This is a genomic window from Helicobacter cholecystus (assembly GCF_003364215.1).
Lineage (GTDB): Bacteria > Campylobacterota > Campylobacteria > Campylobacterales > Helicobacteraceae > Helicobacter_G > Helicobacter_G cholecystus.
The window spans coordinates 1-112,238 of record NZ_NXLU01000001.1 but is presented as its reverse complement, the minus strand read 5'-3'; the positions used below and the strand labels follow the sequence as shown (position 1 = coordinate 112,238).

The window sequence follows — 112,238 nt, the reverse complement described above, 5'->3', positions numbered from 1 at the left end:
GATTTTACAATTGATACTCTAGCGCCAAAGGTTGAGGTCATCGCTTCGTCATTTTCCATCAGCTATGGAGGCAGTGCCTTAATTATTTTTAAAGCACTTGAGGATAATCTTAAAAAGCTTGTAGTCAGTAATGGTGTTGATGAATTTATTCCATTCCCCTATCTTAAAAAGGGTTATTATGCTGTGTTGATGGCTTGGCCTGTGAAAAATAAATCCTTTACCCCTACAATTATTGCCCAAGATCATGCAAATAATCAAACGCGTTATCAAATTGCAATTGTTAAAAAACTTCGTGGATATCGTGATTCTACAATCCGTTTACAAGATAAAAATTTTGGAAAAGTTGATGAGCTTGTTCAAATGCTTGTGCCTAATATGACTTTTGAAAGCCAAGGTGAAAAGTTTAGGTATCTCAATGAAATGATTAGAGAAAAAGATGAAAAAGCCATTTATGATGCAAGTTGCAACTTTCAAACTCAATTCATTTCTCATCCCATTATTTTTGAACGCTTTTATCCTCTTAAAGGGGCTCAGGTTGTTGGATCTTTTGGAGATAGTAGACATTATTACTATAAGGATAAAAATATTAGCAATTCTTATCATCTAGGACTTGATATTGCAAGTGTAGCAAATGCACCCATTATCGTATCTAATGCAGGTAAAATTGTTTTAGAACAAAAACTAGGAATTTATGGAAATACAGTTGTAATCTATCATAATTTAGGATTAGCTTCTTTATATTCTCATATTTCAAATTTTAAAAAATCTTTGGGTGATCAGGTGACAGATGGGGATGTAATTGCTGAGACAGGATCAACCGGTTGGGCTTTTGGAGATCATTTGCATTTTAGTATTTTAATTCAAGGACAATTTGTAAGAATTGCTGAGTGGATGGATGGTAAATGGATTAAAAATAATATTACAAGTGTATTTCAAAAAGGTGAAAAACTTATCTTAAGGGATCAGAAATGAAGCAAACAACAATTAAAAAACATGTAGAGGTTGTGGGCATTGGACTTCATAAGGGTGTGCCTGTGAATATGTCCCTAGACCCACTACCAGCAAATAGCGGTATTGTGTTTTATCGTACAGATAAAAATGTCAAAATTCCTCTTAAACCCGAGAATGTTGTAGATACGACAATGGCGACAGTTTTAGGAAAAGAGGATGTAAGAATTTCAACCATTGAACATCTTCTTTCTGCAGTATATGCTTATGGAATTGATAATCTTTTAATCAGCGTTGACAATGAAGAGATTCCTATTATGGATGGCAGTGCTATTGCCTATTGTATTTTACTTGATGAGGCAGGGATTGTAGAGCTTGATGCTAAGAGAAAATTAATTGAGATTAAAAAGCCTATTGAGGTTAAAGAAGGAGATAAGTTTGTGCGTATTGAACCAAGCAGTAAAACAATCTTTGATTTTAAAATCCTCTTTAATCATCCAAGCATACAGCAACAAAATTATCGTTTTGAATTCAGTACTCAAGCCTATAAAGAAGAAATAGCAAAGGCCAGAACTTTTGGATTTGTACAGGAGGTCAATTACTTGCGCTCACAGGGGCTTGCAAAAGGTGGAGGACTGAATAATTGTATTGTGCTTGATGAGAATGGAATTCTCAATAAAGAGGGCTTACGTTATCAAGAAGAATTTGTGCGACACAAGATTTTAGATGCGATTGGAGATATGGCAATTTTGGGAATGCCATTACTTGGAACCTATGTTTCTTTTGCGGGCAGTCATAAACTTAATCATCTTTTAACTAAACAAATTTTAGCCCAAAGTGATGCCTATGAACTTGTAGAACTTCCTGATGAAGAAATGGCCTATGAGGAGCAAAGAGAGTATGCCTACTCAAAAGAGCATTGATCTTGTTTTACTCTCTACTTCTTCTCCTCTTATATGCGGTATTTATGAGGATCTAGAACTCAAAGAGAGAAAAGATTATGAGTGTAAAACTTTAGATGCACTTATAGACTTGCTTGTCTTTCTTGGTGAGAGAAAGATTAAACGCATTTTTTATGCTAGAGGTCCTGGGAGCTTTACAGCAATTAAGCTAACCCATATTTTTGTGCAGACTTTAAGCATTACAAAAGAAATTGAACTCTACTCAACAGATACCTTTTATTTTAATTCCAATTCACCTATTAGGGCTTTTGGGAATCAATATTTTGTCAAAGAAGATGAAGAGATTATGCTTAGAAGTCTTGAAAAAGTAGAGAGCCAAGAATTTGTTTTGCCCCAAAAAATATGTAAAGAGGATTTTTCTAGAATTAATGAACCTTTGTATATTTTGCCACCGGTTTAAAGGAGTTTATTTTGGTTATTAGTGTTCCTGCAACAAGCGCAAATCTTGGGCCTGGATTTGATTGCTTGGGATTATCTCTAAATTTTCGCAATCGTTTTGAGATTATTCCTGCAACAAAGACAAGTGTGCAAATTAGTGGGGAGGGGGCAGAGCGTTTAAGGGCTGATGAGAGTAATTTGTTTGTTAAGATTTTTAAAGAAGTGCTAAAAGATTTGGGGGGAGAGAATCGAGATTTTCTGTTTAAATTCCATAATCAAATTCCTATTTCAAGAGGATTGGGAAGCAGTTCGGCAATGATTGTTGGAGCTGTGAGTGCAGGATTTTTAATGGCAGGGAGACGCTTAGATAAGGGAGCAATTCTCAATCGTTCTTTAGTGTATGAAAAGCATCCTGATAATATTACACCAGCAACATTTGGGGGATTTACAGTTTCTATGCTTGAGAAAAATAAAGTGTTTTATCTTAAACAAAATCTTCCCAAGACTATTAAAGCTGTGGTTGTGATTCCTGATAAACCCATGAGCACAAAATTTGCACGTTCTATTTTGCCTAAAAAATATAGTGTTGAAGAGAGTGTGTTTAATCTCTCTCACTCCAGCTTTCTTACAGGGATCTTTTTCTCAGAAAAATGGGATTTTTTACGTCTAGCAAGCAAAGATATGATGCATCAAAGTCAAAGAATACAGACTTTTCCTATTTTAGATGATGTAAGAAGGTGGGCTTTGCATAATGGGGCATTAATGAGCACACTTTCAGGGAGTGGATCAACAATTTTTAATCTCTGCTATGCAGATGATCAAGAAAAATTAAAAAAAGTTTTAAGTGACCGATTCAGGAATTTTAAGGTTTTGGCATTAGAATTTGATAATTTAGGTGTATTTAAAAGGGGCTAATGAGATAAAATGCTAAAAAATCAAATTCAAAAATCTTTTAAACTCGCCTCACCTAAAAGTCAAAGAATGTGTGTGTGCTGTAGAAAGAAATTTTTGCAAAGTGAAATATTGAGATTTTTTACTCAAGAAAACTCTCTAAAAATTTTTGAAGGTAAGGGAAGAAGTTTTTATGTTTGTTTGTCTTGCCTATCAGAACCTAGAAATCTTGATAAGATTCTCAAAATCAAAAGAATTCATACAACAGAGAATTTACTTCAACTAAAGGAGATTGTAGCCTTATGTCAATCACAATCAAAGATTTTGCAGTAGAACTTGCAATGAGCAACCCTAAAGATGCCCTCCAAAAAGCAAAAGAGCTTGGCATTTCTGTCAAAAATGTAGGCAGTGAGATTAGTGATGAGGATGCGCAAAAACTCGCTGATTATATTATGAGTGGAAAACTTCCACAAAAAAAGGCAAGCTCAAAATCTAAAAATGCAAAGATGGAAAAACTCAATAAAGAAAATAAGCCTACTAAAGCAAAGAGTGAGAAAATTCAAGAAGATCCAAAAAAAGAAATTGTTCAAGAGGCAATTAAAGAGGCTACAACAGATTTAGAAGAGAAAAATAATCTTGAAAATAAGCGTGTAGGAATCACTATTGTAAAAAAGAGTAAAGATGCATCTATGAAAACGCCAATTAAAGAAGAAACTAAAAAACAAGTGATTTCCCCAAATATTAAAGATCTTTTTAATGAAATTAAAGATATCAAAGAGGAAGAAGAGCTCAAGGTCAAGCCAAAGAAAAAAGAGAAGCCAAAAGTTCAAGTTTCCCATAAACAAAACGAACAAAAAATGAATTTTGATCGCGAATTTGGTAGCTTTGAAGATGAGAGTGATGAAATTGTTCTTTTTGATTTGCATGAACAAGAAATTAAAAATGAGGATGAAGAAAATCGTAAAAAACAGGCGATCGTTGATCGTGTACAAATGCAAAAGAAAAATAAATGGATGAATGAAGGCTCTATTCGACGTGATAAGAAAAAGAGAAAAACCTCCCCAGCCATAGTAGAGAAAAAAAGTGTTCAAAGTGCAATTGTCATTCCTGAGGAAATTAGGGTTTATGAGTTTGCAGATGTTGCGGGCCGTGAGTTAAAAGACGTAATTGGTGCTCTTTTTAAGCTTGGAGTGATGGTGACTAAGAATGATTTCTTAGATCGTGATGCAATTGAAATTTTGGCTGAAGAATTCAGCATTGAAATTTCATTTCAGAATATTGCCCCTGAGATTGAGATTGAAGAAGAACAGAATTTAGAGACTTATGAGCGTCCCCCTGTTGTAACAATTATGGGGCATGTTGATCATGGAAAAACCTCCTTGCTTGATAAAATTAGAAATTCAAGAGTAGCAAGTGGCGAAGCAGGAGGAATCACTCAGCATATTGGGGCATATATGGTGGAAAAAAATACAAAGATGATTTCCTTTATTGATACACCAGGTCATGAAGCTTTTACTGAAATGAGATCCAGAGGAGCACAAGTGACAGATATTGCAATTATTGTTATAGCGGCAGATGATGGTGTAAAACAGCAAACTATTGAAGCACTTAATCATGCAAAAGCGGCAAATGTACAAATCATTATTGCAATGAATAAAATGGATAAGGAAAATGCAAATCCCGATAAAGTCAAAGCAGAGTGTGCAGAGCTTGGATTTACACCTAGTGAATGGGGTGGGGAATATGATTTTATTCCCCTCTCAGCTAGAAGTGGAGAAGGAATTGAAGATTTATTAGAGAATATTTTAGTGCAAGCAGAGCTTCTTGAGCTTAAGGCTACACATTCTAATAGAGCTAAAGCAATTGTGCTTGAGGGGAGTTTGGAGAAGGGAAGAGGTCCTGTGGCTACAATTATTGTGCAAAATGGTGTATTAAGAGTGGGAGATCCAATTGTGGCAGATACGGCATTTGGACGTGTAAGAGCATTGCTTAATGATAGGGGGGAGAATATTAAGGAGCTTTATCCTTCAGGTGTTGCAGTTGTAACTGGACTTTCAGAAGTCCCAAGTGCTGGGGCAACTTTGATGAATGTTGAGAATGACAGTATTGCAAGAGAATTTGCAATGCAAAAGGCAAGCTATTTAAGGCAAAAGGAACTCAGTAAGAGCACAAAGGTAAGTTTTGATGAATTAAGTGAGATGGTAGCAAAAGGGCAGCTCAAGTCTCTTCCTGTGATTGTTAAAGCAGACACTCAAGGTTCTCTTGAGGCTATTAGAGCAAGTTTAAAGAAACTCAATAATGATGAGGTGGCAATTAATGTCATTAGTTTTGGTGTGGGCGGAATTTCTGAGAGTGATATTTCTTTAGCAAGTGCCTCAGAGAATTGCTTAATTTTAGGGTTTAATGTTCGTCCAACTGGAAGTGTGAAAAATAAAGCAAAAGAGCTTGCAGTTGAAATTAAAACTTATTCGATTATTTATGCTCTTCTTGATGATGTTAAAGCTTTAATTTCTGGAATGATGTCCCCTGTATTTGAAGAAGAAAATACAGGACAAGCAGAGGTAAGAGAGACCTTTAATATTCCAAAAGTAGGAACAATTGCTGGATGTTTTGTAGTTGATGGAAGTATTCAAAGAGGAATTAAGGTTCGTCTGATTCGAAATGGTGTTGTGGTTCATAATGGAAGCATTGTTTCACTTAAACGCTTTAAGGATGATGTCAAAGAAGTAGCAAAAGGATATGAATGTGGAATTATGCTTGAAAATTATAATGATGTAAGAGTGGGGGATGTTTTTGAAACTTACAAAGAAGTGGTTAAGAAGCAAACATTATGAGTGATATTAAACTTCAACGCTCCCAATCTCTCCTTTTAGAGCTTGTTACTGAAGCTTTAGGTATGCTTTCAAATCCTACTTTAAACTCCTTATCTATTACACAAGTGATCTGTTCTCGTGGGAAATATAATGCTGAAGTTTTTATTGAAGGAAGTGATTTTTCAGCAGAAGAAAAAGTTCTTATTCTAAAAGAACTCAAAAAGGCAGAGGGGATTCTTAGAGAACATATTCTAAGCTCAAGCGGATGGTTTAAATGTCCAAAACTTAACTTTAAATTTGATGATAGTCTTAAGAGCGTAAATTCTTTGGATAAGATTTTTGCACAAATTACTCAAGAAAGGGAAGGGTGATGATTACTCCAGATTTAGAAGAAAAGCTCAACAAATACATTCAAAGCTGTGGTTGTGAGCTTTATGATGTAGTAATGCTTAAAGAGTTTAATCAGGATATTTTAAGAGTTTTTATCACTTCAAAAGAGGGGATTACACTCAATCAATGCCAAGAGGTTTCTGAACTCATTTCTCCACTGCTTGATGTAGAAGAGCCTATTGCATCAAATTATATATTAGAAGTAAGCTCTCCAGGGATTGAGAGGGTTCTTAAGAAACCTCAACATTTTAAATTTTCTATTGGAGAGAGGATTGAAGTGAAAAGGATGGATAAAACAATTCTTGAAGGTATGCTTGAGGCAAGCGATGAAGAAGGGTTTGTAATCAATGGAGAAAAAATTCCTTATTCTCAAACCAAAAGGGTTAAAACACTCTTTCAATGGTAAAACTTGAAGAGATTTTTCTTAATTGGCTTATCAATCAAGCTTGGGAATTTCAAACCCTTGCCCTTCCTAATCCAAGTGTAGGAGCAATAGTTACAGACTCTTTTAATCGTCCCCTCTCTTATGCTTTCCATCAAAAAAGTGGAGAAGCTCATGCAGAGCTTGAGGCAATCAAAAAGGCTCTTATCGCTTTGAATGTCTTAGATCAAAGTAGGTGTGAAAATCTTAATTCTTGGGAAGTGTATGATCTTATTTTAAGCTCCCATCAAAATGCTCTTAAAGATTGCATAATCTATGTCACTTTAGAACCTTGTAACCATGAAGGTAAAACTCCTTCTTGCGCTAAACTTTTGACAGGGGTTAAAATTAAAAAAGTTTTCTTTTCTTCTTATGATTTGGGTTCTTATTCTAAAGGAGGGGCAGAGTATCTTCAAAGTAAGGGAGTTGAGGTTGTTGCTGGGGTATGTGAAGAGAAGGGTGATAGATTGCTCTATCCCTTTTTATGCATGAGAGAAAAAGGACATTTTAATCTCTTTAAAATCGCTCAATATCTTAATGCAAATTATAAAGAAGGGCAAATTTCAAATCAGAGTTCAAAAGCATTTACGCATACACAAAGGGGTGTAGCTGATGCGTTGATAATTTCAGGAAAAACGATTTTGTACGATCAGCCAAGACTAGATTTGCGTTGTGCTTATAGAAAGGATAAGACATATATTCCTGTAAAGATTCTCACAAAACAAAATTTAAATCCTCAAGAGTATTCTTGTATTCACTCCCCAGATATTACCCTGCACCAAAACCTCTCTTCTTTAGGCTTAGATAAGGGGTTTAATATTATTGAAGGAGGATATGAGATGCTTGAGAGTTTGAGAGAGCATTTGGATGCATTATTACTCATCTTTGCTCCAAAGTTTAGAGGAAAGGGTGAAGAAATAAAGCAAAGATTTGACTTAAGGTATTTACATTCTCATAGTATGAGGGATAACGGAGGTGAGGATGTGTTTTTATGGCTTCAGGTATAGTACGACTTTATCAGCTTAGCGATGGATATTGCTACAATAGTGATAGTCTATTTCTCTACGATTTCTCAAAATCTTTCTTAAAAGCAAAGCAAAGTCTCTTAGATGTAGGTTGTGGGAGTGGGATATTAGGAAAGCTTGCTAAAAGAGATTTTGACGTAGAACTCACAATGATAGAAAAAGATAAGTATATGGCATTTTTATCTCAAAAAAATGTTTTAGATTCAGAGGTGATTTGTGGGGACTTTTTGAACTATCAGAGTGAAAAGCGTTTTGATGTCTTGCTTTGTAATCCTCCATTTTATCGATGTGAAATTATTCCTGCAAAAAATAAAAGACTTAATTGGGCACGTAATGAATCTTTTATGCCTCTTAAAAAGTTTTTTCATAAATCTAAATGTATACTTAAACCTAATGGAATCTTGCTTTTTTGCTATGATGCCAAGGAGGCTCATCGAGTTTTTTTTGAACTTAGGAGTGCTGGTTTTAATGCAGAAGTTGCAAGATTTGTCCATCCTAGGGCTGAAAAAGAGGCTACACTTGTAATGATTAAAGCAAAAATACAAAGTAAATCCTCTTTAAAAATCCTCCCTCCTCTTTTTACTCATATTGGCAAAGAACAAATGCAAAACTCCCCAGAAGTGAAAAGAATTTATTCAGAATGTTCAACTTATAGTCTTAAAGTTCATTCAAGCTATATTGATTTAGAGTGAAAATAAGTGAAAATATACATTTTAAAGGAGTAAAAATGTTATTGAAGAACGAAATGGTAAAAAGTGGAGATATTCTTTTTCGCTATAGAAGTTATATCCCCTTAATTATGGTTCCATTGATTATATTTTCTCTTTTAGACTTTGGACAAAATCTCTTTACTCAAGGAAAATATAATCATACTTTAGTTATTACAGCATTGGTTGTAGGTTGTTTGGGTCAGTGGATTAGAATTCTTGTTGCAGGCTATGTGCCCCAAGGAACGAGTGGAAGAAATGTTCATGGACAGGTAGCTCATTCACTCAATACCACAGGAATGTATTCTCTTTGTCGTAACCCTTTGTATCTTGGAAACTTTCTTATGATGCTTGCACCTGTGATTTTGTTGGGGAACTGGCTTTTGCTTCTACTGTTCTGTGCGCTTTTTTGGATTTATTATGAGCGCATTATTTATACAGAAGAGAGATTTTTGGAAGAAAAATTTGGTGAAGAATATAAAAAATGGGCTCAAAAAACCCCTGCATTTTTTCCTTCATTTAAAATGTATAAGAAAAGTGTTTTAGATTTTTCTTTAAAAACAATGTTAAAAAGGGAATATCATTCATTTTTTGGTCTTACAACTTCACTCTTTTTTGCAAATTATCTGATTGTGTCAATTTCTCAAGAGAGTTTTAAAGTGACTTTAAATCCGATTTTATCGTGGGTGTTTATAGGGTCTGCTGTGTTTTATCTTATCATTCGTTTGATTGTGAAGAAAACACGATACTTTCATGTAGAGGGAAGATAACTATTCCCTCTTTTTTTACTGAGTAGAAATCCAGCCTTCCTTTACCCAAACTTTTTGAGCTTCTGCACTTTTGATAAAGTTGATAAAATCTTGAGCTTCTTGTATATTTTGCGAATCATTAGTTATAACAATTTCGCTTGCACGATACATTACACTCCCCTTACCACTATTGATAAACTCTGCCTTATCCTTACCTATTGCATTTGCCCAGTGTTCCCAAATGATGAGCGCATCAATACTTGAATCATTATTCCAATTCTCAACAGCAATTTTTGAATTTGGGGCAAAAACTTTGATGTTTTTTCTCAGAGCAACAAGGTTTTCTCTTTTGCCATACTTTAGCGCCATATCTTCATATAGTCCCACTTGTCCTGCACCATTGACTACCATAATGTTGATATCTTTCTTAAGTAGATCTTTGAAATTTTTAATTTTTTTGGGATTGTTTGGACGAACAATAATTCCAGCTTTACGAATATTGAGCACTTCAATTTTCTCTGCACTGATTTTTCCATCCATTTTACTTATAAAAGTATCCATCATTGCAGAGTTGCCACTATAAATAATATCAGCCTGAATCTTGGCTTCATCTATCCAAGTTGAAGCTGGACCTGCAATTATGATTACCTCTTGTCCTGTTTTTTGTTCATAGATAGAGGCCAGTTCTTTAAGGACTGGAGCAGGACCACCTGGACCATAAACATAAATTTGTGCACTTAGAAAAACATTCATAAGCGTTGTGAATAATAGAGATTTTTTCATTTTTTTCCTTTTAATATGAATTAGCATGTAAATCATAGAAAGGTAGGGTAAATAATACAAAAAGCTTTAGGGTTTTTTAGGAAAAAGTAGTTTGTGAGTGAGTGCAAGGATTTTTTTTAGAGTTTTTTGAGGATTTTTGGGATTGATGAGGGTATAAATCTTGTCTCCTCCCCATAAAATCATATCCCTTAGGCTAAAGATCCCAATACTAGGAATGCCTAAATTCTGAGCAATATGGATATTTCCTGTGCTTGGAGAGATGAGCAAATCAATCCTTGAAATCAATTCAACAAGATTAAGTAAATCCCAATCATTATGAAAAATACAGAAATTTGGATGAGAGAGGACTTCTTGAGGAAAAGTATTTTTAATTAAAGAATCTTTATCTTTAAAGGTAGGGACAATCACAAAATAATCCTTGAGTAGGACTTGAGTAATATGGGCATATTCATTTAAAGAGAGATTGACTTTTGCAGCATATCCAAAGGGGTTGACCATAATGAGTTTTTGATGATTGATATTTAAAGTAGAGAAAAAAGTATCAATAGTTTGGACATTGTGAGGGTATGTTTTGAGTGTAGGGATGCAATCAGAGAGTTTAATTCTTGTGCCTTTAGGGCGAGTAAGCCACACAAGATCAAGGAGTGTTTTTTTAATGGTTTGGGGTTTTGTGATAATGTTGGCAAAAAGAAGCTTAAGACGTGGATCAAAGAGATTATAGGGCTTAAGAAAGGTGTAGATGAGAGGAACATTGCTTTTTTTTAGACAACAAATTGTGTTTCTATCAGTGTTACTAGAAACAAGAAAATCTAGCTTTCGCTCATTAATGTGAGAAATAATATGTTGATCAATCAATACTATTTCCTCAATCCAATCAAAAGGGGAGTAGAGATTTTGTGTTAGGGTATTGCAAAAAATATAAAGCTTAGCTTGAGGGTGTAGAGTTTTTAAACCATAGATGGCAGGCAATGCAACAACGCTATCTCCAATTTTTGAATCAATATAGTAGCCTATTGCTTGCAAAACTCTTCAAACCTCTCAATGACTTTATGAATGATTTTATCCTCATCATCTTTTGTGAGTTGCTCTCTTTTTTTAGGGACAATAACAAGATTTTCTAATCTCATATTCTCCCCAATCCAAAGCATCGTATCCCTTTTGCTGAAGATACCAATTAAAGGAATATTGAGATTATTTGCAATATGTGCATTTCCTGTGCTTGGTGAGATAAGAAGATTGGTTTTGCTTGTTAGGGCAATAAGATTATAGAGATCGAGTGTATTATAAAAGAGTTTAAGATTTTGGAGTTTTGGAAAATCAAAACTTTGTGGATTACCTTCATAGGTGGGGATAATAAAAAAAACTTCGCAATAGCGTTTTGCTAAGATTGTGATAAGTTTAATCCAGCCATTGGAAGTAAGGGAGTGGGAGCATGTGCGTGAGTAGGGGTTAATCATCACGCAATATTTAAAATTTTGGGCGTAATTTTCATCTAAAAACTTTTGTGCATATGCAAAATGATAGTCCTTGGGTTTAAGTGTAATGGGAGAAAAATCAATCTTGCTATATCCCTCATCAAATATTTTTTTATCAATCTCTCTTACAAGTCTAAGCAATCGCTTGTATTGGGGTGTAGAATTAAAGTTTCTAGAAATAAAAATATTGTGGAATTTTAATCGATAAAAATTTCTAGGGCTAAGGAGGCTAATAATTCTTTTGACATTGCTTTTTGCCAAAAGATTACAAGGGGTTTTAATAGGTTGAGTGAGAATAAACTCATCAAATTCTAATAAATTTATATGTTCTAAGGTTTGTTCATAGCTATGAGTGTTAAGATTGAAAAGTTCATCAATAAAATCGAAATCTTGATAAATTTCTATCCCAATATCATTGGTATAAACTACAAGTTTGCAATGAGGATAAAGGGCTTTGATAGAGTAGATTGCACGAAGGGCAACAAGGGTATCGCCAATAAGAGCATTACGATAGAAACCAACTTTCAATTCATTTCCTTATTCTGTGGGGGTGATAGTTTTAAGATAAACATTTTCACTGAGCATCACATACAATCGTCCTAAGATATCTTTTTTGCTCTCATCATTTAACTCCGCATTCTCCTCAATCCTAAGTCTTAATCGGCGTTCAATTTCTTTAGTATCATAATCAATATCATCAAGTACATCTAAAATGGTTTGAGCCTCTAAGATATTTGTAATCTCATAACCTTTATTCAAATCATCATCAAGCACAACACTAAATTCAGTGGGATGAGTGAAGAGATTATGTTTCATTCCTAATACTTCTTGATAAGCTCCCACTAAGAAAAAACCTAGGAAATAATCCTCCTTTGTCACATCCACATCATGTAAAAATAAGGGTTTCTTGCTATCAAAAGCAATTTCTCCATCACTGTCACAAGTAATATCCCATAAACTTGCACTTCGTGTAGGGCGTTTATTGAGTCTATCTAGGGGCATGACAGGAAAGTTTTGCCCCAATCCCCAATAATCTGGCAAACTTTGGAAAAAGGAGCAATTAAGTAAATAGCGTTCTTGCACCTGCTCTTGGATACGGATAAGCTCATTGTGGTTTTTATGTTTAAGGAGTTTGATCACTTTTTTAATCACCAAGTGGACAAGCACTTCAGTATTGCTCCGATCTTGTAAATCAATATAACCTAAATCAAAAAGTGTCAGTAAAGATTCCATATGATCAAGACTATCGTGGAGGTATTCAATGGCATTTTTTTCATTAATGCTTTGATACAAATCATTAAGTTCTTCAATGAGTGGAGGGTTTTTGTCTTTAAGTTTGAGGGCTTTTTCATCATATTCTTGAGAAAATAGTTCTAAGACTGGAGCAATCAGCACAGCATGAGAAGCTGCAATATATCGTCCTGATTCAATATAGATATCAGGCTCGGGCTCTTGTTTGTTTTTGGCAATCTCACGCAAAGAAAACACCACATCCCCACTGAATTCATTTAAAGTGTAATTGCAATGATTGATGCTAGGGTGTTGGGTGTATTCAACTGCTAAACCTCCACCAATATTGACACAAGTGAGATTTTTGGCCCCCATTTTTCTAAGCTCTGCATAAAGATTTCCTGCCTCTCTTAGAGCCTTTTTAAGTGGAGAAATATCACTAATTTGGCTTCCGATATGAAAGTGAATCATTGTAAAGAGATTGAGAAGTTTATTTTTTTCTAACAAGGCAATAGCCTCTAAAAGCTCAGTGCTATTAAGACCAAATTTAGAGTTGATCCCTCCACTCTTCGCCCAAATTCCTACACCACTGCTATGAAGTCTAATTCTAAGTCCAATATTTGGATAGGGAGGACTAAACTCTTGGGCAATTTCAATAATGCTTTCAAGCTCATTAAGTCCTTCAATGGTTAAAGTGATCTCATGTCCCATATTTGCCGCAACAAAGCCTAAAGAAATCATTTCCTTATCTTTAAAGCCATTCACTGTGATTGGGGAATTTTTGTTGGTGTATGCCATAGCCAAAATAAGTTCAGCCTTACTCCCTGCTTCAAGTCCATAGCATCTATCTTTGCTGAGCTCAACAAGAGGGAGGACAAAATTTGGCATTTGATTGACTTTGAGTGGAAAAACAGCTTTAAATGCACCTTTGTATTTGTATTCAGAAATCGAACGTTCAAAACAATTAAAAATTTTGTCAATTTGATTTTTAATTAAATGAGGAAATCTGAGTAATAATGGCCCTCGATACCCCTGTTCTCGGATATCTTTAACAATATCTATAAGCGCAGGCTTACTTTGGGCGGCAAGTTTAACTACCCCATCTTCAATTAAAAAATCTTGATTTGCCCAAAAATTTATCCCATAATCAACCATTATATTCCCTTAGATGCAAAGTAAAGGAAAGATTATAACAGCAATAAGGAAAAGCACTATATTTTTTTAATCTCTCTTTTCTTTGGTGTATTCTAGATCTTTATACATGCGATATTTTTCTTCTAAAATTTTGAGGATCTCTTTTGTTTTTATTAAATCTTTTTTGGCAAATTCTATTTGGTTTTTAATAATTTCTTTACGCTCTTTTAGGGTTTGATCACCCTGAAGATAGAGATTAATGTAGAGCTTTATAGTTTTAATATCCATCTTTGTTTTTCTAAGACACTCTATCCAACCTAGTTGATCAATATCTTGCTGACTAAAATATCGCACTTTATTTTTATCAGTTTGCAAAGAGGGGAATAGCCCCTTTTTAATCCAAAAGCGAATTTTTGTTGAGGGGATTCCTGTTTTTCTCTCTACTTCAATGATTGTCCAAGCCATTGGTTTCCTTTTGTTCCAAAAGTCGTGTTCTTATCAGCAATAAAACAATACCAAAAATACTTAAAAGCACAGAGGCAAGCACACCAAAGCGTGATCCATTGAAAGAGATAAATAACCCACAAAGAAATGTTCCAAGAGTTGTGCCAATGTTTGCTGTGCTTATATATAAACCATTTGCAAATTCTTTGGATTGTGGCAGGGGTTGTGTGATGATAAAATGACTCATATTGCTGCCTACTCCTGCAACAATTCCAAGGATGGCTAATAGAGTTGTTACAAAGATCTGTGTCTCTCCACTAAAAAATAGCGCTAAATAAAGTGCTATAAATAATAGAGGTACAATTTTAAGTGTTGCTTCTGGAGATTTTACAAGAACTTTTCCAGCAATAGAATTTCCCAATACATTCCCAAATCCATACACCAACAACAATACACTAATAAAAGTAAAACTAAGATTTGAAACATTCAATAAAAACTCGCTCATATAACTATAAAAACCAAACATTGCACCAAAAAATGCAATCACTATAAGCGAACAAATCCATACAATAGGATTTTTAAATGCTTTAAATTGCTCTTTTTGTGAAGATTTTTGTGTTTGTTTTTGTGAGGGAATAATCATGATTGTTGCAAGCAGTGCGATTGCATGAAGTATGGCAAAAAAGATAAATGATACTGCAAGATTTGTATAACTTGCGACATAGCTTGTTAGAGGGACTCCAAGTGTCATTCCTGCAGAAATTGCCATAAAGATTTTGCTTACTGCCTTTGGAGCTTGATCAGGTGAAAGAGAGTTTTGGGCAATACTAAAGGCGAATGCAAGATAAATAGGGTGGAAAAATGCAGGAAGTGCGCGTAAAATAAGTAAGAGAATAAAATTGGTACAAAATGCTGAAAGAAATGAGCTAGTTGCAAAAATGGATAAACAAATAATTAGAATCTTCTTTGCATCATATTTTGTAAAAAATGTTGGGAGGATTGGGCCACAAAGGGCAACAATCAAAGCAAAAATACTCACTACCCATCCCGCATCAGCTACACTAATTTGGTAGGTTTGAGCGATTATTGGAATAATGCCCATTGCTCCAAGTTCCATAGTAAGTAATGCAAAAACGCCAAACATGAGTGTTGGGATAAGAAAGATGTGATTCTTGGGCATCGGGCTTATCCAAATATCTTTTTTAAATGTGTCTTATAATTTGTAAGATATTGATTTACTTGTGGATCTTTTATAACATCATTGCACATAAAACTTGGAAGCTTCTGCATTCCACAAAATTGATGAGTTTTATCTAGTTGCACAAATATGCCCTCTACCCCAAAAGCACCAAAAAACTGATCCTTATCTGTAAATGCTTCTAGGGGTGCATTCCAAGTGCTGCAAAGCATATAACTTTTATTTTGGGCTAACCCACCACTTCCATATTTTTTGCTTAAGTCACTTTGGCTTCTGCCATCATTGGCAAATAATTGAGTGTCTGCAATATAGATTTCATCAATATATTTTTTTACTATCCAAGGCTCTCCCATCCACCAAACAGGAAATTGATAAATCAAGCAATCTGCCCATTTAAGATTTTCCACTTCTTGAGCTATTTCATAGCCTTGATCAATAATCACCTCTTTAATTTGATGTCCAAGTTCAGAAAGTGTTTGCTTTGCGAGATTGTGTAAAGTTGTATTTAATTCCCCCTTGGAATGTCCAAATTCCTTTGTGCCGTTGAGTAGATAAATATTCATTATTTCTCCTTTTTGTGTTTTATTTATTTGAGACATTCTTGTAAAACAAGATCATTGCTTAAATAAGATCTTTGTGCATTGTTGTGCAAATGCATCCAATCTATGCTTAATAGGTAATATTTAAGTTTGAATGTATTTTGACTCAAACTTATTGTGTTCCCTAGGATTGAATTATCAGTGCTAGACTTTATTTTTTATCTCTTGATATTAAGCTTAAAAAATATCCCCTCTACTTGTAAGTTTTTGCAGAGATTGGCAAAATTCTTATACCCTTTTTGTATTTTTTATATATCTCGTTTCCTTGAAGTCAAAAATAAAGTGTAAGTATAAAACCTGAGACCTAGTCTCTGTCAAGAGTAAAATTAAATAAGTTATATAACTTTTTAGTCTATTGCAGTTTTTTGCCAAGGAAGCATCGGTTGATATTCTTTAAGAAGATTAAAGAAACCTATTCTATCCAAGGAGAAAAAGCTTATAAACTTTAGGGTAGGAACGCAATGTTAGATTTGTAAAATAAGCAAAATCCATAGTAGAATCTAAATTTTAACAAAGATGAGGAGAGATGAGCATACCCTACTTTATTGATAAAGGTAATCTTAATGATTTATTTTGAAAATCAAAGCGTGCTAGAGTTAAAAGATTTAGAGTTTGAGAAGATTTTAGAGTATTTGCATATTACGCGTGAGGTAGAAGTGTATATCTTAGAAGATGAAGAAATGGCGGAGCTTAATTTTACCCATCGAGGTAAAAAAGGGATTACTGATGTGCTCTCTTTCCCTTGTGAAGAAGTAGTGGAGGGATTGCCACTAGGAAGTATTGTGATGAGCTCCACTTTAATTGAACAAAAAGCCAGAGAATATGCCCATAGTCTAGAATCTGAGGCTACCCTTTTATTTATTCATGCCCTTTTGCATTTGTTAGGTTATGACCACGAAGTGGATAATGGAGAACATCGAGAGAAAGAAAAAGAGATTATAGAGCATTTTAATTTACCCCAAAGTCTAGTGATAAGAAGCAATGTTTAGTATTTTTTGTTAGCCTTTTGCCCAGTTAATGTATAAAGGAGAAATTATGAATAAATTAGGTTTAATTCTACTTGCTTGTGTAGCTTCTTGGGCACTACCTCTAGTGAGTGTGTATGAAAGTCCAACTTGAGGGTGTTGTTGGCTTTGGTCAAAGCATTTACAAAAAAATGGGTTTCAAACCCAAGATATTAAAACAGAGCAATGGTGGGCTTTTAAAGATAAGATGAAAGTTCCTAAGAATCTAAGAAGCTGCCATACAGGTGTGGTTGATGGATATTTTTTAGAAGGACATATTCCCGCAAGCGATATTCAAAGACTTCTTAGAGAAAAACCCAAGGATGTTATAGGATTAGCAGTGCCCAATATGCCTCAAGGAAGCCCAGGAATGGAACAAGGAGGAAGAAAAGAGGCTTATAATGTGTATTACATCAAAAAAGATGGAAGTTATGGAATTTGGGCTAAACATTAAGAAATAAGGAAGAAAATGAAGATCACCTATGAAGAAAGTGGAGTAAATATTAATGAGGGAAATGCATTTGTTGAGGAAATTAAACCCTATGTGAGAAAAACTTTTAGTGATCATGTCATTGGTGGAATTGGTTCTTTTGCTGGAGCTTATGCACTCCCTCAAGGGTATAAAAACCCTGTGATTTTGGGGGCAACTGATGGGGTAGGGACAAAGCTAAGATTGGCCATTGATTCAGGAAGGCTTGGAAGTGTGGGAATTGACTTAGTGGCAATGTGTGTCAATGATTTGATTTGTAACTTTGCCACCCCTATGTTTTTTTTAGATTATTATGCATGCGGAAGGCTTGAAAAATCTCAAGCAGTTGAAGTAATCAAAGGAATTGCTACAGGCTGTATGCAAGCAGAATGTGCGCTCATTGGTGGGGAGACTGCAGAAATGCCCAGTATGTATGAGGGTAAAGATTTTGATTTGGCTGGATTTGCTGTAGGTGTAGCTGAAAGAGAGGCAGTTGAGAGGGAGAGTAGAGTTATTGAGGGGGATTATCTTATTGCTCTTCCTAGCAGTGGATTGCACAGTAATGGATATTCTCTAGCTAGAAAAGTATTATTTGAAGAGCAAAAGCTAAATTTTGAGAGTGAGATTAGTGGAAAAAAACTCATTGATATTTTACTAGAGCCTACAAGAATCTATGTTAAGACTTTTAAAAATATTGCTTCTGAAGTTCATGCTTTGGCACATATTACAGGAGGAGGGATAGTAGAAAATCTTCCTAGAGTGCTACCTCAAGGATTAGGGGCCCAAATTCAAAAAAATGTGATTAAAACCCCAGAGATTTTTAAAATTATTGCTAAAAATGTTGAAGAGAAAGAATGTTTTAGAGTATTTAATATGGGAGTTGGAATGATCCTTGCTTGTCATAAAAATAAGATTGATAGTGTGATTGCCAAAAGTGGTGGTTATGTTATTGGTCAGGTGATTAAAGGAAAGGAAATAGCATTACTATGAATCTAGATCTACATGCAAAATCCCCATTGCAAAGGGTGAGATTATTTCTTAAACTCTATTCTCTTCCAGTGTTTGTTGCAATTTTTGGGATTGCAACTTATTGTATGGCTTATGAAAAAGCTCATGAATTAAAAACTCAAGAAACCCTAAAGACCCTTAAACCTCAAATCAATATTGCTCAAGTACAAGCACCTATAGATCCAGTGCTAGAAGTAAAGAATCAAGATTTAGGTGAGTATTTTGTAGAGGCTAGTGTGCTTAATGTTAGATCGCAAGCCTCTATACAGTCAAAAATTAATGCAAAGCTTCATCGCTCAGATTCTGTTAAAGTGCTTGCACTTGAGGGTGAGTGGGCCCAATTAGAGAATGGTTGGGTACTTCTTAAATATCTTTCAAGGGTATAAATGTTTGGAGTGATTGGTAATCCCATTGCCCACTCCCTTTCGCCTCTAATCCACAATACACTCTTTACTTATTTTTGTATTCCTGAATATTATGAAAAGTTTTTATTGCTTGATTGTAAAGATTTTCCCTCATTGCTCTCTAAGCTTAAAGGTGCAAATATTACGCTTCCTTATAAAGAAAAGGTGATAGAGTATTGTGATGAGGTTATAGGGATTGCGAAGGAGATTGGAGCCGTTAATACTCTTTATTATCAAAATCATCAATGGGTTGGGTATAACACAGATGCACAGGGTTTTTATCTCTCTTTAAATATTTCAAAGATTACTAATGCTCTAATTTTGGGGGCTGGAGGGAGTGCAAAAGCAGTGCTTAAGGCATTGCAAAATAATGGCGTTAAGGTTTCTATGTATAATCGCACTCCTTCAAAAATTGCTTCTTTTGCCAATGTTATGCCTTATAATAGAGAGGAGAGCTATGAGCTGGTGATTAATGCAACAAGTTCTGGGCTTGAGGGCAAACTCCCCCTACAAGAGAGGGAATTAGAGGAGATTTTGATAAAATCACATCTTGCTTTTGATTTGATTTATCCAAGCTCAAATGCAATTTTTTCTAAAGAAGATTTTTTGAGATTTTTGCAAAAAAGAGAAGATACTCTATTTTCTTCTTTTGCGAAAAAGTATAAAATTCGTGCAATTGATGGGCTTGATATGTTATGCTATCAAGCATTTTTAGCTTTTGAAATTTTTTGTGAAAGTCAGTATAGTTTTGAAGAGATAAAGCAAGTGTTTTATCCTTAATTAAGGAAGGTAAATATGCAAATTGATGATAAGCTTTTAGCAAAGCTCCAAAGACTTGGAATGATTGAAATTCAAGAAGATAAAAAAGAGGCAATCAAATCTCAACTTTCAGAGATTTTGGGATTTGTAGATAATATTGCTACACTCGATACTCAAAATCTTAAGGTAAAAGAGGGTGCAAAAACCCCAATGCGAGAAGATATTCCTCAAGATTCTAAAATCCAAAGTGATGTGCTCTCTCATGCTCCAAAAGCAGAGGATGATTATTTTATTGTTCCAAAAATTATTGAATAGTGGATATCCAAAGAATTAAACTCAGAGATGAGTGGAAAAAGGCTTTAAAACAAGAATTTGATAAGCCTTATTTTGCCCATATTAAGCAATGTTATCTCCAAGCTAAGGCAAGAGGTGAAGTGATTTATCCTAAAGGGAGTTTAACATTTGAGGCACTTAATCGTCTCGCCCCCAATGAGGTGAGGGTTGTGATTTTGGGGCAAGATCCCTATCATGGGAGTGAGCGAGTTAATGCAGAAGTCATTCCCCAAGCAATGGGATTAAGCTTCTCTGTCCCCAAGCCTCTTAAGGCTCCTCCAAGTCTAAAAAATATTTATAAAGAGCTCCAAAATACAACTTCTTTTATCCCTCCAAATCACGGAGATTTAAGCGCATGGTGTGAGAGAGGGGTGCTTTTACTCAATAGTGTGCTTTCTGTACAAGCAGGAAAAGCGGGATCTCATGCATATTTTGGTTGGGAGACATTTACAGATAGCGTGATCTCTTATATTTCTTGCAATCTAAGAGGGGTGGTATTTATGCTTTGGGGCAATTATGCAAAGAGAAAAGCAATTTTAATTGATGCGACTAAGCATTGCATTATCCAAGCTCCTCATCCAAGCCCACTTGCAAGAGGGTTTGTGGGGAGCGGGGTATTTCTTCAAGCTAATGAAGCTCTTAAATCTTTTGGATATGCCCCAATAGATTGGCAAAATTAAAAAAAGTTTATTTGCAAATGTATAATTACATATCTTTAATCAAAAACAAGGAAAATACAATGAAAAAGATTTTTCTACTCTATGTAGCAATGATAAGTTTTTGTTTTGCAGAATTGCGTGTGGATACTCAAGAGAAAAAGATAGACATCAATTTCTTTATAGGTGCAGGAGTTGGTGTGGGTGCCAATGGTATGAAATTTTCAGGTTTCTCACCTCAAGTTCCTTTAATTACCCCCATTCCTTCATCCAGTGAAACTTTTGCTTCTTTTGTCGCCTCACTTAAGGCAGGGGTTGATTACTTTTTTACACCCACACTTGGATTAAGAGGATATTACAATCTTGATTGGAATGTTTTGCCTACAGGAAGAGATATCAATGATGGGGTTAATCCAGCTCGTGAAGCTTATATTTTTTCTACTTCACACACGATCAATGCCGATGTCATTGCCAATGTTTTTTCTCAAAATAATATGGATATTGCTCTAATAGGTGGAATAGGATTGGGAGCTTTGGTGGGAGAGCTTTATGGGAAATATAAAACACTTTATCAAAATATTGATGGAATTGATAGATTTCTTGATTTTGAATTTAGATTTAATTTTGGTGCAAGAGTATTGTTTGATAAAAAATACGGTCTAGAGCTTATGGCAAAAATTCCCGTAACTTCTACAATGGTGTGGACTAATATACCTGCAAATGAAGCACAAAAAGTCAAATACTCCCCTTACTCCTTCACACTTGATTTTGTTATGCAGATTTTTTAATTCTTCTCCCCCTCGTGGGGAAACAATGAAAAAATTAAAAACATCTTGTATTTATCGCTAAAATTTAACAAAAATTTTGAGGCAGGTTTGTGAAGAAACTTTTAGATTGTTTTGATTATATCAAACGCTATCATGTTGATATTTTAGAATCTTTATACATTTTACTTGAATTTTTTATCCTCAAAAAGCAAGATCAAATCTCCCCCCTTTTACAAAGAGCATTAAAAAGAAAAAAGATTTATGAGGAATGTATCGAGCTTATGCAGGGCTCAGTGAGACACTTTATTGCCCCAAATCCAAACCTCAATCTCACAAAGATTTTAAAAATCTTAGATCAGATTCCCCTTAATTCACAGATTCTTGGGATATTTTTTGATGTTGTGACTCAGAAAAAAACCCAAAATAAGCTTTATTTTTATGCAATGCCTCTTGAAGTGCAAATTTTAATTCTCTCTCTTTTAAAAATCCAAAAAAATGAAAGCCTATACCACCCTTGCTATGGACTAGGAAGCTTATTTTTGCAAGTGGGTGAAGGGGTAAGAGTGTATGGGGAAGAACTGGATGAGCGATTCAGTGAGATTGCAAAGCTTGTATGTGATCTTATTGATTTGCCTAATTCATATCTTTTAACTAATGATATTTTAAAGCACTCTAGTTTTAAAAGTAGCAAGGGATTTGAGAAATTTGATGCAATGATTTGCAATCCACCTCTGCACTCTCATATGGGGACTCATTATATTAAAGAAGATGAGCGTTTTACAGGGGTACTTTCAAAAAGTTATCCTGAACTCATATTTCTTTCTCATGCCTTGGTGCATTTTGGAGGGAGAGGAGCTTTTGTGCTTAGGAGTCAGATTTTTAAAACTTCTACTTTAGAATCTAAGCTCCATTCATTTTTTGAAGGACGTTTGCAATGCATTATTCAACTTCCAAAAAATATTTTCCCCTATCAAAATCATGATTTTTCCCTTGTGATTCTTAAAGAAGGGGCAAAAGAGATTTTATATATTAATGCTGAAGAATTCTATCGTAAAGAAGGGCGCTATAATCGTCTAAGCAATCTTGAAGAAATCCTTTGCTTATATAAAAAAAATACAAATTCTAAATACAGTAAAAAAGCAAAATGTATGGATGAATTTTTCTCTCATCGCACTTTAGCTCAAGAGAGTCAGAGTATTGGAGATATTGCTCAACTTATTCGGGGACAAAGAGTGTATGGAAGCAGCAAAGATGAAGAAATTGAGTATTTTGAAGTAGGGGTGAGTGATTTTGCTCCTCTTGGTTTTAGCTCTCATTTTGAAAATTTACGTCAAAAAGGCAATAAGGAAAAAATCCAAAAATATGCCCTCAAACCTTATGATATTCTTATTGCACTCAGAGGAAATTCTCCAAAAATTGCCATTCTTTCTAATCATCTCTCTTTACCCTGTATTGCAAATGTTGGGGTTTTGGTCTTGAGAACTCATAGTCAAGAAGAGGCTTTGGGATTATATGGATACCTTTTTAGTCTTGAGGGAGAAAGGGTGTTGCAAGAGCTTTGTGATGGGGTATTAGATGTGGTGAAACTCACCCAAATTCCTCTGCCTAAAGACTTGAATCGCTATGTTTCTTATATGCAAGAGATTGAAAGTTTAGCCCATAAATTAGAGGGGGTGCATCAAGAGATTTTAGAATTAAGGGAGAAAATATGCAAGTGAGAGAGGCAAAAATCATTAATGTTCAAAGTGCAAAAGGCGTTAAGATCGTTGAACCTTGCAATCTTTATGGATGTGAATTGGGTGAGGATGTGTTTATAGGCCCTTTTGTGGAGATTCAATGTGATGTAAGCATTGGCGCTAGGAGCCGTATTCAAAGCCATAGCTTTATTTGCTCACTTGTTGAGATTGGAGAGGATTGTTTTATAGGGCATGGGGTGATGTTTGTTAATGATCTTTTTTCCCAAGGTCACCCTTCAGCAAACTCTTCTGAGTGGAAAAGAACAGAAATTGGAAATGGTGTGAGTATTGGATCAAATGCAACAATATTGCCTGTGAAAATTTGTGATGGTGTTGTGATAGGTGCGGGGAGTGTAGTGTGCAAAGATATTACAGAGCGTGGGATATATGCAGGTAATCCAGCAAGAAAAATTAGAGATTTATAGGAGAGAGTGGTGAGAGTAGCGATTATTGGTTATGGATATTGGGGGATAAATATTGCAAAAACAATCTCAAAACTTAAGGATCAAGGAGTGGGATTTGAGATAGAAACAATCTTTGACCAGGATAACTCAAGGGTGCAAGAAGCCCAAAAGCTTTACAGTTTTACACCCTATGAGAGTTTTGATCAGATATTAGATAATGAAAGGATTGAGGCGCTTTTTATCATCACTCCTCCACAAACTCATTATGCATTGGCTAAAAAAGGATTGCAATCAAGAAAACATATCTTTGTAGAAAAGCCACTCACAACCAATTCAAGAGAAGCTTATGAGCTCTATGAGTTGGCAGAGAAAAATGAGGTGATTTTGCATTGTGATCATGTTTTTTTGCACTCCCCAGCTGTAAGGTATCTTAAAGAAAATATGAGCTCTTTTGGAGATATTGTCTATATCAATTCAAGACGTATTAATCTTGGACTTTTTCAAAGCAGTGTTGATGTAATTTGGGATTTGGCAATCCATGATTTAAGCATTATTGATGCACTCATAAAACTTGAGATTAAAAAGGTCAACACATTTTCACGCAAATATCAAAGCTACCCTAATGATGCTTTAGCCAATATTAATATTGAATTAAAAAATGGCGTAATTATTACAATTAATGTTTCGTGGCTTAGCCCTGTAAAGGTAAGGGAAATGATCATTGGTGGGACACAAAAGAGTGTAGTCTATGATGATACAAAGAGGGATAAAATTAAGATTTATGATTCAGGAGTGATTGTCAAAGATGAGCTTGATAAAAATAGTTTATATGCCAAAATGGTGGAGTATAAATTAGGTGAGGAATACACCCCAAAGCTTCCTAGCTATCTTTCTTTAGACAAGTCCATTGAATGTTTTTATAAGTGCATATTACAAAACACCCAAGAGGATAGAGAGCATACTCTTAGAGTTATTGAAGCTTTAGAGGTCATTTCTAAGATCTAAAAGATACGTTTGTAGCTTAATAGTCCTTGAATGCGTTCAAATGAAAAAGTGTAATTTGCGTTGATACTGCCTCTAGAATTTGAGTAATTAAGACTTGCCATTTGAAAGACGAAATCCGCAGGAACTTGCCCTATAAGTTCAAATCGATGATGTTTTGAAAAAAGTGTTGTTAATCCTACTCGAATCAGTAAAGCATGGATATCACATCGATTTAAGATAAGGGGATCTTCATTTAAAATAGGTGGAGTAGCCTAAAGCCAAGTTTAACTTCTTTTTAGGTCTTAATTTGATAAACTCCTAGTCTTGTACCAATAATTTGAGACTCTCCAAAAAAGTTTTCTATCCCTAAAACAAATCCTTCATATTCAGCGGGATAATCTTGATTATTTTTGCCAATTATATAAGGAGGAGGGTTATTGTAAAAACCCGAAGAAATGTTTAGAGATAAAAAAGGTTGCCATTCCCCCTACGCTTACTAAAATAATGCTTGCTCCACTGGAGAGATCAAAATAAAAACTTAAAAGCAACCCTAAAATACAGAATACAAGATTTAAAATTGTGCAATAAATCATCATTTCTTTAAGTGTTTTGCTTAAAGATTGGGCAATAAAAGTAGAAATGCTTAAAAGTGAGATTACAAGAATCAAGCCTACTGCCTGCATACTCAAGGATACACATATTGCAATCATCGTCATTAAGAGATAGAAAAATCCCTTTTGATTGACACCCATAATTTTCGCAAATTCATCATCATAGCTTAGAGCTTGAAATTGTGGATAAAAATACCATACAAGTGCCACACATATGATCCCTGCACCCCAAAGTAAATAAAGATTAAGAGAGGAGAGAACTAGAATATTTCCAAAAAGATATCCCATCATATCGGCCTTATATCCCTTAGAAAGTTCTAAAAGAATAATTCCTAATGCCATACCAAAGGCCCAAATTGCTCCAATGAATTGATCACTTTGAGTTTTGTATCTTAAAATAAGGAATGCTACGATCCAAGCTATAATCAAAGTGAAAATACCCGCACTCACTAAGATAGGTAGAGAAAAATATACACCAATTCCTACTCCTCCATATGCCCCATGTGTAAGCCCTCCAGCAACATAGGAGAGACGATTGACACAAATAAGTGTGCCAATTACGCCACAAAGGATACACAGAGGGATAAGTCCTAAAAATGCATTAATCACAAAAGGCATTTTGAAAAGCTCAAAGAAATTTTCAAGCATCACACTCTCCTCTAAGATGATGTTTGCACCCAAAATCTTCAATGAGTTGTTGACTCTCTTTAGGGATAGTGTAGAGAGAGAGAGTTTTTTGAAGATGAGCAATATGTGTGCTTACTTCTAATAAAAGCTCTAAATCATGACAGATTGTGACAATGGTTATGCCTAAAGAATTGAGATGATGAAGGAGAGAGAAAATCTCTTGTGTAGAGGAATGATCAAGGCTAGCTGTAGGCTCATCAAGGATGATGAGTGGTGCTTGGGTACAGATTGCTCGTGCGATGAGTGCTTTTTGCCTTTGTCCCCCACTAAGCTCTTGCATTTTTTTATCTTTTAAATGTTCAATTTTTAAGATTTGCATACTCTCTAGTGCTCTTTGTCTGTGACTTTGAGTGTATTGCCCTATAGGAGAGAGTGCACCCATCAGCACACATTCAAATACTCTTAAAGGAAAAAAGGGATTGGCAGAAGTGTGTTGGGGAACATAACCAATATGAGAGAAAGAATTATAAATATTTTGATTGCAGGGTAAAAGTCCTAAAATGAGTTTAAGTAATGTGCTTTTTCCTCCACCATTAGCCCCAATAATTCCTAAAAAATCCCCTTGGTGGATTTGTAGGCAAATATTTTCTAATACTCTTTCTCCTGCATAGCAGAAAGAGAGATTTTGGATTTTTATTTCTGCCATTTTGCAAGGCTTTGAGTAATATTTAAAAGCTCTTTTTCCCACTCATAGGCAAGGGGGTTGGTGAGCAATACTTGTGCATCACAAGATTTTGCAATGACTTGGGCTGAGTTTTTTGAAAAACCATTTTGAGCAAAAATAATTTTAATGCCTTCTTGTTTTGCGAGGGTAATGAGTGCTTTTAATTCTTTTGCTTTTGGCTCTTTCCCTTCAATCTCAACAGGAATTTGCGTAAGATTGTAGGCTTTAGCATAGTAGCCCCAAGAGGGATGATAGACGATAAATTTTCTATTTTTTATGGGGGAGAGGGCTTGAGTGATTTGTTTATCAAGAGAATCTAATCTTTGTAAGAATTTTTTAAGATTTTTTTCATAAAGGGCTTTGTGTTGTGGAAAATTTTCAATAAGAATTGAGGCAATGTTTGAGGCTAAGATTTTAACAAGCTTTGGGCTAAGCCAGATATGGGGATCATATTCCCCATCATTGTGATCACTCTGATGATTATGATGGTCATGATCATCATGTATGCTAGGTAGGAATTGGATTTGATTTGTAATGCTTAGTGTCTGAGGAAGATGGGCTTTGAGTTTTGGAATCCAAATCTTTTCAAACTCTAATCCTATAGTGAGATAAAGCTCACTTTTAGTGAGTGAAGAGAGTGTGTTGGGTTTAAATTCAAATGTATGAGGATCGCTGTCTTGAGGGATAAGAATGTTAATCTCTAGAGTGTCTTGAGCAATTTGTTTGAGAAAGTAGGCTTGAGGAGGGATACTTACAGAAACAATGGGCTTAGCATATGCACTTAAAATAAAAATGTAAAAAATAATCAATGCTCTCATAATTGCTCCTATTCTAAGATAAAAGAGGAATTGTAGCAGATGCAACTGAGTTGCTTCTATAAAAATGAGTTGCAAGTGATACAATTTTCTGAGATAAAACTTTCAAGGACTTTAATGAATGCCATAAAACTTTTGCAAGATCACAATATTGCTGTGAGTGGAATGAGGATAGAGATATTACAAACTCTTGCGCGATCAAATATTCCCTTAAGTTTCGAATCTTTTTGCCTCAATGCCAATAAGACGACCTTTTATCGCAATATGGAATTGTTTGAAAAGGAAGGGCTTGTGATTACAACAGAGATTGAACGTAAAAGATTTTATGAACTTGCCACTAAAGCAAAAGCATATTTTGTCTGTGAAGTGTGCAAAGAGATCTCTAATGTTACAATGCCCTGCATTACAAGCGGCAAGGTTAAAAGTGTGCTCATTAAAGGGATCTGCCAAAAGTGTGAGAAAGAATGAGAATATTGAGTATTTTGGGTGCTAGACCCCAGTTTATCAAGCATGCAAGCTTGCAAAAACATTTTGTTGAATTTGGGATTGATGAGGTGCTTTTGCATACAGGGCAGCATTTTGATGATAATATGAGTAAGGTTTTTTTCTCTTCGCTTTCACTTAAACCTCCAACTCTTCAGCTTGAAATTCAAAGCACAAATTCTCTTATTCAACTTGGAGAAATGCTTGGGGAAATGCAGAAGAGAGTGGGAGGAGAGAGGTTTGATTGGGTGATTGTTTATGGAGATACAACCTCTACTCTTGCAGGAAGCCTATTTGCAAAAGAGAATTCTTTGGCCTTAGCCCATATTGAGGCTGGAGTGAGAAGTTTTGATATGAATATGCCTGAGGAGAGAAATCGTGTGCTTTGTGATCAACTCTCAGATAAACTTTTTGCACCTAATGAGAGTGCGTGTGAAAATCTCTTAAAAGAGGGGGTAAGAGGAGATGTGATTTTGAGCGGAGATGTGATGGAGGAGGGATTTGAGCTTTTCTCTCCTCTTGCACAAAAGCCTGAGGGGTTGAGTGAGGAGAGTTTTATTCTTTGTACTTTGCATCGTCAAAGCAATGTGGATCATCAAGACAGATTGCATTTTTTGCTTGAGGGTTTGGGAAAAATCCCCACTAAGATACTTTTACCCCTTCATCCACGCACAAAAAAACGTTTAGAAGAGTTTTCCCTCTCCCTCCCTCGTAATATTATTGCTCTCCCACCACAGGGCTATTTACAAACTCTTTGGCTTTTGAAAAATGCACAAATGGTGATGACAGATAGCGGAGGCCTACAGAAAGAGGCAGTTTATGCCAAAAAGCCTTGCTTAATTTTGCGTGAAGTGAGTGAATGGGGTGAGTTTGTAGAGTGTGGGGCCAGTTATTTATTAGGAAATATGGAGTTAAATGAGGCATATTCTAAGACACTTTTAAATTTTTTACCTCTAGATTTAAATCTTAAAGAAAAGCCAACACTAAAGATTGTGAAAGAATTATTAAAAGAGAAGAAGGGTTAAAATATAAGAATAGCTGTGCGTGATCTATTGATTCTCTAGCATTATAAGCTGGATTTTAAAAAAAGATTAAAGAGCAGAATCGTATTCAGTAATCTCTACTTCTTGTGAGCAATATTCCAAGAGAATAGTTTGTAATCAGTCGGTCTAAAACTATGTAAAGTATGCAGAAATATAGGTTTTCAATATTTCTTAATCTATTGTATATGCTAATGACTATATGGGAAAGTATTCTATTTGAAAATATTTGAATTATTAATTTTATTAAAAGTTTAATTTATCCATATTAATCAAAAAGTAATATCTATTCAGTAGTTTGCTTTAAAAAAACTCAAAAATTCAGGAACTTAGATAATATAAAGAAATAAGAAAAATAGGAGTAAAAAATGGTTTTGACTTTGGGTGTGGATATTGGGATTGCAAGTATTGGCTGGGCGGTCATTGAGGGGGAGAGGACAGATAAGGGGATTAAAGATAGGGGGATTATTGAGAGTGGAGTGAGAATTTTTACAAGGGCTGAAAACCCTAAAGATAAAGCATCTTTAGCATTACCTAGACGCAGTGCAAGGAGTGCAAGACGTAGGACTGCACGCAAAAGAGGAAGAATAGCTCAAATCAAATCCTATCTTTCCCAAACCTTAGGATTAGATTCCAAATGTTTTTTACAAGAGGAGAGACTTGCTCCAATTTTTCAAACTTCTAAGAATTTTATTTCTCCTTGGGAGCTCAGAGAAAGGGCATTGTATAGAGAATTAAATAAAGAGGAGTTAGCAAGGGTAATCTTACATATTGCTAAGCATAGGGGATATGATGATATTACTTATGGGATTGAAGATAATGAAGATGGCAAGATTAAAAAAGCTATTGCTCAAAATATCGCATTAATCAAGCAGGAAGCTTACCAAACAGTTGGAGAGATGATGTTTAAGCTCTATTGCCAAAGATTTCTTCGTGTCCGAAATAAAAAAGATGATTACAATCATTGTATTGGGAGAAGTGAGCTTAAAGAAGAACTTTTAAAGATTTTTAATATCCAAAAAGATTTAGGGAATCCCTGCATCACTCAAGAGTTTTGCACTACACTCTTAGGTAATGCTAGAGCAGAGGATAAGCAAAGCCTTTAGCCAGCAGTGGTCTTGCTCAACTTCTATTTTACCATAGACAGATTTTAAAGTTTAAAACCCAATGGTGGAAGAAATTAAAGAGATATTATTTCTATGCAAGATTTTCGTAGGTTTTTTGACTCCTTTAATTCAATGAGAAAATCAAAAAATTTATCTATTCAATATTGATTCTTGATGTGTATTATCTCATATCAATAATTTTAATCCATCTAGAGATTTAACAAATATGATTGTTGAAGAATAATTGCTATAAGATAAAGTAAATTTTGAATTTATTTATGTTATTTTCAAGAAATATTAAAAATAATGTAATAATTTATTAAAATTAACTAACAATTATAGAAATTGAAAGATTTATATTGAACTCTTTCAATATAAAAAATCCAAAAATGGAGGAACTTTTTTATGAAGAGAAAAATTTTAAGTATAGCAATTGCAAGTATTGCATATGCAAGTATGGCAGAGGCAAGATTTTTTATTGGAGTTGATGCTGGATATACAACAGCAATCAGTGAACCTAAGGGTAGGAGTGTAGGAAATGAAAATATACGCTTTCTAACTGTTAATCCCAATTCTTGGGCTAGTGCTTTTAGATCAAAAAGTCGAAGCGATGGACAAGATACATACACTAAAAAACCCTACCTAGGCTTTAATCTCGGTCTTAACTTTGGAAGCGAACATTTCTTCTTAGATGATTATTTGGGAATCCGTGTTGGTGGACTTATAGGCTATACAAACTATAAGAATATTACTACCAAAACCAATACTTCAAACTCTAGTCTTTGGAAATCTAGTGACAAATTCAGAGAGGGTTGTCAATTTTTAGATACAGGAGTCAATCTTGATCTAATGGTAAATTTTTGGAGTAACGGAGCTTATAGTTTTGGAGTTTTTGGAGGAGTGGAGGCAAATTATCATTACTTGCTTTCGTATTTTAATACAATGACAGAAGAGAAAACAAGAGATGTACCCACAAGACATTTGCTTGATTTTTCTGGACGTGTAGGGATCAGTACGCTTTTAGAAGAGCACCATCGGCTTGATATTTTAGCAAAGCTTCCCATAGGCTCTGTTGTATCAGAAACTGAAACAAAAACTTATCTTATAGCCATACTGCCAACAATTAGCATTAATGTAGGTTATAAATATATCTTCTAAAGCCTGTTCTTCCCCTAGCTTTTTTGGCTAGGAGAATCTTTGAAATTAATCTTAATCAAAAATTTCACTATTACAAATTATATAAAATACTCAAACAAAAATAATTGAATTCCAAAATAAGGTTAGCTGTAGATTATAGAGAGGATGCTTACCTTGACTGGATAGAGAAAATAAGCATGAAGTAATACGGCAAATAAAAAGAATCCTAAGTAATACTATACAATATCTAGAATGCATCGTCATTCAATGCTGTGTTGATGATTTGATATATCATCTATCCCCCCCCCCCCAAGATAGGGAAGATTAGACTGGAAGAACACGGATTTGAGGATTGAGATATTCTTGGAGAGTGTTTTCAATCGCATAGAGCGTTCCTGTGCTTGCAGAAGCACATCCATGACAAGCTCCCATATAACGGATAAAAACATCAGTATATCCATCAGAGCTATTTTGCACATCAATAATTTCTAGATCTCCTCCATCCATGATCAGCATTGGGCGGATATGTTCATCAATTGTTTTATCAATTGCTCTTGTCTTTTGGGCAATAGTCATTTCTGTAAAGATCAAATCCCCCATTTGAGTTTTTTGAGCTTTTTCTTTAAGGGCTTCAGCTTCCATTTCAAGGCGTGTTTCTCTAAGAATATCCACTAAATAATAATCCCTTTCTTCATGTCCTCCAGGCTTGATACAGCTCTTACAAAAAGCTCCAGCTTTAGTATAGTTTGTGATTTCCTCAACTGTTTTTAAATCATTAATTTTAATCACTTCTTTAATTGTGCTAAGACTTACTCTTGCACATTCACATACAATAATCTCCTCTTCAAAATCCTCCATATCTTTTCCAAGATAAATTGATGCAGCTTTTTTAATCACATCGTAAGCCATTACAGAGCAGTGCATTTTTTGCCCTGGTACAGCAGGAGTATCGGGATCATCTCTAAGAGCTTTCTCTACATCAATATTTGTGATTTTTACAGCATCTTGTACTTTTTTGCCTACACATAGCTCTACCATCATATCGCTACTTGCTATAGCTGTTCCGCATCCAAAACTTTTAAATTTCCCTTCAATAATTGTGTCGTTCTCATCCACTAACCAATACAATCTTACGGCATCTCCACAAGATTCGGCTCCATAATCTGCCACAATAAGCTTTGCATTGCGTGCTTTCGCATCTTCTTCTGTGAGAACTCCAAGATGTGTGGGGTTATCCATTCTTTGAGCAACTTTGTTGGAATATGCATCCCATAATGCTCCACCAATAAGATCATTTTTTGCCATTTGCTATTCCTTCCTTTTAATATGTTGATGAAATTTCTCTTAATCTTTTGATTGATTTATTAAATATATCAATAACATAATCAATCTCTGTTTCAGTATTAAATCGTGAAAGAGAGAATCGAATTGCTGTATGAGCCAGTTCTTTATCTGCCCCAATCGCAGCCATTACAGGATTTGCCTCCAAGTCTTCACTTGCACAGGCACTCCCCGTAGAAGCTGCAATACCTGCCTTATTGAGATCCCAAAGCATTGCCTCTCCCTCAATTCCTCTTACACTTGTAAGGATTGTGTTGGGGACCTTAAGTTCTTTTTTTCCTACAACCAAAATCTCATCATTCCTTAAAATCGCATCCTCAAGTTTATCTCTCAAACGTCTTACTTCTGTGTCTTCATAGATTAACCCTTTTTGAGCCAATATCATTGCTTCTCCCATCCCGACAATATAGGGGACATTGAGTGTTCCACTTCTTCTTCCCCCCATATGTTCTCCACCATGAAGGAGAGGAGTGAGCTTTACACCTTTGCGAATATATAATCCACCAATTCCTTTTGGTCCGTGGAATTTATGAGCTGAGAAGCTGAGAAAATCTACATTTGCTTTGGCCACATCCACAGGAATCTTTCCAATAGCTTGAACAGCATCAGTATAGAAAAGCACCCCTTTTTCTTTGCAAACTTCTCCAATTTCTTCAATAGGAAAAATTACACCTGTTTCATTATTTGCCCACATAATACTGACTAAAGCAGTTTCATCTGTGATAGCATCGCGCACTTGCTGAGCACTTACACGAACATCCTCATTCACTGGTAAATATGTAACTTTTACCCCCAAGGTTTCCAAGAATGCACAAGTGCTTCTTACTGCTGGATGTTCTACTTCTGTTGTGATAATATGTTTTTTTCCTTTACCTAAAATCTCATCAAAATATACACCTTTTAAAACCCAATTGCTTGATTCGGTTGAGCAGGAAGTGACAATAATATCATCTTCATCTTTTGCATTAATTCCTGTATAAAGTTTATCAATAGCTTCAGAGATTGCAGGGTGAGTTTGTGTTCCAAATTTATGCAATGAGCTAGGATTACCATATTTTTCTCTCAGATAGGGTTGCATAAGCTCAAGCACCTTAGGATCAATCATAGTCGTTGCATTATTGTCCAAATAAGCTTGCATTTTTTATCCTTGTTAAATTAGAAATTCATTAATAATTTTTATTATTTGGCGTTATATCACAAAATAATAATGAAAACTACAAAAATTACAAAATTTCTAGAAGTTTTTCTTTGATTGTTTCAAATTCCAACAATTCTTCTTCACCTTGTTTGAGAAAATCCTCAATCCATTCTTTTTTGCTTATGGCCTCATCGAGTTCAAAATCACTCCCTGTTTGATAAGCTCCAATACGAATAAGCACCTCATTTTCTTTAAGTATACAATAGAGGCGTCGGAATTTTTGAACTGCTCTTTTTTGATCATTATCAATAAGATTGTTGCTTACCCTTGAGGCAGAGTTGATGATATTAATTGGAGGATAGATTCCAAAATCTGTCATCTCTCGACTCAGTACAATGTGCCCATCTAAGATGCTTCGGCTTTGGTCGGCAATAGGGTCGCTTAGATCATCTCCTTCAACTAATACAGTAAAAAATGCAGTAATGGTGCCTTTTCCTTCTTTTTTTCCAGCACGTTCCATGAGTTGAGGGAGTAGGGTGAGAGTAGAAGGTGGATAGCCTTTTGTTGTGGGGGGTTCGCCCAGAGCAAGCCCAATTTCTCTTTGAGCCATTGCAAAACGTGTGAGAGAATCCATCATAAAAAGCACATCATAACCTTCATCTTGAAAATATTCTGCAATTGCCATTGCGCTAAAGGCTCCATACTTCCTCATCAATGGAGAATCATCACTTGTAGCTACAACTAAAATTGTGTCACTTAAATCCCCTTTAAGATTTTTGTGAATAAACTCTGGGACTTCTCTTCCTCTCTCTCCAATGAGAGCAATGACCTTGATTTGTGCTTTTGCACCTCGCACAATCATTCCCATAAGAGTAGATTTTCCCACACCACTTCCTGCAAAAATTCCTAGTTTTTGACCTTTTCCTACTGTAAGAAGCCCATCAATGCTCTTGACTTTTACACTAAAAATTTCATCAATAATTCCTCTTTGCATTGCACTTGTAGGAGCTTTGATAATAGGAGTATAAAAAGTGGCAGTATAGGGGGGATTTCCATCAAGTGGCTCACCAAGGGGGTTAATCACTCTTCCTAAGAGTTCTTTCCCCACAGGAATTTGTAAGCCACTTTTATGAAGATAAACTTTATCTCCACTTTTGTGTCCCTCTACAAAAGAAAAAGGTGCGATAGAGAAGGATTGATTATGGGATGAGGTGACAACTCCTAGACTTTTAACTCCAAATTCATTGTGGATTTCTACCACATCTCCCACATTAGGATTTAATCCCTCTCCAACAAGTAATGTAGGCGTAACGCTTAGGAGAGTCCCAAAGGTAGGAGAGAGAGAAGAGGTATTTTTAAGCTTTTCCCTTATTTGTTTTAGAGGCATTCTTTTTCCTTAAAGTTTTATGTCATTGGTTGTGAGCATGCAGTAAAACCAATAAATTTTTTGGGTTTTAAAATTATTTTTGTTAGAATTAGCAAATTATACTTCAATCTAAAATATCTTAAGGGAAGAATATGAGTTTAAAGACACAACGTGTAAATGATGCTAATGCTATTGCAAGCAGTATAATTTCTGCAGAGCTTGTAGATAAAAAATCTCAAGCTATTACACAGCAATTTGCAAAAAATGTAAATATCCACGGATTTAGAAAAGGTAAGGTTCCATTAAACATTGTCAAACAGAGATATGCTAAACAAATCCAACAAGAAGTCGAGCAAGAAGCAATTAGAGAGAATTTTCAACAAGTGCTTAAAGATCTTAAGGTTGAGCAAAAAGATGTTTTGGGAAATCCTGCAATTACTAAGTTTGAGAGAAAGGGTAATGAGATTGATATAGAGTTTAAAATCTCTCTAGCTCCAAAAATAGATCTCTCTAAGCTTAAGTCTTGTGTGCCTGATGCAAAGATTAAAGATCCAAGTTTAAAAGAAATTGATGAAAGATTGGATGAGATTGCAAAATCCCAGGCACCCCTTATTGAAGCAAAAGCAACAGCTAAACTTGCAGAGGGCAATACAGCAAATATTGATTTTGAAGGATTTATTGCAGGAAAGGCATTTGAAGGTGGAAAGGCACAGGGATTTGATCTTGTAATTGGAAGCAATCAATTTATTGCAGGATTTGAACCTCAACTTATTGGCATGAAAAAAGGTGAAGAGAAGGACATTCAAGTCACTTTTCCAGAGAATTATCAAGCAAAAGAACTTGCAGGAAAAGAAGCAACATTTAAAATTAAGCTGAATATGATCAAAATTAAAGATGAGGCAAAGCTTGATGATGAAGTTGCAAAGAAGATTCTTAATAATGCAGATGCAACGCTTCAGACTCTCAAAGACCAAGTCAAACTTCAGCTTCAAAATGAAATGAGGGTAAAACTTTACAATGAAGAGCTTAAACCTAAACTAGTAGATAATATTCTTGAGAGTATTAAGTTTGATCTACCAGATCTCATTGTAGAGCAAGAGATAAATATTTTACTTAATAATTATGTCAAAACACTTACTCAAGAAGAATTTGAGAAATTTCAAGCAGATAACAAGGCAATTGAAGCAAAAAGAAAAGAGCTTGAAGATGAAGCGAAAAAGAGTGTTACAATTACTTTTATTGTAGATAGCGCTTCAAAAGAATATGGGGTGCAAGTGCAAGACAATGAAGTGATTCAAGCACTTTATTATGAGGCAATGATGGCAGGACAAAATCCTAAAGCAACTCTTGAGTTTTATCAAAAGCAAAATCTTCTTCCAGCTGTAAAAATGGCAATGCTAGAAGATAGAATCCTAACAATGCTTTTAGATGAAAAAATAAATATGGCTTCAGCTTCAAAGGCTTCAAGCAAAGAGGATAAACCAAAAGAAATAAAAGGTGAAAAACCAAAGAAAACATCTACTAAGAAAAGCACAACAAAGAAGGAAGAAAAATAATGAACTATATCCCTTATGTGATTGAAAAAACAGGGAGAGGAGAGAGAAGTTATGATATCTACTCTCGTCTCTTAAAAGATCGCATTATTTTGCTTAGCGGAGAGATTCATGATGAGCTTGCTTCTTCTATCGTGGCTCAACTTCTTTTTTTAGAAGCCGAAGATCCTCAAAAAGATATTTATCTCTATATTAATTCCCCAGGTGGTGTGATTACAAGTGGAATGAGTATCTATGACACGATGAATTATGTTCGCCCTGAAGTGTGTACAATTTGTATTGGGCAAGCTGCCTCTATGGGGGCATTCTTATTAAGCTGTGGAGCAAAGGGAAAGAGATTCTCACTTCCTAATAGCCGTATTATGATCCATCAGCCCTTAGGTGGAGCAAAGGGGCAAGCCACAGATATTCAAATCCAAGCTCAAGAAATTTTAAGATTAAAATCTACTCTTAATGAAATTTTGGCAAACAATACGGGGCAAGATGTTTTAAAAATTGCACAAGATACTGAGAGAGATTTTTTTATGAGTGCTAAAGAAGCTCAAGAATATGGACTCATTGATAAGGTGTTGGAAAAAAATCAAGTGAGCCAATAATGGAGGATAACATTGTAAATTTTAGCGATGGAATAAGAAATCAAGAGAAAAAAAAAGATTTCGCCGCTAAAACTACAAAAATTGCTCAAAATGTAATTTCTCGTCTTGAACAAGAAGATATCCCTATTTTTGCTGATAGTTTTGAATCTGTTTTTGAGCAACTCATTGCTGATGAGAGTGAAGAGTTTAAAAATATTTTTGGACAAAAAGTAGATATTAATCTTGAGGCAAAGGATCGTCTGCTTAGCTTTGAATCTAGCGTTAAAGATGGGATTAAAAATGTCAAAAATATTTTAGATATTACAAAAAGTATTTATCAAAGTGTAGTGACAACACAAAATGCCATTCATCAAAAAAGTCAGGAGCTTACAAAGATTGATAACCCTGTTGCATTTAAAAGTGCCGTGCAACTGTATTCTCAAGATTTTACAAATCTTCAAATTACGCTAGAAACCCAAATTGTCCAAATGAGGCAAGCAATTAAGAAAATTGTTGTCAATATTGATAATGTGAGTAAAAATTCTATCTACGATACGCATTATAATGTTTATAATAGACGTTATTTTCTTTCCCATTGCGAAAAGGAAAAGCGATTGCTCGATCAGATTAATTGCCCTTATGCTTTTGTAGGATTTAGTCTGACTAAGGGGTATTTAGAGAGTTTGAGAGATAAGAAACTCATTAAACTTTCTCTAAAGGCAATGGCAACAGTTCTTTGTAAAGAGAGTCAGAGCGATGAGGCATTATGCTATTTTGGTAATGGTAAGTTTATGATGCTTTATAAGTATATAGATAATAAAAAGGTGCTTGAAAGGGTAAGAAAAATCATCGCTAGTGCAAAAGAAAATAGTTTTGTTTTAAATGGCAAAATGACACTTGATTTTTGTGCAGGAGTTCGTTTTGCTCTACCTAGTGCAAATTTGAGTGAAGAGATTGAGCGGTGTGCAGTTGCTTGTGATAAAGCTTTTCATGGGATGATTGATATTGAAATTAATCATGATGGTTTGCAAGAAAAAATACAAGAATTTCAAGAGGAGAAAGTATAATGATTTTACCTATTCTCTCTTACCCTAATCCCATTCTTAAAACACGTTCGATAGAGGTTGAAGTTTTTGATGAACATCTTCATGCCTTACTTGATGATATGTATGAAACAATGCTCTCTCATGAAGGTGTGGGACTTGCGGGGATTCAAGTCAATATTCCTCGGAGAATCTTAATTATTAATATTCCAAGAGAAGATAAGACTCAATATAAAGAGGACTTATTAGAAATTATTAATCCTGTGATTACAAAAAAAAGGGGGGAAATTTTTTTTACTGAAGGATGTTTGTCAGTTCCTAATTTTTATGAAGATGTTTTGCGATATGATGAGGTAGAAATTACCTATCAAGATCGCTTTGGCAAGTCTCAAACACTTCAAGCTCAAGGATATCTAGCTGTAGCAATTCAACATGAAATGGATCATCTTAATGGAATTTTATTTGTTGATCGACTTTCCATTATGAAAAGAAAGAAATTTGAAAAAGAATTTAAGAAAGAGCAAAGGAATAAGAATAAGAGATGATCAATACGATTTTTTGTGCCACACGTTATAGAAATGGTGCAAAAATCGTTGCAGTAGAGGGAGGCTTCCATCGAGGATTGCCTAGTTTTAATATCTCAGGTCTTGCTAATCACTCTATTCAAGAAGCTAAGCATAGAGTCCAATCAGCTTTACAATCTGCACAAATTCCCCTTCCCCCAATGCGTTTTATTCTCAATCTTTCTCCAGCAGATTTGCCTAAAAGTGGAAGTCATTTTGATCTACCCATTGCGCTTTTAGGAGCATTGCAAAAAGAGAGACTGGAAGAAGAGTGGTTTGCTTTTGGAGAGCTAGGGTTAGATGGAGTGCTTAAGTATCAAGAGGAGATCTTTCCACTTTTGCTTGAGATTGCCTTACAAAAAAGGAATGCAAAAGTCATTTTGCCTAAAGGGGGAGAGAAAATCTGTTCCCCTATCCCTCATCTCTCTTTGTATTTTGTTTCCACACTGCAAGAGGCATTAGAACTCCTAAAATCCAATCCCTTACCCCCATCTTTTGCAAAGAGAGCTTTAGAATTTCAAAGTATTGAGGTTTTAGGAGAGAGGTATTACTACACTCAAGATTTCACTTATGATTTTTCAGATGTTTTAGGACAAGAAGTAGCCAAGCGTGTTGCATTAATTTCAGCGTGCGGAATGCATAATTTTATCCTTGAGGGAAGTCCAGGATGTGGAAAGAGTATGATTGCCAAGCGAATGAGGGGGATTTTGCCCCCAATGAGTTTAGAAGAGATGATTGAGTGTGTCAAGCTTCAAGCATTGGGAAATCAAAGCACAAACTACTCTCCCCTACGTCCTTTTCGCTCGCCGCATCAAAGTGCATCAAAATCAAGCATCTTAGGTTCAGCAACAAATATAGAGGCTAAGATTGGAGAAATTGCACTTGCACATTATGGAATCCTCTTTTTTGATGAATTACCTCATTTTAAAAAAGATATTTTAGAGTCTTTACGTGAGCCATTAGAGAATAATGCTTTAGTGATTTCAAGAGTGCATAGCAAAATTGAGTATGAAACTTCATTTTTATTTATCGGTGCACAAAATCCCTGTCCTTGTGGAAACTTACTTTCAGTAAGCAAGGAATGTAGATGTCAGGATAAGGAGATTAATGCTTATCGCAATAGACTTTCAGAACCTTTTTGGGATCGCATTGATCTATTTACTCAAATGAGTGAGAAAAAAGAGGGAAAAGCAGGAATGAGCTCAAAACAGATGCAGGAGAGAGTTTTTGAAGTTTTTGCGATTCAAAAAAGGCGAGGGCAAAAAAATCTCAATGGCAAACTGAGTGAAAAAGAAGTTGCCCTATATTGCATTTTAGAACCAGAGTGTTTTGAACTTATTGAAAGAATGCAAGAAAAATTTGGACTAAGTTTTAGAGGGATACAAAAAGTTAAAAAAGTTGCACGAACAATTGCCGACCTTGAGGGAAGTGAAAAAATTAAAAAAACCCATTTAATTGAGGCTTTTGGTTATCGAAAAATCTAATCCCTAACCCAACTTATCATAAAATATCATCTAAAAAAGCCAAAGGATAGTTATGCGAACTCTAACAATCATAGATACTTTTGGATTCTTTTTTAGAAGCTATTATGCACTTCCCCCTTTGCGTAATTCCAAAGGATTCCCTACAGGACTTTTGATGGGTTTTGCAAATCTTATTCACAGTCTTTATCAAGAGGGGGGATGCGAGTATTTGGCCTTTGCACTTGAGGGCAGAGGAGTGAATAGAAGAAAATTACTGGATTCTAGTTACAAATCCACCCGTCAAGAAACCCCACAAGAGCTTTTAATGCAACTCCCTATTGCTATTGAATGGATAGAAAAGATGGGTTTTTCTAATCTTTCTATTGAAGGATATGAGGCTGATGATGTGATTGCTTCTTTGAGCAAGTGGGCATTAGGCAAGGGGCTTAATGTGCGTATTGTCAGTCATGATAAAGATCTCTATCAGCTTATTTCAGAAGGGGTACATCTGTATGATCCAATCAAAAAAAAAGAGATTCATACTCAAGAGTGTTTGGATAAATGGGGAGTATATCCTAAGGATTTTGTAGCATTTCAAAGTTTACTTGGAGATAGCAGTGATAATGTTAAGGGAGTTAAGGGAATTGGCGCAAAGAGTGCGCAAAGAATTATCAATCATTATCATAGTCTTGATGCCCTGTATGCAGATGAGCAACATTGGGCAGAGAATAAAATTACCCCTAGACTTGCAATGTTGCTTAAAGAAGGAAAAGAGAGTGCCTATCTTAGTCAAAAGCTTGTTAAGCTCCACGATGATTTAATCACATCTTTTTCTCCCACTCCATTTCCTAAAGAAAATCCATTACTTAAAATTATTGATGAGCTTGAAACCTATGATTTTGATCGCTTAATTTTACGAGTGAAGAAGCAAAATCTTGCTACAAAACGTGATCCACGCAAGGATATTGGTTCAAAAAGAGAGCGAATTATTCAAAATAGTTTTAGCTATGAGTATGAGCTTTTAAATAATTTTCAAAAGGCTCTTGAAATTTTGCGATCTATTCCATTAGATACACCTATTGCTTATGACTGCGAAACAGATGCTCTAGAGACTTATCGAGCAAAAATGGTGGGTTTTAGTTTTTGTGTTGATCAAAAAAAAGGTTATTATGTGCCTTTAGCTCATAATTATTTAGGAGTTGAGACACAGGTTAGCCAAGATGAGGCCAAAGAGCTTATAGGTGAGATTTTTAAACATCCTATTATTGGGCATAATCTTAAGTTTGATTATCTTGTCGCAAAACATAATTTCTCTCTTACTCCTCAAAAAGGAATGCTTGATTCCATGCTTTTGGCATGGCTTTATGATAGTGGATTCCCTGTAGGACTTGACCGACAAATGCTTAAGTGGTTTGATTATAAGATGCTCTCTTTTGATGAGGTTGTTAAAAAGGGAGAGAATTTTTCACAAGTTGTTTTAGAAGAGGCTTCACGTTATGCATGTGAAGATGCTGTAGCAACGTATTGTCTTTATGAGAGATTGAAAAGTGAGTTTGAAAACCAAAACCTCCACCATCTTCTTGAATTAGCATATACACTTGAATTCCCTATGATTAAGACACTTGCAGAAATGGAATCTGAGGGAATTAAGATTGATGTTGAGTTTTTTGAATCCTTAAGAGTGATTGCGACAAAAAATATTGCTGAATATTCCTCTGAGGTCTTTTCGCTTGCTCAAGAAACTTTTAACCTCAATTCTCCCTCTCAACTTTCTATCATTCTTTTTGAAAAATTGGGACTTCAGGGCAGTAAGCAAGTTAAGGGGGGATATAGCACACAAGAGAGTGTTTTAGAAAAGCTTGTAGATATTCATCCCATCATTACTCCTATTTTAAGATATCGAGAGGCCAATAAGCTAAGAAATACCTACATTGATCCCCTCTTAAAATTAGCAAAACAAGAAGATAGAGTCTTTACCTCTTTTCTTCAAACAGGGACAGCTACTGGGCGTTTAAGTTCAAAATCTCCTAATTTACAAAATATCCCCGTAAGAACAGAAGCGGGAAAAAAGATTAGGCAAGGTTTTATTGCAAGAGAGGGGAATGTACTTTTAAGTGTAGATTATTCTCAAATTGAGCTTAGACTTTTGGCCCATTTCTCGCAAGATCCAAGTTTGATCCAATCTTTTAAAGAAGGGAAGGATATTCATGCACAAACGGCGCTTAAGATTTTTGGATCTGAGGAGAAGAGAGCAATTGCTAAAAGTATCAACTTTGGTTTAATTTATGGAATGGGGGCAAAGAAGCTTGCTGAAACTCTTAAAATTTCTCTTAAAGAGGCAAAAGAATATATCCAAAACTATTTTGAAAACTTTCCAACAGTAAAAAATTTCCTTAAATTTCAAGAAGAGAGCATACAGAATGTAGGATATGCCCAAACACTCTTGGGGCATCGAAGATATTTTGATTTTAGGGATGCAACAGATTTTCAAAAAGCTAACTATCTTAGAGAAGGGATTAATAGTATTTTTCAAGGGAGTGCAGCAGATTTAATCAAGCTCTCAATGAATAAGATTGGAGATTTTATTGAAGGCAGTGCCATTAAAATGCTTATTCAAGTGCATGATGAATTGATTTTTGAACTCCCCGAAGAAGGGGCACAAGAGAAGGCTAAAGAAATTGCTGAAATTATGAATGGGGTTTATACATTAAGGGTTCCCCTTGAATGTGGAGTAGCACTTGGGAAAAATTGGGCAGAGCTAAAATAACAAACTTTAAAGCAAAGTTGGATATAAATTTTTGCACCCAAATCTAGAGCCAATAATTTAAAAAGAAAAAACTCACTTTCTTAAGATGGAAAAGTATAAATATAATAAAAAAGATAGGATTTTACGAAAGAGAGAATGGTCGGAGTAGCGGGATTCAAACCCACGACCTCACCCACCCCAAGGGTGCGCGCTAATCAGGCTGCGCCATACTCCGATGAAAAATAAAATTGTTATTATACTTGTAATTTTGACTTTTGTAACCCTATCTTTTGGCCTTGCAACCTGAATTAGATAAAATTCATTTTATTCTAAGTAGCAAAGGGATTTTATGGATATTTTTCATAGTGTGGTTTTAGGGATTGTGGAGGGAGTGAGTGAGTTTTTACCTATTTCCTCTACGGGCCACTTGATTTTAAGTGCAAAACTTATGGGGCTTGAGCAAACAGATTTTCTTAAAACATTTGAAGTAGCTATTCAGCTTGGCTCAATCCTTGCGGTTGTTGTAATGTATTTTAAGAAGCTCTTGCATAATCGCTCATTGTGGGCAAAATTGATTGTAGGATTTATTCCAACAGGAATTTTAGGTTTAACACTTTATAAAATAGTTAAAGATCTATTTTCTCCAAATATTGTGGCCTATATGCTTATTGCTGGGGGGATTGTATTTTTATGGATTGAAAAGTTTTATCGCCAAGAAAAATATCATTTTCAAAGAGTTGAAGAGGTGAGCTATAAGCAAGCATTTCTTATTGGACTTTTCCAATCTTTAGCAATGATTCCAGGCACATCAAGAAGTGGTTCAACAATTATTGGGGGATTGCTTTTGGGTCTTTCAAGAAAATGTGCCGCTGAGTTTAGCTTCTTGCTTGCCATTCCTACAATGTTTGCTGCAACTTTTTATGATATTTATAAAAATTACACCCTTTTTAAGAGTGCTGAAATGGAATATATTCTTGTGGGAGGAGTAGTTGCATTTTTGACCTCTTTGCTTGTCATTAAAATATTTATGAAATTTATCTCACGTTTTACTTATGTAGGGTTTGGAATTTACCGTATTCTGATTGGAGTGATTTTTTTATTTTGGGTTTTATAAGTTTTGTTTAAAGACCATTTTACCCAATGGTAAAGAAAGCCAATTGGCTATGACTTGGCACTTGATTTTAAATAAGAAAAATACCCTTTCATCTTTTTGCTCTTCCATGCATTCAAAATTCCCCATTCCCTTAGCAATAATCAAGTCTGCCTGATTATAAATTTCCTGGGCTTGAGCAGTGGCATTCGCATAAATAAAGGATGGACTTTTTACTCCTGTGTCCACCACTTGAGCAAGAGAGAATATTTTTTGAGAGTAGGGATTGCCAAGATCTTGGAGCGTAAGGTCATTAATGATGGGAGCTCCTCTAAGGAAATATGAAAAAACTAGGGAGGGAAAGTAGGTTTTAAGAGTTTGGATCATAATTTCATCAAAGAGGTTTTCCCCCGCATTATCAGCAATAATGATGATATTTTTTGCCTCCTTAGCTCTCTTTTGAAATGCTTCAAAATCAAAATGGGCAAATTCAAGTTTTTCTCTTTCTTTTTTCAAATCAAATTCATTGATTTGAAAATTTAAAGCACTGCCATAGTCAATCACATTTCCCAAGGCTCCAAAAATAATTCCCTCCTTTAAACTTATGTTAAGAGGGTCAATCCCTTTTAACATATCATAAGCCTTTGTAATGCAGTCATATTTAATCTGCTTATAAAGATCCTCCACCCCTCTTTCTTGTGCAAGTTTCTCATAGAGTTTAATTGCAATATGTGGAGGAGTGAGATTTACGCTATTACCATTTTTATCTTTGGGGATTTTTTGCAAATACTCTTGACCAATTTTTTCACTCCATACTTTGGCTTGATTGTAAAGACAGATAAAACACTCTTTTTGAGCTTTCACTTTTTGCTCACCTTTTCCCACATCAGTCTATATTTTTTTTGCAATGCTTCTATTTCTTGTGCATTGCGTTCTAGCTCATTTCTTAAAAACTCAATCAGTTTCTTCTCTTCTAAATAAGTTTCTTGCATGGCTACAATAGTGCTTTTGAGAAATTCATTTTCATTTTTGAGATTGGCAATGGTTTCATCCTTTGCCAAAGTAAGTTTAGAGTGCATTTCTAAAATATGTGCAATGCTTTCTTGAAATAAATCACTTTCTGGAGTATAAATTTTTCTTAAATAAAGCTCACCTTTAATGTTTTTAGCTTGGATTTGTTTGCTTTTCACTCCTTGTGCAATTTGAGATTTGCTATAAGAAGTTTCTTGCATAAATTCATTAAGACTCAACCATTTCACTGAATTTTTACCTCAATCTCTGCAGAATCTAGTTCGACCTTTTTGGCTTTCATGACACGATCTTGCAAGAGCTTCCCGCTAAGCTCCTGATCTTTGAGTGCAAGAATTTGCATCGCCAAATACGCACTATTAATTGCTCCTGCCTTTCCAATAGCCATTGTTGCAACAGGCATTGAAGCTGGCATTTGCACAGTAGAGAGTAACGCATCTAACCCCTCAAGTGCTTCGCCTAAGAGTGGAACACCAATAACGGGGAGTGTTGTCATAGAGGCAATTGCCCCTGCAAGATGAGCTGCCATACCTGCTGCCCCAATAAAAACTTGCGCACCCCTCTCTTGAGCATCTTTGACATATTCTTTTGTGCGTTCAGGACTTCGATGCGCAGAGCTGATGACTATCTCATAAGCAACATCAAATTTTTTAAAAATCTCAATACAATGTTTCATCACTTCCCAATCACTTTTACTCCCCATCATTACTGCAACAAAATCCATAGCTTTTCCTTTTTTGTAGTTTTTGAAATCTTACCAAAAAGTCTTTTTAGGACTCCTTTTTGCTGTCCCTTCTTAAAAAAAAATATTTAAAAAGGGACATTATGCAAATTACTTCATCTTACACAACAATGCCTTCACTTTATTCAGATATCCAAGAACAATATCTCAAAGAAGCAGATAAGATGCATAAGCCTTTGATTGAAGAAAAAAAACAATCTTATACAAAAGAAGATCCTATAGAACTTTCGCTCCCAAGACAAACTTATGGCTTAAGTGTTATTGAGAAAATGAGCGATGATGAATATCTAGCTTTTGTAAGAGCAACGGCTGAAATGAATGAGAGCGATAAGATCTTGGCAGCCCAATCACTCTACCGTCTTAATGAGCTTAAAAATCAAAATACGCATAATCCTTATCGTTCAATTCAAAATGATAGAGATTTTTTAAAAGTTTTTCATAATGCACACCAAGCAATTTTACAAAGTAAAAATACTTAATTTTTAAGGCTATTATCATAAACTCGAAGTAGAGCAATAAATAGTGCTGTGGCCGCTGGGCCAATAACAATTCCTGCAAAACCAAAAACACTAATTCCTGCCAAAATTGCAAAAAAGATAAGCACTTCATTGATTTTGACAGAAGTTTTAATCACTTTGTCTTTGACAAAGCCAATTAAAAGGGGCTTTACACCATTATCAATGATCAGTCCAATAAAAATTGCCCCATAAAGGGCGATAAAAATAGCTCCTGTCGTGTCTCCCAAATAGAGCTGATAAAATGCAACTGGCACCCAAACAAGTGCACCTCCCACAACAGGAACAATTGAGGCAAAACCATAGAGCACTCCGAGCAAAAATCCATCATAACCTAAAAAGTAACTCGCTACCCCAAAACAAAAACCTTGAAGCAAAATATTAAGGATAGAGGTGAAAAATACAATATTCAATACCCCGCTAATCTCTTCATAAATACTTTTTGTTTGTTCTACAGAGAAGGGAATAAGATTAAGGGTAAAATCCCTAAAGGCCTTAGAGTAAAAAAAGCAAAAATATAAAAATACAATGATAAAGCCTATATTAACAAGAAGTGTAACACCCCATTTTGCAAATCCTGCACTCATCCCGAAAACATAATTTAAAATTACACTTCCTGAGAAATTGCTCATAAACTCTTTAGCTCTAGATGCAATTTCAGGAGAGATCTCTATAAGCCAAAATAAAATTTTTTCTTTTGTGGATTCTATAAACTGATTAAGAGAAGAGGGTTCAATTGTAGAGAGCACATCTATTCCCTTAATCACAACAAATACCATAGGAATGGCAAATAAAATAACAGGCACAAGTGTGCAAAATAAAGAGGAGAGCCAATTATAAGAGATATAGTGATCAAAAAAATTTTTAAGAAAGTAGGTTGAAACACATAAAAGCAAAGCAATAAGAAGATTAAGTAAAAAGGCATTATAGAGATATGCCATTGCACATAAACTTGCCCCAAAGGTGATCCAGAAAAAATAAAGCCCTTTCATTTTCTTTTCTTTCAAAATAAGCTCCCCTCTCTTTGAATTCCTAAGATTTTATAAGTTTTTTGTGTAGGGATTCTTCCCTTTGCACTACGCTCTAAATATCCATTTGCGAGCAAATAAGGTTCAATCACATCTTCAATGGTGCTTTCATCCTCACTCATTGCTGCAGAAATGGTGCTCAGTCCAATGGGACGCCCATTATTCTCTGCAAGAATATGCAAATAACGCAAATCCAGCTCATCAAAGCCATAATCATTCACTCCAAGTTCCTCAAGTGCGAATTTTGCCCTATTAAAAGTGATACTCTCCTCATTGTAAACATCTGCAAAGTCTCTTACCCTTTTTAAAAGTCGTAAAGCAATTCTAGGCGTCCCTCGACTTCTTCTTGCAATTTCTTGTGCACCTTCATCACTTAAAGGTTTTCCAAGCTTTAAACTCGCAATTTTAACAATTTTTGCGAGCTCCTCTGCGGTGTAGAACTGCATTCTAAAATTCATTCCAAAGCGATCCCGTAAAGGGTTGCTAAGCATTCCAGCTCGTGTGGTTGCACCAATGAGTGTAAAGCGTGGAATATCAATTTTTACACTTTGGGCTGCTGGTCCTGAACCAATGATAATATCAAGTCTAAAATCTTCCATTGCAGGATAGAGAATTTCTTCAATTGCAGGACTTAAGCGATGAATCTCATCAATAAAAAGAATATCTCCCTCTCCTAGATTGGTAAGGATTGCTGCTAAATCACCACTTTTTTCTATCATTGGAGCAGCAGTAACCTTTATCTCAGCCCCCATTTCTGTGGCAATAATATGACTAAGAGTGGTTTTTCCAAGTCCAGGGGGGCCAAAGAAAAGAATATGATCTAAACATTCTCCTCGTTTTTTGGAAGCTTGGATAAAGACTTGAAGATTTTTTTTGATTTGTTCTTGTCCAATGTAATCTTCCCATAGGCTTGGGCGTAGGGAAACTTCAGAACTCTCTTCAAAGTTGATTTTTTCAATATCAACAATTCTCTCCATTAATAACTCTCATCCAAACTTGGAAATTTTTGTTCTTTGACATCTTTAGCATACTCTCTAATTGCATTTTTAAGCAGTTTTTCTCCTTGGAAGTAGTGTCTTACAAACTTGGGTTTAAACTCAGTGAAAAATCCAAATGCGTCACTCCATACCAAAATTTGCCCATCACAATGCACTCCACTGCCAATTCCAATAGTGGGGATGGAAAGCATTTGGGTAATTTGTTCAGCAACTTCGTGTTTCACTCCCTCTAAAACAATAGAAAATACTCCTGCCTCCTGTAATGCCAAGGCATCTTCTTTGAGTTTTGTTATACTCTCTTCATTTTTTCCTTTAATTTTATATCCCCCCTCACTGCGAGCAAATTGAGGCATTAATCCCATATGTCCCATGACTGCTACTCCCTCATTGATGATGGATTTAATAGTCTTTGCGCGATTGATTCCACCCTCAAGTTTGACCGCCCCAGCATGAGTTTCTTTATAAAATCGGATGGCATTCTTAATAGCATCCATCTCATTGCAATAGCTCCCAAAGCTCATATCTCCAACCACAAGACTTTGCTTTACACCTCTACATACTGCCTTTGTGTGATAAATCATCTCATCAATCCCAATACTTAGGGTATCCTCCATCCCCCCAAAACTATGAGAAAGACTATCTCCTACCAAGATAAGATCCACTTCGCCATCAAAAATTTTTCCAAATAATGCATCATAGGCTGTAATGGCTGTGATTTTTTCTTTCCCTTTTTTAGCTTGAATTTGTGTAATTGTCATTGTCTCCTCCTGAGTAATATCATATCTGCTAGAACAAGTTTCATCATTGCTTGTGCAACAACACTTCCACGAATTGCAATGCAAGGGTCATGACGTCCCTTAATTTGTAGCATTTGCTCTTCTCCATATTTATTGAGCGTAGTTTGAGGAAGTGCAATACTTGGTGTGGGCTTGAAATGAATCTTGACTAAAATCTCCTCTCCATTTGCAATTCCTCCTAAAATCCCTCCACTATGATTGCTAAGAAATCCTTTTTTGCTAAGCATGTCATTATATCGTGAGCCTTTGAATTTTGAGGCATGAACGCCTTCACCAATCTCAACAGCCTTAACACCATTAATCCCCATCATGGCTCTTGCAATCTCTGCATCAAGCTTGTAATAGATGGGTTCACCCAATCCTAATAAATCTCCCCTAACCCTTAAAAGGACAACCCCACCAATGCTATCTCCATTCTCTCTACACTCGGTGATACATTGTTTTTGAGCAAATTCCTTGTTTTGATCAAGGGCAAAAATCTCACTCTGTGATGCAAAAGAAAAATCTAATTGCTCCCCTACAATCTCTCCAATGCCAAGAATTCCACTTTGCACACTGATATTTTGTAATAAGGGCTCAACTATGCTTGAGGCAATGACACGCACCAAAGTTTCCCTTGCACTGGCCCTTCCTCCACCACGATAGTCGCTATTACCGTATTTATAAAAATAGGTAAAATCTGCGTGAGAGGGTCGAAAGACATCTTTGAGATTTGAGTAATCTTGAGTTTTTTGATGAGTGTTTCTAACAATAAAAGCAAGGGGTGCTCCTGTGCTTTTTCCCTCAAACACACCACTTAAAATCTCACAAATATCGCTCTCACTTCTTGGAGTTACAAACGCATTTCTTCCCCCCGCCCTTTTTTTGATTGCTTGATGAATAGATTGGAGATTGATTGATAGATTTGCAGGGAGTCCATCAAGCACTCCCCCAACACATTCTCCATGAGATTCTCCAAAGGTTGTAAGCCTAAGTGCGGTGCCAAAAGTATTCATGATTTTTTTAAAATCTTATAAGCGAGTTTGGCACATTCTTGTTGAGCCTGTTTTTTACTTGCTCCAATTGCTTTAGCGTATTCTTTCCCTTGAATAAAAATTGCCATTTCAAAAAACTTTTGATGATCAGGACCTATTTCTTGCAAGAGAACATATTGAGGAATTTCCCCAAATAAAGATTGTGTAAGTTCTTGAAGCGTAGTTTTATAGTCTAAAATTTTTTTCTCAAAATCTATTTTTGCATAATGTTTTTCAATGAGGGGAAGTAAAAATTTTTTTGCTTCTTCAAATCCTGATTCTAAAAAAATTGCCCCAACTAAAGCTTCTAGTGCATCAGCTAGGATTGAAGGTTTATTGCGTCCATTATTACTCTCTTCTGCATTGGAGAGATAAAGGTAATCCTGTATCCCTAAATCCCTCGCAAACATTGCCAATCCCTCTTCATTCACAATGCTTGCGCGAATTTGGCTAAGTTTTCCTTCTTGATGATTGTCAAAACGTGAATAAAGATACTCCCCCACAATCAAATCTACAACCGCATCTCCTAAAAACTCCAATCTCTCATTATTTTCTCTACGTTTATAGCTTTTGTGAGTGAGAGAAAGATGGAGGAGTTTTTGATCCTTAAAAAGATAATGGATATTTTTTTGTAATTTCTCTAGCATCTCAAACCTTGTATTTTTGGGCTTCTTCTTTGGCTATTGTATCGCATCTCTCATTATATATATGTCCTGCATGTCCTCTAACCCAAGTTGCTTTGATTTTGTGAGGTGCAGAAACTTGGAGATATTCTTGCCACATTAAAGGGTTTTTAACATCTTTAAAATTTTTTTTCACCCAAGTATTTAACCAAGAATTAATCCCCTCACATACGTATTTTGAATCACTTACTATTTCTACTTCACAAGATTCCTTTAAGGCTTTAAGAGATTCTACAACAGCTTTAAGTTCCATTTGATTATTTGTTGCATTGGCTTCTCCACCGCTTAAAATCTTTTCTTTATCTTTGTAGCAAAGGATTGCACACCATCCCCCAGCCCCAGGATTGCCAAGAGAGGAGCCATCACAATAAAGTGTGATTTTTTTCATACTGTAACCTTTGGGGTTTGGTAATGAGTTTGAGTTCTCCTAGTTCACCACAAACAGCACATCTAAAATCATCAAAGGGAAATTGACTTTGACAATGTGGACAAACATATAAAAAACTTAATGTTGCTTTTTGATTGGAATAAGTTTCAAACAACCTAATAGTCTCTAATGAAAAATTTTTGCACTGCTTTGTAGGAAAATACCCCTTAGCTTGAAAGACCTCAATTGCAGGGCTAGTTTTGATGATAGCAAGAGGGATTTTATTTGGTGGAATATCCCAGAGTAGATCAATGAGATTTTCCCAATCTTCATGGGGAAAATGCTCCCAAAAAAGTCTTGGGGCATTGATTTTGAAAAAGTTAAGGATTACTCTATGCACACGAGGTTCTTTATATAAGATCTCAATAAGTCTTGTATTTCTTTCTTCTTCATCTCTAAGAATAAAAGTCATTTGCATTCTAAAATACTCTCTTGCTAATGCAAGTTTATCCTTGTCTTTTTTGCTTAATTCCCCCATATTCTCTTCAATGCATTCAAGTGTATCAAAGGCACTTTGATAATCCCCAAGTATTCCATAGAGTTCTACAAGATTTGCAAGGATTTTGAGGTTTTTTGGATTATTTTTAAGAATTTCTAAAAAAATATCTTTTCCTTTTTGTAAAAATCCTGCACGAACATAAAGTAGCCCAAGTTCTTCTAGGATTTCAATTTTTTGCCTAGATTCATCAAATTGTTCAATCAGGGTAAGATAGATTTTAATTGCTTGTTGATTATTTCCTCCTTTTGCATAGCTTTTAGCAAGAAATATAAGGGTTGGGATAGGTTCTTTTGAAACTTTTAAAAATTCTGCAATTCCATCAAAAATACCATGATGTTCATAGCTTTTCACTAAAGCATTAAGAGATTTTTGGCGCTGTTTTTTTTGATAAAGATTACGATAGTAGTCCGCAATAAGCACAAAGGCAATAATAGCAATAAGAGTAGCTATTCCAAAAAGTGGGTCACGATAAATGTAGCTTAAATCTCCCAAACCTTTATTCCCTTATATTTGTAATGATTGCACTTGCAAGCAATCTTTCAAAATACTCTTGTAAAATCTTGTCTTTTCTAGCATAAACAACTTTTTGCATAATCATAGGTTTGATTTGATCATAAGGAAGTAGGGAGCTTCCAATCTTGTCCTTAACATAAAAGGCTACAACAGCACCTCCATTATTAAGAATTTGTGTGAATTTTCCCTTGGGTGTATCTGCAAAAAGTTGTGCAATTTGAGGATTGATACTTAAAAGGGAAATTCTATCTTCTCTTTTATCCACTCCCCGAATCTGCATTAAAGGATTATTCATCGCTTGGGCAAGAAGCTTTTCATTATTTGATGCATATTGAATCACAACCACTTCTTGGGGAAGGGTAAAATCTTTTTGATGCGAGTCATAAAACTTTTTTAACTCTTGTTCATCAACAATCTTTAGATTTGTAGAAAGAATACGTTGAGTGAGAAGTTGCTCTTGAATATAGTTTTTATAAAAGGCTCGGAGTTCCTCATAAGAGTAACCACTACTAATCATATTAGCCACAAATTCATCACGACTAATTCCTTTCATACTTGCAGCCTCTTGGATTTGCTGATCAATCATTGTCTCATCAGCAACAATCTGCAGTCTTTGGGCTTCTTGAGCTTTAATAACCTTTAAAATAAGTTCTTTTTTTGCTTCTTTTTCACTGATATTTTTACTTTTTTGCAGAGATTTGAGTTCATAGAGAGTGACTGGGGCATTATTGACCTTAAAAGCAATTCCATCGATAATATTTTCTGCCCTAAGGCCTACAATCATCATCAATATTAATATAGATTTAATCCATCTCACTTTTTTCTCCAAAAAATATTTTTTATATTTTATCTAAAAATCTCAAAGCAAGTCTAATTTAGGGGAGATGATATAAAAAGTAGAAATAAATTAGTGGCGGACAGAGAGGGATTCGAACCCTCGGTAACCTTGCGGCTACGCATCCTTAGCAGGGATGTGGTTTCAGCCAACTCACCCATCTGTCCAAATTAAAGTAAAAAAGCAATTTTATCTTATTTTTCTAAAAAAAACCTTAATTTTTTAGAAAAATTTTTTTATGCTAAACTCTCAAAAAAAAATCAAAACAAAAGGATAAAAGAATGAAATATGCTTTTATTTTCCCTGGCCAAGGTAGCCAAAGCAAAGGCATGGGAAAGGATTTTTATGATAACTTTTCAATTGCTAAAGAACTTATTGAACAAGCCAGTGATACATTAGGATTTGATTTTAAATATCTACTTTTTGAAGAAAATGACAAGCTTAATCTCACACAATATACCCAACCTTGCATTTTTCTTGTCAGTTATATTGCTCATACAATTTTGCAAAATGAATTCCCCTTACTCCCCAATATTTCACTAGGACATTCTTTGGGTGAGGTGAGCGCAGTGGCAATGGCTAAGGGTATGAGCTTTGAGAATGCATTGAAGCTTACCTATGAGAGAGGGGGGCTTATGGCAAAGGCATGTGAGGGTAAAGATGCTGGAATGATGGTGGTTGTTGGTTTAGAAGATGGTGTGCTTGAAGAATTTTGCACTAAAGTGAGAGAAGAGGGCAAAAGTGTATGGTGTGCAAATTATAATGCAGATGGGCAGGTTGTGCTTGCAGGAAAAAAAGCAGATCTTGGTTTGATTGAAGCTGATCTTAAATCTTTGGGAGCCAAGAGAACGCTATTGTTGCCAATGTCTGTGGCAAGTCATTGTCCAATGTTGGAAGAGATATATACAGAGTTTGAAAGTTTGCTTGAGGAATTGCTTGAAGATGAATTTGTTAATCCCATTCTTTCTAATGCTACACTTCAGAGCTATACGCAAAAACCTGAGGCTAAAACACTGCTTACCCAACAACTTGTGATGCCTGTTCTGTATAAACAAAGTATTCAAAAAATTTTAGGTGAAATTGATGGATTTATTGAGTTTGGGAATGGCTCAGTGCTTAAAGGGCTTAATAAGAGATTGAGTGATAAGCCAACATATAGTGTGAGCGATGTGACAACGCTTAAAGAAACCATTCAAATATTACAATAAGGAGAAAAGATGAAGATTGCAATTTTGGGTGCAATGCGTGAAGAGATTACACCATTTTTGAAGAAATTCCCTCACTACACTCAAGAAGAGGTTGGAGGAAATACCTTTTATAAAATCCCTTATAATGGGAATGAATTAATCTTGGCATACAGTAAGATTGGAAAAGTTCATTCTGCATTGAGTGCAAGTACAATGATTTTAAAATTTAATTGTGAGAAGTTGATTTTTAGTGGTGTTGCTGGAGGGTTGAATCCTAAGTTAAAGGTGGGGGATTTGATTATTGCCTCAAAACTTTGCCAATATGATGTGGATATTACAGCGTTTGGGCATCCGCTTGGATTTATTCCGCAAAGCAGTGTTTATATTGATTCTGACCACTCTCTTAACCAAATTGCAAAAGAGGTTGCTCAACAAAAAGGGATTGATTTAATGGAGGGTGTGATTGCGAGTGGAGATAGCTTTATTGCAAGTAGTGAAAAGAAAAAGTGGTTGATTGAAAATTTTCAAGCTGATGCAGTAGAGATGGAAGGGGCAAGTGTGGCAAATGTTTGCCATTTGCTTAAAATACCTTTTTGTATTTTACGCTCTATTAGTGATAGTGCAGATGGAGGGGCTGATATAAGCTTTGATGAGTTTTTAGAGCATAGTGCTCAAGTCAGTGCAGATTTTGTGGAGGCAATGTTGGCAAAAATATTTTAATTACTTAAAAAGGAGGAGAGGGTGAGAAGGGCTTTTAGTATGTTAGAGCTAGTATTTGTGATTGTGATCTTGGGGATTTTGGCTTCTATTGCTATTCCTAAATTCTCCTCTACTCGTAGTGAAGCTGAGGCAGTAAGCATTCAGGCTGATCTTACTCAAACTCTCAGTGCAATTCAAAGAGAGGTGTTTGTTAAAAATCTTTCAGCCAATGCAATTAATGCAGATACTATGATACAAATTGCAGGTTTGAATAAATCGCGATGGATTGCTGTGGGCAATCAAATTAAGCTTGCCAAAAATGGTAGTATTGACCATGATAATGATTGCATTTCTCTTGAATTTGCTAATCAAAAAGATTTGGTATTAGAAATTACGTCTCTACCTTCTTCAGCCTTATGTGAGAAACTCAACAAAACCTATGAGAGTAAGATCATCCCTCTTATCACTCACTAAGGGTTTTTCTCTTTTAGAATTAATATTATGTATAGGGATTTTGGGAATCCTTGTTTTTATGGCTATGCCCAAAGTTAGCTCTCTATCCCAAAAAGAATGCTTATATCTCTTAAGAACCAAACTTCTTAAAGCTCAAGATGAGCTCTTTTTTCTTTATTCTGAAGCACTTCTTAATCATTCACCCCCTAAATCTCCTCAAAATATCCTTAATGCTCTTGCCCAAAAGAAGAATCCACAATGCTATTTCCAAGTCAAACCCTCTCAAATTATTGCCTTTGTCTATGGAAAAAAACTTATTTTTACACTTTCTCCTCAGGATTTTTCTTATAAACCAAAGATTTATTGCTCACTTTCAAGCTCTATATGTCGAGATTTTTGGGGTAAAGAATTAAAAAAATAGAATTGAACACAATGAGGGGTAACCCCTCAAGAGGGATTAGAATGAATATTGAACCTTCATTCTTGCTCTAGCCATTTGAAGGTCGCCAAATGTAGATCCAATAAGACCTGAGAGCATGAGTTTATTATCAAAGAAGCCATAGCTTGCTGTGAAAGAAACTTCGTGGAAAGTTGCATTGATATGACCATTAGGATCAAGATTCTTTTTTGAAGTATTTGCAGGATTTGTTTTTCCTTTTTTCATCAATGCATAGTTATTGTTTCCACCTACAAAAGCATAGTCAAGTCCAAGTTTAAGGGATTTTACACCAGTATAAGCTACGCCTACATATCCCACCATAATATCTGTGCTATGAGTGGTAACACTATTGGCTTCCCCAGTTGCATATTTCATCCCTCCAGCACCTGCTAAACCATATCCATTTGCTCCACTTGAAAGTGTGTCATACCAGAATTGTCCACCCATATTAAATGAGGAATTATTCAACAATGCACCATAACCATCTCCAAAGCTACCTGTAAAACCACCTTTTGCAGAGAATCCTACATCTTTGTTTGTGTAAGCAAGCTGAATGTTATAAAGTCCTCTAAGATTTGCAGAAAGATCTTCATTATAAGCACCAATTTTGGCAAAATGGTAGCTATTGACATCCACATCAGCTACAGCTACTTGAGTTTGGATTGTGATCCCAGAAATAGTATAGGCCAAATCTGTTGCAAGCATATAATCGATTGTTTTTGTTGCATGTCCTGCATAAAACTTAATAGATGCTCCAGCAAGTTTCTCTCCACCAGCCTCAACACCAGCAATAAATAAGCCACTGTTTGAGTTGATTTCACTCGTTCCACCACTCATAAAATCATTATTGTCTAAACTCCAAGCACCAAGAGCTTGTGCAGAGATTTTAACACCTTCGATATCCTCATTCTTTACATAGACACCATATCCAAAGTCCCATACATTATCGTTAAAAGAAGTGAGAATATTGACTTTTCCAGCCATAAGAGTCGTTTTGCTTCCGTATTCAGAAAAATTCATATTTCCATAAAGAGAGAGTAGTCCTAGATTAAGTGTATCGGCAACACTACCGGTACGTGTTGAGTTGCTGATAAAATCTCCACCATCTGGAGCACCCCCACCTATTGTAGCAATTGCTGTTGATCCAATATTAAAACCACCAACGCCCCCTGTTTTGATATTGGTAAATACCCTTGATCTGAATGCTGAACCGCTAGCATCATCACCAAACATTGATGTAAGCTGTCCATAAACATAACCACTGATTGTTGTACCCTTGATTGCTTCTTCTAGAGAAGTTTCAGCATTTGCACATGTAAGTGCTCCCATTGCCGCAAGTGCTGCAAGTGAAGTTTTTGTCATTTTCATTCCTTCCTCCTAAGTTTTAAACGCTCAATTTGAGCCTGTATGTAATATTACATTAAAAATAAGCGATTTTTTCCAAAGATTAATCAAGAAATGTTATGTTTGGTCAATTTGTGTAATTTTAAAGTGAAATGTCAGATCAAGAATACTGTCAAGAGGGTTTTGCTTTTTCATTTCAAAGGGTAGAATAAGTGTAATATTAGGATATAGTATTTCAAGCTTTTTGGTAAAGTTAAAAAAGTCTTGAGGATTTTTTATTTTGCCCTGCATCCTAAAGATTCTATCTACAAAAATTTCTTCTTTTTTTCGTTCAATTTGTTTAAGTGAGTTTACCTCAAAGAATTCTTGAGCAAGAGCATGAATCTTTGTAACTGCTGGAGGATTTTTAAGAAGAGTGAGAAGCTTTTGATTGTTTTGCTGATCTGTTTCAATCTTTTGATTAAGCAGTTTATTTTGCTCTAAAGTTTTAGCATAAGCAAGTTGAGTGTAGCGAAGATCATTTTTTTTGTCTTTATACATATTGACTTTGGGGAGAATAATTCCAGAGAAAACATAGGCAATAACAAAAAGAAAAACAACCATAAATAAAAGATTTTTAATGATATATTCTGCAAGCTCTTCTCTTTTATTGGGCATTGTTATTTCCTTGAGGTTTGATAATTTTATTAATTGATACAAAGTTGTACCATCCGCTAGGGAGAACAAAAAAATCCACACTAGTTTCATTAAAAATTGCTTTTAGAGGTGATTCAAGTAAGAAAAGGTAGAGTTCTTTTGAAGGAGTAATCCCCTTAATTGTTAAACTATCATTATCAAGTGATATGGTATCAAGCGTGATTTGTTCAGGGATGAGTCTAAAAAGATTTTCAAGCCCTGCAAGCAAAGCAGAATTTTCTTGTTTAATATTTGAGATTTGTTGAATTTGGGTGTTAAGGTATTGGATTTTGGATTGGAGATTGGCTTTGACTATGCCTTGTTGATCAATTTCTGCATCAATAGAATTTGTTTGATTGATCATGGAACGAGTTTGCTCTCCTAATATAAAGAAAACCATCAAAACAATCAGAAATGAAGCAAAAAAACATGCTAGCCATGATTTTGTTATTGGAGAAAAGATAGGTTTATCTGTAGGTGTGGTAAAACTAAAAGTCATAGGCTCTTCCTTTTGATTTCTTCTAACATTAATGTTGTAATAGCTTCAGAAATAGAGAATGGTCGCACAAAAGTTTCAATCATTAAAGAATCTTTAATATGTCCAATTGCATCAGGTGTGATTCCATAGGTATCCAAGATAATGATTTGATCAATAAAAGTGCTTTGGAAGTTTGGATTTGTATAATAATTGCTAATCACATTTTCAAGTATACTGACAGTGGTTGTTGCACGCATAAAATCTTTGAGTTCTTCAATGCGATTTTGCTCTTGTTTGCGATATTCTTCACTATCTTCCTCCTCGAGCATCTCAATATCAAAATTATCAATATCATCATCAATATTTTCATTCAAGGAGCTAAGAATGTCTTCAAGGGTATTGAAGTTTGAGGGTGAGGGATTATTTTGATTATTGGGTGAAGTATTCATTTCTATGGCATCATTTTGAATTTCAAAAAATCCACCAAAGAAGACTTGTTGATCATTGCTAATGACTACACTGATATTTTGTTTTTCTTGCAAGACAAAAAGTGAGGTTTTTCCTGCTTCTTTTTTGCTCTGTAAATAAATTGAGATAAAGGGAGAAAAAACTAGATCAATATCTCCTAAATCAGGATTTTGTGAGACTTCATTAAGACAGTCTTGATTTTTAATATATGCACTCCAAGATCCATCAAAGGATTTTGTGCTATAGCCTTGAAGATTGACATCGTATTTAATGAATTCTTTAGGTTTTGTTGTCGGAATTGCTCCCTGATTGTAGGTTTTACTAAAGATCCCAATATAGGTAAAAGGAAACTTCTTTTTGTAATATTTAATAAGCTTTAGGGTTTCTGCAGGAAAAATATTGTCAATGGTTTTAATGTCTGTTTTAATGTTTTGTTTGATTGATTTATTTTTGATACGAATAACATGCACTTGGCAGTTATCATAATCAAGATTTAATCCAATCAAAACTTTAGAATAGAAAAACTGCAACAATCCTTTCAACACTTTTTGCCCTTATTTTTTACTTTAATCTAGCCAATATGTTAGCAAGAATTATTCCATAAAATATTCTTGTGGATCTGCTTCTAGATATCTTTTTAACTTTTCTTTGTTATTTTCTAAAGTTTCATTCTCATCTAAATAAAGTGGAGGGAGGATATAGTATTTGATTTCTCCAAAGGGTTTAGGGATTTTCATTTTATCCCAACTTTTAAGTTGCCAAAACTTGCTTGGTTCTACTCTAAAGCCTACAATTTTTGTTTGACTCTTAGTTGCCATAACTACTGCACCATTGGCAATAGAGTGATAGGGTCCTCTTGGACCATCAGGGGTTAATCCAATATCCCATTTTTCTTTGAGTTTTCCTAAGGCATTAACAAGCGCTTTTGCTCCACCTCTTGAGCTTGAACCTCTAATTCCCTTAAAACCATAAAGAGCATAGAGCTTGGCTGCAAATTCTCCATCAGTGTGCTCACTAATAATTGTGCCATAGCGCATATTGTCTAAATCAATTTCTTTTCCTCTTGTTTTAAGAATATGATGGTAAAGATGGCCTTGCATAGGAATTTCTCCATGCCAAAATGTGGCAATAAAATTTCCCTGCAAAGAATCTTGAGCAATAAAAAAATGATGCTTACTGCTCCAAGAAACAAAGCGTAAATATACATACATTATGTAAGGAAAGATAGAGGTGAGTAAAAAGACTTTAATTTTCTTGCTCATTTTGCAAGGATTTCTCCACTCAAACTTCCTCCGTCATGAGAAGCAATCTTGACCTTGATGATTGAACCTAAAGGAAGAATAATGTTGGGAATTTTAATCAAACGGTTGCTGTCACTTCTTCCTTCACTCCACTTCTCTCCCTCATCATCTCGATAATTTTCTACCAGCACCCAATGCTCTTTGCCAATTTCATCCGCACCTTTTTCTCTTAGAATCTCTTTATGACGATTTTGCAGTTTTGTAAGACGTGCTGAGGCTGCTTCTTTGCTGATACAATTGGGTAGATTTTGTGCAGTAGTGTGTGGGCGAGGAGAATAGATAAAGCTATAAAGTGTGTCAAATCGCACTTGTTCCAGCACATCCATTGTGTCCTCAAAATCCTCGTCCCTCTCTGTGGGGAATGCCACAATAATGTCTGTGCTAATCCCCACCTCTGGCACAAGAGAGCGAAGTTTTTGTATACGATTGAGATACCACTCTTTGGTATACCCTCTTTTCATATCCGCTAAGACCTTTGTAGATCCGCTTTGAAGAGGAATGTGAATACTTTTGCAAATCTTTGGATTACTTGCAAACTCTTCTAAAAACTCATCATTCATATGTAAGGGGTGTGGAGAAGTAAATCTAATACGCTCAAGCCCTTGAATTTCACTGAGTTCTCTAAGGAGTTGAGTGAAATTGGTTTGTTTGTGAGGGGTAGAAAATCTTGCTCCATAGTTATTAACATTTTGTCCTAAAAGTAAGATCTCCTTAACCCCATTGCTTACAAGGCGTTTAGCTTCGTCTAAAAGCATGGCAGTGGGGATTGAGATCTCTTTTCCTCTTGTATGGGGCACAATACAATAAGAGCATTTTTTATCACAGCCTATGGAAATATTCAATAGAGCTTTAATGTCAGGATTACTATTTTTAGAAAACATATAGGTACTGTCATCAAAGTCTGTTGCAACTTCTACAGCCTTATCTTGATGAATAACTTGGGTGATTTTGCTAATATTTCTTGCACCTAGTACAAAATTAACACTGGGAGCTTTTTTAATGATTTGTTCTCCAAGATGACTAGCTGTACAACCACATACACCAATTTTTGCATTGGGTTTTTTGATCGTATTGAATTGACCGATTTCAGAAAAAAGCTTTCTTTCGGGCTTTTCTCTTACGGAGCAAGTGTTGATTAAGATAAGATCTGCTTCCTTTGGGTTATTTGTAAGAGTGTAGCCTTCTTTTTCTTTAAGTTCGGCGATGAGGTGGTCGCTGTCACGATTATTCATCGCACAGCCCATAGTTTCTATATAGAGCTTCTTTTCACTCATTGGCATTAAATGATATGGAGTTCATAGATATATTCTTTTTCATCAAGCCCGTATTTTGTTTCGTGCAAGTATGCATTTCGACCTTGAGTGTTAAAAGCTCCTATGATTTTGAGTAAATCTTTATGTGCATTTTCATTAGAGAAATAATAAATTTTTCCCTCTTTTGCACATTCTTCCTCAATTTGCTTGAGTGAAATTTTTGCACTTTTGCTATCAAGTGTTGATTTAGCAAGTTTAAAATCCATAAAAATATCCTTAGGGTTTTTGAGATTGAAAACCTATATTATACTCTTTAGAGTTTAAAAGTATTGCTATAATCATCCAAAACTTCAATCTCTCAAAGAATCCATAAGTTTTTGCAGAAAAGAAAGGAAAGAAATGGAAAAAATACTAGATATTGTTGAGGTTATTTCCTATGAAAAGGGTTTAGAAAACTCTATTGTTACTGAGATTATTAAAGAATGTTTAATCAAAATTGCACAAGAAGAACTCAGTGAAGATGCAAATTTTAGTGTTGTTGTCGATGAGAAAGAGCGAACACTTAAATTATTTCAAACACTAAGTATTTGCCCTGATGGAGAACAGATTTCAGCGACACATATACCACTCTCAGAGGCAAAAGCCCTTAATGCTGAAGCAAGTGTAGGCGATGAGTTAAATTATGAAATCAGCTTGGAGAATATGAGTCGAAGTGCAATTAATGCACTCTTTAAAATGTTTGAGATGCGATTACAAAAACTTCTAGAAGATAAGCTTTATGAGAAGCTCCGCACTCGTATAGGTAAAATTGTAAGTGGGCAGGTTGTAAGAGTAGATGATGAAGAAAATACCTATGTAGAGATTGAAGAGTTGCGTGGGGTTTTGAGTATGAAAAATCGCATTAAAGGGGAGAGATTTAAAGTTGGAGATACAATTTATTGCATTCTTAAGGGTTTGCGTTTTGGTAAGGGGGGAGAAATGAAGATTGAACTCTCTAGAACTACTCCAAAATTTCTTATGGAACTCTTAGCACTTGAAGTGCCAGAGATTAAAGATGGGGAAGTGGTGATTGAAAAATGTGCAAGGATTCCAGGAGATCGAGCTAAAATTGCTCTTTCTACGCAAAATCCAAGAATTGATCCTATTGGTTCAACTGTTGGAACAAAGGGTGTAAGAATTAATGCCGTAAGCAAAGAGCTTCATGGAGAGAGTATTGATTGTGTGGAATATTGTGAAAATCCTGAGATGTTTATTGCAAAATCTCTTTCTCCAGCGACTATTATTAGTGTAAAGATTAATGAAGAAAATGAAGAAAAAAAGAAAGCCATTGTGACTCTTACAAGTGATCAAAAATCTAAAGCAATTGGACGAGGAGGGGTAAATATTCGACTCGCTTCAATGCTTACAGGATATGAGATTGAGATTAAAGAAGTTGGAGTAAGTGATCTTTTTGAGGTTCAAGAAAATGGAGGTGAGGAAAGTGGGAAAAAGACAGGACTTGATGCACTAGAATCATTATTCAAGGATTAGTGTGGAGAAAAGTCTTTTTTTAAAAGGATTTATTTATCTTTCTTTAATTTATTCATTTGCTTATTTTTTTGGTTTTAATGCCGAAATAGTGGGGTTTATTGATATTAGAAATGCTTTTTTAGGCTTTTCTATGCTTGCTTTTATTGTGTTTGCTCTCTCCCATACTCCCCCTTGGTTTGGGAAAAAAGTATTGAAACTTTTTATCATTGTCTCTCTTATTTGCTTTGTTATAGATTTGTTTTGTTATATCAATTTTTCTTCAAATCTAAGCATTCCTATGTGTTATGCACTTTTTGAAACAACTCTGCAAGAGAGCTGGGAATTTTTAGGGCTTTATTTAAATGCAAAAACACTTCTGGCGATTGTCCTTTTTTTGAGTGCAAGTTTTTTGTACTATAAGATCTCCTTTTCTTTTGTGGGGAAAAAGATTTATATTGTATTTGCAGTTTTTTCATTTGTGGGAATAATTAATTGGATCGTGGAGTGTCATAAACTCTTATTTACTATGAGTCCCTACTATACACATCAAAATCTTGCATATTTTGAGCCAATAAGAATAGGAATGAATATGGCCTATACTTTTGAGACAAAAGAGAAAACTAAGCAAGAATTTGATTTTCAACTTAAATCACTTAAGCAAAATCTAAAAGCACAACTTCAAGAAAATCCCATCCAAAATATTGTTTTATTGCTAGGAGAGTCTGCACAAAGAGGGCATATGCAACTCTATGGTTATACAAAACCTACAAGTCCCTATATGACTGTTTTAGAAAAAACAAAAAATCTTTTAGTTTTTGATGATGTTATTTCCCCTCATGCTCAAACTAGCCTTTCTATTCCAAAGATTTTTACTCTTGCAAATTATGAAAATGAAGCGCAGGGCCCTTGGTATCAAAGAGCTACGCTTATTTCATTTTTTAAAACTGTGGGTTATAAAACTTATTGGCTCTCTAATCAAGAACCCGCTTTGTATATTACTCCAGCAGGAATGCTTGCATCGATTTGTGACCAGAGTTTATTTGTTTCAGCATATAAACAATTTCACGATGGAGCACTTTTGCCCTATATTGATCAAATACTTAAAGAGAGGGGGACGCATAAACAATTTTTAACCATTCATCTTATCGGAGTACATAATGCCTATGCAGATCGCTATCCTGTAGGGTTTGGAATCTTTAAATCGGTAAAGTTTAATGAGAAAAAAAGAAAAATCGCTCTTTATGATAATGCTATGCTTTACAATGACAATATCCTAAATGAAATTTTTAAGAGATTTTCTCAAAGTGATTCAATTGTGATTTATCTTTCTGATCATGGGGAAGAAATTTATGAGATTGATGATTTTATTGGACATGGAGAAAATAGAATTACACGCTTTACTTGTGAAATCCCTATGCTTATTTATGTATCTGATTTGTTTATCCAAAAGCATCCAGAACTTTATAAAAGACTTAAATCTTCAATTCATCGCCCCTTTATGAGTGATGATTTGATTCATATGATTTTAGATATTGCAGGAATAAAAACCCCAGAGTTTGATCCTACAAGAAGCGTGATCCATGAAAAGTTTGATGATAAAAGAAAAAGAATTGTGGGTGGAAGTAGGGGAAGTGATTATGATAAGGAGTTAAAGGGGCAAAAGAGTAGATATTGAGTGAGGAACTTTTAAATAAATTCTATATGCTACAAATTGATGGCTATCTCAAGATCTATTGTCTCTAATGTGTGCTTAAGTCTATAAGTATTCCCTAGAAAATACATTTACATCACCCAGTCTTTTATCAAGAGATTAAACTTGTCTTTTAATTCTTTAAAACAAAGGGTTGGAATAAGATTAATAAAATATTTATAAAATCAAGTAATCAATTATAGAGTGTTTTATCAGTTTCTGCATAAATTATAAATAAGATAAAACTTTAAGAATCGATACAAAATTCGGTATAACAACAAATAAAATAAGAAAGATATTATAGATTAGCTAAATATTCTTTAGTGTATATGACTAAATAATCTTTATAGTATTAATAATATTGTATTGAAAGTAAATCAAAAAAATTATAGAATTATGGCACTTAAAGATTTTAAGTGCTATTTTCAAATAAAGGAGTTTTGAAATGAATTTTAAACCACTGGGAAAACGAATCTTAGTTGAGAGACTTGAAGAAGATACAAAGACAAGCTCTGGGATTATTATTCCTGATAATGCAAAAGAAAAACCACTCAGTGCAAAAGTTATCGCAATCAGTGATGGATGCAATGAGGTTTCAGTAGGTGAAATTGTTGTATTTGGAAAATATAAGGGTGATGAAATCAAACTTGATGGAAAAGAATATATTGTTTTAGATATTGAAGATGTATTAGGAATAATTAAATAAGGAGTAAAAAATGGCAAAAGAGATTAATTTTTCAGATAGCGCAAGAAATAAACTTTATGAAGGTGTAAAACAATTAAGTGATGCAGTTAAAGTTACAATGGGGCCAAGAGGTCGAAATGTTTTAATCCAAAAAAGTTATGGTGCTCCAGCAATTACAAAAGATGGTGTAAGTGTAGCAAAAGAAGTAGAGCTTGCTGATCCTATTGCGAATATGGGTGCTCAACTTGTAAAAGAAGTAGCAAGTAAGACTGCAGATGCGGCAGGTGATGGAACAACAACTGCAACTGTTTTGGCATACAGTATTTTTAAAGAGGGATTAAGAAATGTGACAGCCGGCGCAAATCCAGTAGAAGTTAAACGTGGAATGGATAAGGCAAGTGAAGCAATTATTGAGGAACTCAAAAAGGGAAGCAAGAAAGTAGGTGGAAAAGAAGAGATTGCTCAAGTTGCGACAATTTCTGCAAATTCTGATGAGAAAATCGGTGCTTTGATTGCTGAGGCAATGGAAAAAGTAGGAAAAGATGGGGTAATTACAGTTGAGGAAGCTAAGGGGATTAATGATGAACTTAGCGTAGTAGAGGGAATGCAATTTGATAGAGGGTACCTTTCTCCTTATTTTGTAACAAATAGTGAGAAGATGAATACACAACTTGATAATCCTTTTATTCTTCTTACAGATAAGAAAATCACTTCTATGAAAGATATTCTTCCTTTGCTTGAATCGACAATGAAGAGCGGTAAGCCATTATTGATCATTGCTGAAGATATTGAGGGTGAAGCACTAACAACTTTGGTTGTTAATAAGCTTAGAGGCGTGCTTAATGTTGCAGCAGTAAAGGCTCCTGGATTTGGCGATAGAAGAAAGGAAATGCTCAAAGATATCGCAATCCTTACAGGTGGGCAAGTGATTAGTGAAGAGCTTGGAAAAACTTTAGAGTCTGCAAGCATTGAGGATCTTGGACAAGCTGGAAGAATTGTCATTGATAAAGACAATACAACAATTGTAGATGGAAAGGGAAATGCTCAAGAGGTTAAGGATCGTGTTGCACAAATTAGAACTCAAATTGAGAGTACAACAAGTGAGTATGATAAAGAAAAACTTCAAGAGCGTCTTGCAAAACTTAGTGGTGGTGTTGCAGTAATTAAAGTAGGTGCAGCAAGTGAAGTAGAGATGAAAGAGAAAAAAGATCGAGTTGATGATGCTCTAAGTGCAACAAAAGCAGCTGTTGAAGAAGGAATTGTTATTGGTGGTGGTGCGGCACTTATCCGTGCAGCTCAAAAAGTTTCTCTTTCACTCAAGGGTGATGAGCAAATTGGATATGAAATTATTCTCAGAGCAATTAAAGCACCAATGAAGCAAATTGCAGAAAATGCTGGATATGATGCAGGTGTAGTTGTTAATAATGTTGAGAGTGCAAAAGAAGATACATTTGGATTTAATGCTAGCAATGGAGAGTATGTGGATATGTTTAAAGCTGGGATTATTGACCCACTTAAAGTAGCTAGAGTAGCATTACAAAATGCTGTAAGTGTATCAAGTCTGCTTCTTACAACTGAAGCAACAATTAATGATGTTAAAGAAGATAAACCTGCAATGCCTGATATGAGTGCAATGGGCGGTATGGGTGGTATGGGAGGGATGATGTAATCCCCCCCCCCCTCACTTCTTTTTCTTCTAAAAAATCTTTACAATTTTTCCTTTAATTTTCTATAAGCAAACTTTTTAGAAATCTCGATTTTTCTTTAAAAAATAGAATTGGACTAGAAATTGCTTAGATCGAATACATCTAAGTTGTATTCTAAAAAGGAAAAGTTTTGATTCTTCGACTATTTTTAGTCTTGTTATTGTCAACCTTTCTTTACTCCTCGGAGATTGGAGAAGCTTTTAGAGCAGGAAAAGCCAAAGGGCATGTAGGCTCACTTATAGATGCTGATTTTGTGGGGGATGGAACATATTTGGATTTGAGTGCATCACTTGCTTATGAAAGTGGAAATTTTTATGGATATAAATTTTATATATCAGGTTGGCTTAATCCAAAACTTTATGAGATGAATCGAGGATGGAGAGAGAATAAAACTTGGCTTGAGTTTCCAGAGCTAGGAATTAGATTTTTTAATAATCGTCTGAATTTTGGTTTTGATGCAGGAAGGTTTTCTTATACGAGAGATTGGATTAAAAATTATGTGCAGGGAGCCAGTTTTTATCATGCACCCACTCAAGATATTGACTATGAGATTACTTGGATTAATCGTGCTGCAACAATTGAATATTACAAAGTGCAGATGTTTCATGGTGCAGAAAATTGGCTAGGAGGGCTTTGGGTAAGTGGTAATTTTAAAATCCCCAATACCACAGTAGTTGTGACTCCTTATATTTATAGTGTTGCAGATTTGTTTTGGGCATCAGCAGCTAAGGGAAGTATGAATTTTTATTTTCCTACAATAAGTGGGAATCTTGAGGCAAGAGCGACATTACTTTTTTATGTAGCTTATCATAATAGGAAGTTTAGGGGAGATAGTGTGATGTATTGGTCAGATTTAATCTGGAAGGATACACGCAATAGATTTGAGGCTGGTGGGGGAATGATGGCAGTTTCAAGTTATGGAGTTAAGGATATTGATGTATTTGGACAAAACACAGATTTTATCAATACGACAGGAATTTTTGAGGGAAATATGATCACACTTTATGCTTTTGGAAAATTGAATTTCAAATATGATATTTCGCTTAAAACTTCCCTAAGGACAAGTATCTCAACACAAGGAGGAACGATCATTGGTTTTGAAGCACAAACGGGTTATTATCCCATTAAAAACCTTAAACTTGGTCTTGATCTTACTATGGTATCAGGAGCTAATAAGTTTCCTCAAATCCAAGGAGATCAATATGGAATGAGAACCTATGTGCAGTTTTTTTATTAAAGATTTTTGTTTGCAGACGATTTTATAATTTCTAATAGAATGAGCATAATTTATACCATTAAAAGGAGAAAAAATGAAAAAAAGATTTTTAGGCTCAATTGCACTGATTAGTACCTTGGTGGCTAGCTCTCAAGCAGCTACTTTTGAAGCATTTGGTCACATTGGAAGTGGATATAGTTTTGGCCTTGACAAGCTAGGAGATGGGAATAAACCTCGGTTTGGTGGTGCAACAGGTAGAGTAGGATTTGAAGTAGGTATGGGTCCTGTAAGTCTCGGTTTTGGTGTTGCAGGTGGATTACCTTATGCTATTTCTCCTAGTGGAGATTTTAAAGATTTAATACAAAATGGATATTTTACAAAGGCTGGTGATATTAAGTGGTATAACTGGCTTTCTGATGCATTTTTAAGAGTAGATACACGCTATTTTTCAATTATTGGAGGTCGTTATGATCTCAGTGCTTTCTTTGATGGCAAAGATGGAAAGTATGCTAATGGCGTAGATTGGTTCTCAGGTCTTAATGAAGGTTTAAGCTTTAGATTGGAAAGTAGGTATGTCAATTGGTGGGGAATCTACTCTTATGAAACAATGGACTTTGGTTCAAGAAATCCCGGAAGAATAGGGAATAATTTAATGGGATTTCATCAATATAGTAAAAATGGATTAGGGGATTCGCATTATTTCTCAACAGGGGTTGATATCAATATTGATGATATGATTTATATTGATCCTTATGCAACTTATTTGCTCCAAGATGGAAATGATCTTCTTCAGGCTGGAGGTAAATTAGAGTTTATCTTTGGCGGAAGAAATTTTTCTTCAGATACAACACTTAGAGGAATGTATCAAAATGCAACACAAAGCACTTATTTATGGTGGATAGATCAAGAATTTGTACTTGCTGATCTCTTCAAGTTTGGTGGGGGTTATTATTCTGTGGGAAATAATACAGGAATCTATCATCCAAGCGATCGGACAAGATTTTATGGAAGTACTTTTGGGGTTGGAAGTAATTATTTTGCAGCTGGAAATGATGTGTGGTATGCATTTGTAGGACTTACACATAAATATTTTGAACTTGATGTACTTTATTCAGGTTTGGATTATAAAGAGATTTCAGCAGTGGCTCAAGTTAATCTTATTAATAATCGTTATACCAAGTTTTCTATTGGTGGAGGATATGTAAGAGAAAATTCTTTTGATCGCGCTATTGCTTTTACAAAATTTTCTTTTTAATCCCTTCTAGGGGGTGAAAGGGAGTAAGGTAATATTATGGACTTTACAAATCTTCAAGCTCAATATCAGCTCTACAAAGATGAGATTCATCAAGAAATTCAAAAAGTTTTAAATACTTCAAGTTATATTGGAGGAGAGAGTATCGCTCGTCTTGAAAAGGGACTCGGAGAGTTTGCTCATGTGCCTTATGTTGTTGCATGTTCAAGTGGAACAGATGCAATAATACTTGCGTTAATGGCTTTGGGAATTGGAGTTGGAGATGAGGTGATTACTACACCTTTTACTTTTATTGCCACAGCAGAGGCTGCCACATTTTTAGGTGCAAAAGTAGTATTTGTAGATATTTGTCCCAACACTTATAACATTAACCCCTCTTTAATTGAAGAGAAAATCACTTCAAAAACCAAGGCAATTTTACCCGTTAGCCTCTATGGGCAAGTGTGTGAAATTGATGAGATTAACTCCATTGCCCAACAATATAATTTGAGCGTGATTGAGGATGGAGCACAGAGTTTTGGAGCACTTTATAAGGGTAGGTATTCTTGTTCACTCACCCCTTTTGCAATCACGAGTTTTTTTCCTAGCAAACCCTTGGGAGCCTATGGTGATGGAGGAGCGATATTTGTCCAGAGTAAGGAGATGGAGAAAAAAATCCGTTCTCTGCTCTCACATGGTCAAGTCAAACGTTATATGCATCAATCCATTGGGATGAATGCAAGAATGGATTCTCTTCAGGCATCAATTTTATGTGTAAAGCTTAAATACTTTAAAGAAGAGATTGCAAAACGCCAAAAAGTAGCCAAAATTTATACACAATCTTTGATCTCTGAGGGCTTGGATCAATGGCTTAAGACTCCTTATATCAAGCCACATAATTTAAGTGTATTTGCTCAATACTCTCTTTATGTCAAAGAACGTGATGCTCTTAGAGAATATTTAACATCCCACTCTATCCCTACAGCCATTCATTATCCAAAGCCCTTGCATCTCCAAGAAGCTTTTGCGTCTTTGGGCTATAAACAAGGAGATTTTCCTATCAGCGAAGAAGTGAGTAAGCATATCCTTTCAATTCCAATGAGTGCATTTATCACAGAAGATGAGCAAGCAGAGGTGGTTAGGAGGATTAAGGAGTTTTATTCTTAAGGGTATTCTTACCCCCACATTTCAAAGAATTTTTTTATCTCTGCTTTACTTTTAGAATGAGCAAGGCAGAGGGCTAGTAAGATTCTAGCTTTGGGAGGAGTAAGAGAGTAAGAGGGAATAAAACGATCTGCAATCACTCTTCCATAAGCTACACGTGTAGAGACAACCAAGGAAATACCATTTTTTTCAAGCTCTTGGAGTTTTTTTATAAGTTTGTTAGGGATACTTCCTGCTCCACTTCCAATAAGCACTACACCCTTGACACCTTCACTTAAAGCAAAGTCCTCAATTCCTGCATAAGTATAGATACATTCTACCTTGGGGAGAGTGTGGGGCATAGGCAGATGCATTCTCTCTTTTGGTTCAAAACTGGGGAAATAATTCCCATCTAAAATATAGCCTAAGGGAGAGAAGGAGGAGAAGGCATTAAGATTGTGTGTATGAGATTTTTGCACATAATGATCAAAGACATAATCATTATTGATCATATATACACCCGCTTGAGCTTGATTAGCTAGAGCTAGGGCATTGCAAAGATTTTTTCCACCATCACTTCCTATGGCATTACTAGGCCGCATTGCCCCTACAAATACTATGGGTACTTTTGGTTTTAAGACCACAGAAAAGAAAAATACACTCTCTTCCATAGAATCTGTCCCATGCGTGATGACAATCCCTTTGACATCTGCACTTTCATGAATTGCTTTATAGAGCTTTTGCCAGATAGAAAAATTCATATCTACACTATCAATTTGTGCAATTTCTTGTATCTGTAAATGATCATCTTGAATAGGAAGAGTTTCAAGGAGCGAAGCACCGGAGAGTTCTCCGGCCTGATAAACCGATGAGGTTGTTTTTTCTTTAGTCATTCCAGCGATTGTCCCCCCAGTGCATAGGAGGAGAATCTTATTGGGCATTTGGGGTGAAGAGTTCTTTGTCATTGAGTTTAAAATTTTTGATTGCTTCTTGTCCATTTTTTCCAGTAATCCAGTTGATAAATGCTAAAGCACCTTGATAATCAGTATTTTTGCATTTCTTAGGATTAACCGCCATTACAGAATAAAAGTTTTTAAGTGCGTCATCACCTTGGATAAGGATTACAAGCCCTTTTTTACCCTTAAGAGCACTCTGATATTTGATAAAAGTTCCACGATCTGTAAGGGTAATTGCTTTTTGTTCATTTGCAATATTAATTGTTGCTAACATCCCTTGTCCACTCTCTTTATACCATGCATCTTCTTTGCTTGGAACACCACCTTCTAAGCTTTTCCAAATTCCAATCTCTTTGTTATGAGTTCCACTTTTATCCCCTCTTGAAATAAATGAAATCTTATGTTCTTTGATGTAAGTAAAAGCATCTTTAAGACTTTTTCCTTGAAGATCTTTAAGATAGCTCTCATCACCAATAATGACAAAATCATTATACATCACAGCTTTTCTATCCACTCCATAACCATCAGCAACGTATTTTTCTTCCACCTTTGGAGAATGTACAAGTAAAACGCTTACATCACAGTTTTGCCCAAGTTTGAGTGCATTTCCTGTTCCCACACTTACCCATTTGAGTTCAATCCCCGTATCCTTTTGGAACTTTGGAGCAAGAACATCAAGCAATCCTGTATTATCTGTACTTGTTGTTGTAGCCATTTGAAGTGTTTGAGCTAGTGCAAAGCTCGTAAAAAATGCACCTGCTAAAAAGATTTTCTTTAGCATTTTGTTTCCTTTATATTGAGATTAAAAATAACAAGATGTTATCTTATATTAAAAAACCTTATTTAAGAGTCAATAAAAGTATTTTTGGAATGAAAATGTTTATTTTTTTCTATAATGACTTAATTTATTTTGTTAAGTTTAAGGGCAGGTCTTGAGATTTATATATCACAATACTTCTTATTCTCTCACAGAGGGAGAAGAATTTATTTTTAATTTTTTAAACCAAACCTTGCCTTTAGAATATGATCTTTATATTCAACCCAATTTGCAAGGAAATCGTCCAGATATGATTTTGTTCCACAAAGAGCAAGGGATTTTTATCATTGAGGTCAAAGATTGGAAGCTTGATAGATTTTTTAAGAAAGAGAATGCTTTTTTCAAGCGTGAAAAAGATAGCGTGATTCAAATCATTAACCCTGCAAGTCAGATTGAGCGATACGTTTTTGTGTGTAAGAATTTATTTGAGAGTATTCCTATTACAACTATTGGATATTTTCATAATGCAAAATCTCAAGATATAGAGAGCTTTTTTCAAGTAAAAGGAGTGAAATTTTTTGGTTTTGATAATTTTAAAACCATTAAAGAGCATATTTTACAAGCTAAAAGTTATGAGGAGATTGATGAGAAAAAAGTTCGCAATATTTTGATTGTTCCTCTACATAAAAAAGAAGAGGGAGAAAGACTCAAACTTACTCAACAGCAAAAAACGCTTATTACTCACACTCCAAATTCTTGGCGAAGAGTAAAGGGTGTGGCGGGAGCAGGAAAAACTATAGTGATTACACAAAAGGCAGCAAGTATTGCTTCAAATCAAAAAAGAGTACTGATCCTTTGTTTTAACAAAACGCTCAAATCCTATATCAAAGAAAATATTGCCAGAAGTCAAGAAGAGTTTGATTGGAATCTCATTGAGTGTCATTACTTTCACGAGTTTTTAAAGCTCTTTATAGATGAAAATGGTGCAAAGGTTGAGAATGGGAGAGGATTTGAGCAATATGAGAAAAATATGCTCCTTTGTGCAAATACACTTTTATCACAGGGAGAGAATGCAAAATCAAGAAAATATGATGCAATTTTGATTGATGAGGCACAGGATTTTAAAAAGGAGTGGTTTGATTTTCTTTTGAAATTTTTGAGTGAGAATGATGAGGTCTTGCTTGTAGCTGATGATAAGCAAAATATTTATAATCGAGAGATTTCTTGGATTAATGAGAGTATGGCAGGGTGTGGATACAAATTTAAAGGAGTTTGGGGAATCCTCAAAGATAATATACGCCAAAGAAAATTCCCTGAAGTTATTGAAGAATCCAATCGCTTTTTTGAACTCTTTTTAAAAGACTTTTTGCAAGCTCACCCAGATCGAAATTTTGGTATACCCATTAAATGTGAAAATATTCAAAAAACAGGTCCAATTAAGCGACTTTTTAAGAGTGTGGATTTATTTTGGAAAAACACACAAGAAATTAAACAGAGTTTTTTAAGTGCTTATCAATATCTGATGAAGAGAGGTTATAAGAATAAAAATATTGTTGTTTTGGTTCTTACAAGTAAAAGTGGCTTAGAACTTAAAGAATTTTTAGAGAGTGAAAATATTGGGGTGAAAACTTATTTTGATGCTCAAAGTAAAGAAGGCTTTATGCAAAAAGATGAGAATCTTAAAATTCTCACTTTGCATAGTTTTAAGGGGCTAGAAAATGGAGTGGTAATTTATATTAGCGATGGGAAAGAAGATCAAAAAAATGATTTTGAAACTTATGTTGCTATTACAAGAGCTACGGAATGTTTGATTGTTTTAAATACAAAGGAAAGATATAGAGAATATGGGCAAGGGTGGAAAAAATATTTCTAAAATCGCTAGAATTCTTTGATCTTATTTAAGAAGTAGGCATGGATTTTATACTCAATGGTTTTTATGAAGCATTTTTACTTCTCTACCATCTTGATGGAGAGACGCTTAATGCAATTTATAACACAATTCTCACTACCAGTATTTCAATCATGATGGGTACACTTATTGGACTTCCTGCAGGATTTATTTTGGGGTATTTTGATTTTTGGGGGAAGCAAACAATTAAGCTTATTTGTGATACACTCTTAGCTTTTCCTACAGTAGTTGTAGGACTTGTTGTTTATGCCTTTATTAGTTCTCAAGGGCCCTTAGGGAAGTATGGATTGCTTTTTAGTAATGAGGGAGTGATCATTGGTCAAACTCTTTTAGCTCTTCCTATCATCATCTCTCTTTCCTCCTCTGTTGTGGAAAATATGGACAACCGCCTCTCTTTAACCTTGCGCTCATTTGCATTAAAAAAAGTCCAAATGATTACCACCACGCTCTGGGAGCTTAGACATTCTTTACTGAGCGTGGTGATTACGGCATATGCAAGGATTGTGAGTGAAATTGGAATTGCTATGATGATTGGAGGAAATATTAAATGGCATACACGCACAATCACTACCGCCATCTCGCTTGAAACCAATAAAGGAGAGTTTGCCCTAGCAATTGCCCTAGGAATTGTGCTTGTGGTGATTGCACTTTGTATTAATCTTGCCCTTTCATTTTTAAGGAGAAAGCAGCGATGATTCTCTATAAATTGAGCAATATTGTCCAACGTTATCATCAAAAGGTGGTGTTGGATTTTAAAAATCTAGAAATTCACGAGGGGGAAATTATTGGAATTAGTGGGAAGAATGGAAGTGGGAAAAGCACTTTATTGCGACTTTTATCTTTTCTTGAAATTCCTAGTGAGGGTGAGATACTTTATCGCGGAGAAAAGCTTAGCTCAAGTGAGGAAATTGCAATTTTACTCCCAGAAGTTTATCTGCTTTCACGTTCTGTCAAAGCCAATCTAGAATATATGTTTAAAATCCGCAAAAAAACTCCATCAAGCAATAAGATTTACGAAGTTATGGAGCTTGTGGGACTTGACCCTAAGAAGTTTTTGCAAAGAGAGCATTATGAGCTCAGTAGTGGAGAGAGACAAAGAGTAGGATTAGCACAAAGACTTTTATTGGAGCCAAAGGTTTTGCTTTTAGATGAGCCTACAAATAGCTTGGATAGTGCAGGGACAAAGGCATTTTCTAATGCTATAAAATGGGCACATACTCATTTTAATACCTGTGTAATTACAATCTCTCATGATAAAAAATGGTTAGATGCAAATTCTAATCGTCGTCTTAAACTTCATTTTGGTTCATTGATTACTCAAAATGATGCCAATCTCTTCTCACATAATTGGAGTGAGACATATAATGGGGAGAAATTCTATGAATTTGGTAATGGTGAAGTACTTTTGCTTCCAAATTCTAAACATTTAGACAGAAGAGAGGGGATCATCATTACCCAAGACCATCTTCTGCTTGAACCCAAAGAGGGCAAAAGTTTTGAAGCTGATATTATTGGCATAAGACTTGAACCCAAAGAGGGTAAAGAGCTTTTGTTGGAGCTAAAAATTGGGGATGAGATTGTAAAAAAACTCATCCCCCTTCATAGAGCCTCAGAGTTTAAAATCTTTCAAAAGATTCGCATAGGCTTTGATATAGAGGGAATCTTAGGAGTCAATTAAAAATCCTAAATTTCAATTTTTCTGCTACAATCTTGACTTGCAAGTGACGGGAGTCTATAAATAGGCTGAGAGTAAGTTGTGAACTTAGACCGAACCGGATCTGGGTAATGCCAGCGTCGGGAATACTAAAACTTCATTTACCCCAATAAACCCTTTGCTTGTCACTTTATTTTAAAGGACAGGTTATGAGTAAATTTTTATTATTAGCACTCTGTTTTATAGTTTATGGAGAAAATTTAGATGAGGTCAAGATAGGAACTCCAGAGTATCGCACTCAAGCAGAAGCTTCTCAAAGTTCTTCAATCCTTAAAGAAGAGCAGATTTATAAAAGTTTAATTTCCTCAACCTCTTCTTTTTCTTCCTTTTTCCCTAATCTCAAAATCTATGCTCAAGGGAGCGATACATTTCCTATGATTACTCTTAGGGGTGTAAGCGGAGCAGATTATTACTCTTATGTTTTAGGATTGTATATTGATGGTGTGCCTCAAAGCCCGAACTTTATGATTCAAACTCTAGGTGATGTGGAGAATGTAAGGCTTATTAAGGGTGCTGAAGGATTATTTTATGGAGAGAATGCATCTTTGGGTTTGCTTGAAATTACAACAAAAAGTCCTTTAAAAGGCAATTATGCAAATCTCTCTTTGAGTGCTTCATTTTTACACGAGGATGTTCAAACAAGCATTGGGTGGAATCTTCTTCCTTCTAAATTATGGTTTAAAGTCAATGGGCGATACATTAGGGATAATGGATTTATTAAAGATCCTCAAAGTGGAAAAATGCTCAATTCTGGAGAGAGCGCTTTGGTGGGAGTGGGAGTGTATTATATGCCTATAGAGCAGTTTTTGCTTTCATTGCAGTATAACCATCATTATGTCTATACTCACAAAGATTTTTTTCTCTCTAAGTCACAGTTTGATTCGCTCTCTCTTGAGAGTTTTGAATAAATCAGTGGATATGAGGAATATCAAAATGGAGTGCAAAACAAAATTTTCAATAAGTCTCCCTTTAATACACTCCAAGCCCATAATGCAAGTGTAAAAATGGAATATTTTTTCACAGAGAGTACTCTAAGCTCTATCAGTGCTTTTCAAAAAACAGATACCTTGGGTAATAGTTATCCAGGAATTTTTGTTCAAGATGTGAGTAAGGATGGAAATTATTATGATACGACTGAGTTTGTCCAAGAGCTTAAGGTTCATATAAACTATCCTCAAGGAATTGAAAGTCTTTTGGGGATGTATTATAAGTATCTTTTGCTTGACAATGGAATGGATAATGTTCCTACGGGAAATGCTTTTCCTGGACTTCCACCATTGTATTACAATGGTAATTGGAGGGCCATTGAGCAAACTCACGCAATAGCTTTTTTCTCAGATGTTTATATTCCCTATAAACAATGGGGATTTAATTTGGGATTGCGATATCAATTTTACAACACAGGGATTGATGTTCCTCTTCCTCCGATGTCACCGCTAATGCCTGCTTATAAAAACTCAATTTCTTTTCATTTCCTTAATCCTAGAGTAAGTGTGATGTACTCTTTTAACTCTGAGCATCAGCTCTTTTTTACCTTTGCAAACTCCACTAAACCTGCAGGATTTAGTAAATTCCCTTTTACAGATACAGACACACTTCCCTATAAGCAAGAGCAAATCTATACATTAGAGTTTGGGAATCATTCTAGGTTTTTACTTCAAAGTTTAAAGTTTGATTCTTCTCTTTATGCCATGATTCGTGAAAATACTCAAGCTTATGTAGGGGAGGGATATAATAAAAGTATTGCTAATATCGGAAAAGCTTATGCTTTTGGAGTGGATATAGAGCTCTCTTATGAAAATTCTTTTCTTTCTACATTTTTAAATGCTAATGTGGGGTATTCATATTTTGGAGATGATGAGAAAAACAAAGGGGTATTAATCATTGGCGGCAATCCTAGCATTTATGATGTAAGAGGGCTTCGTACGAGGTTTTCTCCTAGAGCAAGTTTTAATACAGGGCTAGATTTTTTGCTTTTTTCTAATTCCAATCATCGCCTCACATTCAGTAATCTTTTGAGTTTTTCAAGTATGTATTATCTTGATGATTTTAATCGTGAGAGTGAATTAGTCCAAAAACCTTATGTGCTTTGGGATATAAGCTTGATATATAAACTTTTCAAGCACTATGAAATCACATTTTTTGCTCAAAATCTTACAAATTCTCGTTATGCCACAAGTGTTCTATGGGATGGAGAGGGTAGGGCTTATACGGCAGGGAATCCTTTTAATGTTGGTGCAAAAGTGGGGGTACTAAGTATTAAAAATACAAAGAGAGAGTTTTGGCTTAGTGTAGATACCTTTTATTCCTGCTAAAATTCTTTTATGATTACTAAAGAAAGCATTGAATCATTAAAAAACTCACTTGATATTGTTTCGATCATTTCAAGCTATATCCCACTGAAACGCTCAGGGATTAATTATTCTGCTTGTTGTCCTTTTCATGGAGAGAAGACTCCTAGTTTTATGGTAAGCCCCTCAAGAGGGACATATCATTGTTTTGGTTGTGGGGTGGGTGGGGATGCATTTTCTTTTGTGATGGAGTATGAGAAGCTGAGTTTTGCAGAGAGTGTAGAGAAAGTTGCAGCCTTGAGTGGTTTTACTCTCACTTATACTAAAGATAGGGGAGAGAATATTAAAAAGGAGAGTTCTCTTTTAGAAAGCTTTGCAACCTTTTATGCTAACTCTCTTGCTTCCTCCCCTACCCATCTCTCCTATTTTAAAGAAAGAGGTATTACTTCACAGAGCATTGCTCAATTTAAATTGGGCTATTGCGGAGCAGGATTTTTAAGTATCAACTTTGCAGATTCTCTTAATGCTAGAAAAGAGGCGATAGAGTTAGGGGTATTGGGGGAAAATGAGAGTAGGGTGTATGCAAGATTTTCTGAGAGGGTGATTTTCCCTATCCATTCTGCAAATGGTAAGGTTGTAGGATTTGGAGGGAGAGTGATTCAAAGTGATAGCAAGTTAGCAAAATATCTTAATTCCCCTCAAAGTAAGGTTTTTAATAAAAGCAAGTTGCTTTATGCTTATCATCTTGCAAAAGAGAGTATTTTTAGTAAAAAAGAAATCATTATCACAGAGGGATATATTGATGTCATTGCACTCCATCAAGCAGGAATTAAGAATGCAGTAGCCACTCTTGGAACAGCTCTTACACCTGAGCATCTCCCATTGCTTAACCGCGGAGAACCAAAGATTATTGTAGGTTATGATGGAGATAAGGCTGGAATAAATTCAGCTACAAAAGCTTCAAAACTTTTGGCAAGTGAGGGCAAAGAGGGAGGAGTGGTAATATTTCCCAATGGAGCTGATCCTGCAGATATGGTCACTCAAGGGAGAATTGAAGAGTTAAAAGTCCTCTTTGCCTCACCTATCCCCTTTGTGAGATTTGCTTTAGAGCAGATTGCCTATTCTTATGATTTAAATGATGTATTCCAAAAAGAGAAAGCACTTAAGGAGGGGAGAGAGTTTTTCTCAACTCTCTCAGCAATAGTTCAAAGAACCTATTTTGCCTCATTTTCTGCTATCTTTAAAGTCCCTCCAGAATTTATTAGGGTTAAAAAGTCCAAAGTCTTGCAAGTTCAATCCCAAATTTCTATTTACAACAATCCCCTTGAGGTGATGATCATCACTACAATGTATGAGAAAGAGGAGTTGTTAGAGTGGGCGATTGAATATCTAGAAAAAGATCATTTTTTAGAATGTAAAAGTGAGTATGAAGCGCTTTTGGCTAATCGGAAAGAAGATAGTAGGCTTCAAGCACTCCTTTCTTCCGCCAATGCTAGAGTTGCACATGAAGAAGAATTTAAAAAACAAGTCTTACTTAAAGTTTGCAAAGAAAATGAGAATAAAATACAAAAAATTATTTCCTCAAATGAGCTAGATTATGATACAAAGCTCAAAGCAATTACACAACTTCAACAAAAAATTCAACAAATTAAAAAGGAGTTATAGATGAAAAAAAGAAAAGCTCTTGCTCTCTTTAGTGGAGGATGTGATAGTCTTATCAGTATGCAATTGCTTAAAGAGCAAGGGATTGAGGTGATTGCACTCAATTTTAATATTGGATTTGGAAGTAATAAAAATAAAAGTGAGTATTTTCATAATGCAACAAAACAAATTGGTGTTGAGTTTAAGAGCGTAGATATCAGAAAGCAGTTTTTTGATGATGTGCTTTTTACACCAAAATATGGCTATGGAAAATATTTTAACCCCTGCATTGATTGCCATGCCAATATGTTTAAAAATGCTTTCTTACTTCTTTTAGAGCTTGAGGCTGATTTTGTCATTAGCGGTGAGGTTGTGGGGCAAAGGCCTAAAAGTCAAAGAAAAGAGGCGCTTGATCAAGTAAGAAGTTTGGTTAGAAAGTTAGGAGAGGATACCCGTTTTGCCCACCTAATCGATCCTTATGGCGATGGGATTGCAAAGCCTAAAAGTTTAGATGAGTTAATTTTACGTCCCATGAGTGCAAAACTTTTAGAAGAAACTTATCCTGAGCGCGTAGGGTGGGTAGATAGAAATAAGCTTCTTGATGTGCAAGGAAGAGGAAGAAATCGCCAATTAGAAATGATTAAACATTATGGTTGGAAATACTATGAAAAACCAGGTGGAGGATGTTTGCTTACAGATACAAGTGTGGCAGAGAAAATTAAAGACCTCAACACTCATCGGGGAATGGTCTTTGAAGATATTGAGCTTGTTAAAGTTGGCCGATATATGGTTCTTCCAAGTGGAGCAAGATGCGTGATTGCAAGAAATGAAGAAGAGAATATCAAGCTTCATAAACCCAATCCTAAAATGGACTTAATTATTTTACAAAACTGTAAGGGCCCTATTGCACTTGTTGAAAAGAGTGCATCATATGAGGATAAACTTCTTGCAGGACGTATTGCCTTGGGTTATGGAAAGAGTGAAATGAATCAAGAATATGAAGTGAGTATTGGAGAGAAGAGTTATACTTTAGAGCCTCTTCCTAGAAATGAGGCTCAGAAGTTTTTATTTCTCAATTAGGCAAGATAAAATGTTTTTCCTCGCCCATATTCTAAGAGTTTCCTAACAAAGAGACTCTTTTCTTTTTGGGCAAATACATCTCCGCAAAGAATGATATTTTCAAATCCATTTGCAATATCTCCAAAACTTTCAGCATAGCTATCAATGACACCATAGCATAGTCCATAAATATCAAGCCCACCCACTGCATAAGAAAAGAGAGGATTAATAAATTTTGAGAAATCTACATTATATTTGCCCTCTGCATCAGCTTTAAATTTCATTGCATATTTACTTGCATAGCTATGAATGAATTGCTCTGCAAGTTGGGGAAGTTCTTTGTTTGCATATTGTCTATCTTCTCCAATGAGCATACAAATTGCTCCAAAAAGATCAGTGAGATTTGAGCTGATTTTAGAATCTGCACTCAAAGAGTTGATAAAAGCTTCTTTTGTAGGGAATGCCTTAAGATAGTTATCTGCAAGTTTTCCTCCAATCTTTGTCTTAGTTTTGAGAGTTTCAAAAAGGATTTTGGGATTACATTCAAATGCAAGGGCATCAACCTCTTGGCACTTGCCCTCTTTATAGGAGATAAATTTGCTTGGTTTATCAAACCAAAGTGAGATTAAGAGTGCATGATTAATTCTTTTTTGATCACAGAATTCGGGAAGCGCACTCTCATTTTGGAATGATTGGGCAGTAAAAAATTTTGCTAATTTTGGATTATATTTATCACTAGGAGCGAGCTTAGGGATATTATTGCCCATAGGTTCTTCAAATTTCCCCATATTATCCCAGAAATTTGGTTCACTGCATCCAATGCATCCATGTCCTGCTTGGATTGGCCAACTGAGTTTTGAGTTGAACTTTACTTTTCCGCAGTTGTTGTATACATAAGGTCCACGACATCCTACCTTGTATAGGCAATAGCCAAGTTTTGATCCTTCATCACCAAATTCTTGCACAAATTCCCCAGCACCAAAAGCTCCTTTTCTCTCACATAAATCATGCACTGTTTTTCCATGGGACCAAATAGGACGTGAATAATCATCAAGTTTAGGAGACTCACCCATAAGGGCAAGATAAAGCAAGGTTGCACAGATATTGGTATCACTGGGAGGGCATCCTGCAATATTAATTGTTTGTCTTTGAATGATTTCATTCAGTGGTTTAGCTTTGGAAGGATTGGGATGGGCAACTTGGATTCCACCAAAAGAAGAGCAAGAGCCTACGGCAATTACAAATTCAGCCCCCTGTGCCAATTCTCTGCACTCTTTTGCACCACTGTGTGCTTCTGCCCCAAGAGTGAGATACATATCCCCCTCTTCAGAAATACTGCCCTCTACAATAAGAATATAAGGATGGTTTGTAATACTTTCTTTAAGGGTTTGTTTAGTTTGATAGCCACTATTTGCCATAAGCATATCGTGATATTGAATTTGCATAAAATCAATGACAAAGCGCTCAAATCCAAAGTCTGAGTTCATTAAAAGACTCTCACTGCATCCAGAACATTCTTCCATATGTAACCAAATTACCCTGTAGTTTGAATGTGTAAGAATCTCATAATAGGTATCAAGATGCTCCTTGGGCAATCCTAAAAGTGTGATTGCATTTTTTACCCATTCTTTTTCTTGATTGCTAAAATCTCTTAAAAAATAAGGAGAAAGATTTTCTAAGCGTTTGTTAAGCTTTTGTACGAATTCCATTTTGCTTCCTCTAAAAATAAGATAAACCCTGTTTTAGAATAATAATTGAAGTTTTAAGCTTTGATAGTTTTTTTAAACAAAAAATATAGAGTTTTTTATAAAAATGTAACCAAAAGGGACAAAATTGTCTAAAAAATAAAAAAAAACAAAAAAATAGCATTTTGCCCTTGACTTTTTTTATAGAAGCAAATATAATCACACTTTCTATTTTTAACCAGCCATAAAAAAGGGCTTAGAAGAATGACCCGTTAGCTCAGTCGGTAGAGCAACTCCCTTTTAAGGAGTGGGCCGTTGGTTCGAATCCAACACGGGTCACCATTATTTGATAGTTAAACGCAGTGGCCCCTTCATCTAGCGGTTAGGATACCACCCTTTCACGGTGGCTACAGGGGTTCGAGTCCCCTAGGGGTCACCACTTTAACTTCTTTTTCTCATTTATATCAAAGATATTAGGTCGCTTAGCTCAGTTGGTAGAGCGCTACCCTTACAAGGTAGATGTCACAAGTTCGAGTCTTGTAGCGACCACCACTTTGATTCTTTCGTCTTGGAGCGGTAGTTCAGTTGGTTAGAATACCTGCCTGTCACGCAGGGGGTCGCGGGTTCGAGCCCCGTCCGCTCCGCCATTACCCAAAGTAAAGTATTGACGATGACCCCTTCATCTAGTGGCCAAGGATACTGCCCTTTCTAGGCAGTTACAGAAGTTCAAATCTTCTAGGGGTCGCCAGATTGAATGAAACTTCTTTATTTTATACAAAATTTATATTTTGCTTTTAAAATTTTTTTATGCTCCTTTAATGGGGCATAATTTTTTTTAAGGAACTTTTATGGGAAAGACTTTTAGACAAATTCATATTTATGTAAGTCTATTCTTTTTACCTTTAGCATTAATGTATGCAGTAACAGGAATTATGCTTGTATGTGGATTTAATCAGGATACAGGTGCAAAAAAACAAGTCCTCCATCTTCCTGGAGAATTTGATAGAAATAGGGTTGTCCAAGAGCTTAAAATTTTGTTGCAAAGTAATAATATTGCTCTTCCCTCAAACTTTGAGCCTCAAAAGGCAAAGGGTGGGGGTGTAATGTATGGAAGTGCAGCATATAATGTTGTTGTTCAGGCAGAAGAAAAAGGTATGCGTGTGACTGTAACACAAAGAAGCTTCATTGGTCTAATTATGCTTTTACATAAAGGAAAAATTAAATGGTATTTTAATGTTCTTGCTTTTGGTTTTGCTTTTGCTCTAGTTGCACTATATATTTCTGGATTAATTATTGCAAACCTTAACAAAATTAAGACTAAAGCGTGGATAACAGTGGGAATTGGATTTTTAATAACAATTATATTGGGGTACTTAAGTGTCATTTAACAAGCATATCTCTTAAAATATCTTGAGCACAAAATTTAAAAAGGTATTGCCTACTTTAAGGAATTATTTCTTAAAAGAAGGTTTTACACCTTTTTAAAATAGATAGCATTTTTCTTCATGACTTAAGTTTTTATTTAAGTCCTTAATATTTAATAAAATTTTTACTGTGTTTATATAATGAAATTTTCTTGCTCAATCTTGAATAGGACTTATAAAAGGAGAACCCTATAATAATAATGTCATACAAATAGGAGCCAAAGAGATGCATGAGGCAAGGTGCAGAAATTGCCATATTGTCCCCAAAGACTAAAAAAGAGAGGAACAAAAAGTAGGGGAAGAAGTAGACAGTGGAAAGCAAGAAAATGCAAGTTTTTGTAAAATTGGCAAAAAGTGCATTATTTTAATGAAACAAGGACTTTTAGAACCCCTTTTATGATACCTCTTTTAACTCCTCCTCATAAAACTCTCTGCCAAATGATATATGATCTTATTAAGAAAAGATTTTATCTTCTGCATTTGCATACAAAACTTGGATCTTCTCTAACCCGACTTAACTTTATGCATACCTTAAAATGATCAAAAGCCTTTTCTTAATTTTTAGTTATGAAAACTAAACTTTTCCAAGAAGAAGGGGTTGAAAGCGTGTATTTTCAGTGATTTGAGTGTGGAAAGCTTGTGTATACTGGGGAGCATAAATGGTTTGAGTTTACCCCTACTTGGTGGAGCAAAACATAGAAAGGAAAGAATCCTTATAATAAATCTTTTCCCTATTTTTTGGATGAAACAAAGCTATTTTTAAAATTAAGCCCCATCTTTTTCAAATCTTTTTTCTCTATAAATCTTGCCTTACAAAACTTTCTTTTTTGGCTTTTTGAAATAAGCTTAAAAATTTAAAGAGTGAAGGAATAGAGGTCAATGCAAAGAAACATACACATTAAGCTTCATTCTCTTTTCACCAAGATCATTAAAATTTTAAGTGCTATTTGTGGGGTGTCAAGCATTGGAATATCAAAATAAAACCAAGGAAAAGCAATGACAAGAGATAGTTTTACCCTTTTCTCTCTTGGGCTTACTTATATTAAGTAAGTTTGTAATTTCTTCTGTGAAAGGGCAAATAACCTAAAGTTTTGATGAGTTCCTTGTGTTTTGGCGTGCAATATCCACTATGAGAGAGAAATTCATATTCTGGGTATAGGGTATGAATTTCTTGGCATTCTTTATCTTTGGCATATTTAGCCAAAATGGAAGCGCAAGAGATTTGATGCATCAGAATATCCCCTTTAATCAATGTTTTAAGAGGGATAAAAAGTGGGGGTTGAGCTTTGAAGGTGGAATTACCATCATAAACAAACTTTTTGATTGGGTATCTTTGAGAGAGGGTATGCATAATCTCTTCTAGCCCCTCCCTTAAGCATGCACTTAGTCCTCTCTTATCAATATCTTGAGCCTCTTTTTTGACCAGATGATAAATGAATTTAGGGTTTGAGAGAAGTTCTTGAGCAATTTGTTCTCTTACTTGAGAAGAGAGCTTTTTGCTGTCTTTAATTTTTAGGTGAGAGAGTGAAGGGATAAACTCATTGGGGTATGCTACCCCACAGACAAAAAGGCTTCCTCCCACACAACCTCTTCCAGCCTCATCAATTCCACAAATCATTCAATTTCTCCTAAGCTAAACTCCATAAAATCATAAACCCCATCCATCTCCCAGTCTTTTTCAAGCGTGATGATTTTAACTTGTGAATAAGGAGATTTTTTGAGTTTTTGAATAATAAAGTCTTGATGTGCAAAGGGGGCAAAAAGAAATACTCCATTTTTTTGGGTAATAAAGAAATTTTGATCATCATAAGCTAGGGTATCACCCCTTTTTTCCAAAAAGATTAAAAGCTCAAGTATAAACATATTTTCTAAGATTTGCAAAATTGTGCTTTGTGAATTCAGGGCTTTGGGCAGAGTGAAATCATAGAAGTAAATTTTTTTATTTTTACTTTCTTGAATATGGGGGATATTGATCAAAATACCCTCACTCTCTAATCTCTCCCAAAACTTATAGAGACGATCTTTTGAGATTTTTTGCTCTTTTTTAAGGAGTGAGTAGAATTGATGAGCGGTGAGCTTAGAAGCAGAGAAAGAGGAGAGTTTACAAAAGAGAGGATAGTTTTCCTCAAGAGCAATTTTCAAATTATCTTGTTTTGTTTTAATTTTTTGATAATCATTCAAGAAGTGAATTTGAGGAAGATTTCCATCCTTGATGAAATTTTTAAGTAGAGTTTGGGTTGAGGAATTTTTCCTATCAAAGCTTATATATTCTGCAAAGCTGAGATTACGAGTTTTAAGAAGAGAAAAGGTAGGGAGAGAAATTGGAGAGTTTGAGGTGAGTAAAATGATAGGGAGATTGGGCAAAGCAAAGGATGGGGGATAGGATTCTAAAATAAGAGCCTCAATCTTTTTTTCTAAATAGAGTTTAAGAAGTTCGCTTTTAGCTTCTTCTATCCTCACTCTTGGATCTTGACAATCAAGGTAGGCAATTTTTTTGCTAGAAATCTCTAATGAGTTTATGTAATCCAGTGCTAAAGAAGTTTTTCCACTTTTTGGAGGCCCGTAAATAACAATTTTATTGGAAGAAATACAAAGCTCTCTAGGGAGAATGTTGTAAGTTTTTTCATTAAAAAACTGTGAGAAAATGTGCATCAAAATCCTTCTTTTAAATTTTAATTTGAATTATATGTAGAATTTCCTTTTTAAAAGGAAACAATTTTTTTAGAGAATGTCGTTTTTTAGAGATTGTATTGACTTCTAAAATGGATTTTCATATAATCACGACTTCCAAAAAATACATCAATGGGAATTGATGAGTTCTTTTAAGTGAGGAAAAATAATGGAAAAAATTAGATTAAAGCTTAAGGCTTACGATCATAGAGTGCTTGATAGATCAGTTGTATCTATCGTAGAAGCAGTGAAGAGAACAGGTTCGGAGATCAAGGGTCCAATTCCTTTGCCAACTAAGAAAAGAAGATATACAGTTCTTAGATCTCCACATATTAATAAAGATTCAAGAGAGCAGTTTGAGATTAGAATTCACAGCAGAATCATTGACATCATGTCTGCAACTCCTGATACTGTGGATAGTTTGATGAGCCTGGATTTGGCACCAGAGGTCGATGTAGAAGTCGTATCTATGGGTAAAAATTAAGTAAGAGGTAGTGATTATGGAATTTATCGTTCAAAAAATTGGCATGAGTAGAACAATAGGGTCTTCAAGCACTGCTGTAACACTTCTGAAAGTTTTAGATGCAAAAGTATGTGCTTTGCGTGAAGATGGCAAGGCTTTGGTTGCTTACTCTCAAGGTAAGGATTTTAATAAGGCCATTGAGGGACAACAAAAAAAATACAGCCTTGCTAAAGAGTTTAATAAGTTTGCAACTTTGATTGTTGCAAATCAAGAAGTGGGTGATTTGGATACAAGTGTTTTAGCACAGAGCAAGGTAGTAAAAACGACTTTTAAAACTAAAGGTCGTGGATTTAGTGGTGCGATGAAGCGATGGAATTTCCAAGGTGGACCTGCAGCACATGGAAGCCGATTTCACAGAAGATTAGGATCAATTGGTAATCGTGAGTGGCCAGGGAGAGTTCAACCAGGTAAAAAAATGGCTGGACACTATGGAAATGAGCAAGTAAGTGCAAAAAATGAAATCATCTCTTTTGATAAAGAGAATGGAATTTTAGTTCTTAAGGGTTCCGTTGCAGGTTTTAACAATGCATATGGAAAAATTAAAGTTGTAGGATAAGGTAATGAAAGCATTAGTTTTAGATTCTAAAATGAAACAAACCAGTGAAGTTGCGTTGCCTGAAAGATATAAAGACATTAAAGAGCATAATCTTTATCTTTATGTTAAGTCCTATCTTGCTTCTTTGCGTGCAAATAGTGCAAATGCAAAAACAAGAGGACAGGTGAGTGGGGGAGGCAAGAAGCCTTGGGCACAAAAAGGTGGCGGTCGTGCGAGAGCAGGAAGTATTACTTCTCCAGTATTTGTAGGTGGAGGGGTATCTCATGGACCAAGCAATAATAAAAATTATGATCTCAAAGTCAATAAAAAACAAAAGAGACTTGCACTTGAGTTTGCTCTTAAGCAAAAGGCTGAAATGGGGAAACTTTATGTTGTAGATTCTGTTGCCATATCAAGCGGAAAAACAAAAGATGCATTTAATGTATTTAAAAGTCTCAATGAAAGAAGCACACTTTTTGTTGCTCAAATGAGCGATGAACCTACATTCTTGGCTTATAGAAATTTAAAAAATTGCTATCTTGCAGATTCTAATGAGCTTAATGCTTATCTTGTGGCTGCATTTAGATCTGTTGTGATTGAAAAAGCAGTTTTTGATGAAATTGTGAAAGAGGGTTAAGGTTATGGCAGATATTACAGATATCAAATCAATTTTATACACAGAGAAGTCTTTGGCACTTCAAGAGAGTGGTGTGTTGGTTGTGCAAACTTCTTCAAAAGTGAGTAAAAATCAACTCAAGCAAGTATTCAAAGAGTATTTTGGATTTACTCCTATAAGAATAAATTCTTTGAAACAAAGTGGAAAAGTGAAAAGATTTAAAGGTCGCGAGGGCAAGAGAGCATCTTATAAGAAGTTCTATGTAAAATTGCCTGAGGGCGCAAAAATCGATTCATTGGCAGTGTAAAGGAGAGTTAAATGGCTATTAAAACTTATAAACCCTATACGCCTTCTAGGCGATTTATGTCAAACCTTAGCTCAAAAGATATTACAGCAAAGCCAAGTGTTCGATCTCTTCTTGTGAAACTTCCTGTAAGTGCAGGTAGAAACAACAATGGAAGAATTACAAGTCGACATAAAGAAGGTGGAGCTAAGAAGCTTTATAGAATCATTGATTTTAAAAGAAATAAATTCAATATTGAAGGAAAGGTAGCAGCAATTGAGTATGATCCATACAGAAACTGTAGAATTGCCTTAGTTGTCTATCCTGATGGTGAGAAGAGATATATTATTCGTCCCAGTGGGCTTAATATTGGTGATAGTGTCATTGCCGCTGAGAGTGGCCTTGATATTAAAGTTGGTTTTGCAATGAAGCTCAAGAGTATTCCCGTAGGAACAGTTGTTCATAATATTGAAATGCATCCAGGTGCAGGAGGACAACTTGCCAGAAGTGCTGGAGCAAGTGCACAAATTATGGGTAGAGAAGGAAAATACACTACTCTTAGAATGCCAAGTGGTGAAATGAGATACATTTTAGAAGAATGTATGGCAACAATTGGTGTAGTTGGAAATGAAGACTTTATCAACATCTCTATCGGTAAAGCTGGACGCAATAGACATAGAGGGATTAGACCTCAAACTAGAGGTAGTGCAATGAACCCAGTAGATCACCCACATGGTGGAGGTGAAGGTAAAACAGGTTCAAGTGGGCATCCTGTATCTCCATGGGGAACACCTGCTAAGGGTTACAAGACACGACGCAAAAAAGCAAGTGATCGATTGATTATCTCAAGAAGAAAAAAATAAGGAAAGAAAATGGCTAGATCAGTAAAAAAAGGTCCTTTTATCGATGAGAGCTTGTTGAAAAAAGTGCTTAGAGCAAAAGAAACAAAGGACAGTAAACCTATTAAGACTTGGTCACGCAGAAGTATGATTTTGCCTGATATGATTGGATTAACTTTCAATGTTCATAATGGTCGTGCTTTTGTGCCTGTGTATGTTACAGAAAATCATGTAGGCTATAAACTTGGTGAGTTCGCCCCTACAAGAACATTTAAAGGACACAAAGGTAGTGTCCAAAAGAAAATCGGTAAGTAAGGAGCAACAATGAGTAAAGCATTATTAAGATACATCAGACTCTCTCCTACAAAAGCTCGATTGGTAGCAAGAGAAGTGCAAGGAATGAATGCGGAACTTGCGATTGCTTCACTTGAATTTACACCCAATAAGGCAGCAAGGGTGATTTCAAAAGTTATTGCTTCAGCAGTTGCAAATGGGGGGTATGAACCACAATCAGTGGTTGTGAAATCTTGCCGTGTTGATGCAGGTCCAGTGCTAAGACGTTTTATGCCAAGAGCACGAGGTAGGGCAACACCAATTAGAAAACCAACTTCACATATTTTAGTAGAGGTTGCATTACAGTCAGCAGATAAGAAAAAAACTAAGAAAGAGGGCAAATAAATGGGACAAAAAGTTAATCCAATAGGTTTAAGACTAGGTATTAATAGAAATTGGACTTCTAGATGGTTTCCTGGTTCTGCTGTGACTCCAAATAATATTTTAGAAGATCATAAGATTAGAAAATTTCTTAAAAAAGAACTTTATTATGCAGGAATCAGTGAAATTATTATTGAGAAAGCAGCAAAGAAACTTAGGGTAACTGTTGTGGCTGCACGCCCAGGACTTATTATTGGTAAGAAAGGTGCAGATATTGAGAAAGTCAAAGAGTCTTTGAAAAAAATTGTTCAAAAAGATGTTGCGATTAATATCAAAGAAGTTAAACGTCCTCAAGCAGATGCTCAACTCGCAGCCGAAAGTGTTGCAACACAACTTGAAAGAAGGGTTGCATTTAGACGTGCAATGAAGAAAGTGATGCAATCAGCAATGAAATCAGGTGCAAAGGGAATTAAAGTTAAGGTTTCTGGAAGACTTGCTGGTGCTGAAATGGCAAGGACTGAGTGGTATATGGAGGGGAGAGTTCCACTTCATACACTCAGGGCAAAAATTGATTATGGTTTTGCCGAGGCGATGACAACCTATGGAATCATTGGTGTAAAGGTATGGATCTTCAAAGGTGAGGTTCTCCATAAGGGAATCCAAACTGAGAAGCGTGAAGAGAGTAGCAAAGAAGATCGCTCAAAATCAAGAAGAGGGAGACAATAAGCGATGTTGATGCCAAAAAGAACAAAATACAGAAAACAGCAAAAAGGGCGCAATAGAGGAAAATCTTTTAGAGGTGCATCTTTAGCATTTGGAAACATTGGAATTAAGGCTGTTGAGCATGGAAGAATTGATTCTAGACAAATTGAAGCAGCTAGAATTGCGATGACAAGACATATCAAGAGAGCAGGTAAGGTTTGGATTCGTGTTTTTCCTGACAAGCCTCTGACCGCTAAACCTCTTGAGACAAGAATGGGTAAAGGTAAAGGTGCAGTAGATAAGTGGGTAATGAATATTAAGCCTGGAAGAATTATCTATGAAATGATTGGAATCGATGAGGCAACAGCTAGAGATGCTTTAGCACTCGCGCAAAGCAAATTGCCTTTCAAAACTAAAATTGTTACTAGTGAGAGTGAAAATGAAATTTACTGAGTTGAGAGAAAAAGGGATAAAGGAGCTAGAAGGGCTTCTTAAAGAGAAAAAAACGGCGTTGTTTGAGCTTAAACTCAAACTTAAAACAATGCAATTGACTAATCCTAGTGAGATTAGAAGTGTGAGAAAAGACATCGCAAGAATCAATACAGCGATTAATGCAAAAAAGGACTAAGAGATGATCAAGAAAGAGCCACACAAAAGAGTCATTCAAGGAAAAGTTGTTAGCAAGGCTGGAGATAAAAGTGTTGTGATTTTGGTTGAGCGAAAAGTTGTTCACCCTAAGTACAGAAAAATCGTTAAGAGATTCAAGAAGTACACAATTCACGATGAAAGTAATAGTGTTAAGGTAGGTGATGTAATTAGTGCGATTGAGTGCAAACCAATCTCTAAGACAAAAACATTTAACTTGCAAAATATTGTATCGGTAGGAGTTTAAGTATGATTCAAAGTTTTACACGATTAAATGTTGCAGACAATAGTGGTGCAAAAGAGATTATGTGTATCAAGGTTTTGGGTGGAAGCCATAGAAGATATGCAACAGTTGGTGATGTAATCGTGGCATCTGTTAAAAAAGCTATTCCTAATGGAAAGGTCAAAAAAGGGCAGGTTGTCAAAGCAGTTGTTGTAAGAACCAAGAAAGAAATTCAAAGAGAAGATGGATCTCTAGTACGATTTGATGATAATGCAGCAGTAATCTTAGATGCAAAAAGAGAGCCAATTGGAACGAGAATTTTTGGTCCTGTAAGTAGAGAAGTGCGATATGCAAATTTTATGAAGATTGTATCGTTAGCTCCGGAGGTATTGTAAGTGATAAAATTTAAGATTAAAAGAGGTGATACTGTAAAAGTAATCGCTGGTGATGATAAAGGAAAGATAGGTAAAGTGCTTTTTGTATATCCAAAAACTGCTCAGGTTGTGGTTGAGGGTTGCAAAATGGTTAAAAAAGCAATTAAACCAACTGAAGAGAATCCAAAAGGTGGATTTATCAATAAAGAAGCTCCAATGAGTATTTCTAATGTAAAGAAGGAGCAATAAATGTTTGGATTAAAAAGTGTTTATCAAAATGAAATTAAACAAAAGTTAGTTCAAGAATTAGATATCAAAAATCCTATGCTTACTCCTAAACTTGAGAAAATTGTTATCAGTGTAGGTGCAGGTGAGTATGCAAAAGATATGAAGATTATGCAAAATATTGCAGATACAATTTCTATTATTGCTGGTCAAAAAGCTGTCATTACCAAGGCTAAGAAATCTGTTGCTGGATTTAAGATGAGGGAAGGAATGCCAATGGGTGTAAAAGTTACATTGCGTGGCAATATGATGTATAACTTCCTTGAAAAACTCATTGTGATCTCATTACCAAGAGTGAAAGACTTTAGAGGTGTTTCTCGAAATGGTTTTGATGGACGTGGAAATTATAGTTTTGGTTTAAATGAGCAGTTGATGTTCCCTGAGGTTGTTTATGATGACATTATGGTTACTCATGGAATGAATATCACACTTGTAACATCAACAAATAGTGATAAAGAAGCATTCAAGTTGTTAGAACTTCTTGGTATGCCTTTTGCAAAAGGAAAATAAGATGGCAAAAAAATCAATGATTGCTAAAGCTAGCAGAAAAACAAAATTTAGTTCAAGAGCATATACAAGATGTCAAGTTTGTGGAAGACCACACTCTGTTTATAGGGATTTTGGTTTATGTAGAGTATGTCTCAGAAAAATGGGTAACGAAGGTCTAATTCCTGGGCTTCGTAAGGCAAGTTGGTAAGGAGAAATTATGGTAAATGATATTATTGCAGATTCTCTAACAAGAATTAGAAATGCTTCAATGAGAAGATTAGAGTATACGACACTTTATTATGCAAAGATTGTTGTCTCAATTCTTGAAGTATTTAAAAATAAAGGCTTCATCAAAGATTATAAGATTAATGATAAAGATGGAAAACAATCCATTAGCGTTCAATTGGCTTATGATGAAAGAGGTTATAGTGTAATCAGTGAAGTGAAGCGAATCAGCAAGCCAGGAAGAAGAGTGTATAAGAGTAGAAATGAACTTAAGCGATTCAAAAATGGTTATGGAACAATCGTTGTGAGCACTTCTAGGGGTGTAATTGCAAATGAAGATGCTTATAAAGCCAATGTTGGTGGCGAAGCACTTTGTAGTATTTGGTAAGAGGAGAAAGAAATGTCAAGAGTTGGAAAGCGACCAATTAGCATTCCTTCAGAGCTTAAGGTAAGCGTTGAGGGGAGCAAAATTGTCTTTAAAAATTCTAAGCTTGTTAAAGAGTTAGAAACACACAATAGAGTAATGATTGAGTGTTCTGAACAACAGCTTAGCTTTAAACCTATTAATGATGAGCCTCAATCAAGAGCATTTTGGGGAACTTATAGAGCTTTGGCAAACAATATTGTCATAGGTCTTAGCCAAGGGTTTAGCAAAACACTTGAGATTAATGGAGTAGGTTATAAAGCAGGTGTTTCTGGAAAAGTTCTTGAACTTGCTTTAGGATTCTCTCACCCTGTAAAATATGATATTCCTGAGGGTATTGAAATCACTGTGGATAAAAATACAATTACAATTAAGGGTGCTGATAAGCAACAAATTGGGCAAATTGCTGCTGAAATTAGAGAGTTTAGACCACCAGAGCCTTACAAAGGTAAGGGAATTAAATACAGCGATGAAGTCATCATCAGAAAAGCTGGAAAAACTGCTAAGAAGTAAGGGGTGAAAAATGACAAATAAAGTATTAGAGCAAAAGAAAAAACTTAGAGCAAAAAGAAAGCTTAGAGTAAGAGGAAATATCTTTGGTATTGCTTCTAAACCAAGAGTGAGCATTTTTAGATCTAATCGTTATCTTTATGCACAAGCGATTGATGATCAAAAAGGTATAACTCTTGCAAGTATTGATGGAAAGAAACTTGGGCTTGGAAACAACAAGGAGAATGCAAAAGAGGTGGCAAAGCAGTTTGCACAAAATCTTAAAAAAGCAGGAATCTCTGAAGTTATTTTTGATCGTAATGGATACATTTATCACGGTGTTGTCGCAAGCTTTGCTGATGCATTACGTGAAAATGGCATTATGCTATAATAAGGATAGGTGTATGGAAATCAATAGAGAAGAATTTAGTGAAGTTGTTGTAAATATTGGACGTGTTACAAAGGTTGTAAAAGGTGGTAGAAGATTCCGCTTTAACGCTCTTGTTGTTGTAGGAAATAAGAATGGACTTGTAGGATTTGGACTTGGAAAAGCCAAGGAAGTTCCTGATGCAATTAAAAAAGCAATTGATGATGCATTTAAAAATATCATTGAAGTCAATATCAAAGGAACTACAATCGCTCATGACATTGAACACAAATATAATGCAAGCAAAATTTTGTTAAAACCTGCTAGTGAGGGAACAGGGGTAATTGCTGGTGGTAGTGCAAGACCTGTTATTGAACTTGCAGGAATCAAAGATATTTTGACAAAGTCTTTGGGATCAAACAATCCTTATAATGTTGTAAGAGCTACAATTGATGCTCTAGCAAAAATTAAAGCTTAAGGAGTAGGAAATGGCATTAGAACAAATTAAGCCTGCCATTGGAAGCACACGTGATATCAAGCGTGTTGGACGAGGTCAAGGAAGTGGTATGGGAAAAACTTCTACTCGTGGCGGTAAAGGACAAACAGCAAGAACTGGTTATAAGGCAAAAAGAGGATTTGAAGGAGGCCAACAACCCCTTCAAAGAAGATTGCCTAAAGTTGGCTTTAAATCAAGAGTTCAAAAGCCTTATATTATCAATGTTGATAAAAGTGAGGCAGTCAGTAAAATTGCTGAAATTTCTTTAGAATCATTGCGTGAAGTTTATGGATTTCCTCTTTATATCAAGAGTGTAAAACTGATTGGAAGCAAGGCAAATACTTTGGTATCTAAAATCAAAGATGAGAGAGTGAAGGCGACCAAGGCTAAATAATGAATAAAAAGATTGTAGATAAAATTTTAATCACCCTTCTTTTTATCTTCTTGTATCGACTTTTGGCATATATTCCTGTGCCAGGAGTAGATCTCCTTGAAATCAAAAGATTTTTAGATCAAAATGCAAATAATGCTCTGGGTTTATTTAATATGTTTAGTGGAAATGCGGTAGAGCGTTTTAGTATCATTTCTTTGGGAGTGATGCCCTATATTACCGCTTCTATTATTATGGAGCTTTTGGCTGCGACCTTTCCTTCTTTAGGAAAGCTTAAGAAAGAGAGAGATGGGATTCAAAAATACACTCAAATTATTAAGTATGCAACAATTGTAATTACCCTCATTCAGGCTGTAAGTGTAAGCTTTGGATTACGAAGTCTTAATGATAATGGTGCAATTATGATTGATATGACGCACTTTGTATTGATTTCTGCCTTCTCGATGCTTGCAGGAACGATGCTTTTACTTTGGATTGGTGAGCAGATTACCCAAAGAGGTGTAGGAAATGGGGTGAGTTTGATTATTTTTGCAGGAATTGTTTCAGCAATTCCTTCTTCAATTGCAAAAACATTTGAGCTTGTCAATACTGGAGAACTTAATATTCTCAAACTTATTGTTATTGCTGTGTTGATTTTGGCTACTGTGTTTGTGATTTTGTATATGGAATTAGCAGAGAGAAGAATTCCTGTTTCTTATGCAAGAAAAGTGGTGATGCAAAATCAAAATAAGAGAATTGTCAATTACATTCCTATTAAAGTGAACTTAAGTGGGGTGATCCCCTCAATTTTTGCTTCTGCATTGCTTGTCTTCCCCTCAACGGTTTTGCAAAGTTCGAGCAATCCCTATTTGCTTCAAATTGCAGATTGGATTAATCCTAGTGGGTACCTCTACAATGTTTTAATGTTTGTATTTATTATTTTCTTTGCATATTTTTATGCTTCCATTGTTTTTAATTCAAAAGATATTGCTGAAAATCTTAAAAAGCAGGGAGGTTTTATTCCCGGTCTTAGGCCAGGTGAGGGAACAGTGAGTTTTCTTAATCAGGTTGCAAATAATCTTACATTTTGGGGAGCATTGTATCTTGCAGTCATTTCTACATTGCCTTGGATCTTACTTAAAGGAATGGGAGTACCTTTTTATTTTGGAGGAACTGCAGTATTGATTGTTGTGCAAGTTGCAATAGATACAATGAGAAAGATTGAAGCACAAGTGTATATGAGTCGCTATAAAACTTTAAGCGCAACTGGACTTTAATGGCAATTGCAACACGAAATGCACGCGAGATTGATTCTTTACGTGCCTCTAATCGTATTGTCGCTGAAGCTTTGAGTTTAGCAAAACGTTCTTTAAAAGTTGGAATCTCACTTTTAGAGATCGATAAAATGGTTGAAGATTTTATCCTCTCTCAAGGTGCTCGCCCAGCCTTTAAGGGGCTTTATGGTTTTCCTAATTCTGCTTGTTTATCTCTTAATTCAGTGATCATCCATGGAATTCCCACAGATTATAAGCTCCAAGAGGGAGATATTTTAGGGATTGATATTGGAGTGGAAAAAGATGGTTGGTTTGGTGATGCTGCAATTACGGCAGGTGTAGGAAAAATCTCTCATTCTGACCAAGCCTTAATTGATTGTTCGCGTAATGTTTTGTTTGAAGGGATTGAGAGCATTAGGGTAGGAATGCATTTTAAAGAACTCAGTGTCATTTTGCAAGAACTCATTGAGGGATATGGATATGTCCCCTTGGAAGATTTTTGTGGTCATGGGATTGGAAGGAAGCCCCACGAAGATCCTCAAATCCCTAATTATCTTAAATATGGAAGTGCAAAACAGGGGCCAAAGATTAAAGAAGGAATGGTGTTTTGCATTGAACCAATGATCTGCCAAAGAAGCGGAAAACCTAGGATTTTGGCTGATGCTTGGTCGGTCGTGTCAGAAGATGGATTAAATACAAGTCATTATGAACATACAGTTGCTATTGTGGGTGGTAAAGCAGAAATTTTGTCAAAGGAGGATGAGAATGGCAAAAGATGATGTCATTGAAATTGATGGGAAGGTGATTGAGGTGCTGCCTAATGCAACCTTTAGAGTTGAGCTAGATAATGGGCATGTTGTACTTTGCCATATTGCTGGGAAGATGAGAATGCACTATATCAAGATTTTACTTGGAGATCGTGTTAAGATCGAACTTACACCCTATAGTCTAGATAAAGGCAGAATCACATTTAGATATAAATAACCCCCTCCCCCTAAACCCTTTTGAGGGTTTGTCTTTTTTTATTTTGTTATAAGCGTCTCAATTCTTTTGGCACATTCTTTAACCCCAAGAACAAAAATACACTCAGCCATTCCAATTCCTCCACCTTTTCCAAGAATTGCTAAACGGAGGGGTTGGAGAAAGTCTGCAGGTTTAAGAGAATGCTTGCTCATAAACTCCTTGCTCTTTGCCTCATACTCACTTACACTTAAACCCTCACTTAGAGTTGCAATAAATTTAGAGAGGTTCTCTTTGCTGTTTTGGCTGAGTTTTGTATACATTTTTTCATCATATTTCTCTGGAGCATTCAATACCTCTTCTACTCCTTTTGCAAAACTTACAAGTGTATAATTTCTTTCCTTAAGTGCTTGAAATAAAACTTCAAGCTTTTCTCCTTCCAAGTTTACTTCAGAGCCAAAGTCTTTGAGCATTGCTTTGAGTTTGGAATTATCCATCTCTCTAATATAGTGGTTATTAAGCCAATCAAGTTTGGATTGGTTATAACAACTTGCAGAACTATTGAGATGATTGGGTGAGAAAAGAGTAATCATTTCTTCCATGGAGAAAATCTCCTTATCTCCACTGCTCCACCCCAAGCGAACAAGAAAATTTAGTAAGGCTTCATGCAAATAGCCCATTGTTTTATATTCCATAACATCTGTAGCCCCATCACGTTTGCTAAGCTTCTTGCCATCGGGATTTAGGATCATGGGCACATGGAAAAATTTTGGCACTTTAAACCCTAGCGCCTCATAAACTACAATTTGCTTAGAAGTATTTGTTGTATGATCATCTCCCCTGATAATATCAGTCACTCCCATAAGAGCATCATCAATGGCTACAACAAAGTTATATGTTGGGCTTCCATCGCTTCTTGCAATAATAAAGTCATCAATCTCTTTTGCAGCAATTTCAATTCTCCCCTTTACCCCATCTTCAAAAATAATGCTTCCTTCAAGAGGTGCTTTAATCCTCACTACAGGTTGCACACCTTTGGGTGGAATTCCTTTAAAATCTCTATAGCGATTATCATAGCGTGGAGGGAGTTTATTGGCTCTTTGTTCTTCTCTTAGTGCATCCAACTCTTCTTTTGTCATATAGCAGTAATAAGCTTTATCTTCATCAAGAAGCTTTTGAATATATTCTTTATAAAGCGGAAATCTTTGACTTTGATAGATGACTTCACCATCATGATGCATTTCACACCATTGGAATGCTTTGATAATAGCATTGGCAGCCTCTTGAGAGTTTCTTTGTAAATCTGTATCTTCAATTCTGAGTAAAAACTTACCCCCTTCTTTTTTGGCATAAAGATAATTAAATAATGCAGTTCTTAATCCTCCAATATGGAGATATCCTGTAGGAGAGGGGGCAAATCGTGTTACAACGCTCATAACATTTCCTTGATAAAAAGTTTTATATTATTGTAGCTCAAACCCCCACTTGCTTTGCTTATTCTTTATAAGAAAAGAAGAGAGTTCTTAAGATCATTGATAGGGTATTGATAAATTATAGAGAAAAAAGAGAGGGTTAAATAAGCTTTGAGTAAAATGAGATTTTGTGTAATTTTATAGATAGTTGATGTCTTGGTTTTTAAAGTTTAAAGTAAAGATATACTATCATAATTGATAAATTTTATTTTTTAGGAGGGTTATTATGGAGGACAAGGTTCCTGTATGGGTTGAAGAGGAGAGGTGCAAGGGTTGTGATATTTGTGTTTCTCTTTGTCCTGCAGGGGTATTATCAATGAGATTAGATGCTCATAAAGTTTTAGGGAAAGTCGCTGAGGTGAGCTTTCCTCATAGCTGTATTGGATGTAGGGAGTGTGAGCTGCACTGCCCTGATTTTGCAATTTTTGTTGCAGAGAAGGGGGAATACAGTTTTGCAAAAATTAGCTTTGAAGCCCAAGAGCGAGGAAAGAGAATTAAAAATAATAATTATGTATTGCCCCAAGGAGAAAAAGCATGAGAGAATTGATCATTAATGGGAATGAGCTTGTAGCAATTGCCGCAATTGATGCGGGATGCAAATTTTTTGGAGGCTATCCCATCACCCCTTCAAGTGAAATTGCTCATCAAATGAGTATTTTGCTTCCTCAAAATGAAGGGACTTTTATCCAAATGGAAGATGAAATTGGTGGAATTTGTGTAGCATTGGGTGCTTCAATGAGTGGGGTTAAGGCAATGACTGCAAGTTCAGGGCCAGGACTTTCTCTTAAAAGTGAGCAAATTGGCTATGGTTTTATGGCTGAGATTCCATTAGTGATTGTGGATGTGATGCGTGGTGGACCCTCAACAGGACTTCCCACTCGTGTTTCTCAAGGGGATGTAGAATTTCTTAAACATCCAACACATGGAGATTTTCAAGCTGTTGTGATTACCCCCTCAAATTTAGAGGAGATTTATCTTAAAACCATTGAGGCATTTAATCTTGCTGAAGAGTTGATGACACCTGTATTTTTGATGCTTGATGAAACTATTGGGCATATGTATGGAAAAGTCCTTTTGCCCGAAGTGAGTGAATTAAAGATTATGAATCGTGCAAGATTTAGTGGAGATCCTTGCGAATATTTCCCTTATGGTGTAGAAGAAAACTCTCCCGCAGTTCTTAATCCATTTTTTCAAGGTTATTATTATCATATTACGGGTCTTCATCATGGTAGAGCGGGATTCCCCACAGAGGATAAGGCTCTCTCTCAGGCCCTGATTGATCGCTTACTGGGAAAAATACAAAGTAGAGCTGAAGAATTTTTTGACTATAGTATCGCTGAATTTGAGGATGCACAGAGTGTGATTGTTGTCTATGGCTCAGTCTATCTCTCAGCAATGGAAGCACTTGAGGCTTTAAGAAAAGATGGAGTGAAAGTAGGAATTCTTTCTCCAAAACTTCTTTATCCTGTTGCAAAAGAAAAGCTTAAAGCCCTTTTAGAGGGGAAGAGAGTGATTGTTATTGAGCTTAATAGTGGGCAGTATGTTAAAGAAATTGAGCTTGCATTAGGGAGAGAAGTAGAGTTTATTGGACAATCTGATGGACGTCCTATTGATCCACTTGTAATGAAAGAAAAAGTTTTAGAAGTATTAGGAGAGAAATAATGGCATTTGATTATAGCCCGTATTTAAGAATGGACAAAATGCCCACACTTTGGTGTTGGGGCTGTGGTGATGGTGTGATTTTAAAAGCGATCATTAGAGCAATTGCTCATAATAGTTGGAATATGAAAGATGTATGTGTGGTCAGTGGTATTGGATGCAGTGGAAGAATGAGTTCTTATATTAATTGTAATACTGTTCATACTACGCATGGAAGGGCATTAGCATATGCAAGTGGGATTAAACTCGCAAATCCAAGTAAAAAAGTGATTGTGGTTTGTGGCGATGGAGATGCTTTGGCAATCGGCGGGAATCATACAATCCATGCATGCAGAAGGAATATTGATCTTAATCTTGTACTTGTGAATAATTTTATCTATGGCTTAACAAATTCTCAAACTTCACCCACAACGCCTCAAGGATTTTGGACTGCTACGGCACAATATGGCAATATTGATCCAAACTTTGATGCTTGCTCACTTGCCTTAAGTGCAGGGGCTTCTTTTGTGGCAAGAGAAAGTGTGCTTGATCCAAAGAAGATGGAAAAGATTTTTGCACAAGGGTTTGCTCATGAGGGTTTTAGTTTTATGGAGATTTTTAGTAATTGTCATATTAATCTTGGACGCAAAAATAAAATGGGGGAAGCCATTGAATGTCTTAATTGGATTGATAGCCTAACTGTATCAAAAGCAAAATTTGACACTCTTTCATCTGAGGAGAGGGTAGGAAAATTTCCTACAGGTATCTTGCATCAAGATAACAGGATGGAATATACCAAGGCTTATGAGGGCATTAGAGAGAAAGCAAGGGGGAGCAGATGAGAAAGCAACTAAGATTTAGTGGAGTAGGGGGACAGGGGGTATTGCTTGCTGGAGAAATCCTAGCAGAGGCTAAGATTGAAAGTGGGGGCTATGGAATTAAGGCCGCAAGCTATACAAGTCAAGTGCGTGGAGGTCCAACAAAGGTGGATATTCTCTTAGATAATGAACCCATTCTCTATCCCTATGCCACAGAGGGAAGTATTGATTTTATGCTCTCTACAGCCCAAATAGGATTTGATCTTTTTAAAAGTGGGATTAAGGAAGGGGGGATTATTGTTATTGATAGCAATCTTGTTAGAGTGGGTGAGGAGGATAGGCAAAAGTACAAAATCATTGAAATTCCTATCATCTCTATTGCTAAAAATGAAGTTGGAAATGTTGTGACTCAATCTGTTGTTGCTTTGGGGGTAAGTGTAGAACTTTCAGAATGTATGGATAGGGATTTGGTCTTTTGTGTGATGCAAAAGAAAGTGCCAAGCAAGGTGCTTGAAATCAATAAAAAAGCCTTTGAAATTGGAGAAGAATATGCCAAAAGAGCAAGGAGTCGCTAGGGCTCTTGCTCTTTTTATTGATTTGTGTATTCATAAAACTTTCTCAGATTAAATAACCTTAAATTTTCATTTAAATTAATAAAAAATAAATCATATTTTGGATATACGCTTACTTGCAAAAGCAAATTATTGAAGAAAGGAAAAAAATGAAAAAAGTTGGAATTTTTTATGGAAGTGAGAGTGGAAATACTAAAGAGGTTTGCCAAAAGATTGCCCAAGAGATTGGGGATGAGGCAGAAGTTTTTGATGTGTCAGGGGCAAGTAAGGAGCAGATTTTAGGGTTTGACAACCTTATTTTAGCAAGTGCAACTTATGGAAGTGGAGATTTGCAAGATGATTGGGAAAAGGCTTTTAAAAATTTTAATGAAAGTGATTTTGCCTCTAAGGTTATTGCTCTAGTGGGGGTAGGAGATGGGGACAGTTACTCAGATACATTTTGCGATAGTATTTACCATCTCTATGAAAAGGTTAAAAGTGCCAAAATTGTGGGAAGAGTAAATGCTGAAGGGTATATCTATGATGAGAGTTTATCTGTTGATGAAGGAGAGTTTTTAGGACTTGCTATTGATGAAGAAAATCAAAGTGAGCTAACAGAGGGAAGAATTAAGGCTTGGGTAAAACAAATTAAGGGCGAATTTATTTAATTGCCATAAGAAAAAAGAGGGGGTGAAAATCTGCAAAAAGAGCATCTTTTGCTAGAATTCCTAAAAATTAAATTTTAGGAATCTTATGGATAATTATGAATACTCAGAACTTCTTAAAGAACTTGATAACAAATGTAATAATATTGAAAAAATTATAAAGCCCCATAATATTCAAGCCCAGCTTAATGAGATTGAGGCAATAGAGCAAGATCCTAACTTTTGGAATGATGCAAAAAAGGCAGGAGAAGTAGGGAAAGAGAAATCAAGACTTACAAGACTTTTGCAAACTTATCATCATGCTAGGGGAATGCTTGATGATGCAAAAGAGTTGTTTGAAATTGCCCAAGAAGATGAAAGTTTAAAAGAGCAACTTTTTTCTGAAAGTCCTAAGCTTGAGGGGGTGATTAAAAAAGTAGAGATTGAAGTCATGCTCAGTGGGGAGAATGATGGAGCTAATGCAATTATTACAATTCAACCAGGAGCTGGAGGAACTGAAAGTCAAGATTGGGGAAGTATTCTTTATAGAATGTATCTGAGATGGGCTGAGAGAAGAGGATTTAAGGTTGAGTTACTTGATTATCAAGATGGTGAAGAGGCAGGGATTAAAGGTGTGGCATTTATCATTAAGGGAGAGAATGCATATGGATATATGAAGAGTGAGAATGGAGTGCATCGTCTTGTGAGAATTTCACCCTTTGACGCCAATGCTAAGCGACACACAAGTTTTTCAAGTGTGCAAGTTAGTCCTGAGCTTGATGATGATATTGATATTGTGATTGAAGAGAAAGATATTAGAATTGATACCTATCGAGCCAGTGGAGCTGGGGGACAGCATGTGAATAAAACCGAATCTGCAATCCGTATCACCCATATCCCTACAGGCATTGTGGTGCAGTGTCAAAATGATCGCAGTCAGCACAAAAATAAGGCCACAGCGATGAAAATGCTAAAAAGCAAACTCTATGAATTAGAGAAAGAAAAGCAAAATGCTTCAGCCTCTTTGCAAGAAAAAAGTGAAATTGGATGGGGACATCAGATTCGAAGTTATGTCCTAGCTCCTTATCAGCAAGTCAAAGATTCTAGAAGCAATCTAGCCTATAGTAATGTTGATGCAATTTTAGATGGGGATTTAGATGAAATGATTGAGGGGGTTTTGGTGAGTGGAGCAGTGCAATGAGTCCCCAACTTCCACAGATTCAAGAAATTTTAGAACTCATTAAAGAGGCAAAAACTTATAGTGTAGAGATGTTGGAGCGTATTGAGAAGCTTTGTTCTGTTATGACTCAAATGCAGGGAAGAAATACTTTTGTGCAACAATGTCTTAAAGAGCAAGCCCAAGTTATGAAAATTGTCAGTGAGCAAAATCCAGAATTTGAAATTTTTAAGAGCTCAAAAGATCAAATTCAAGAGGCACTTCTACATTCTCTTGCTCTTACACAGTTAAGTGAAAGAGGACTTGAAATTCTTGAAGTCAGTGCTAATACAAGCCAAGAACAAGAGGGGATTGCTAAGGCTTCTTTGCTTTTAAAAAGTGTGATTGGGTGTTTGGATATGCTTTTGGGCGAGAAGATAGAGGATTTTATTCAAACAACAGCAAACAATCAAAATGCAGGTATCCAAGAGATTGATGCACAGAGTTTGCAGAGTCTCAAACATCATTTTTATTTAAAGGGGGTAAAATGAACAAGGTTGAGCTTCTCTCTCCAGCAGGAAATCTTACAAAGCTTAAAATCGCTATTAATTATGGGGCAGATGCAGTGTATGGAGGGGTATCACATTTCTCTCTTAGGAATCGTGCGGGAAAGGAATTTAATTTAGAGAGTTTTAAGGAAGGGATTGAGTATGCACATGCAAGAGGAAAAAAAGTGTATGCCACAATCAATGGTTTCCCCTTTAATTCCCAACTCAAACTCTTAGAAAATCATATTCTCAAAATGGCAGAGCTTTCTCCTGATGCCTTTATTATTGCAACTCCAGGAGTAGTGCGATTAGCAAGAAAGCTTGCCCCTCATATTCCTATCCATCTCTCCACACAAGCCAATGTGCTTAATGTTTTAGATGCTGAGGTGTTTTATGAGCTAGGAGTAAAGAGAATTGTAGCAGCACGAGAGCTTAGCCTCTCAGATGCTGTTGAAATTAAAAAGCATCTTCCAGATCTTGAACTTGAAATTTTTGTGCATGGAAGCATGTGTTTTGCTTTCTCGGGACGTTGTTTAATCTCTGCTTTACAAAATGGTAGAGTCCCCAATCGTGGAAGTTGTGCAAATGATTGCAGATTTGATTATGAATATTATGTGAGAAATCCTGATAATGGGGTGATGATGAGGTTGCACGAAGAAGAGGGGGTAGGAACACATATTTTTAATGCCAAAGATCTTAATCTTGCCTCTCATCTTGATGAGATTCTTAAGAGTGGAGGAATTGATGCACTTAAAATTGAGGGTAGAACCAAAAGCAATTATTATGCAGGAATTACAGCACGTGCCTATCGTGAGGCAATTGATGATTATTATGCTGGAGAATATCGTGCGCCCAAATACCAACAAGAGCTCAATACTCTAAAAAATCGTGGATTCACTGATGGCTATATTATCCATCGTCCCCATGAAAAGCTCAATACCCAAAACCATAAAACAGCTATCAGTGAGGGGAGTTATCAAGTCAATGCAGAGGTGAGTGAGTGTGGAGAATGGTGTGTATGTCGCCATACGATTAGGCTAGGAGAATATAAAGAGATCATTGCCCCTAAGAGAGAAGAGATTGTTTGTGTAAATAATGAAATTGGCGTGATTGTTAAACATAATGATAAATATCTTATTAGTTTTAAAAAGATTGAGCTTGAAAATGGCAAGGAGCTTAGCGAAATTCATAGTGGAAATATCAATCGTTTTAAACTCCCTGCAAAACTCCCAGCTTTTAGTTTTTTTAGAGAGGAGATTGTATAGGAATGAGAAAATACACATTTTTTGACTTGGCAAAAGAAGCACTCCAGAGAGCAGATTTTCCTATGACACCTGATGAATTATGGGATTTTGCAAAAGAAAAGGGATTGGATCAAAAATTAGGCAGTGAGGGTAAAACCCCGCAAAATTCATTAGGTGCAATGCTATACAATAATATTAAAAACATAGATTCCATTTTTTATATTTCCTCAAAAAAACCCACAAAATTTTGGCTTAAATCAAGGAGGCAAGAGCTAGATTCTCAAGAGGTGCAGAAGAATATCCAAGCCCAAGAGGAAAATAAAGAAAGAGCAAGAAAATATGAGTTTGATGAGAGAGATTTGCACCCTTTACTTGTGAAGTTTATGCGAGAGAGTGAAGAATTTAATCTCTACTGTAAAACAATTTTTCATGAATCAAGCAAAAGGGCAAAGGGTGGAAAAAATCGATGGATACACCCTGATATTGTAGGGGTGCATTATCCCTTTGGATTTCAGAGAGAGACGTTAGATCTTCTGCAAAATTTTAGTCAAACTCCTTATGAACTCTATAGTTTTGAGTTGAAAATTTCATTAGATTTTTCAAATCTTAGAGAGTGCTATTTTCAAGCAGTGAGCAATTCAAGCTGGGCAAATGAGGGGTATTTAGTCGTTTTGGAAGTGAATGAGAGTAAAGAGTTTATCAATGAGCTTTGGCGATTAAATAATGCTTTTGGAATTGGAGTGATTAAACTCAACTCCCAAGATTTGCTTGCTTCTGAAATTTTAATTCCTGCAGAAGAAAAAGAGATTTTAGATTTTAAAACAATGGATTTGCTTGTAGAAGAGAATCCTGATTTTAAAAAATTTATTGAAAGTATTAATGCAAATATTAAAGTCGCCAATGCTGAATATATTATTCAAAAAGATTATGACAAAGTCCTTGATGATGAGAAAATGGAGCAATACCTCAAGCTCAAAAAAATTCTTTAATCTATGCGCCCATTTCCCAAATAGGCACAAAGATTCCCAGTGCCAAAAGTAAAATAAAGCCACCGAGCAAGAGAGTGAGCAATGGCTCAAGCACAGCGATGATTTTCTCAATCCTCTCTTGCATTTTTTCTGCATATTCTTTAGAGAGGATATTTAGGATTTCTTCTACTTTTCCGCTATGCTGGGCGATTTGGAGCAAAGCAAGATCAAGAGGGGTGAAAAGCTTACTTTCTTTTAGAGATGCACAGAGAGATTTTCCATTTTTTAAAGCTTCTTGAGTAAGGCAGAGGGCATTAGAGATTTTAGAAGATGAAAAAGAGCTTTGAGCGATGATGTGAGATTGTAAAAGTGGAATTCCTGAGTTAAGAAGAATCTCTAGAGAAAGACAATAACGTTGAATGTAGGAAGATTTAAAAATCTCTCCAATATAAGGCAGGGCAAGAAGCAAATCTTGCGCCCGTCCTTTCTTAGACTTGATCCACAAGATGAACATCCCCACCCCTCCTAAAACAGCCAAGAAGAAAGAAAGAGAATATTGAGAGAAAAAATGTGAGAGTGCAAAAAGAAAGCGTGTGCTTAGGGGGAGGGAAATAGAGTTTTGAGCAAAGATTTGTGCAAAATTAGGAAGAACAAAAATAAGCACAAATGCAAAACAGGCTAAGGTTGAAAATAAAACAATACTTGGATAAAACAAAGCCTTTTTGATTGCTTTTTGATTTTTCTCTTTGATTTTAAGCTCATTAATTAGAAGTTTTAGGGTATGAGAAAGATTGCCACTTTTACTCCCTGAGCTAATCATCGCTAAAGAGAGATCTCCAAAAATATGCACATAAGGAGCAAAAGCCTCAGGTAAACTCACTCCATTCTCTACAGAATTTTCAATAGAGGCAAAGATCCTTTTAAGTTTTGCATTGGGACAATGGTCTTTAAGAAGATTAAGGGATTGAGAGAGCGGAATTGAGGCTGAAATCATTAAGGAGAGTTGCCAAAGTGAAGCAATGATTTCTTTTGAGGAAATAGGCAAAAGATTTGTAAGAGTAGGGAGTTCTTGAATTTCAAGAGGAATATAGCCTTGTGCGATAAGAATATCTTTGGCTTCTTGAGGAGATTGGGCTTTGAGTGTAGTTTCTTTAAGTTGATTGGCTTGAAGATATTTGATTTTATATCTCATGATTTTTCCCCAAAGAGGGGAGAATTAGATAAAGAGAGAATTAACACTCTCATCATTATTAATCCTGCGAATCACTTCAGCAAAAAGTGGAGCAACACTAAGGATTTTGATTTTAGAACAGGTTTGTGTTAAAGGGATGGTATTACTCATGACAACTTCATCGAGCACACTCTCTTGAATTCTTTGAATTGCCCCACCGCTTAAAACAGGATGAGTGCCGAGTGCCATTACACTTTTTGCTCCATGTTTTTTTAGCACATCTGCGGCCTTACACATTGTCCCTGCGGTATCAATCATATCATCTACAAGGATTACATCTTTTCCATTGACATCACCAATGATATTCATCACTTCGCTGATATTTGCTTTTTCTCTTTTTTTATCTACAATGACAAGATCAAATCCTAATTGATCAGCAAAATATCTTGCACGTGATACTCCGCCAATATCAGGAGAGGCAATGATTGGATTGGGAAGATTTTTTTGTTTAATGTAGTCACGGAAAATGATAGAGCCATAGAGATTATCTACAGGCACATCAAAAAATCCCTGAATTTGTCCTGCATGCAAATCCATTGTTACAATTCGATTAATCCCTGCAGTTTCCATTAGATTGGCTACAAGCTTAGCAGTGATAGGCACTCTTGGAGCTGCTTTTCTATCTTGTCTTGCATAGCCAAAGTAGGGGATGATTGCATTAATTGTGCGTGCAGAACTTCGTTTAAATGCATCTGCCATAATCAGTAATTCCATAAGATTGTCATTTGTGGGTGCACAAGTGGGTTGAATGATAAAAGTATCTTTCCCACGCACAGATTCACTGATTTGTACATTGATTTCACCATCGCTAAACTTTCCAACAATCGCATTTGCAACAGGCACATCCAAAAAACGTGCAACCTCTTGTGCAAAATCAGGGTAGGCAGTTCCTGTAAAAATCTTATAGCCTCTCATATTTTTCCTTTGAGCTTAGAGTTAAAATAAAATTATAACTTACTAGAAAATGCTTAAAACATATTTTTATCCAAGATAAACCTGCTAGAATTTTTAAAAAATCATTATGTAAGGAAAATCAATGACAAAACGCATGATTGTGCAATACATTATTGGATCATTTTTTGCCATTTGGGTGATTTTTAGTCAAAGTGCATTGCCTCAAATTGTTCAAAATCTTATGCTTGTGGGGGGATTTTGTTTGATTATGGTGGGAGTTTTAGGCCGACTTTATGCCACTTTGTATATTGGTGGAATGAAAAATAGGGGAAGTGATGGCAATAGTTTTGTTAAAGAAGGAGTATATGGAATTTGTCGAAATCCTTTATATCTTTTTTCTTTCATTGGATTTATTGGTTTGCTTTTGATTAAAGCACAACTGAGTTTTTTGATTGTAGGAATCATTGCTTATCTTTTAGCCTATCGTGTAACAATCAGAGATGAAGAAACTTATCTTGAGGGGCTTTATGGGGAGAGTTATCGCCAATTCCTCAAAGATGTCCCTCGATTTTTTCCCGATACTCGTATCAAAAACTTTACATATCCTCAAAAACTTACAATCTTGGTGCATTTCTATCATGTAGAGATGAAACGTGCGCTTGTATGGGTAGGAATGGGAGCGTTAATTTATATTATCTCTCTTTTGCACACTCAAGGCATTCTGCCTTATTTTATCAGTGTGCTTTAGTTTGGCTTGAGCCTGTGATGTGAAAGTGGTGTAAAAACTCATCATTCACATCAAGTAAGCCCCTCTCTCTTAAAGAAGAAATAACTTCAGAATTACAATCAGTTTCTAATGGCCACTCTCTTGTATAGCCATCACATTCTCCTTTATCTGTAGCATCAATGCATACAAGATTTTCTAAGATCACAATATCTCTTTTGGCATCAATATTATTTGCAACTCTCCAAACAATCATATAGGGATTATCCAAATCATTCTTATGTGCATCAAGAGCAATAAGAATGCTTAGATGCTTTTGTAGTGGAGCAAGAGCATGGAAAGAGGGGAGCAAAGAGTGGGAATCTTTTTGCACTCCAAGTAAAGTAATGGGATGGTGGGTGTGAGTAAAGTATTGACGCAAGAGCTCTGCTTCTGGCATAAGGGCTTTAATTTTTTTAAATAATTCCTCATCGCTTAAAAGCACAAAATCTTCATTTCTCACTTCATCTCCACTCACATCAAGCCCAAGTTTCCCCCCTTGTGCATATTTTGGTGAGGAGTGATCGAGCGCATCGCAAATCCCCTCAGTAATAAGGATTTTACTAGGGTGGAAGCGATTGAGAATGTGAGTGGTGAGGGCTTGATAATCTGTGAGTTTAGGAGAGGAAGCATTCACAAAGATTGCATGTTTGACAAAACTCATTTGACCCACACCCCAAAAAGCATGCATAATTTGTTGAGAGTGGGCGGGATAGTTTGGAGAGATTTGAGCAAGGATAAGATTATGAAAAACCCCATTTTCTGGCATATGATAATCAAGCAGTCCATGAGCTGTAGTTTTGAGTATAGGGAGAAAGAGTCGTTCAGTAAGATAGCCCATATATTTATCTTCTAGTGGAGGCTTACCTACAACAGTAGCAGGGAATATGGCAGAGCGTTTGTGAGTGATTGCGCTAACTTCTAATACAGGATAGGGCTCAATAGGCGTATAGTATCCAGTATGGTCTCCAAAAGGTCCTTCAAGCTCCATTTTACTAGGATCTACCCATCCCTCAATGACAAAATCTACATCAGAAGGGATCATAATGGGATTAGTGATAGATTTAACAAGTTTAACCTTTTTGGAGCGAATCATTCCATAGAGCATTAACTCAAATGCACCATAGGGCATTGGAGCTTGTCCACACCAAGTATAGAGTGGATCCCCACCCAGTGCAATGCTTACAGGCATTTTTACTCCCGCTTTTTGATACTCATGGAAGAAGTGATTGGAGTCTTTGTGGATTTGCCAATGCAAAGCTAGGTGAGTATCATCAAAGATTTGCAAGCGATACATTCCTAGATTTTTCACTTCTCCTTTAAGACTTTGGGTATAAACTTGCCCCATTGTAATGAATGCTCCCCCATCTCTCTCCCAAGTCTTAAGAGCTGGAAGTTCTAGAAGGGAGGGATTAAGATTGATAATTTCTTGGCACTCTCCTTTAGTGCGAAGGATCTTAGGAAATGCATGTCTAAGGGAAAAAAGCTCTTTGGCTTTGATGATTTTATCCCCAAGGGTTTTTGGAGGAGAGAGTTTAAGGAGATTTTCAATTCTATGTGCAATCTCTTCAATCTCTTTTCCCACAATCAGATCAAGGAGCTTAAAAGAACCAAAAATATTTGTTAAGACTGGGGTTGTAAAGCTTTTATTTCCTCTTTTAGGATGAGTGAAGAGAAGGGCTTGGGGATTTTGTTTTTTAACTTCAATATAGGAGAGGTGGGCGATTTCTAGATCAATATCAAGTGGAGTGTCAATGACTTTGAGTAGATTATGTTTTTGGGCGAGGTTGATGAAATTTTGCATTTTTACCCTTTGTATGAAATTAATAATCTTTAAAGACTAGAATTATAACCAAAGCTTATTCTTAAGTTAAAACCTTATAAAATAATAGGGAAAAAAGATGATGAGAATAGACGCTAAAAAGAGAGGAAGTAATGTCTCTTTAATTTTATCATGACAAGAAATACTTAATAAATACTTATATTTATTATTTTTATATTTTTAATATTTATCCCCCCCCCCCTAAAAGATTTCAGATATAATGGTCTAATCTTAATTTAAATTAATAAGTTAAGATAAATAAAAGTAAAAGATTCTTTTACAAACAAAATGGAGACAAAATGAAAAGCATCACTTTAAAGGATAAAGTAAGTAAATCTTCTTGGAGAAAAATCTTCTGCACTACTCGTAGCATTGGGTTAAGCTCATTGTTTTGCAGCGTTGCAATTGCTGATGAGACAGTCAGCAATCTTGCAAAAGTGCTAGAGTTGCAAACTAAAGATCCTTCATCAATAGAGTTAGTTTCATCAAACTATTCATCTAAGTTTGTTCCTTCAGTATCTCCAGGATTTTATCAACTCAAAGATGATATGACTAAAGGGGAATTGTTAGACACTTCTACAATCATTGCCTTTGATACAGTAGTTATTGATGGTAAAAATTATTCTACATTTAAGTTTTCAGATCAAGCTCTAGACACCTTTAAACTGTATGTTACAGGAGAATCTGTCGTATGGGATGACTCTAAAAAACAGTTAACTATTCCTAAAAACTCAATATTTGTTTCAACTCAAGGTTTAGCTATGGGTGAGAATGGAGGAGGAACATTGCAACTCGACCAATGGACATCCAAAAATAATACAGATGAAAAAACTTTCATTATGGATCTCTCTGGTGTAGAGGAGTCTTCTTATGCTTTTTATGGAAATCTTAATTTCACAGGTAAAACAGATGGAAATAAGCAAAATTACTCCTCTAAAACTGCTGAACTAAGATTGGGAGGA

General features: G+C 35.5%; 127 protein-coding genes, 7 tRNA genes and 1 riboswitch (1 of these 135 running past the window's edge). Of the genes, 92 read left to right on the top strand and 42 right to left on the bottom strand.

Annotated features, from left to right (window positions below):
- The 11 genes in view from CQA62_RS00670 to CQA62_RS00620 are tightly spaced (at most 35 nt apart) and all read left to right on the top strand, a layout consistent with a single transcriptional unit that may run on beyond the window.
- Positions 1–972 carry the 3' portion of a M23 family metallopeptidase gene (locus tag CQA62_RS00670; protein ID WP_104723702.1) on the top strand. The gene continues 420 nt to the left of window position 1, outside the view, so only the last 972 of its 1,392 coding nucleotides appear in the window; its start codon lies off the left edge, out of view; it ends in the stop codon at positions 970–972.
- A complete protein-coding gene (lpxC, locus tag CQA62_RS00665) occupies positions 969–1,871 on the top strand; it encodes a UDP-3-O-acyl-N-acetylglucosamine deacetylase (protein WP_104723700.1) in 903 nt (300 codons plus the stop codon). Before CQA62_RS00670 ends, lpxC begins: the two co-directional genes overlap by 4 nt.
- Positions 1,849–2,310, top strand: coding sequence for a hypothetical protein (locus tag CQA62_RS00660; protein WP_104723698.1), 462 nt, complete (start codon positions 1,849–1,851; stop codon positions 2,308–2,310). The genes lpxC and CQA62_RS00660 overlap by 23 nt, the downstream gene beginning before the upstream one ends.
- 11 nt (positions 2,311–2,321) lie before the next feature.
- The gene (gene thrB / locus CQA62_RS00655; RefSeq protein ID WP_104723696.1) at positions 2,322–3,203 is read left to right on the top strand and encodes a homoserine kinase; all 882 of its coding nucleotides are present in this window, start codon (positions 2,322–2,324) and stop codon (positions 3,201–3,203) included.
- 9 nt (positions 3,204–3,212) lie between these two features.
- A complete protein-coding gene (locus CQA62_RS00650; protein ID WP_104723694.1) occupies positions 3,213–3,512 on the top strand; it encodes a YlxR family protein in 300 nt (99 codons plus the stop codon).
- Entirely contained in the window at positions 3,482–6,013 is a 2,532-nt protein-coding gene (gene infB, locus CQA62_RS00645) for a translation initiation factor IF-2 (RefSeq protein ID WP_104723692.1), read from the top strand. The genes CQA62_RS00650 and infB overlap by 31 nt, the downstream gene beginning before the upstream one ends.
- Positions 6,010–6,363 carry a 30S ribosome-binding factor RbfA gene (rbfA, locus tag CQA62_RS00640; RefSeq protein WP_104723690.1) on the top strand — a complete coding sequence of 118 codons (354 nt, stop codon included), beginning with the start codon at positions 6,010–6,012 and terminating at the stop codon, positions 6,361–6,363. Before infB ends, rbfA begins: the two co-directional genes overlap by 4 nt.
- The gene (locus CQA62_RS00635) at positions 6,363–6,788 is read left to right on the top strand and encodes a ribosome maturation factor RimP (RefSeq protein WP_104723688.1); all 426 of its coding nucleotides are present in this window, start codon (positions 6,363–6,365) and stop codon (positions 6,786–6,788) included. Before rbfA ends, CQA62_RS00635 begins: the two co-directional genes overlap by 1 nt.
- On the top strand, positions 6,782–7,810 hold the full coding sequence (gene ribD, locus CQA62_RS00630) for a bifunctional diaminohydroxyphosphoribosylaminopyrimidine deaminase/5-amino-6-(5-phosphoribosylamino)uracil reductase RibD (protein ID WP_104723686.1): 1,029 nt from the start codon (positions 6,782–6,784) through the stop codon (positions 7,808–7,810). The genes CQA62_RS00635 and ribD overlap by 7 nt, the downstream gene beginning before the upstream one ends.
- Positions 7,795–8,520, top strand: coding sequence for a tRNA1(Val) (adenine(37)-N6)-methyltransferase (locus tag CQA62_RS00625; protein WP_104723684.1), 726 nt, complete (start codon positions 7,795–7,797; stop codon positions 8,518–8,520). Before ribD ends, CQA62_RS00625 begins: the two co-directional genes overlap by 16 nt.
- A 35-nt stretch (positions 8,521–8,555) precedes the next feature.
- Complete coding sequence (locus CQA62_RS00620) at positions 8,556–9,305, top strand: methyltransferase family protein (RefSeq protein WP_104723682.1); 750 nt, start codon at positions 8,556–8,558, stop codon at positions 9,303–9,305.
- Between the two features lie 15 nt (positions 9,306–9,320).
- On the opposite strand, the gene CQA62_RS00615 is transcribed toward CQA62_RS00620, so the two are convergent.
- From CQA62_RS00615 to CQA62_RS00585, 7 genes are all read right to left on the bottom strand, one after another.
- Positions 9,321–10,067: an extracellular solute-binding protein gene (locus tag CQA62_RS00615; RefSeq protein ID WP_104723680.1), complete on the bottom strand. Its 747-nt coding sequence runs from the start codon at positions 10,065–10,067 to the stop codon at positions 9,321–9,323.
- Between the two features lie 66 nt (positions 10,068–10,133).
- Positions 10,134–11,090, bottom strand: coding sequence for a glycosyltransferase family 9 protein (locus CQA62_RS00610; RefSeq protein ID WP_104723678.1), 957 nt, complete (start codon positions 11,088–11,090; stop codon positions 10,134–10,136).
- A complete protein-coding gene (locus tag CQA62_RS00605) occupies positions 11,078–12,070 on the bottom strand; it encodes a glycosyltransferase family 9 protein (protein WP_104723676.1) in 993 nt (330 codons plus the stop codon). Before CQA62_RS00605 ends, CQA62_RS00610 begins: the two co-directional genes overlap by 13 nt.
- Before the next feature lie 9 nt (positions 12,071–12,079).
- Positions 12,080–13,927, bottom strand: a complete 1,848-nt coding sequence (gene speA, locus CQA62_RS00600) for an arginine decarboxylase (protein ID WP_104723674.1) — start codon at positions 13,925–13,927, stop codon at positions 12,080–12,082.
- Positions 13,928–13,993: 66 nt separating this feature from the next.
- Positions 13,994–14,371, bottom strand: a complete 378-nt coding sequence (locus CQA62_RS00595; protein WP_104723672.1) for a MerR family transcriptional regulator — start codon at positions 14,369–14,371, stop codon at positions 13,994–13,996.
- Entirely contained in the window at positions 14,352–15,530 is a 1,179-nt protein-coding gene (locus CQA62_RS00590; protein WP_104723670.1) for an MFS transporter, read from the bottom strand. The genes CQA62_RS00595 and CQA62_RS00590 overlap by 20 nt, the downstream gene beginning before the upstream one ends.
- A gap of 5 nt (positions 15,531–15,535) precedes the next feature.
- Complete coding sequence (locus tag CQA62_RS00585) at positions 15,536–16,114, bottom strand: NAD(P)H-dependent oxidoreductase (protein WP_104724192.1); 579 nt, start codon at positions 16,112–16,114, stop codon at positions 15,536–15,538.
- Between the two features lie 596 nt (positions 16,115–16,710).
- Here CQA62_RS00585 and ybeY point away from each other — a divergent pair.
- The 11 genes from ybeY (at position 16,711) to CQA62_RS00530 (ending at position 24,692) form a co-directional block, all read left to right on the top strand.
- A complete protein-coding gene (gene ybeY / locus CQA62_RS00580) occupies positions 16,711–17,136 on the top strand; it encodes an rRNA maturation RNase YbeY (RefSeq protein WP_104723668.1) in 426 nt (141 codons plus the stop codon).
- Between the two features lie 223 nt (positions 17,137–17,359).
- Positions 17,360–17,605, top strand: coding sequence for a DUF411 domain-containing protein (locus CQA62_RS07000; RefSeq protein WP_104723666.1), 246 nt, complete (start codon positions 17,360–17,362; stop codon positions 17,603–17,605).
- A gap of 15 nt (positions 17,606–17,620) precedes the next feature.
- Positions 17,621–18,610, top strand: coding sequence for a phosphoribosylformylglycinamidine cyclo-ligase (gene purM / locus CQA62_RS00570; protein WP_104723664.1), 990 nt, complete (start codon positions 17,621–17,623; stop codon positions 18,608–18,610).
- Positions 18,607–19,014: an SH3 domain-containing protein gene (locus tag CQA62_RS00565; protein WP_104723662.1), complete on the top strand. Its 408-nt coding sequence runs from the start codon at positions 18,607–18,609 to the stop codon at positions 19,012–19,014. The genes purM and CQA62_RS00565 overlap by 4 nt, the downstream gene beginning before the upstream one ends.
- Positions 19,015–19,812, top strand: a complete 798-nt coding sequence (locus CQA62_RS00560) for a shikimate dehydrogenase (RefSeq protein WP_104723660.1) — start codon at positions 19,015–19,017, stop codon at positions 19,810–19,812. It abuts the gene before it with no gap.
- 15 nt (positions 19,813–19,827) lie between these two features.
- The gene (gene gatC / locus CQA62_RS00555) at positions 19,828–20,106 is read left to right on the top strand and encodes an Asp-tRNA(Asn)/Glu-tRNA(Gln) amidotransferase subunit GatC (protein ID WP_104723658.1); all 279 of its coding nucleotides are present in this window, start codon (positions 19,828–19,830) and stop codon (positions 20,104–20,106) included.
- Positions 20,106–20,804 (top strand): uracil-DNA glycosylase, encoded by a 699-nt coding sequence (ung, locus tag CQA62_RS00550; protein ID WP_232006748.1) that lies wholly within the window; start codon positions 20,106–20,108, stop codon positions 20,802–20,804. Before gatC ends, ung begins: the two co-directional genes overlap by 1 nt.
- A gap of 59 nt (positions 20,805–20,863) precedes the next feature.
- The gene (locus tag CQA62_RS00545) at positions 20,864–21,568 is read left to right on the top strand and encodes an outer membrane beta-barrel protein (RefSeq protein WP_158653672.1); all 705 of its coding nucleotides are present in this window, start codon (positions 20,864–20,866) and stop codon (positions 21,566–21,568) included.
- 89 nt (positions 21,569–21,657) lie between these two features.
- A complete protein-coding gene (locus CQA62_RS00540) occupies positions 21,658–23,265 on the top strand; it encodes an N-6 DNA methylase (RefSeq protein WP_104723654.1) in 1,608 nt (535 codons plus the stop codon).
- Positions 23,256–23,708 carry an acyltransferase gene (locus CQA62_RS00535; RefSeq protein WP_104723652.1) on the top strand — a complete coding sequence of 151 codons (453 nt, stop codon included), beginning with the start codon at positions 23,256–23,258 and terminating at the stop codon, positions 23,706–23,708. Before CQA62_RS00540 ends, CQA62_RS00535 begins: the two co-directional genes overlap by 10 nt.
- A 9-nt stretch (positions 23,709–23,717) precedes the next feature.
- Positions 23,718–24,692: a Gfo/Idh/MocA family protein gene (locus CQA62_RS00530; RefSeq protein WP_232006750.1), complete on the top strand. Its 975-nt coding sequence runs from the start codon at positions 23,718–23,720 to the stop codon at positions 24,690–24,692.
- Positions 24,693–25,105: 413 nt separating this feature from the next.
- Here CQA62_RS00530 and CQA62_RS00525 read toward each other — a convergent pair whose 3' ends face one another.
- From CQA62_RS00525 to CQA62_RS00515, 3 genes are read right to left on the bottom strand one after another with little or no spacing between them, the layout of a single operon-like run.
- A complete protein-coding gene (locus tag CQA62_RS00525; RefSeq protein ID WP_232006752.1) occupies positions 25,106–25,930 on the bottom strand; it encodes a metal ABC transporter permease in 825 nt (274 codons plus the stop codon).
- Positions 25,923–26,615 carry a metal ABC transporter ATP-binding protein gene (locus CQA62_RS00520; RefSeq protein WP_104723648.1) on the bottom strand — a complete coding sequence of 231 codons (693 nt, stop codon included), beginning with the start codon at positions 26,613–26,615 and terminating at the stop codon, positions 25,923–25,925. Before CQA62_RS00520 ends, CQA62_RS00525 begins: the two co-directional genes overlap by 8 nt.
- Positions 26,603–27,451: a metal ABC transporter solute-binding protein, Zn/Mn family gene (locus CQA62_RS00515; RefSeq protein ID WP_104723646.1), complete on the bottom strand. Its 849-nt coding sequence runs from the start codon at positions 27,449–27,451 to the stop codon at positions 26,603–26,605. Before CQA62_RS00515 ends, CQA62_RS00520 begins: the two co-directional genes overlap by 13 nt.
- Before the next feature lie 39 nt (positions 27,452–27,490).
- Between CQA62_RS00515 and CQA62_RS00510 the strand changes: the two genes are divergently transcribed.
- The 4 genes from CQA62_RS00510 (at position 27,491) to CQA62_RS00495 (ending at position 31,235) form a co-directional block, all read left to right on the top strand.
- Positions 27,491–27,916 carry a transcriptional repressor gene (locus CQA62_RS00510; RefSeq protein ID WP_233704135.1) on the top strand — a complete coding sequence of 142 codons (426 nt, stop codon included), beginning with the start codon at positions 27,491–27,493 and terminating at the stop codon, positions 27,914–27,916.
- Positions 27,913–28,956, top strand: coding sequence for a non-hydrolyzing UDP-N-acetylglucosamine 2-epimerase (gene wecB, locus CQA62_RS00505; RefSeq protein WP_104723642.1), 1,044 nt, complete (start codon positions 27,913–27,915; stop codon positions 28,954–28,956). Before CQA62_RS00510 ends, wecB begins: the two co-directional genes overlap by 4 nt.
- A 383-nt stretch (positions 28,957–29,339) precedes the next feature.
- Positions 29,340–30,077 (top strand): type II CRISPR RNA-guided endonuclease Cas9, encoded by a 738-nt coding sequence (gene cas9 / locus CQA62_RS00500; RefSeq protein ID WP_104723640.1) that lies wholly within the window; start codon positions 29,340–29,342, stop codon positions 30,075–30,077.
- 405 nt (positions 30,078–30,482) lie between these two features.
- The gene (locus tag CQA62_RS00495; RefSeq protein ID WP_115585091.1) at positions 30,483–31,235 is read left to right on the top strand and encodes an outer membrane beta-barrel protein; all 753 of its coding nucleotides are present in this window, start codon (positions 30,483–30,485) and stop codon (positions 31,233–31,235) included.
- A 303-nt stretch (positions 31,236–31,538) separates the two neighbouring features.
- On the opposite strand, the gene CQA62_RS00490 is transcribed toward CQA62_RS00495, so the two are convergent.
- From CQA62_RS00490 to fliI, 3 genes are all read right to left on the bottom strand, one after another.
- On the bottom strand, positions 31,539–32,519 hold the full coding sequence (locus CQA62_RS00490; protein WP_104723636.1) for an iron-sulfur cluster assembly scaffold protein: 981 nt from the start codon (positions 32,517–32,519) through the stop codon (positions 31,539–31,541).
- Positions 32,520–32,535: 16 nt separating this feature from the next.
- Positions 32,536–33,693, bottom strand: coding sequence for a NifS family cysteine desulfurase (locus tag CQA62_RS00485; RefSeq protein ID WP_104723634.1), 1,158 nt, complete (start codon positions 33,691–33,693; stop codon positions 32,536–32,538).
- An 85-nt stretch (positions 33,694–33,778) separates the two neighbouring features.
- Positions 33,779–35,080, bottom strand: a complete 1,302-nt coding sequence (gene fliI, locus CQA62_RS00480) for a flagellar protein export ATPase FliI (protein WP_104723632.1) — start codon at positions 35,078–35,080, stop codon at positions 33,779–33,781.
- A 131-nt stretch (positions 35,081–35,211) separates the two neighbouring features.
- Here fliI and tig point away from each other — a divergent pair, with 131 nt between their 5' ends.
- From tig to polA, 6 genes are read left to right on the top strand one after another with little or no spacing between them, the layout of a single operon-like run.
- Positions 35,212–36,615, top strand: a complete 1,404-nt coding sequence (gene tig, locus CQA62_RS00475) for a trigger factor (RefSeq protein ID WP_104723630.1) — start codon at positions 35,212–35,214, stop codon at positions 36,613–36,615.
- A complete protein-coding gene (gene clpP / locus CQA62_RS00470) occupies positions 36,615–37,208 on the top strand; it encodes an ATP-dependent Clp endopeptidase proteolytic subunit ClpP (RefSeq protein WP_104723628.1) in 594 nt (197 codons plus the stop codon). Before tig ends, clpP begins: the two co-directional genes overlap by 1 nt.
- Positions 37,208–38,254 (top strand): hypothetical protein, encoded by a 1,047-nt coding sequence (locus tag CQA62_RS00465; protein ID WP_104723626.1) that lies wholly within the window; start codon positions 37,208–37,210, stop codon positions 38,252–38,254. Before clpP ends, CQA62_RS00465 begins: the two co-directional genes overlap by 1 nt.
- Positions 38,254–38,775 carry a peptide deformylase gene (gene def, locus CQA62_RS00460; protein ID WP_104723624.1) on the top strand — a complete coding sequence of 174 codons (522 nt, stop codon included), beginning with the start codon at positions 38,254–38,256 and terminating at the stop codon, positions 38,773–38,775. The genes CQA62_RS00465 and def overlap by 1 nt, the downstream gene beginning before the upstream one ends.
- Complete coding sequence (locus CQA62_RS00455; RefSeq protein WP_104723622.1) at positions 38,772–40,277, top strand: YifB family Mg chelatase-like AAA ATPase; 1,506 nt, start codon at positions 38,772–38,774, stop codon at positions 40,275–40,277. The genes def and CQA62_RS00455 overlap by 4 nt, the downstream gene beginning before the upstream one ends.
- Before the next feature lie 52 nt (positions 40,278–40,329).
- On the top strand, positions 40,330–43,023 hold the full coding sequence (polA, locus tag CQA62_RS00450) for a DNA polymerase I (protein WP_104723620.1): 2,694 nt from the start codon (positions 40,330–40,332) through the stop codon (positions 43,021–43,023).
- Between the two features lie 136 nt (positions 43,024–43,159).
- On the opposite strand, the gene CQA62_RS00445 is transcribed toward polA, so the two are convergent.
- Positions 43,160–43,237: transfer RNA gene (locus tag CQA62_RS00445), tRNA-Pro, on the bottom strand.
- A 114-nt stretch (positions 43,238–43,351) separates the two neighbouring features.
- On the opposite strand from CQA62_RS00445, the gene CQA62_RS00440 reads away from it, so the two are divergent.
- Complete coding sequence (locus CQA62_RS00440; RefSeq protein WP_104723618.1) at positions 43,352–44,116, top strand: undecaprenyl-diphosphate phosphatase; 765 nt, start codon at positions 43,352–43,354, stop codon at positions 44,114–44,116.
- Here the strand turns inward: CQA62_RS00440 and CQA62_RS00435 are convergent.
- The 3 genes from CQA62_RS00435 to purE are packed head-to-tail and all read right to left on the bottom strand — an operon-like array spanning position 44,111 to position 45,845.
- Positions 44,111–44,956, bottom strand: coding sequence for a damage-control phosphatase ARMT1 family protein (locus tag CQA62_RS00435; RefSeq protein WP_158653671.1), 846 nt, complete (start codon positions 44,954–44,956; stop codon positions 44,111–44,113). The genes CQA62_RS00440 and CQA62_RS00435 overlap by 6 nt on opposite strands.
- Positions 44,953–45,351 carry a DUF3972 domain-containing protein gene (locus CQA62_RS00430; protein WP_104723614.1) on the bottom strand — a complete coding sequence of 133 codons (399 nt, stop codon included), beginning with the start codon at positions 45,349–45,351 and terminating at the stop codon, positions 44,953–44,955. Before CQA62_RS00430 ends, CQA62_RS00435 begins: the two co-directional genes overlap by 4 nt.
- The gene (purE, locus tag CQA62_RS00425) at positions 45,348–45,845 is read right to left on the bottom strand and encodes a 5-(carboxyamino)imidazole ribonucleotide mutase (protein WP_104723612.1); all 498 of its coding nucleotides are present in this window, start codon (positions 45,843–45,845) and stop codon (positions 45,348–45,350) included. Before purE ends, CQA62_RS00430 begins: the two co-directional genes overlap by 4 nt.
- Before the next feature lie 101 nt (positions 45,846–45,946).
- Here purE and CQA62_RS00420 point away from each other — a divergent pair, with 101 nt between their 5' ends.
- Positions 45,947–46,342 carry an HP1233 family protein gene (locus CQA62_RS00420; RefSeq protein ID WP_104723610.1) on the top strand — a complete coding sequence of 132 codons (396 nt, stop codon included), beginning with the start codon at positions 45,947–45,949 and terminating at the stop codon, positions 46,340–46,342.
- Here the strand turns inward: CQA62_RS00420 and CQA62_RS00415 are convergent.
- The 9 genes from CQA62_RS00415 to CQA62_RS00375 all read right to left on the bottom strand — a co-directional run bounded on the left by CQA62_RS00415 (position 46,339) and on the right by CQA62_RS00375 (position 53,338).
- Positions 46,339–47,370 carry an AI-2E family transporter gene (locus CQA62_RS00415; protein WP_126498357.1) on the bottom strand — a complete coding sequence of 344 codons (1,032 nt, stop codon included), beginning with the start codon at positions 47,368–47,370 and terminating at the stop codon, positions 46,339–46,341. The genes CQA62_RS00420 and CQA62_RS00415 overlap by 4 nt on opposite strands.
- A gap of 11 nt (positions 47,371–47,381) precedes the next feature.
- Positions 47,382–48,383, bottom strand: coding sequence for a Holliday junction branch migration DNA helicase RuvB (gene ruvB, locus CQA62_RS00410; RefSeq protein ID WP_104723606.1), 1,002 nt, complete (start codon positions 48,381–48,383; stop codon positions 47,382–47,384).
- Positions 48,383–49,162, bottom strand: coding sequence for a 3-methyl-2-oxobutanoate hydroxymethyltransferase (panB, locus tag CQA62_RS00405; protein WP_104723604.1), 780 nt, complete (start codon positions 49,160–49,162; stop codon positions 48,383–48,385). The genes ruvB and panB overlap by 1 nt, the downstream gene beginning before the upstream one ends.
- Positions 49,159–50,196: a chorismate synthase gene (gene aroC, locus CQA62_RS00400; protein WP_104723602.1), complete on the bottom strand. Its 1,038-nt coding sequence runs from the start codon at positions 50,194–50,196 to the stop codon at positions 49,159–49,161. The genes panB and aroC overlap by 4 nt, the downstream gene beginning before the upstream one ends.
- Positions 50,193–50,861: a ribonuclease III gene (rnc, locus tag CQA62_RS00395; protein ID WP_104723600.1), complete on the bottom strand. Its 669-nt coding sequence runs from the start codon at positions 50,859–50,861 to the stop codon at positions 50,193–50,195. The genes aroC and rnc overlap by 4 nt, the downstream gene beginning before the upstream one ends.
- Position 50,862: 1 nt before the next feature.
- Positions 50,863–51,285: a ribonuclease HI gene (gene rnhA, locus CQA62_RS00390; protein WP_104723597.1), complete on the bottom strand. Its 423-nt coding sequence runs from the start codon at positions 51,283–51,285 to the stop codon at positions 50,863–50,865.
- Positions 51,260–52,315 carry a hypothetical protein gene (locus CQA62_RS00385; RefSeq protein ID WP_104723593.1) on the bottom strand — a complete coding sequence of 352 codons (1,056 nt, stop codon included), beginning with the start codon at positions 52,313–52,315 and terminating at the stop codon, positions 51,260–51,262. The genes rnhA and CQA62_RS00385 overlap by 26 nt, the downstream gene beginning before the upstream one ends.
- Positions 52,316–52,319: 4 nt before the next feature.
- Positions 52,320–53,153 (bottom strand): peptidylprolyl isomerase, encoded by an 834-nt coding sequence (locus tag CQA62_RS00380; protein ID WP_126498358.1) that lies wholly within the window; start codon positions 53,151–53,153, stop codon positions 52,320–52,322.
- Between the two features lie 94 nt (positions 53,154–53,247).
- A tRNA-Ser gene (locus tag CQA62_RS00375) sits at positions 53,248–53,338 on the bottom strand.
- A 114-nt stretch (positions 53,339–53,452) separates the two neighbouring features.
- On the opposite strand from CQA62_RS00375, the gene fabD reads away from it, so the two are divergent.
- The 4 genes from fabD to CQA62_RS00355 are packed head-to-tail and all read left to right on the top strand — an operon-like array spanning position 53,453 to position 55,931.
- Positions 53,453–54,379: an ACP S-malonyltransferase gene (fabD, locus tag CQA62_RS00370; protein WP_104723589.1), complete on the top strand. Its 927-nt coding sequence runs from the start codon at positions 53,453–53,455 to the stop codon at positions 54,377–54,379.
- Positions 54,380–54,388: 9 nt separating this feature from the next.
- Positions 54,389–55,078 carry a 5'-methylthioadenosine/adenosylhomocysteine nucleosidase gene (locus CQA62_RS00365; RefSeq protein ID WP_104723587.1) on the top strand — a complete coding sequence of 230 codons (690 nt, stop codon included), beginning with the start codon at positions 54,389–54,391 and terminating at the stop codon, positions 55,076–55,078.
- A 21-nt stretch (positions 55,079–55,099) separates the two neighbouring features.
- Entirely contained in the window at positions 55,100–55,531 is a 432-nt protein-coding gene (locus CQA62_RS00360) for a type II secretion system protein (RefSeq protein WP_104723585.1), read from the top strand.
- The gene (locus tag CQA62_RS00355) at positions 55,497–55,931 is read left to right on the top strand and encodes a prepilin-type N-terminal cleavage/methylation domain-containing protein (protein ID WP_104723583.1); all 435 of its coding nucleotides are present in this window, start codon (positions 55,497–55,499) and stop codon (positions 55,929–55,931) included. The genes CQA62_RS00360 and CQA62_RS00355 overlap by 35 nt, the downstream gene beginning before the upstream one ends.
- 36 nt (positions 55,932–55,967) lie before the next feature.
- On the opposite strand, the gene CQA62_RS00350 is transcribed toward CQA62_RS00355, so the two are convergent.
- The 7 genes from CQA62_RS00350 to CQA62_RS00320 all read right to left on the bottom strand — a co-directional run bounded on the left by CQA62_RS00350 (position 55,968) and on the right by CQA62_RS00320 (position 61,734).
- Entirely contained in the window at positions 55,968–57,317 is a 1,350-nt protein-coding gene (locus CQA62_RS00350; RefSeq protein ID WP_104723580.1) for a major outer membrane protein, read from the bottom strand.
- A 93-nt stretch (positions 57,318–57,410) separates the two neighbouring features.
- Positions 57,411–57,950, bottom strand: coding sequence for a hypothetical protein (locus CQA62_RS00345; RefSeq protein ID WP_115585089.1), 540 nt, complete (start codon positions 57,948–57,950; stop codon positions 57,411–57,413).
- On the bottom strand, positions 57,940–58,467 hold the full coding sequence (locus CQA62_RS00340; protein WP_104723574.1) for a PilN domain-containing protein: 528 nt from the start codon (positions 58,465–58,467) through the stop codon (positions 57,940–57,942). Before CQA62_RS00340 ends, CQA62_RS00345 begins: the two co-directional genes overlap by 11 nt.
- The gene (locus CQA62_RS00335; protein ID WP_147288242.1) at positions 58,464–59,459 is read right to left on the bottom strand and encodes a hypothetical protein; all 996 of its coding nucleotides are present in this window, start codon (positions 59,457–59,459) and stop codon (positions 58,464–58,466) included. The genes CQA62_RS00340 and CQA62_RS00335 overlap by 4 nt, the downstream gene beginning before the upstream one ends.
- A 48-nt stretch (positions 59,460–59,507) precedes the next feature.
- Positions 59,508–60,176: a lysophospholipid acyltransferase family protein gene (locus CQA62_RS00330; RefSeq protein WP_104723568.1), complete on the bottom strand. Its 669-nt coding sequence runs from the start codon at positions 60,174–60,176 to the stop codon at positions 59,508–59,510.
- A complete protein-coding gene (gene miaB, locus CQA62_RS00325; RefSeq protein ID WP_233704132.1) occupies positions 60,173–61,447 on the bottom strand; it encodes a tRNA (N6-isopentenyl adenosine(37)-C2)-methylthiotransferase MiaB in 1,275 nt (424 codons plus the stop codon). The genes CQA62_RS00330 and miaB overlap by 4 nt, the downstream gene beginning before the upstream one ends.
- Before the next feature lie 47 nt (positions 61,448–61,494).
- Positions 61,495–61,734 (bottom strand): HP0268 family nuclease, encoded by a 240-nt coding sequence (locus tag CQA62_RS00320; protein WP_104723562.1) that lies wholly within the window; start codon positions 61,732–61,734, stop codon positions 61,495–61,497.
- Positions 61,735–61,867: 133 nt separating this feature from the next.
- Here CQA62_RS00320 and nusA point away from each other — a divergent pair, with 133 nt between their 5' ends.
- The 7 genes from nusA to CQA62_RS00285 all read left to right on the top strand — a co-directional run bounded on the left by nusA (position 61,868) and on the right by CQA62_RS00285 (position 70,672).
- A complete protein-coding gene (gene nusA / locus CQA62_RS00315) occupies positions 61,868–62,998 on the top strand; it encodes a transcription termination factor NusA (protein WP_104723559.1) in 1,131 nt (376 codons plus the stop codon).
- Position 62,999: 1 nt separating this feature from the next.
- Positions 63,000–64,652, top strand: coding sequence for a phosphoethanolamine transferase (locus tag CQA62_RS00310; protein ID WP_104723556.1), 1,653 nt, complete (start codon positions 63,000–63,002; stop codon positions 64,650–64,652).
- Between the two features lie 460 nt (positions 64,653–65,112).
- Positions 65,113–65,373, top strand: coding sequence for a co-chaperone GroES (gene groES, locus CQA62_RS00305; RefSeq protein WP_104723554.1), 261 nt, complete (start codon positions 65,113–65,115; stop codon positions 65,371–65,373).
- A 10-nt stretch (positions 65,374–65,383) separates the two neighbouring features.
- Complete coding sequence (gene groL, locus CQA62_RS00300; protein WP_104723550.1) at positions 65,384–67,021, top strand: chaperonin GroEL; 1,638 nt, start codon at positions 65,384–65,386, stop codon at positions 67,019–67,021.
- A 167-nt stretch (positions 67,022–67,188) separates the two neighbouring features.
- Positions 67,189–68,295 carry a hypothetical protein gene (locus CQA62_RS00295; protein WP_104723546.1) on the top strand — a complete coding sequence of 369 codons (1,107 nt, stop codon included), beginning with the start codon at positions 67,189–67,191 and terminating at the stop codon, positions 68,293–68,295.
- Positions 68,296–68,368: 73 nt separating this feature from the next.
- On the top strand, positions 68,369–69,529 hold the full coding sequence (locus tag CQA62_RS00290) for a hypothetical protein (RefSeq protein ID WP_115585087.1): 1,161 nt from the start codon (positions 68,369–68,371) through the stop codon (positions 69,527–69,529).
- Between the two features lie 36 nt (positions 69,530–69,565).
- Entirely contained in the window at positions 69,566–70,672 is a 1,107-nt protein-coding gene (locus CQA62_RS00285; RefSeq protein WP_104723542.1) for a DegT/DnrJ/EryC1/StrS family aminotransferase, read from the top strand.
- 8 nt (positions 70,673–70,680) lie between these two features.
- Here CQA62_RS00285 and CQA62_RS00280 read toward each other — a convergent pair whose 3' ends face one another.
- The gene (locus tag CQA62_RS00280) at positions 70,681–71,589 is read right to left on the bottom strand and encodes an asparaginase (protein ID WP_158653670.1); all 909 of its coding nucleotides are present in this window, start codon (positions 71,587–71,589) and stop codon (positions 70,681–70,683) included.
- Positions 71,579–72,385 (bottom strand): tungstate ABC transporter substrate-binding protein TupA, encoded by an 807-nt coding sequence (tupA, locus tag CQA62_RS00275; protein ID WP_104723538.1) that lies wholly within the window; start codon positions 72,383–72,385, stop codon positions 71,579–71,581. The genes CQA62_RS00280 and tupA overlap by 11 nt, the downstream gene beginning before the upstream one ends.
- Positions 72,386–72,536: 151 nt before the next feature.
- Here tupA and CQA62_RS00270 point away from each other — a divergent pair, with 151 nt between their 5' ends.
- The 7 genes from CQA62_RS00270 (at position 72,537) to CQA62_RS00240 (ending at position 80,996) form a co-directional block, all read left to right on the top strand.
- Complete coding sequence (locus tag CQA62_RS00270) at positions 72,537–74,234, top strand: UvrD-helicase domain-containing protein (protein WP_104723535.1); 1,698 nt, start codon at positions 72,537–72,539, stop codon at positions 74,232–74,234.
- Positions 74,235–74,272: 38 nt separating this feature from the next.
- Positions 74,273–74,965, top strand: coding sequence for a tungstate ABC transporter permease TupB (tupB, locus tag CQA62_RS00265; protein WP_104723533.1), 693 nt, complete (start codon positions 74,273–74,275; stop codon positions 74,963–74,965).
- The gene (locus tag CQA62_RS00260) at positions 74,962–75,948 is read left to right on the top strand and encodes an ABC transporter ATP-binding protein (RefSeq protein WP_104723529.1); all 987 of its coding nucleotides are present in this window, start codon (positions 74,962–74,964) and stop codon (positions 75,946–75,948) included. Before tupB ends, CQA62_RS00260 begins: the two co-directional genes overlap by 4 nt.
- A gap of 36 nt (positions 75,949–75,984) precedes the next feature.
- Positions 75,985–76,088: riboswitch (TPP riboswitch) on the top strand.
- Between the two features lie 45 nt (positions 76,089–76,133).
- Positions 76,134–76,892, top strand: coding sequence for a TonB-dependent receptor plug domain-containing protein (locus tag CQA62_RS00255; protein WP_104723526.1), 759 nt, complete (start codon positions 76,134–76,136; stop codon positions 76,890–76,892).
- Between the two features lie 30 nt (positions 76,893–76,922).
- Positions 76,923–78,299 carry a TonB-dependent receptor domain-containing protein gene (locus tag CQA62_RS00250; protein WP_104723522.1) on the top strand — a complete coding sequence of 459 codons (1,377 nt, stop codon included), beginning with the start codon at positions 76,923–76,925 and terminating at the stop codon, positions 78,297–78,299.
- Between the two features lie 9 nt (positions 78,300–78,308).
- Positions 78,309–79,940, top strand: a complete 1,632-nt coding sequence (gene dnaG, locus CQA62_RS00245) for a DNA primase (RefSeq protein ID WP_104723519.1) — start codon at positions 78,309–78,311, stop codon at positions 79,938–79,940.
- On the top strand, positions 79,941–80,996 hold the full coding sequence (locus tag CQA62_RS00240) for a 7-cyano-7-deazaguanine synthase (protein ID WP_104723517.1): 1,056 nt from the start codon (positions 79,941–79,943) through the stop codon (positions 80,994–80,996).
- Here CQA62_RS00240 and CQA62_RS00235 read toward each other — a convergent pair.
- Positions 80,993–82,684 (bottom strand): hydrogenase small subunit, encoded by a 1,692-nt coding sequence (locus CQA62_RS00235; RefSeq protein ID WP_104723514.1) that lies wholly within the window; start codon positions 82,682–82,684, stop codon positions 80,993–80,995. The genes CQA62_RS00240 and CQA62_RS00235 overlap by 4 nt on opposite strands.
- A 242-nt stretch (positions 82,685–82,926) precedes the next feature.
- On the opposite strand from CQA62_RS00235, the gene CQA62_RS00230 reads away from it, so the two are divergent.
- The 6 genes from CQA62_RS00230 to CQA62_RS00210 all read left to right on the top strand — a co-directional run bounded on the left by CQA62_RS00230 (position 82,927) and on the right by CQA62_RS00210 (position 84,048).
- Positions 82,927–83,002 (top strand) — tRNA-Lys (locus tag CQA62_RS00230).
- A gap of 22 nt (positions 83,003–83,024) precedes the next feature.
- Positions 83,025–83,099 (top strand) — tRNA-Glu (locus tag CQA62_RS00225).
- A gap of 37 nt (positions 83,100–83,136) precedes the next feature.
- Positions 83,137–83,212, top strand: a tRNA-Val gene (locus tag CQA62_RS00220).
- A gap of 18 nt (positions 83,213–83,230) precedes the next feature.
- Positions 83,231–83,307, top strand: a tRNA-Asp gene (locus CQA62_RS00215).
- Between the two features lie 25 nt (positions 83,308–83,332).
- A tRNA-Glu gene (locus CQA62_RS06855) sits at positions 83,333–83,408 on the top strand.
- Between the two features lie 100 nt (positions 83,409–83,508).
- Positions 83,509–84,048 carry a PepSY-associated TM helix domain-containing protein gene (locus tag CQA62_RS00210; protein WP_104723511.1) on the top strand — a complete coding sequence of 180 codons (540 nt, stop codon included), beginning with the start codon at positions 83,509–83,511 and terminating at the stop codon, positions 84,046–84,048.
- 1,078 nt (positions 84,049–85,126) lie between these two features.
- Here the strand turns inward: CQA62_RS00210 and CQA62_RS00200 are convergent.
- Positions 85,127–85,702: a ribonuclease HII gene (locus CQA62_RS00200; protein WP_104723507.1), complete on the bottom strand. Its 576-nt coding sequence runs from the start codon at positions 85,700–85,702 to the stop codon at positions 85,127–85,129.
- A complete protein-coding gene (locus CQA62_RS00195) occupies positions 85,699–86,736 on the bottom strand; it encodes an ATP-binding protein (RefSeq protein ID WP_104723505.1) in 1,038 nt (345 codons plus the stop codon). The genes CQA62_RS00200 and CQA62_RS00195 overlap by 4 nt, the downstream gene beginning before the upstream one ends.
- Positions 86,737–86,923: 187 nt before the next feature.
- Here CQA62_RS00195 and rpsJ point away from each other — a divergent pair, with 187 nt between their 5' ends.
- From rpsJ to infA, 23 genes are read left to right on the top strand one after another with little or no spacing between them, the layout of a single operon-like run.
- On the top strand, positions 86,924–87,238 hold the full coding sequence (gene rpsJ / locus CQA62_RS00190) for a 30S ribosomal protein S10 (protein WP_104723502.1): 315 nt from the start codon (positions 86,924–86,926) through the stop codon (positions 87,236–87,238).
- 16 nt (positions 87,239–87,254) lie between these two features.
- Positions 87,255–87,833, top strand: coding sequence for a 50S ribosomal protein L3 (gene rplC, locus CQA62_RS00185; protein WP_104723498.1), 579 nt, complete (start codon positions 87,255–87,257; stop codon positions 87,831–87,833).
- Positions 87,834–87,837: 4 nt separating this feature from the next.
- Positions 87,838–88,449, top strand: a complete 612-nt coding sequence (rplD, locus tag CQA62_RS00180) for a 50S ribosomal protein L4 (protein WP_104723496.1) — start codon at positions 87,838–87,840, stop codon at positions 88,447–88,449.
- Between the two features lie 4 nt (positions 88,450–88,453).
- Positions 88,454–88,735 carry a 50S ribosomal protein L23 gene (locus tag CQA62_RS00175; protein WP_104723494.1) on the top strand — a complete coding sequence of 94 codons (282 nt, stop codon included), beginning with the start codon at positions 88,454–88,456 and terminating at the stop codon, positions 88,733–88,735.
- Between the two features lie 11 nt (positions 88,736–88,746).
- Positions 88,747–89,574 carry a 50S ribosomal protein L2 gene (rplB, locus tag CQA62_RS00170; RefSeq protein ID WP_104723492.1) on the top strand — a complete coding sequence of 276 codons (828 nt, stop codon included), beginning with the start codon at positions 88,747–88,749 and terminating at the stop codon, positions 89,572–89,574.
- Positions 89,575–89,583: 9 nt separating this feature from the next.
- Entirely contained in the window at positions 89,584–89,865 is a 282-nt protein-coding gene (gene rpsS, locus CQA62_RS00165; RefSeq protein WP_104723490.1) for a 30S ribosomal protein S19, read from the top strand.
- Between the two features lie 9 nt (positions 89,866–89,874).
- A complete protein-coding gene (rplV, locus tag CQA62_RS00160) occupies positions 89,875–90,228 on the top strand; it encodes a 50S ribosomal protein L22 (protein ID WP_104723488.1) in 354 nt (117 codons plus the stop codon).
- Positions 90,229–90,930, top strand: coding sequence for a 30S ribosomal protein S3 (gene rpsC, locus CQA62_RS00155; protein WP_104723485.1), 702 nt, complete (start codon positions 90,229–90,231; stop codon positions 90,928–90,930).
- 3 nt (positions 90,931–90,933) lie between these two features.
- Positions 90,934–91,359: a 50S ribosomal protein L16 gene (gene rplP, locus CQA62_RS00150; RefSeq protein WP_104723482.1), complete on the top strand. Its 426-nt coding sequence runs from the start codon at positions 90,934–90,936 to the stop codon at positions 91,357–91,359.
- Entirely contained in the window at positions 91,346–91,534 is a 189-nt protein-coding gene (rpmC, locus tag CQA62_RS00145) for a 50S ribosomal protein L29 (protein ID WP_104723479.1), read from the top strand. The genes rplP and rpmC overlap by 14 nt, the downstream gene beginning before the upstream one ends.
- A gap of 3 nt (positions 91,535–91,537) precedes the next feature.
- Positions 91,538–91,798 carry a 30S ribosomal protein S17 gene (gene rpsQ / locus CQA62_RS00140; RefSeq protein ID WP_104723476.1) on the top strand — a complete coding sequence of 87 codons (261 nt, stop codon included), beginning with the start codon at positions 91,538–91,540 and terminating at the stop codon, positions 91,796–91,798.
- Positions 91,799–91,800: 2 nt separating this feature from the next.
- The gene (gene rplN, locus CQA62_RS00135) at positions 91,801–92,169 is read left to right on the top strand and encodes a 50S ribosomal protein L14 (RefSeq protein ID WP_066340756.1); all 369 of its coding nucleotides are present in this window, start codon (positions 91,801–91,803) and stop codon (positions 92,167–92,169) included.
- Positions 92,170–92,397, top strand: coding sequence for a 50S ribosomal protein L24 (rplX, locus tag CQA62_RS00130; protein WP_232006756.1), 228 nt, complete (start codon positions 92,170–92,172; stop codon positions 92,395–92,397). It begins immediately after the preceding gene.
- On the top strand, positions 92,398–92,943 hold the full coding sequence (gene rplE / locus CQA62_RS00125; protein ID WP_104723473.1) for a 50S ribosomal protein L5: 546 nt from the start codon (positions 92,398–92,400) through the stop codon (positions 92,941–92,943).
- A gap of 1 nt (position 92,944) precedes the next feature.
- The gene (locus CQA62_RS00120; protein WP_104723470.1) at positions 92,945–93,130 is read left to right on the top strand and encodes a type Z 30S ribosomal protein S14; all 186 of its coding nucleotides are present in this window, start codon (positions 92,945–92,947) and stop codon (positions 93,128–93,130) included.
- 9 nt (positions 93,131–93,139) lie between these two features.
- Positions 93,140–93,535 carry a 30S ribosomal protein S8 gene (gene rpsH, locus CQA62_RS00115; protein ID WP_104723467.1) on the top strand — a complete coding sequence of 132 codons (396 nt, stop codon included), beginning with the start codon at positions 93,140–93,142 and terminating at the stop codon, positions 93,533–93,535.
- Positions 93,536–93,547: 12 nt separating this feature from the next.
- On the top strand, positions 93,548–94,084 hold the full coding sequence (gene rplF, locus CQA62_RS00110; protein ID WP_104723464.1) for a 50S ribosomal protein L6: 537 nt from the start codon (positions 93,548–93,550) through the stop codon (positions 94,082–94,084).
- Positions 94,085–94,094: 10 nt separating this feature from the next.
- Entirely contained in the window at positions 94,095–94,451 is a 357-nt protein-coding gene (gene rplR, locus CQA62_RS00105; protein ID WP_104723461.1) for a 50S ribosomal protein L18, read from the top strand.
- 13 nt (positions 94,452–94,464) lie between these two features.
- On the top strand, positions 94,465–94,905 hold the full coding sequence (rpsE, locus tag CQA62_RS00100; RefSeq protein ID WP_104723458.1) for a 30S ribosomal protein S5: 441 nt from the start codon (positions 94,465–94,467) through the stop codon (positions 94,903–94,905).
- Positions 94,906–94,915: 10 nt separating this feature from the next.
- On the top strand, positions 94,916–95,317 hold the full coding sequence (gene rplO / locus CQA62_RS00095; RefSeq protein WP_104723455.1) for a 50S ribosomal protein L15: 402 nt from the start codon (positions 94,916–94,918) through the stop codon (positions 95,315–95,317).
- Positions 95,317–96,570 (top strand): preprotein translocase subunit SecY, encoded by a 1,254-nt coding sequence (secY, locus tag CQA62_RS00090; protein WP_104723452.1) that lies wholly within the window; start codon positions 95,317–95,319, stop codon positions 96,568–96,570. The genes rplO and secY overlap by 1 nt, the downstream gene beginning before the upstream one ends.
- Positions 96,570–97,346 carry a type I methionyl aminopeptidase gene (gene map / locus CQA62_RS00085; protein ID WP_104723450.1) on the top strand — a complete coding sequence of 259 codons (777 nt, stop codon included), beginning with the start codon at positions 96,570–96,572 and terminating at the stop codon, positions 97,344–97,346. Before secY ends, map begins: the two co-directional genes overlap by 1 nt.
- Positions 97,333–97,551 carry a translation initiation factor IF-1 gene (infA, locus tag CQA62_RS00080; RefSeq protein WP_027326676.1) on the top strand — a complete coding sequence of 73 codons (219 nt, stop codon included), beginning with the start codon at positions 97,333–97,335 and terminating at the stop codon, positions 97,549–97,551. Before map ends, infA begins: the two co-directional genes overlap by 14 nt.
- 38 nt (positions 97,552–97,589) lie before the next feature.
- On the opposite strand, the gene gltX is transcribed toward infA, so the two are convergent.
- Entirely contained in the window at positions 97,590–98,963 is a 1,374-nt protein-coding gene (gene gltX / locus CQA62_RS00075) for a glutamate--tRNA ligase (protein ID WP_104723448.1), read from the bottom strand.
- A 262-nt stretch (positions 98,964–99,225) separates the two neighbouring features.
- Between gltX and CQA62_RS00070 the strand changes: the two genes are divergently transcribed.
- From CQA62_RS00070 to CQA62_RS00030, 9 genes are all read left to right on the top strand, one after another.
- Positions 99,226–99,537, top strand: a complete 312-nt coding sequence (locus CQA62_RS00070) for a 4Fe-4S binding protein (RefSeq protein ID WP_104723446.1) — start codon at positions 99,226–99,228, stop codon at positions 99,535–99,537.
- The gene (locus CQA62_RS00065; RefSeq protein ID WP_104723444.1) at positions 99,534–100,661 is read left to right on the top strand and encodes a 2-oxoglutarate synthase subunit alpha; all 1,128 of its coding nucleotides are present in this window, start codon (positions 99,534–99,536) and stop codon (positions 100,659–100,661) included. Before CQA62_RS00070 ends, CQA62_RS00065 begins: the two co-directional genes overlap by 4 nt.
- Complete coding sequence (locus CQA62_RS00060) at positions 100,661–101,479, top strand: 2-oxoglutarate ferredoxin oxidoreductase subunit beta (protein ID WP_104723442.1); 819 nt, start codon at positions 100,661–100,663, stop codon at positions 101,477–101,479. Before CQA62_RS00065 ends, CQA62_RS00060 begins: the two co-directional genes overlap by 1 nt.
- A complete protein-coding gene (locus CQA62_RS00055; RefSeq protein ID WP_104723440.1) occupies positions 101,476–102,030 on the top strand; it encodes a 2-oxoacid:acceptor oxidoreductase family protein in 555 nt (184 codons plus the stop codon). Before CQA62_RS00060 ends, CQA62_RS00055 begins: the two co-directional genes overlap by 4 nt.
- Before the next feature lie 146 nt (positions 102,031–102,176).
- Complete coding sequence (locus CQA62_RS00050; protein ID WP_104723438.1) at positions 102,177–102,674, top strand: flavodoxin; 498 nt, start codon at positions 102,177–102,179, stop codon at positions 102,672–102,674.
- An 85-nt stretch (positions 102,675–102,759) separates the two neighbouring features.
- Entirely contained in the window at positions 102,760–103,851 is a 1,092-nt protein-coding gene (gene prfB / locus CQA62_RS00045) for a peptide chain release factor 2 (protein ID WP_104723436.1), read from the top strand.
- Positions 103,848–104,357, top strand: a complete 510-nt coding sequence (locus CQA62_RS00040; protein ID WP_104723434.1) for a hypothetical protein — start codon at positions 103,848–103,850, stop codon at positions 104,355–104,357. The genes prfB and CQA62_RS00040 overlap by 4 nt, the downstream gene beginning before the upstream one ends.
- The gene (locus tag CQA62_RS00035) at positions 104,354–105,619 is read left to right on the top strand and encodes a peptidase U32 family protein (RefSeq protein WP_104723432.1); all 1,266 of its coding nucleotides are present in this window, start codon (positions 104,354–104,356) and stop codon (positions 105,617–105,619) included. The genes CQA62_RS00040 and CQA62_RS00035 overlap by 4 nt, the downstream gene beginning before the upstream one ends.
- Positions 105,620–105,621: 2 nt before the next feature.
- Positions 105,622–106,587 carry an HTH domain-containing protein gene (locus tag CQA62_RS00030; RefSeq protein ID WP_104723430.1) on the top strand — a complete coding sequence of 322 codons (966 nt, stop codon included), beginning with the start codon at positions 105,622–105,624 and terminating at the stop codon, positions 106,585–106,587.
- A 1-nt stretch (position 106,588) separates the two neighbouring features.
- Here CQA62_RS00030 and CQA62_RS00025 read toward each other — a convergent pair whose 3' ends face one another.
- Positions 106,589–107,758 carry a type II secretion system F family protein gene (locus CQA62_RS00025; protein WP_104723428.1) on the bottom strand — a complete coding sequence of 390 codons (1,170 nt, stop codon included), beginning with the start codon at positions 107,756–107,758 and terminating at the stop codon, positions 106,589–106,591.
- A 24-nt stretch (positions 107,759–107,782) separates the two neighbouring features.
- A complete protein-coding gene (locus CQA62_RS00020; RefSeq protein WP_104723426.1) occupies positions 107,783–108,712 on the bottom strand; it encodes a ribose-phosphate pyrophosphokinase in 930 nt (309 codons plus the stop codon).
- Between the two features lie 121 nt (positions 108,713–108,833).
- Here CQA62_RS00020 and CQA62_RS00015 point away from each other — a divergent pair, with 121 nt between their 5' ends.
- A complete protein-coding gene (locus CQA62_RS00015) occupies positions 108,834–109,439 on the top strand; it encodes a methyltransferase family protein (RefSeq protein WP_104723424.1) in 606 nt (201 codons plus the stop codon).
- Here CQA62_RS00015 and CQA62_RS00010 read toward each other — a convergent pair.
- Positions 109,426–111,258: a menaquinone biosynthesis decarboxylase gene (locus tag CQA62_RS00010; RefSeq protein WP_104723422.1), complete on the bottom strand. Its 1,833-nt coding sequence runs from the start codon at positions 111,256–111,258 to the stop codon at positions 109,426–109,428. The two genes, CQA62_RS00015 and CQA62_RS00010, sit on opposite strands and share 14 nt — an antisense overlap.
- 317 nt (positions 111,259–111,575) lie before the next feature.
- Here CQA62_RS00010 and CQA62_RS00005 point away from each other — a divergent pair.
- Positions 111,576–112,238 (top strand): hypothetical protein (locus CQA62_RS00005; protein ID WP_147288241.1); only part of this gene is annotated, 663 nt, incomplete at its 3' end.

What these genes read in the sequence shown, in the direction of transcription:
- rnc (WP_104723600.1), bottom strand. Translation starts at nt 50,861, where the DNA reads ATGCTAGAGAAATTACAAAAAAATATCCATTATCTTTTTAAGGATCAA.
- CQA62_RS00535 (WP_104723652.1), top strand. Translation starts at nt 23,256, where the DNA reads ATGCAAGTGAGAGAGGCAAAAATCATTAATGTTCAAAGTGCAAAAGGC.
- CQA62_RS00495 (WP_115585091.1), top strand. Translation starts at nt 30,483, where the DNA reads ATGAAGAGAAAAATTTTAAGTATAGCAATTGCAAGTATTGCATATGCA.
- CQA62_RS07000 (WP_104723666.1), top strand. Translation starts at nt 17,360, where the DNA reads ATGAAAGTTCCTAAGAATCTAAGAAGCTGCCATACAGGTGTGGTTGAT.
- polA (WP_104723620.1), top strand. Translation starts at nt 40,330, where the DNA reads ATGCGAACTCTAACAATCATAGATACTTTTGGATTCTTTTTTAGAAGC.
- rpsS (WP_104723490.1), top strand. Translation starts at nt 89,584, where the DNA reads ATGGCTAGATCAGTAAAAAAAGGTCCTTTTATCGATGAGAGCTTGTTG.
- aroC (WP_104723602.1), bottom strand. Translation starts at nt 50,196, where the DNA reads ATGAATACTTTTGGCACCGCACTTAGGCTTACAACCTTTGGAGAATCT.
- fabD (WP_104723589.1), top strand. Translation starts at nt 53,453, where the DNA reads ATGAAATATGCTTTTATTTTCCCTGGCCAAGGTAGCCAAAGCAAAGGC.
- CQA62_RS00340 (WP_104723574.1), bottom strand. Translation starts at nt 58,467, where the DNA reads ATGACTTTTAGTTTTACCACACCTACAGATAAACCTATCTTTTCTCCA.
- tig (WP_104723630.1), top strand. Translation starts at nt 35,212, where the DNA reads ATGAGTTTAAAGACACAACGTGTAAATGATGCTAATGCTATTGCAAGC.
- wecB (WP_104723642.1), top strand. Translation starts at nt 27,913, where the DNA reads ATGAGAATATTGAGTATTTTGGGTGCTAGACCCCAGTTTATCAAGCAT.
- CQA62_RS00365 (WP_104723587.1), top strand. Translation starts at nt 54,389, where the DNA reads ATGAAGATTGCAATTTTGGGTGCAATGCGTGAAGAGATTACACCATTT.
- CQA62_RS00565 (WP_104723662.1), top strand. Translation starts at nt 18,607, where the DNA reads ATGAATCTAGATCTACATGCAAAATCCCCATTGCAAAGGGTGAGATTA.
- CQA62_RS00650 (WP_104723694.1), top strand. Translation starts at nt 3,213, where the DNA reads ATGCTAAAAAATCAAATTCAAAAATCTTTTAAACTCGCCTCACCTAAA.
- CQA62_RS00285 (WP_104723542.1), top strand. Translation starts at nt 69,566, where the DNA reads ATGGACTTTACAAATCTTCAAGCTCAATATCAGCTCTACAAAGATGAG.
- rpmC (WP_104723479.1), top strand. Translation starts at nt 91,346, where the DNA reads ATGAAATTTACTGAGTTGAGAGAAAAAGGGATAAAGGAGCTAGAAGGG.
- CQA62_RS00625 (WP_104723684.1), top strand. Translation starts at nt 7,795, where the DNA reads ATGGCTTCAGGTATAGTACGACTTTATCAGCTTAGCGATGGATATTGC.
- purE (WP_104723612.1), bottom strand. Translation starts at nt 45,845, where the DNA reads ATGGATTTTGTTGCAGTAATGATGGGGAGTAAAAGTGATTGGGAAGTG.
- CQA62_RS00120 (WP_104723470.1), top strand. Translation starts at nt 92,945, where the DNA reads ATGGCAAAAAAATCAATGATTGCTAAAGCTAGCAGAAAAACAAAATTT.
- CQA62_RS00545 (WP_158653672.1), top strand. Translation starts at nt 20,864, where the DNA reads ATGAAAAAGATTTTTCTACTCTATGTAGCAATGATAAGTTTTTGTTTT.
- dnaG (WP_104723519.1), top strand. Translation starts at nt 78,309, where the DNA reads ATGATTACTAAAGAAAGCATTGAATCATTAAAAAACTCACTTGATATT.
- rbfA (WP_104723690.1), top strand. Translation starts at nt 6,010, where the DNA reads ATGAGTGATATTAAACTTCAACGCTCCCAATCTCTCCTTTTAGAGCTT.
- CQA62_RS00065 (WP_104723444.1), top strand. Translation starts at nt 99,534, where the DNA reads ATGAGAGAATTGATCATTAATGGGAATGAGCTTGTAGCAATTGCCGCA.
- CQA62_RS00070 (WP_104723446.1), top strand. Translation starts at nt 99,226, where the DNA reads ATGGAGGACAAGGTTCCTGTATGGGTTGAAGAGGAGAGGTGCAAGGGT.
- CQA62_RS00240 (WP_104723517.1), top strand. Translation starts at nt 79,941, where the DNA reads ATGAAAAAAAGAAAAGCTCTTGCTCTCTTTAGTGGAGGATGTGATAGT.
- CQA62_RS00040 (WP_104723434.1), top strand. Translation starts at nt 103,848, where the DNA reads ATGAGTCCCCAACTTCCACAGATTCAAGAAATTTTAGAACTCATTAAA.
- map (WP_104723450.1), top strand. Translation starts at nt 96,570, where the DNA reads ATGGCAATTGCAACACGAAATGCACGCGAGATTGATTCTTTACGTGCC.
- ybeY (WP_104723668.1), top strand. Translation starts at nt 16,711, where the DNA reads ATGATTTATTTTGAAAATCAAAGCGTGCTAGAGTTAAAAGATTTAGAG.
- CQA62_RS00030 (WP_104723430.1), top strand. Translation starts at nt 105,622, where the DNA reads ATGAGAAAATACACATTTTTTGACTTGGCAAAAGAAGCACTCCAGAGA.
- gatC (WP_104723658.1), top strand. Translation starts at nt 19,828, where the DNA reads ATGCAAATTGATGATAAGCTTTTAGCAAAGCTCCAAAGACTTGGAATG.
- fliI (WP_104723632.1), bottom strand. Translation starts at nt 35,080, where the DNA reads ATGCCTCTAAAACAAATAAGGGAAAAGCTTAAAAATACCTCTTCTCTC.
- rpsQ (WP_104723476.1), top strand. Translation starts at nt 91,538, where the DNA reads ATGATCAAGAAAGAGCCACACAAAAGAGTCATTCAAGGAAAAGTTGTT.
- CQA62_RS00660 (WP_104723698.1), top strand. Translation starts at nt 1,849, where the DNA reads ATGCCTACTCAAAAGAGCATTGATCTTGTTTTACTCTCTACTTCTTCT.
- secY (WP_104723452.1), top strand. Translation starts at nt 95,317, where the DNA reads ATGAATAAAAAGATTGTAGATAAAATTTTAATCACCCTTCTTTTTATC.
- CQA62_RS00025 (WP_104723428.1), bottom strand. Translation starts at nt 107,758, where the DNA reads ATGAGATATAAAATCAAATATCTTCAAGCCAATCAACTTAAAGAAACT.
- lpxC (WP_104723700.1), top strand. Translation starts at nt 969, where the DNA reads ATGAAGCAAACAACAATTAAAAAACATGTAGAGGTTGTGGGCATTGGA.
- rplC (WP_104723498.1), top strand. Translation starts at nt 87,255, where the DNA reads ATGGAATTTATCGTTCAAAAAATTGGCATGAGTAGAACAATAGGGTCT.
- def (WP_104723624.1), top strand. Translation starts at nt 38,254, where the DNA reads ATGATTTTACCTATTCTCTCTTACCCTAATCCCATTCTTAAAACACGT.
- panB (WP_104723604.1), bottom strand. Translation starts at nt 49,162, where the DNA reads ATGACAATTACACAAATTCAAGCTAAAAAAGGGAAAGAAAAAATCACA.
- CQA62_RS00260 (WP_104723529.1), top strand. Translation starts at nt 74,962, where the DNA reads ATGATTCTCTATAAATTGAGCAATATTGTCCAACGTTATCATCAAAAG.
- CQA62_RS00035 (WP_104723432.1), top strand. Translation starts at nt 104,354, where the DNA reads ATGAACAAGGTTGAGCTTCTCTCTCCAGCAGGAAATCTTACAAAGCTT.
- groL (WP_104723550.1), top strand. Translation starts at nt 65,384, where the DNA reads ATGGCAAAAGAGATTAATTTTTCAGATAGCGCAAGAAATAAACTTTAT.
- CQA62_RS00455 (WP_104723622.1), top strand. Translation starts at nt 38,772, where the DNA reads ATGATCAATACGATTTTTTGTGCCACACGTTATAGAAATGGTGCAAAA.
- CQA62_RS00515 (WP_104723646.1), bottom strand. Translation starts at nt 27,451, where the DNA reads ATGAGAGCATTGATTATTTTTTACATTTTTATTTTAAGTGCATATGCT.
- tupB (WP_104723533.1), top strand. Translation starts at nt 74,273, where the DNA reads ATGGATTTTATACTCAATGGTTTTTATGAAGCATTTTTACTTCTCTAC.
- rnhA (WP_104723597.1), bottom strand. Translation starts at nt 51,285, where the DNA reads ATGAAAAAAATCACACTTTATTGTGATGGCTCCTCTCTTGGCAATCCT.
- CQA62_RS00590 (WP_104723670.1), bottom strand. Translation starts at nt 15,530, where the DNA reads ATGCCCAAGAATCACATCTTTCTTATCCCAACACTCATGTTTGGCGTT.
- rpsC (WP_104723485.1), top strand. Translation starts at nt 90,229, where the DNA reads ATGGGACAAAAAGTTAATCCAATAGGTTTAAGACTAGGTATTAATAGA.
- CQA62_RS00350 (WP_104723580.1), bottom strand. Translation starts at nt 57,317, where the DNA reads ATGAAAATGACAAAAACTTCACTTGCAGCACTTGCGGCAATGGGAGCA.
- tupA (WP_104723538.1), bottom strand. Translation starts at nt 72,385, where the DNA reads ATGCTAAAGAAAATCTTTTTAGCAGGTGCATTTTTTACGAGCTTTGCA.
- rplN (WP_066340756.1), top strand. Translation starts at nt 91,801, where the DNA reads ATGATTCAAAGTTTTACACGATTAAATGTTGCAGACAATAGTGGTGCA.
- CQA62_RS00195 (WP_104723505.1), bottom strand. Translation starts at nt 86,736, where the DNA reads ATGCACATTTTCTCACAGTTTTTTAATGAAAAAACTTACAACATTCTC.
- CQA62_RS00290 (WP_115585087.1), top strand. Translation starts at nt 68,369, where the DNA reads ATGAAAAAAAGATTTTTAGGCTCAATTGCACTGATTAGTACCTTGGTG.
- cas9 (WP_104723640.1), top strand. Translation starts at nt 29,340, where the DNA reads ATGGTTTTGACTTTGGGTGTGGATATTGGGATTGCAAGTATTGGCTGG.
- groES (WP_104723554.1), top strand. Translation starts at nt 65,113, where the DNA reads ATGAATTTTAAACCACTGGGAAAACGAATCTTAGTTGAGAGACTTGAA.
- purM (WP_104723664.1), top strand. Translation starts at nt 17,621, where the DNA reads ATGAAGATCACCTATGAAGAAAGTGGAGTAAATATTAATGAGGGAAAT.
- CQA62_RS00615 (WP_104723680.1), bottom strand. Translation starts at nt 10,067, where the DNA reads ATGAAAAAATCTCTATTATTCACAACGCTTATGAATGTTTTTCTAAGT.
- infB (WP_104723692.1), top strand. Translation starts at nt 3,482, where the DNA reads ATGTCAATCACAATCAAAGATTTTGCAGTAGAACTTGCAATGAGCAAC.
- ruvB (WP_104723606.1), bottom strand. Translation starts at nt 48,383, where the DNA reads ATGGAGAGAATTGTTGATATTGAAAAAATCAACTTTGAAGAGAGTTCT.
- CQA62_RS00440 (WP_104723618.1), top strand. Translation starts at nt 43,352, where the DNA reads ATGGATATTTTTCATAGTGTGGTTTTAGGGATTGTGGAGGGAGTGAGT.
- rpsH (WP_104723467.1), top strand. Translation starts at nt 93,140, where the DNA reads ATGGTAAATGATATTATTGCAGATTCTCTAACAAGAATTAGAAATGCT.
- gltX (WP_104723448.1), bottom strand. Translation starts at nt 98,963, where the DNA reads ATGAGCGTTGTAACACGATTTGCCCCCTCTCCTACAGGATATCTCCAT.
- CQA62_RS00010 (WP_104723422.1), bottom strand. Translation starts at nt 111,258, where the DNA reads ATGCAAAATTTCATCAACCTCGCCCAAAAACATAATCTACTCAAAGTC.
- rplF (WP_104723464.1), top strand. Translation starts at nt 93,548, where the DNA reads ATGTCAAGAGTTGGAAAGCGACCAATTAGCATTCCTTCAGAGCTTAAG.
- CQA62_RS00485 (WP_104723634.1), bottom strand. Translation starts at nt 33,693, where the DNA reads ATGCAAGCTTATTTGGACAATAATGCAACGACTATGATTGATCCTAAG.
- ribD (WP_104723686.1), top strand. Translation starts at nt 6,782, where the DNA reads ATGGTAAAACTTGAAGAGATTTTTCTTAATTGGCTTATCAATCAAGCT.
- CQA62_RS00415 (WP_126498357.1), bottom strand. Translation starts at nt 47,370, where the DNA reads ATGAAAGGGCTTTATTTTTTCTGGATCACCTTTGGGGCAAGTTTATGT.
- rpsJ (WP_104723502.1), top strand. Translation starts at nt 86,924, where the DNA reads ATGGAAAAAATTAGATTAAAGCTTAAGGCTTACGATCATAGAGTGCTT.
- nusA (WP_104723559.1), top strand. Translation starts at nt 61,868, where the DNA reads ATGGAAAAAATACTAGATATTGTTGAGGTTATTTCCTATGAAAAGGGT.
- rplO (WP_104723455.1), top strand. Translation starts at nt 94,916, where the DNA reads ATGGCATTAGAACAAATTAAGCCTGCCATTGGAAGCACACGTGATATC.
- CQA62_RS00050 (WP_104723438.1), top strand. Translation starts at nt 102,177, where the DNA reads ATGAAAAAAGTTGGAATTTTTTATGGAAGTGAGAGTGGAAATACTAAA.
- CQA62_RS00420 (WP_104723610.1), top strand. Translation starts at nt 45,947, where the DNA reads ATGCAAATTACTTCATCTTACACAACAATGCCTTCACTTTATTCAGAT.
- CQA62_RS00280 (WP_158653670.1), bottom strand. Translation starts at nt 71,589, where the DNA reads ATGCCCAATAAGATTCTCCTCCTATGCACTGGGGGGACAATCGCTGGA.
- clpP (WP_104723628.1), top strand. Translation starts at nt 36,615, where the DNA reads ATGAACTATATCCCTTATGTGATTGAAAAAACAGGGAGAGGAGAGAGA.
- rplB (WP_104723492.1), top strand. Translation starts at nt 88,747, where the DNA reads ATGGCTATTAAAACTTATAAACCCTATACGCCTTCTAGGCGATTTATG.
- CQA62_RS00595 (WP_104723672.1), bottom strand. Translation starts at nt 14,371, where the DNA reads ATGGCTTGGACAATCATTGAAGTAGAGAGAAAAACAGGAATCCCCTCA.
- CQA62_RS00200 (WP_104723507.1), bottom strand. Translation starts at nt 85,702, where the DNA reads ATGATTTGTGGAATTGATGAGGCTGGAAGAGGTTGTGTGGGAGGAAGC.
- miaB (WP_233704132.1), bottom strand. Translation starts at nt 61,447, where the DNA reads ATGAATAATCGTGACAGCGACCACCTCATCGCCGAACTTAAAGAAAAA.
- CQA62_RS00560 (WP_104723660.1), top strand. Translation starts at nt 19,015, where the DNA reads ATGTTTGGAGTGATTGGTAATCCCATTGCCCACTCCCTTTCGCCTCTA.
- CQA62_RS00520 (WP_104723648.1), bottom strand. Translation starts at nt 26,615, where the DNA reads ATGGCAGAAATAAAAATCCAAAATCTCTCTTTCTGCTATGCAGGAGAA.
- speA (WP_104723674.1), bottom strand. Translation starts at nt 13,927, where the DNA reads ATGGTTGATTATGGGATAAATTTTTGGGCAAATCAAGATTTTTTAATT.
- CQA62_RS00060 (WP_104723442.1), top strand. Translation starts at nt 100,661, where the DNA reads ATGGCATTTGATTATAGCCCGTATTTAAGAATGGACAAAATGCCCACA.
- CQA62_RS00255 (WP_104723526.1), top strand. Translation starts at nt 76,134, where the DNA reads ATGAGTAAATTTTTATTATTAGCACTCTGTTTTATAGTTTATGGAGAA.
- rplP (WP_104723482.1), top strand. Translation starts at nt 90,934, where the DNA reads ATGTTGATGCCAAAAAGAACAAAATACAGAAAACAGCAAAAAGGGCGC.
- CQA62_RS00345 (WP_115585089.1), bottom strand. Translation starts at nt 57,950, where the DNA reads ATGCCCAATAAAAGAGAAGAGCTTGCAGAATATATCATTAAAAATCTT.
- CQA62_RS00020 (WP_104723426.1), bottom strand. Translation starts at nt 108,712, where the DNA reads ATGAGAGGCTATAAGATTTTTACAGGAACTGCCTACCCTGATTTTGCA.
- CQA62_RS00330 (WP_104723568.1), bottom strand. Translation starts at nt 60,176, where the DNA reads ATGAGCAAGAAAATTAAAGTCTTTTTACTCACCTCTATCTTTCCTTAC.
- CQA62_RS00175 (WP_104723494.1), top strand. Translation starts at nt 88,454, where the DNA reads ATGGCAGATATTACAGATATCAAATCAATTTTATACACAGAGAAGTCT.
- CQA62_RS00235 (WP_104723514.1), bottom strand. Translation starts at nt 82,684, where the DNA reads ATGGAATTCGTACAAAAGCTTAACAAACGCTTAGAAAATCTTTCTCCT.
- rplE (WP_104723473.1), top strand. Translation starts at nt 92,398, where the DNA reads ATGTTTGGATTAAAAAGTGTTTATCAAAATGAAATTAAACAAAAGTTA.
- CQA62_RS00620 (WP_104723682.1), top strand. Translation starts at nt 8,556, where the DNA reads ATGTTATTGAAGAACGAAATGGTAAAAAGTGGAGATATTCTTTTTCGC.
- CQA62_RS00210 (WP_104723511.1), top strand. Translation starts at nt 83,509, where the DNA reads ATGGGAAAGACTTTTAGACAAATTCATATTTATGTAAGTCTATTCTTT.
- CQA62_RS00015 (WP_104723424.1), top strand. Translation starts at nt 108,834, where the DNA reads ATGACAAAACGCATGATTGTGCAATACATTATTGGATCATTTTTTGCC.
- CQA62_RS00510 (WP_233704135.1), top strand. Translation starts at nt 27,491, where the DNA reads ATGCAACTGAGTTGCTTCTATAAAAATGAGTTGCAAGTGATACAATTT.
- CQA62_RS00490 (WP_104723636.1), bottom strand. Translation starts at nt 32,519, where the DNA reads ATGGCAAAAAATGATCTTATTGGTGGAGCATTATGGGATGCATATTCC.
- prfB (WP_104723436.1), top strand. Translation starts at nt 102,760, where the DNA reads ATGGATAATTATGAATACTCAGAACTTCTTAAAGAACTTGATAACAAA.
- rplD (WP_104723496.1), top strand. Translation starts at nt 87,838, where the DNA reads ATGAAAGCATTAGTTTTAGATTCTAAAATGAAACAAACCAGTGAAGTT.
- CQA62_RS00465 (WP_104723626.1), top strand. Translation starts at nt 37,208, where the DNA reads ATGGAGGATAACATTGTAAATTTTAGCGATGGAATAAGAAATCAAGAG.
- rplV (WP_104723488.1), top strand. Translation starts at nt 89,875, where the DNA reads ATGAGTAAAGCATTATTAAGATACATCAGACTCTCTCCTACAAAAGCT.
- CQA62_RS00355 (WP_104723583.1), top strand. Translation starts at nt 55,497, where the DNA reads ATGAGAGTAAGATCATCCCTCTTATCACTCACTAAGGGTTTTTCTCTT.
- rplR (WP_104723461.1), top strand. Translation starts at nt 94,095, where the DNA reads ATGACAAATAAAGTATTAGAGCAAAAGAAAAAACTTAGAGCAAAAAGA.
- CQA62_RS00635 (WP_104723688.1), top strand. Translation starts at nt 6,363, where the DNA reads ATGATTACTCCAGATTTAGAAGAAAAGCTCAACAAATACATTCAAAGC.
- CQA62_RS00525 (WP_232006752.1), bottom strand. Translation starts at nt 25,930, where the DNA reads ATGCTTGAAAATTTCTTTGAGCTTTTCAAAATGCCTTTTGTGATTAAT.
- rpsE (WP_104723458.1), top strand. Translation starts at nt 94,465, where the DNA reads ATGGAAATCAATAGAGAAGAATTTAGTGAAGTTGTTGTAAATATTGGA.
- CQA62_RS00055 (WP_104723440.1), top strand. Translation starts at nt 101,476, where the DNA reads ATGAGAAAGCAACTAAGATTTAGTGGAGTAGGGGGACAGGGGGTATTG.
- CQA62_RS00320 (WP_104723562.1), bottom strand. Translation starts at nt 61,734, where the DNA reads ATGGATTTTAAACTTGCTAAATCAACACTTGATAGCAAAAGTGCAAAA.
- infA (WP_027326676.1), top strand. Translation starts at nt 97,333, where the DNA reads ATGGCAAAAGATGATGTCATTGAAATTGATGGGAAGGTGATTGAGGTG.